Annotated in this window: 103 protein-coding genes, 2 tRNA genes and 1 pseudogene (1 of these 106 running past the window's edge); 42 read left to right on the top strand and 64 right to left on the bottom strand. The window is 68.8% G+C overall.

Annotated elements, in window-relative coordinates; translation table 11 throughout:
- The first annotated feature begins 8 nt into the window (after window positions 1-8).
- Entirely contained in the window at window positions 9-1325 is a 1317-nt protein-coding gene (locus tag B0293_RS06240; RefSeq protein ID WP_170065777.1) for a type VII secretion protein EccE, read from the top strand.
- On the opposite strand, the gene B0293_RS06235 is transcribed toward B0293_RS06240, so the two are convergent.
- On the bottom strand, window positions 1318-1794 hold the full coding sequence (locus B0293_RS06235; RefSeq protein WP_005159672.1) for a TspO/MBR family protein: 477 nt from the start codon (window positions 1792-1794) through the stop codon (window positions 1318-1320). The two genes, B0293_RS06240 and B0293_RS06235, sit on opposite strands and share 8 nt — an antisense overlap.
- A gap of 86 nt (window positions 1795-1880) precedes the next feature.
- Between B0293_RS06235 and B0293_RS06230 the strand changes: the two genes are divergently transcribed.
- The 5 genes from B0293_RS06230 to B0293_RS06215 all read left to right on the top strand — a co-directional run bounded on the left by B0293_RS06230 (window position 1881) and on the right by B0293_RS06215 (window position 4959).
- Complete coding sequence (locus B0293_RS06230) at window positions 1881-2645, top strand: nucleotidyltransferase domain-containing protein (protein ID WP_005159675.1); 765 nt, start codon at window positions 1881-1883, stop codon at window positions 2643-2645.
- Between the two features lie 329 nt (window positions 2646-2974).
- Window positions 2975-3406: a pyridoxamine 5'-phosphate oxidase family protein gene (locus B0293_RS06225; RefSeq protein WP_005159678.1), complete on the top strand. Its 432-nt coding sequence runs from the start codon at window positions 2975-2977 to the stop codon at window positions 3404-3406.
- Window positions 3407-3489: 83 nt separating this feature from the next.
- Complete coding sequence (locus B0293_RS44670; protein WP_005159680.1) at window positions 3490-3615, top strand: hypothetical protein; 126 nt, start codon at window positions 3490-3492, stop codon at window positions 3613-3615.
- 99 nt (window positions 3616-3714) lie between these two features.
- Complete coding sequence (locus B0293_RS06220) at window positions 3715-4092, top strand: VOC family protein (protein ID WP_039918696.1); 378 nt, start codon at window positions 3715-3717, stop codon at window positions 4090-4092.
- An 84-nt stretch (window positions 4093-4176) separates the two neighbouring features.
- Entirely contained in the window at window positions 4177-4959 is a 783-nt protein-coding gene (locus B0293_RS06215; protein ID WP_005159690.1) for a GAF and ANTAR domain-containing protein, read from the top strand.
- Window positions 4960-4966: 7 nt separating this feature from the next.
- Here B0293_RS06215 and katG read toward each other — a convergent pair whose 3' ends face one another.
- Together katG and B0293_RS06205 are read right to left on the bottom strand one after the other, a co-directional pair.
- Window positions 4967-7198 (bottom strand): catalase/peroxidase HPI, encoded by a 2232-nt coding sequence (gene katG / locus B0293_RS06210; protein WP_005159691.1) that lies wholly within the window; start codon window positions 7196-7198, stop codon window positions 4967-4969.
- Window positions 7199-7223: 25 nt separating this feature from the next.
- Window positions 7224-7649 carry a Fur family transcriptional regulator gene (locus tag B0293_RS06205; protein ID WP_085939687.1) on the bottom strand — a complete coding sequence of 142 codons (426 nt, stop codon included), beginning with the start codon at window positions 7647-7649 and terminating at the stop codon, window positions 7224-7226.
- Window positions 7650-8121: 472 nt separating this feature from the next.
- On the opposite strand from B0293_RS06205, the gene B0293_RS06200 reads away from it, so the two are divergent.
- Window positions 8122-9438 (top strand): amidase family protein, encoded by a 1317-nt coding sequence (locus tag B0293_RS06200; RefSeq protein ID WP_005159695.1) that lies wholly within the window; start codon window positions 8122-8124, stop codon window positions 9436-9438.
- On the opposite strand, the gene B0293_RS06195 is transcribed toward B0293_RS06200, so the two are convergent.
- Complete coding sequence (locus B0293_RS06195) at window positions 9414-10283, bottom strand: LysR family transcriptional regulator (protein ID WP_005159696.1); 870 nt, start codon at window positions 10281-10283, stop codon at window positions 9414-9416. The two genes, B0293_RS06200 and B0293_RS06195, sit on opposite strands and share 25 nt — an antisense overlap.
- 94 nt (window positions 10284-10377) lie before the next feature.
- On the opposite strand from B0293_RS06195, the gene B0293_RS06190 reads away from it, so the two are divergent.
- Entirely contained in the window at window positions 10378-10917 is a 540-nt protein-coding gene (locus tag B0293_RS06190) for a cysteine dioxygenase family protein (protein WP_005159700.1), read from the top strand.
- A 74-nt stretch (window positions 10918-10991) separates the two neighbouring features.
- On the opposite strand, the gene B0293_RS06185 is transcribed toward B0293_RS06190, so the two are convergent.
- Window positions 10992-11966, bottom strand: a complete 975-nt coding sequence (locus tag B0293_RS06185) for an AraC family transcriptional regulator (protein WP_005159702.1) — start codon at window positions 11964-11966, stop codon at window positions 10992-10994.
- A gap of 107 nt (window positions 11967-12073) precedes the next feature.
- Here B0293_RS06185 and B0293_RS06180 point away from each other — a divergent pair, with 107 nt between their 5' ends.
- Window positions 12074-13186 (top strand): FAD-dependent monooxygenase, encoded by a 1113-nt coding sequence (locus tag B0293_RS06180; RefSeq protein WP_005159705.1) that lies wholly within the window; start codon window positions 12074-12076, stop codon window positions 13184-13186.
- A gap of 1094 nt (window positions 13187-14280) precedes the next feature.
- Here the strand turns inward: B0293_RS06180 and B0293_RS06175 are convergent.
- Window positions 14281-15174: a hypothetical protein gene (locus B0293_RS06175; RefSeq protein WP_005162148.1), complete on the bottom strand. Its 894-nt coding sequence runs from the start codon at window positions 15172-15174 to the stop codon at window positions 14281-14283.
- On the bottom strand, window positions 15171-15521 hold the full coding sequence (locus B0293_RS06170; RefSeq protein ID WP_005162145.1) for a hypothetical protein: 351 nt from the start codon (window positions 15519-15521) through the stop codon (window positions 15171-15173). The genes B0293_RS06175 and B0293_RS06170 overlap by 4 nt, the downstream gene beginning before the upstream one ends.
- A gap of 46 nt (window positions 15522-15567) precedes the next feature.
- On the opposite strand from B0293_RS06170, the gene B0293_RS06165 reads away from it, so the two are divergent.
- Complete coding sequence (locus B0293_RS06165) at window positions 15568-18810, top strand: CHAT domain-containing protein (RefSeq protein ID WP_005162142.1); 3243 nt, start codon at window positions 15568-15570, stop codon at window positions 18808-18810.
- A 53-nt stretch (window positions 18811-18863) separates the two neighbouring features.
- Here B0293_RS06165 and B0293_RS06160 read toward each other — a convergent pair whose 3' ends face one another.
- Together B0293_RS06160 and B0293_RS06155 are read right to left on the bottom strand one after the other, a co-directional pair.
- Entirely contained in the window at window positions 18864-19646 is a 783-nt protein-coding gene (locus tag B0293_RS06160; RefSeq protein ID WP_005162138.1) for a S1 family peptidase, read from the bottom strand.
- Window positions 19647-19925: 279 nt separating this feature from the next.
- A complete protein-coding gene (locus B0293_RS06155; RefSeq protein WP_005162135.1) occupies window positions 19926-20708 on the bottom strand; it encodes a hypothetical protein in 783 nt (260 codons plus the stop codon).
- Between the two features lie 229 nt (window positions 20709-20937).
- On the opposite strand from B0293_RS06155, the gene B0293_RS06150 reads away from it, so the two are divergent.
- Both B0293_RS06150 and B0293_RS06145 read left to right on the top strand, forming a co-directional pair.
- The gene (locus B0293_RS06150) at window positions 20938-21843 is read left to right on the top strand and encodes a helix-turn-helix domain-containing protein (RefSeq protein ID WP_052014529.1); all 906 of its coding nucleotides are present in this window, start codon (window positions 20938-20940) and stop codon (window positions 21841-21843) included.
- Window positions 21840-22055 (top strand): DUF397 domain-containing protein, encoded by a 216-nt coding sequence (locus tag B0293_RS06145; RefSeq protein WP_039919046.1) that lies wholly within the window; start codon window positions 21840-21842, stop codon window positions 22053-22055. Before B0293_RS06150 ends, B0293_RS06145 begins: the two co-directional genes overlap by 4 nt.
- Before the next feature lie 960 nt (window positions 22056-23015).
- Here B0293_RS06145 and B0293_RS06140 read toward each other — a convergent pair.
- The 4 genes from B0293_RS06140 to B0293_RS06125 all read right to left on the bottom strand — a co-directional run bounded on the left by B0293_RS06140 (window position 23016) and on the right by B0293_RS06125 (window position 26739).
- Entirely contained in the window at window positions 23016-23726 is a 711-nt protein-coding gene (locus B0293_RS06140; protein ID WP_005162127.1) for an SDR family NAD(P)-dependent oxidoreductase, read from the bottom strand.
- Entirely contained in the window at window positions 23723-24841 is a 1119-nt protein-coding gene (locus B0293_RS06135) for an ROK family transcriptional regulator (RefSeq protein WP_063936656.1), read from the bottom strand. The genes B0293_RS06140 and B0293_RS06135 overlap by 4 nt, the downstream gene beginning before the upstream one ends.
- Window positions 24838-26130 carry an MFS transporter gene (locus B0293_RS06130; protein WP_245192013.1) on the bottom strand — a complete coding sequence of 431 codons (1293 nt, stop codon included), beginning with the start codon at window positions 26128-26130 and terminating at the stop codon, window positions 24838-24840. Before B0293_RS06130 ends, B0293_RS06135 begins: the two co-directional genes overlap by 4 nt.
- Window positions 26131-26319: 189 nt before the next feature.
- The gene (locus B0293_RS06125; protein ID WP_005162119.1) at window positions 26320-26739 is read right to left on the bottom strand and encodes a MarR family winged helix-turn-helix transcriptional regulator; all 420 of its coding nucleotides are present in this window, start codon (window positions 26737-26739) and stop codon (window positions 26320-26322) included.
- Window positions 26740-26795: 56 nt separating this feature from the next.
- On the opposite strand from B0293_RS06125, the gene B0293_RS06120 reads away from it, so the two are divergent.
- Together B0293_RS06120 and B0293_RS06115 are read left to right on the top strand one after the other, a co-directional pair.
- Window positions 26796-27320, top strand: a complete 525-nt coding sequence (locus B0293_RS06120) for a DUF6790 family protein (protein WP_005162116.1) — start codon at window positions 26796-26798, stop codon at window positions 27318-27320.
- Between the two features lie 23 nt (window positions 27321-27343).
- Window positions 27344-27967: a TMEM175 family protein gene (locus B0293_RS06115; RefSeq protein WP_005162114.1), complete on the top strand. Its 624-nt coding sequence runs from the start codon at window positions 27344-27346 to the stop codon at window positions 27965-27967.
- 10 nt (window positions 27968-27977) lie between these two features.
- Here B0293_RS06115 and B0293_RS06110 read toward each other — a convergent pair whose 3' ends face one another.
- The 4 genes from B0293_RS06110 to B0293_RS06095 form a co-directional block, all read right to left on the bottom strand.
- Window positions 27978-28601: a DUF3558 family protein gene (locus B0293_RS06110; RefSeq protein ID WP_143254507.1), complete on the bottom strand. Its 624-nt coding sequence runs from the start codon at window positions 28599-28601 to the stop codon at window positions 27978-27980.
- Between the two features lie 325 nt (window positions 28602-28926).
- Entirely contained in the window at window positions 28927-30102 is a 1176-nt protein-coding gene (gene ftsZ, locus B0293_RS06105; protein ID WP_143254511.1) for a cell division protein FtsZ, read from the bottom strand.
- A gap of 185 nt (window positions 30103-30287) precedes the next feature.
- Window positions 30288-30914 carry an RNA polymerase sigma factor gene (locus tag B0293_RS06100; protein ID WP_005162109.1) on the bottom strand — a complete coding sequence of 209 codons (627 nt, stop codon included), beginning with the start codon at window positions 30912-30914 and terminating at the stop codon, window positions 30288-30290.
- Window positions 30911-31156, bottom strand: a complete 246-nt coding sequence (locus tag B0293_RS06095) for a hypothetical protein (protein ID WP_005162107.1) — start codon at window positions 31154-31156, stop codon at window positions 30911-30913. The genes B0293_RS06100 and B0293_RS06095 overlap by 4 nt, the downstream gene beginning before the upstream one ends.
- A gap of 791 nt (window positions 31157-31947) precedes the next feature.
- On the opposite strand from B0293_RS06095, the gene B0293_RS06090 reads away from it, so the two are divergent.
- From B0293_RS06090 to B0293_RS06075, 4 genes are all read left to right on the top strand, one after another.
- Window positions 31948-32742: a hypothetical protein gene (locus tag B0293_RS06090; protein WP_005162105.1), complete on the top strand. Its 795-nt coding sequence runs from the start codon at window positions 31948-31950 to the stop codon at window positions 32740-32742.
- 66 nt (window positions 32743-32808) lie between these two features.
- Window positions 32809-34518, top strand: a complete 1710-nt coding sequence (locus B0293_RS06085; protein ID WP_005162099.1) for a fatty acyl-AMP ligase — start codon at window positions 32809-32811, stop codon at window positions 34516-34518.
- Between the two features lie 36 nt (window positions 34519-34554).
- Entirely contained in the window at window positions 34555-34827 is a 273-nt protein-coding gene (locus B0293_RS06080; RefSeq protein WP_005162096.1) for an acyl carrier protein, read from the top strand.
- Between the two features lie 14 nt (window positions 34828-34841).
- Window positions 34842-35657: a hypothetical protein gene (locus tag B0293_RS06075; protein ID WP_005162092.1), complete on the top strand. Its 816-nt coding sequence runs from the start codon at window positions 34842-34844 to the stop codon at window positions 35655-35657.
- A gap of 316 nt (window positions 35658-35973) precedes the next feature.
- Here B0293_RS06075 and B0293_RS06070 read toward each other — a convergent pair.
- The 3 genes from B0293_RS06070 to B0293_RS06060 form a co-directional block, all read right to left on the bottom strand.
- A tRNA-Glu gene (locus tag B0293_RS06070) sits at window positions 35974-36046 on the bottom strand.
- 132 nt (window positions 36047-36178) lie between these two features.
- A tRNA-Gln gene (locus tag B0293_RS06065) sits at window positions 36179-36250 on the bottom strand.
- A 51-nt stretch (window positions 36251-36301) separates the two neighbouring features.
- A complete protein-coding gene (locus B0293_RS06060) occupies window positions 36302-37036 on the bottom strand; it encodes an HAD family hydrolase (protein WP_005162089.1) in 735 nt (244 codons plus the stop codon).
- Between the two features lie 544 nt (window positions 37037-37580).
- Here B0293_RS06060 and B0293_RS06055 point away from each other — a divergent pair.
- Complete coding sequence (locus B0293_RS06055) at window positions 37581-38819, top strand: FAD-dependent oxidoreductase (protein ID WP_005162085.1); 1239 nt, start codon at window positions 37581-37583, stop codon at window positions 38817-38819.
- A 56-nt stretch (window positions 38820-38875) separates the two neighbouring features.
- Here the strand turns inward: B0293_RS06055 and B0293_RS06050 are convergent, their stop codons facing one another.
- Window positions 38876-39649, bottom strand: coding sequence for a fumarylacetoacetate hydrolase family protein (locus B0293_RS06050; protein WP_005162083.1), 774 nt, complete (start codon window positions 39647-39649; stop codon window positions 38876-38878).
- A gap of 154 nt (window positions 39650-39803) precedes the next feature.
- On the opposite strand from B0293_RS06050, the gene B0293_RS06045 reads away from it, so the two are divergent.
- The gene (locus tag B0293_RS06045) at window positions 39804-41834 is read left to right on the top strand and encodes a tetratricopeptide repeat protein (protein ID WP_005162081.1); all 2031 of its coding nucleotides are present in this window, start codon (window positions 39804-39806) and stop codon (window positions 41832-41834) included.
- 9 nt (window positions 41835-41843) lie between these two features.
- Here the strand turns inward: B0293_RS06045 and B0293_RS06040 are convergent, their stop codons facing one another.
- From B0293_RS06040 to B0293_RS06005, 8 genes are all read right to left on the bottom strand, one after another.
- Window positions 41844-43475 carry a toll/interleukin-1 receptor domain-containing protein gene (locus B0293_RS06040; protein WP_005162079.1) on the bottom strand — a complete coding sequence of 544 codons (1632 nt, stop codon included), beginning with the start codon at window positions 43473-43475 and terminating at the stop codon, window positions 41844-41846.
- Window positions 43476-43744: 269 nt separating this feature from the next.
- Window positions 43745-44611 (bottom strand): helix-turn-helix domain-containing protein, encoded by an 867-nt coding sequence (locus tag B0293_RS06035; RefSeq protein ID WP_077241252.1) that lies wholly within the window; start codon window positions 44609-44611, stop codon window positions 43745-43747.
- A gap of 226 nt (window positions 44612-44837) precedes the next feature.
- The gene (locus tag B0293_RS06030) at window positions 44838-45125 is read right to left on the bottom strand and encodes a DUF397 domain-containing protein (RefSeq protein ID WP_077241251.1); all 288 of its coding nucleotides are present in this window, start codon (window positions 45123-45125) and stop codon (window positions 44838-44840) included.
- Window positions 45126-45211: 86 nt separating this feature from the next.
- Window positions 45212-46840 carry a citramalate synthase gene (cimA, locus tag B0293_RS06025; protein ID WP_005162072.1) on the bottom strand — a complete coding sequence of 543 codons (1629 nt, stop codon included), beginning with the start codon at window positions 46838-46840 and terminating at the stop codon, window positions 45212-45214.
- Between the two features lie 295 nt (window positions 46841-47135).
- The gene (locus B0293_RS06020) at window positions 47136-48179 is read right to left on the bottom strand and encodes a 3-isopropylmalate dehydrogenase (RefSeq protein ID WP_005162069.1); all 1044 of its coding nucleotides are present in this window, start codon (window positions 48177-48179) and stop codon (window positions 47136-47138) included.
- A gap of 235 nt (window positions 48180-48414) precedes the next feature.
- Window positions 48415-51819, bottom strand: a complete 3405-nt coding sequence (locus B0293_RS06015) for a S8 family serine peptidase (protein WP_005162065.1) — start codon at window positions 51817-51819, stop codon at window positions 48415-48417.
- Between the two features lie 294 nt (window positions 51820-52113).
- Window positions 52114-53712: a phosphoglycerate dehydrogenase gene (serA, locus tag B0293_RS06010; protein WP_005162061.1), complete on the bottom strand. Its 1599-nt coding sequence runs from the start codon at window positions 53710-53712 to the stop codon at window positions 52114-52116.
- 101 nt (window positions 53713-53813) lie between these two features.
- A complete protein-coding gene (locus B0293_RS06005; protein WP_005162058.1) occupies window positions 53814-54380 on the bottom strand; it encodes a TetR/AcrR family transcriptional regulator in 567 nt (188 codons plus the stop codon).
- 94 nt (window positions 54381-54474) lie between these two features.
- Here B0293_RS06005 and B0293_RS06000 point away from each other — a divergent pair, with 94 nt between their 5' ends.
- The 4 genes from B0293_RS06000 (at window position 54475) to B0293_RS05985 (ending at window position 58260) form a co-directional block, all read left to right on the top strand.
- Window positions 54475-55383, top strand: a complete 909-nt coding sequence (locus B0293_RS06000) for a TIGR03620 family F420-dependent LLM class oxidoreductase (protein ID WP_005162057.1) — start codon at window positions 54475-54477, stop codon at window positions 55381-55383.
- Entirely contained in the window at window positions 55380-56216 is an 837-nt protein-coding gene (locus B0293_RS05995; protein ID WP_005162056.1) for a TIGR03620 family F420-dependent LLM class oxidoreductase, read from the top strand. The genes B0293_RS06000 and B0293_RS05995 overlap by 4 nt, the downstream gene beginning before the upstream one ends.
- Window positions 56200-57156 carry an ankyrin repeat domain-containing protein gene (locus B0293_RS05990; protein ID WP_005162055.1) on the top strand — a complete coding sequence of 319 codons (957 nt, stop codon included), beginning with the start codon at window positions 56200-56202 and terminating at the stop codon, window positions 57154-57156. Before B0293_RS05995 ends, B0293_RS05990 begins: the two co-directional genes overlap by 17 nt.
- Window positions 57157-57366: 210 nt before the next feature.
- Window positions 57367-58260: a nuclear transport factor 2 family protein gene (locus tag B0293_RS05985; RefSeq protein ID WP_005162054.1), complete on the top strand. Its 894-nt coding sequence runs from the start codon at window positions 57367-57369 to the stop codon at window positions 58258-58260.
- On the opposite strand, the gene B0293_RS05980 is transcribed toward B0293_RS05985, so the two are convergent.
- The 4 genes from B0293_RS05980 to B0293_RS05965 form a co-directional block, all read right to left on the bottom strand.
- Window positions 58257-58520 carry a DUF397 domain-containing protein gene (locus B0293_RS05980; RefSeq protein WP_039919053.1) on the bottom strand — a complete coding sequence of 88 codons (264 nt, stop codon included), beginning with the start codon at window positions 58518-58520 and terminating at the stop codon, window positions 58257-58259. The two genes, B0293_RS05985 and B0293_RS05980, sit on opposite strands and share 4 nt — an antisense overlap.
- Window positions 58521-58608: 88 nt before the next feature.
- A complete protein-coding gene (gene ilvC, locus B0293_RS05975) occupies window positions 58609-59622 on the bottom strand; it encodes a ketol-acid reductoisomerase (RefSeq protein ID WP_005162052.1) in 1014 nt (337 codons plus the stop codon).
- Window positions 59623-59659: 37 nt separating this feature from the next.
- Entirely contained in the window at window positions 59660-60166 is a 507-nt protein-coding gene (gene ilvN, locus B0293_RS05970) for an acetolactate synthase small subunit (protein ID WP_005162051.1), read from the bottom strand.
- On the bottom strand, window positions 60163-62031 hold the full coding sequence (locus tag B0293_RS05965; RefSeq protein WP_039919045.1) for an acetolactate synthase large subunit: 1869 nt from the start codon (window positions 62029-62031) through the stop codon (window positions 60163-60165). The genes ilvN and B0293_RS05965 overlap by 4 nt, the downstream gene beginning before the upstream one ends.
- A gap of 320 nt (window positions 62032-62351) precedes the next feature.
- On the opposite strand from B0293_RS05965, the gene B0293_RS05960 reads away from it, so the two are divergent.
- The gene (locus B0293_RS05960; protein WP_039919052.1) at window positions 62352-62834 is read left to right on the top strand and encodes a PH domain-containing protein; all 483 of its coding nucleotides are present in this window, start codon (window positions 62352-62354) and stop codon (window positions 62832-62834) included.
- 73 nt (window positions 62835-62907) lie between these two features.
- Window positions 62908-64752 (top strand): dihydroxy-acid dehydratase, encoded by a 1845-nt coding sequence (gene ilvD, locus B0293_RS05955; RefSeq protein ID WP_005162048.1) that lies wholly within the window; start codon window positions 62908-62910, stop codon window positions 64750-64752.
- 63 nt (window positions 64753-64815) lie between these two features.
- Here the strand turns inward: ilvD and B0293_RS05950 are convergent, their stop codons facing one another.
- The 3 genes from B0293_RS05950 to B0293_RS05940 form a co-directional block, all read right to left on the bottom strand.
- The gene (locus B0293_RS05950; protein WP_039919044.1) at window positions 64816-65358 is read right to left on the bottom strand and encodes a DoxX family protein; all 543 of its coding nucleotides are present in this window, start codon (window positions 65356-65358) and stop codon (window positions 64816-64818) included.
- 89 nt (window positions 65359-65447) lie between these two features.
- Entirely contained in the window at window positions 65448-66272 is an 825-nt protein-coding gene (locus tag B0293_RS05945) for a DUF72 domain-containing protein (RefSeq protein ID WP_039919051.1), read from the bottom strand.
- A 32-nt stretch (window positions 66273-66304) separates the two neighbouring features.
- Window positions 66305-67210 (bottom strand): 2-hydroxyacid dehydrogenase, encoded by a 906-nt coding sequence (locus B0293_RS05940; protein ID WP_039919050.1) that lies wholly within the window; start codon window positions 67208-67210, stop codon window positions 66305-66307.
- A gap of 63 nt (window positions 67211-67273) precedes the next feature.
- On the opposite strand from B0293_RS05940, the gene B0293_RS05935 reads away from it, so the two are divergent.
- Window positions 67274-68503, top strand: coding sequence for a PQQ-dependent sugar dehydrogenase (locus tag B0293_RS05935; RefSeq protein ID WP_005162042.1), 1230 nt, complete (start codon window positions 67274-67276; stop codon window positions 68501-68503).
- Here the strand turns inward: B0293_RS05935 and B0293_RS05930 are convergent.
- The 9 genes from B0293_RS05930 to gatC form a co-directional block, all read right to left on the bottom strand.
- Complete coding sequence (locus B0293_RS05930; protein WP_039919043.1) at window positions 68500-69222, bottom strand: cupin domain-containing protein; 723 nt, start codon at window positions 69220-69222, stop codon at window positions 68500-68502. The genes B0293_RS05935 and B0293_RS05930 overlap by 4 nt on opposite strands.
- A complete protein-coding gene (locus B0293_RS05925; protein ID WP_005162036.1) occupies window positions 69212-70129 on the bottom strand; it encodes a DUF6807 domain-containing protein in 918 nt (305 codons plus the stop codon). The genes B0293_RS05930 and B0293_RS05925 overlap by 11 nt, the downstream gene beginning before the upstream one ends.
- On the bottom strand, window positions 70126-71187 hold the full coding sequence (locus tag B0293_RS05920; protein WP_005162032.1) for a Gfo/Idh/MocA family protein: 1062 nt from the start codon (window positions 71185-71187) through the stop codon (window positions 70126-70128). Before B0293_RS05920 ends, B0293_RS05925 begins: the two co-directional genes overlap by 4 nt.
- Window positions 71188-71286: 99 nt before the next feature.
- Window positions 71287-71796, bottom strand: a complete 510-nt coding sequence (locus tag B0293_RS05915; RefSeq protein WP_005162031.1) for a hypothetical protein — start codon at window positions 71794-71796, stop codon at window positions 71287-71289.
- On the bottom strand, window positions 71789-73294 hold the full coding sequence (gatB, locus tag B0293_RS05910; RefSeq protein WP_005162023.1) for an Asp-tRNA(Asn)/Glu-tRNA(Gln) amidotransferase subunit GatB: 1506 nt from the start codon (window positions 73292-73294) through the stop codon (window positions 71789-71791). The genes B0293_RS05915 and gatB overlap by 8 nt, the downstream gene beginning before the upstream one ends.
- A 25-nt stretch (window positions 73295-73319) precedes the next feature.
- The gene (locus B0293_RS05905; RefSeq protein ID WP_005162021.1) at window positions 73320-73976 is read right to left on the bottom strand and encodes a DUF4276 family protein; all 657 of its coding nucleotides are present in this window, start codon (window positions 73974-73976) and stop codon (window positions 73320-73322) included.
- Window positions 73976-75301, bottom strand: coding sequence for an AAA family ATPase (locus B0293_RS05900; RefSeq protein WP_005162019.1), 1326 nt, complete (start codon window positions 75299-75301; stop codon window positions 73976-73978). Before B0293_RS05900 ends, B0293_RS05905 begins: the two co-directional genes overlap by 1 nt.
- A 1-nt stretch (window position 75302) precedes the next feature.
- On the bottom strand, window positions 75303-76817 hold the full coding sequence (gene gatA, locus B0293_RS05895) for an Asp-tRNA(Asn)/Glu-tRNA(Gln) amidotransferase subunit GatA (protein WP_005162016.1): 1515 nt from the start codon (window positions 76815-76817) through the stop codon (window positions 75303-75305).
- Window positions 76814-77113, bottom strand: a complete 300-nt coding sequence (gene gatC / locus B0293_RS05890) for an Asp-tRNA(Asn)/Glu-tRNA(Gln) amidotransferase subunit GatC (protein ID WP_005162012.1) — start codon at window positions 77111-77113, stop codon at window positions 76814-76816. The genes gatA and gatC overlap by 4 nt, the downstream gene beginning before the upstream one ends.
- A 234-nt stretch (window positions 77114-77347) precedes the next feature.
- Here gatC and B0293_RS05885 point away from each other — a divergent pair, with 234 nt between their 5' ends.
- The gene (locus tag B0293_RS05885; RefSeq protein WP_005162007.1) at window positions 77348-78001 is read left to right on the top strand and encodes an ACT domain-containing protein; all 654 of its coding nucleotides are present in this window, start codon (window positions 77348-77350) and stop codon (window positions 77999-78001) included.
- A 71-nt stretch (window positions 78002-78072) separates the two neighbouring features.
- On the opposite strand, the gene B0293_RS05880 is transcribed toward B0293_RS05885, so the two are convergent.
- Genes B0293_RS05880 through B0293_RS05865 form a run of 4 tightly spaced genes read right to left on the bottom strand, consistent with a single transcriptional unit; the run spans window position 78073 to window position 82470 of the window.
- Entirely contained in the window at window positions 78073-78570 is a 498-nt protein-coding gene (locus B0293_RS05880; protein WP_005162004.1) for a GNAT family N-acetyltransferase, read from the bottom strand.
- Window positions 78563-80695, bottom strand: a complete 2133-nt coding sequence (ligA, locus tag B0293_RS05875) for an NAD-dependent DNA ligase LigA (protein WP_005162001.1) — start codon at window positions 80693-80695, stop codon at window positions 78563-78565. The genes B0293_RS05880 and ligA overlap by 8 nt, the downstream gene beginning before the upstream one ends.
- Window positions 80696-80705: 10 nt before the next feature.
- Entirely contained in the window at window positions 80706-81410 is a 705-nt protein-coding gene (locus tag B0293_RS05870; protein WP_005161999.1) for a hypothetical protein, read from the bottom strand.
- 22 nt (window positions 81411-81432) lie between these two features.
- Complete coding sequence (locus tag B0293_RS05865; RefSeq protein WP_005161997.1) at window positions 81433-82470, bottom strand: methionine synthase; 1038 nt, start codon at window positions 82468-82470, stop codon at window positions 81433-81435.
- A 120-nt stretch (window positions 82471-82590) separates the two neighbouring features.
- Here B0293_RS05865 and B0293_RS05860 point away from each other — a divergent pair, with 120 nt between their 5' ends.
- The 3 genes from B0293_RS05860 to B0293_RS05850 all read left to right on the top strand — a co-directional run bounded on the left by B0293_RS05860 (window position 82591) and on the right by B0293_RS05850 (window position 85089).
- On the top strand, window positions 82591-83400 hold the full coding sequence (locus tag B0293_RS05860; protein WP_005161995.1) for a phospholipid scramblase-related protein: 810 nt from the start codon (window positions 82591-82593) through the stop codon (window positions 83398-83400).
- Window positions 83401-83611: 211 nt separating this feature from the next.
- Window positions 83612-84646, top strand: a complete 1035-nt coding sequence (locus tag B0293_RS05855; RefSeq protein ID WP_005161993.1) for an MBL fold metallo-hydrolase — start codon at window positions 83612-83614, stop codon at window positions 84644-84646.
- Complete coding sequence (locus B0293_RS05850; RefSeq protein ID WP_005161990.1) at window positions 84643-85089, top strand: GNAT family N-acetyltransferase; 447 nt, start codon at window positions 84643-84645, stop codon at window positions 85087-85089. The genes B0293_RS05855 and B0293_RS05850 overlap by 4 nt, the downstream gene beginning before the upstream one ends.
- Here the strand turns inward: B0293_RS05850 and mnmA are convergent.
- From mnmA to B0293_RS05830, 4 genes and pseudogenes are all read right to left on the bottom strand, one after another.
- Window positions 85086-86177 (bottom strand): tRNA 2-thiouridine(34) synthase MnmA, encoded by a 1092-nt coding sequence (gene mnmA, locus B0293_RS05845; RefSeq protein ID WP_005161987.1) that lies wholly within the window; start codon window positions 86175-86177, stop codon window positions 85086-85088. The two genes, B0293_RS05850 and mnmA, sit on opposite strands and share 4 nt — an antisense overlap.
- Window positions 86178-86182: 5 nt before the next feature.
- Window positions 86183-87379, bottom strand: coding sequence for a cysteine desulfurase family protein (locus B0293_RS05840; protein ID WP_005161984.1), 1197 nt, complete (start codon window positions 87377-87379; stop codon window positions 86183-86185).
- Window positions 87380-87581: 202 nt separating this feature from the next.
- Window positions 87582-88961 (bottom strand): annotated as a pseudogene (locus tag B0293_RS05835) (MFS transporter); the annotation flags it as partial.
- Window positions 88962-88988: 27 nt separating this feature from the next.
- On the bottom strand, window positions 88989-90257 hold the full coding sequence (locus B0293_RS05830; RefSeq protein WP_005161977.1) for a helix-turn-helix transcriptional regulator: 1269 nt from the start codon (window positions 90255-90257) through the stop codon (window positions 88989-88991).
- Window positions 90258-90392: 135 nt separating this feature from the next.
- Between B0293_RS05830 and B0293_RS05825 the strand changes: the two genes are divergently transcribed.
- Entirely contained in the window at window positions 90393-91283 is an 891-nt protein-coding gene (locus B0293_RS05825) for an NADP-dependent oxidoreductase (protein WP_005161975.1), read from the top strand.
- 74 nt (window positions 91284-91357) lie between these two features.
- Here B0293_RS05825 and B0293_RS05820 read toward each other — a convergent pair whose 3' ends face one another.
- The 4 genes from B0293_RS05820 to B0293_RS05805 form a co-directional block, all read right to left on the bottom strand.
- Window positions 91358-92254, bottom strand: a complete 897-nt coding sequence (locus B0293_RS05820; protein WP_005161971.1) for a lysophospholipid acyltransferase family protein — start codon at window positions 92252-92254, stop codon at window positions 91358-91360.
- Window positions 92251-92886, bottom strand: coding sequence for a GNAT family N-acetyltransferase (locus B0293_RS05815; RefSeq protein ID WP_245820055.1), 636 nt, complete (start codon window positions 92884-92886; stop codon window positions 92251-92253). The genes B0293_RS05820 and B0293_RS05815 overlap by 4 nt, the downstream gene beginning before the upstream one ends.
- 321 nt (window positions 92887-93207) lie before the next feature.
- Window positions 93208-94167 (bottom strand): electron transfer flavoprotein subunit alpha/FixB family protein, encoded by a 960-nt coding sequence (locus B0293_RS05810; protein WP_005161966.1) that lies wholly within the window; start codon window positions 94165-94167, stop codon window positions 93208-93210.
- A gap of 26 nt (window positions 94168-94193) precedes the next feature.
- Complete coding sequence (locus B0293_RS05805) at window positions 94194-94979, bottom strand: electron transfer flavoprotein subunit beta/FixA family protein (protein WP_005161964.1); 786 nt, start codon at window positions 94977-94979, stop codon at window positions 94194-94196.
- A gap of 243 nt (window positions 94980-95222) precedes the next feature.
- On the opposite strand from B0293_RS05805, the gene B0293_RS05800 reads away from it, so the two are divergent.
- Complete coding sequence (locus B0293_RS05800) at window positions 95223-96074, top strand: DegV family protein (RefSeq protein WP_005161961.1); 852 nt, start codon at window positions 95223-95225, stop codon at window positions 96072-96074.
- On the opposite strand, the gene B0293_RS05795 is transcribed toward B0293_RS05800, so the two are convergent.
- Entirely contained in the window at window positions 96055-96477 is a 423-nt protein-coding gene (locus B0293_RS05795) for a hypothetical protein (RefSeq protein ID WP_005161958.1), read from the bottom strand. The two genes, B0293_RS05800 and B0293_RS05795, sit on opposite strands and share 20 nt — an antisense overlap.
- A gap of 70 nt (window positions 96478-96547) precedes the next feature.
- Here B0293_RS05795 and B0293_RS05790 point away from each other — a divergent pair, with 70 nt between their 5' ends.
- The 5 genes from B0293_RS05790 (at window position 96548) to B0293_RS05770 (ending at window position 100942) form a co-directional block, all read left to right on the top strand.
- Complete coding sequence (locus B0293_RS05790) at window positions 96548-97321, top strand: class I SAM-dependent methyltransferase (protein ID WP_005161955.1); 774 nt, start codon at window positions 96548-96550, stop codon at window positions 97319-97321.
- Window positions 97318-98829: a 1,4-alpha-glucan branching protein domain-containing protein gene (locus B0293_RS05785; RefSeq protein ID WP_005161952.1), complete on the top strand. Its 1512-nt coding sequence runs from the start codon at window positions 97318-97320 to the stop codon at window positions 98827-98829. The genes B0293_RS05790 and B0293_RS05785 overlap by 4 nt, the downstream gene beginning before the upstream one ends.
- A 13-nt stretch (window positions 98830-98842) precedes the next feature.
- Window positions 98843-99331, top strand: a complete 489-nt coding sequence (locus B0293_RS05780) for a glutathione peroxidase (protein ID WP_005161949.1) — start codon at window positions 98843-98845, stop codon at window positions 99329-99331.
- Between the two features lie 313 nt (window positions 99332-99644).
- Window positions 99645-100709, top strand: a complete 1065-nt coding sequence (locus B0293_RS05775) for a chymotrypsin family serine protease (protein WP_005167928.1) — start codon at window positions 99645-99647, stop codon at window positions 100707-100709.
- The gene (locus B0293_RS05770) at window positions 100709-100942 is read left to right on the top strand and encodes a hypothetical protein (protein WP_005167927.1); all 234 of its coding nucleotides are present in this window, start codon (window positions 100709-100711) and stop codon (window positions 100940-100942) included. Before B0293_RS05775 ends, B0293_RS05770 begins: the two co-directional genes overlap by 1 nt.
- On the opposite strand, the gene B0293_RS05765 is transcribed toward B0293_RS05770, so the two are convergent.
- Window positions 100930-102696, bottom strand: coding sequence for a glycoside hydrolase family 2 protein (locus tag B0293_RS05765; RefSeq protein ID WP_039919946.1), 1767 nt, complete (start codon window positions 102694-102696; stop codon window positions 100930-100932). The genes B0293_RS05770 and B0293_RS05765 overlap by 13 nt on opposite strands.
- Window positions 102697-102804: 108 nt before the next feature.
- Between B0293_RS05765 and B0293_RS05760 the strand changes: the two genes are divergently transcribed.
- Entirely contained in the window at window positions 102805-104058 is a 1254-nt protein-coding gene (locus B0293_RS05760) for a glycosyltransferase family 4 protein (protein WP_005167923.1), read from the top strand.
- Window positions 104059-104737: 679 nt separating this feature from the next.
- Here B0293_RS05760 and B0293_RS44665 read toward each other — a convergent pair.
- From B0293_RS44665 to aceA, 3 genes are all read right to left on the bottom strand, one after another.
- Window positions 104738-104869, bottom strand: coding sequence for a hypothetical protein (locus B0293_RS44665; RefSeq protein ID WP_005167921.1), 132 nt, complete (start codon window positions 104867-104869; stop codon window positions 104738-104740).
- A 369-nt stretch (window positions 104870-105238) separates the two neighbouring features.
- A complete protein-coding gene (gene aceB / locus B0293_RS05755) occupies window positions 105239-106843 on the bottom strand; it encodes a malate synthase A (protein ID WP_005167918.1) in 1605 nt (534 codons plus the stop codon).
- 100 nt (window positions 106844-106943) lie between these two features.
- Complete coding sequence (gene aceA, locus B0293_RS05750) at window positions 106944-108230, bottom strand: isocitrate lyase (RefSeq protein WP_005167915.1); 1287 nt, start codon at window positions 108228-108230, stop codon at window positions 106944-106946.
- Between the two features lie 229 nt (window positions 108231-108459).
- Between aceA and B0293_RS05745 the strand changes: the two genes are divergently transcribed.
- Both B0293_RS05745 and B0293_RS05740 read left to right on the top strand, forming a co-directional pair.
- Window positions 108460-109887: a short-chain fatty acyl-CoA regulator family protein gene (locus B0293_RS05745; RefSeq protein ID WP_005167913.1), complete on the top strand. Its 1428-nt coding sequence runs from the start codon at window positions 108460-108462 to the stop codon at window positions 109885-109887.
- Between the two features lie 75 nt (window positions 109888-109962).
- Window positions 109963-110787 (top strand): NAD(P)H-binding protein, encoded by an 825-nt coding sequence (locus B0293_RS05740; protein WP_005167911.1) that lies wholly within the window; start codon window positions 109963-109965, stop codon window positions 110785-110787.
- A gap of 86 nt (window positions 110788-110873) precedes the next feature.
- Here the strand turns inward: B0293_RS05740 and ilvA are convergent, their stop codons facing one another.
- Window positions 110874-112130, bottom strand: coding sequence for a threonine ammonia-lyase IlvA (ilvA, locus tag B0293_RS05735; protein WP_039919943.1), 1257 nt, complete (start codon window positions 112128-112130; stop codon window positions 110874-110876).
- A gap of 95 nt (window positions 112131-112225) precedes the next feature.
- Here ilvA and B0293_RS05730 point away from each other — a divergent pair, with 95 nt between their 5' ends.
- Window positions 112226-112792, top strand: coding sequence for an NADAR family protein (locus tag B0293_RS05730; protein WP_209437375.1), 567 nt, complete (start codon window positions 112226-112228; stop codon window positions 112790-112792).
- Window positions 112793-112969: 177 nt separating this feature from the next.
- Here the strand turns inward: B0293_RS05730 and B0293_RS05725 are convergent, their stop codons facing one another.
- A protein-coding gene (locus B0293_RS05725; protein WP_005167908.1) for an acyltransferase crosses the window boundary here: on the bottom strand, window positions 112970-113112 show its 3' end. 616 nt of this gene lie beyond the right edge of the window; only the last 143 of its 759 coding nucleotides appear in the window; its start codon lies beyond the right edge, outside the window; its stop codon occupies window positions 112970-112972.

The following is a 113112-nucleotide window of genomic DNA, read 5'->3' as shown; positions in this document are numbered from 1 at the left end:
GCAGGACGATGACCGAATCCGGCGCGGCCAGGACGGGCGGGCGGTACCAGGCGCCGCCCCCGCCGCTTCCCCAGGCGGCACCGGCCGTGGGGCGGCACGAAGCTCTGCCCGACCAGCTCGCCTACGCCGCGCCCGCGGCCCGGGCGGCCGCACGGGAAGCCGCGCTGCACGCGCTCGACGCCGCCCGCCGGACCGGGCAACGGCCGCAGTGGACCGCGCCGGCGCCCGTCCCCGTGCCGCCGCAGGCCTCGCCGCCGCCGACTCCGGCGGTGCCCGTTCCGGCGCGGCGCCCCGGCCGGTTCGGCGGGATCGGGGTGCCGCAGATCATCTGCTGGCAGCTCGTCCTCGTCGCGCTCGTCCTGGTGGCGGGACGGCCTTGGCCGCTGGTGGCGGCGGTGATCACCGTCGCCGTGGTGGTCCTCGCGCTGACCGCCGTGCGGATTCGCGGGCGCTGGCTCTACGAATGGCTCGGTTCGGCGTCGGGATACCTGCTGCGCGACCGCGACCGGGACCTCCGGAACGCGGGTGAAGCGGGCCGGGCGCTGTTGCGCCTGCTGTCGCCGGAAGCGGAAGGGACCACGGGCGAAATCGGCGACGAGACGGTGTATATGGTCAGCCGCGCCGAGGGGATCACCGCTGTGCTGCAACCGAAATCGGCCGGGCACGTGCAGCCGCTGCCGTCGCCGCTGGCGGTGCTTCCGCCGTCACGGGACCAGGATCTGGACGTCGCCGCGCAGGTCATCCACCACGTCGGCGCGGACCGCTCGCGGCCGCCGCGGGGCTGGGTCGCGCTGCAGGCGCTGCGCACGGCCGACGTCCATCGCGACGCCGATGTGCGGCAGGCACTCGGGAACACGGTCCGGCGCGTGCGGCGGCAGCTCCGGCGCGACGGGCTGCCGGTGCGGGCGCTCGCCGAGAACGAGGTCCTCGGCGCGCTCGCCTCGCTGGCGCACGTGACGGCGGGCCGGGCGCGGATCCGGGAGGACTGGCGGTTCTGGCACAGCGGCCCGATCTGCCAGACGACCTTCCGGCTCGACGGCTGGGACGCGCTGTCACCGGTGCTCGCGGCGGATCTGTCGCGCCGTCTGCTCGTCGCCGCTCCTGGGGCCGCGGTGACGCTCGCCGTGACCGCGCGCCGGGGCACCGCCGAGGCCGAACCCCGGGTCAGCGCGGCGATCCGGGTCGCCGCCGCGGGGCGGCACGCGGTGGAACACGCGGTGCGGGACCTGGAACTCGCCGCCCGCCGGGGCGGGCTCACGCTGGAGCGACTGGACGGCAGGCACGCCAAGGGGGTGGCCGCCACCCTGCCGATCGGGGTCAGTTGAGCACGACGATCGCGAGGTTCAGCGCGGTCGCGTACAGCGTCCAGGCGAGGTACGGCAGCAGCAGCGCGGCCGAAACCCGGGAAGAGCGGCGGAAGTACAGCGCGGTGACGACGACGGCGACGTCGAGCAGGACGATGTCGGCCAGGGCGAGACCGTACGCGCCGCCCGCGAAGAACAACGGCGTCCACGCGGCGTTCAGGACCAGTTGCGCCGCGTACCAGGCCAGCCCCCGGCGTTCCCCGCCGGATTTCCAGTACAGCCAGCCGGAGACGGCGATCCCGAGGTACAGCACCGTCCACACCGGACCGAACAGCCAGGCGGGCGGCGCGAACGACGGCAGGTCGAGTCCACTGTAGACAGAGCGGGCGTCGGCCGCGGCGAGTCCGCCGACGACGGCGACCACCGCGACCGCGGCCAGGAACGGGAGGAGCGCGAGCGGGGCGCGGGATCGTCCCGGGATCGTGGTCATCTTCCGAGGGTACGGGCGCGATCAGGGTCCCGCGCGCTCAAAACCCGTCGCGTCCGCCCGGCGACGACCCTAAGATCGTTCGCGCGATGAACGACGACACCTTTCTTGCCCACGTGGCCGACACCCTGGCCGCGCTGCCCGCCGTGCACGCCGTCACCCTCGGTGGCTCACGCGCCCAGGACACCCACGGCCCCGGCAGCGACTGGGATTTCGCCGTCTACTACCGCGGCGGCTTCGATCCCGCGGCTCTGCGCGCCGTCGGCTGGGAAGGCGAGGTCTCCGAGATCGGCGCGTGGGGCGGCGGCGTGTTCAACGGCGGCGCTTGGCTCACGATCGACGGCAGGCAGGTCGACGTCCACTATCGCGACCTCGACGCCGTCGAACACCAGCTCGCCGAAGCACGGCAGGGCCGGTTCCACTGGGAGCCGTTGATGTTCCACCTCGCGGGCGTCCCGAGCTATCTGCCCGTCGCCGAACTCGCCGTCAACCGGGTGCTGCGCGGCGAGCTGCCGCGGCCGGAGTACCCGGAAGCGTTGCGGGAGACGGCTCCGCCGATGTGGCGGGGCCGCGCGGAGCTGACCCTGCGCTACACGCGCGGCGCCTTCGTCCCGCGCGGGCAGGCCACGGAGGTCGCGGGCGCGCTGGCGACCGCCGCCATGGAGACCGCGCACGCGGTACTCGCGGCACGTGGCGAGTGGGTCACCAACGAGAAGCGGCTGCTGGGGCGGGCGGGATTGCGCGAGGTCGACGCGATCGTCGCCGGTCTGCGGGCGGATCCCGGCGTCCTCGCCGAGGCGGTGGACCAGGCGGAAGCGTTGTTCCAGCTGGTCGTGAGTGGCCAGGCCGGTTAGAGCGGACCAGCATTTACCGACCCACCCGGCCCGGCGGCGGGCATGCGGGAGGCCGCGTTGCGAAAGCCACTTTCACAACGTTGAAGGTTGCGAAAGTGGCTTTCGCAACACCACTTGCGAGGCCACGCGCCTGTGCGGAATCGGCTGCCGCACCAGCACAGGCCTGTACCTGCCCGTGAAGGCCCCCTTCCCTACCTTCAGAGTAGGGAAGGAGGCCTTCACGGACACTCGGCCGACAGGACACCCTGCCTTTCGCCACTAAGTAGCCAAAATCGCCCGATGGGATTGTCGGACTTGAGGCCACCGGCCACTCGGGATCTAGTTCCGCCATGTCCACGACCGATGTCTCCGCCCTCGCGCGGAACACGCTGGCCGCCCACCAGTCGCTGTACCTCGCCACCTCCGGCGAGTCCGGCCCTTGGGTGAACGGCGTCTTCTTCGCCGAGTCCGACCTCTTCACCCTCGTTCTCGTGCTGGAGCGACGAGGTCGCACGCTCGCCGCCCTGCGGCACAACCCGGTGGCCTCGGTCATCGTCTCCACCGGCTCACCCGCCGACCCGTTCCTCCAGGCCATGGTCCGCGCGGAGATCCTCGACGGCGAACGGGCCCAGACCGCCCGCGACCTGCTCGTGGCGAAGGTGCCGTACGTGGCGCCGTTCCTGGACACGCCCATCGAGACCGTCCAGCTGTCCGTGGAGTCCTGGCGCGTCACCGACATCCCCAACGGAATGCTGCCCGGCAAGGAGCTGGCGGCCGTCTGACGCTGTGGCGCGGGTCACGGAATGACGGGCGATCTTCAGCGCTACAGAGAGATAAGACCCGTTCCGTACCTCTAGGGAGTGACATGTCCGCTACCGCCACGCCGGAAGAGACCACGCTGGCCGTCCCCGCGCTGGACGACTTCGACTTCCCGCTGACCGACGGTGCGGCGTGCCGCATCGACGACCCGGACTGCGAAGCCTGCCAGTAGGGACCGACGAGGTCCGTGAAGGCCTCCTTGAGGGACCCTGGGTCCCTCAAGGAGGCCTTCACGGACTTGTACGAGCCCGAACCCGGTTACCCTCGCACCATGGCCTGCCGTATCACCGAACTCATCCTCGACTGCGCCGATCCGGTCCGGATGGCCGCGTTCTGGTGCGAAGTGCTCGGATACGTCGAGATCGGCAAAGACGGCGAAGACATCGAGATCGGCCCGCCCGGCGTCGGGTTCGGCGGCCCGCAGCCCACCCTGATCCTGAGCCGCAGCGACGACCCGAAGCCCGGCAAACTCCCGCTGCACCTCGACGTGAACCCCACCGACCGCGATCAGGACGCCGAGCTGGAACGGCTGCTCGCCGCCGGTGCGCGGCCCGCCGACGTCGGCCAGACCGGGGAAGAGTCGTGGCACGTGCTCGCCGACCCCGAGGGGAACGTGTTCTGCCTCCTGCGCAAGCGGGTCGAGCCCTGAGGCCTCGTCCGCGGAGGGCTCGATTGGGGGCGGGCGTCACGGGGTATCCGGTGAAGGACACGGAACCCTACTGAATGGTCACTGATGGCGGACGAACGACTGTGGCAGCGTGACAAGGCCGAATTCGGCGCGGGCGGTGACGCGTCGGCGGGCCCGCTGGCCGAGCAGTTCGTCGAGCTCACCCGCCTGCTGCTGGCCGCCTCGACCCCGGCCCAGGTCCTCGAACAGGTCATCGACGCCGCGTACCGGGTGGTGCCGGGCGCGGATCTGGTGTCGATCACGCTCCGGGCCCCGGACGGGACCTTCCACACCCCGGTGTCGACCGGCGAGATCGCCCTGAAGCTCGACGAGGTGCAGTACCGCGCCGGGACCGGCCCTTGCGTCGATGCGGCGGACAGCGGGAGCCCGGGTTACATCCGCAGCGAGGACCTGGCGACGGAGAAGAGGTGGCCGGACTTCTCCGAGGCCGCCGTACGGCACGGCTACACCGCGATCCTGTCCACCGTCCTGGTGCCGGACGCGACGCCGCCGAGGCTGCCCGGGGCGCTGAACATCTACAGCCATCGCCCCGGCGCTCTCGACTCCCTGGCTCAGGACACCGCGCTGCTGCTGGCCACCCACGGCTCGCTCGCCCTGGCGAGCACCACTGCCGTCGGCCGGGCCGAACTGGAGGCGAGTCACCTCCGGCTGGCCGTCGAATCCCGCGACGTCATCGGGCAGGCGAAAGGGATCCTCATGCAACGACGAGGACTGACCGCCGACGAGGCCTTCGATCTGCTGCGCCGCACCTCCCAGGACCTCAACGTCAAACTCGCCGAACTCGCCCGCACCCTCGCGGCCCGGCACACCGAACTCGACACTCCGTGAACGCGCTTCAGCCGAGGTCGAACCGGTCGAGTTCCATGACCTTCGTCCAGGCCGCGGCGAAGTCGGCGGCGAACCGCTCGCGGGCGCTCCGGCCCGCGTAGACCTCGGCGAGCGCCCTCAACTGGGAGTTGGAGCCGAAGACGAGGTCGACCGCGGTGGCGGTCCACTTCACCTGGTCCGTGGCCGCGTCGCGGATCTCGTACACGTTCTCCTCGGACTCCGACACCTTCCACCGCGTGCCGGGCGAGAGCAGGTTGGTGAAGAAGTCGTTGGTGAGCACGCCGGGCCGGTCGGTGAGGACGCCGTGCCGGGTCTCGCCGTGGTTGATCCCGAGGGAGCGCAGACCGCCGGTGAGGACGGTCATCTCGGGCGCGGTCAGGCCGAGCATGTACGCGCGCTCGACGAGCAGCACCTCCGGCTGCTGTTTCTCGCCGGGACGCAGGTAGTTGCGGAACCCGTCGGCGCGCGGTTCGAGCAGCGCGAACGATTCGACGTCGGTGTCCTCCTGCGCGGCGTCGGTACGGCCCGGGTGGAACGGCACGGTCACCTCGGTGCCCGCGTCGCGCGCCGCCTTCTCGACGGCTGCGGAGCCCGCCAGCACGATCAGGTCGGCCAGCGAGATCTTGGCGCCGCCGGAGCCGGTGAACTCGCTCCGGATGCCTTCCAGCGTCTCCAGGACGCCCGCGAGCCGTTTCGGCTCGTTGACCTCCCAGCCGCGCTGGGGTTCGAGACGGATCCGGGCGCCGTTGGGCCCGCCGCGTTTGTCGGTGGACCGGAAGCTCGCCGCGGCCGCCCACGCGGTGCCGGCCAGCTGGGCGACGGTGAGACCGGATTCGAGCACCTTCGTCTTGAGTGCGGCGATGTCGGCGTCGCCCACGAGGTCGTGGTCGACATCGGGCACCGGGTCCTGCCACAGCTGCGGTTCGGGCACCCACGGGCCCAGGAAGCGGCTGACCGGGCCCATGTCGCGGTGCAGCAGCTTGTACCAGGCCTTGGCGAACGCCAGGGCGAACTCGTCCGGGTGCTCCAGGAAACGGCGCGAGATCTTCTCGTACGCCGGGTCGACGCGCAGCGCCAGATCCGTCGTGAGCATGGTCGGCTTGTGCTTCTTGGCCGGGTCCTGGGCGTCCGGGATGATCGCGTCGGCGTCCTTGGCGACGTACTGCTTGGCGCCACCCGGGCTCGTGGTGAGCTCCCACTCGTAGCCGAAGAGGATCTCGAAGAACCGGTTGCTCCACCGCGTCGGCACGTCGGTCCACGTCACTTCGAGGCCGCTGGTGATCGTGTCGGTGCCCTTGCCGCTCCCGTAGGTGCTCAGCCAGCCGAGACCCTGCGCCTCGATCGGGGCGGCTTCGGGTTCCGGGCCCACGTGCTCGTCGGCGTCGCCCGCGCCGTGCGTCTTGCCGAAGGTGTGGCCACCGGCGATGAGCGCGACGGTCTCTTCGTCGTTCATCGCCATCCGGGCGAAGGTCTCGCGGATGAAATGCGCCGCCGCGGCCGGATCCGCGTTGCCGCGCGGTCCCTCGGGATTGACGTAGATGAGGCCCATCTCCGTCGCGCCGACGTCCGGCACCATCTCGGATTCACCGGCGTAGCGCGCTTCACCCAGCCAGTCGGCTTCCGGGCCCCAGAAGATCTCCTCGGGTTCCCAGGTGTCCACACGGCCGAAGCCGAAGCCGAACGTCTTGAAACCCATCGACTCCAGCGCGACGTTGCCCGCGAGCACCAGCAGGTCGGCCCACGAGACCTGCTGGCCGTACTTTTCCTTGACCGGCCACAGCAGCCGCCGAGCCTTGTCGAGATTCGCGTTGTCCGGCCAGCTGTTGAGCGGGGCGAACCGCTGACCGCCGTCACCGGCCCCGCCGCGGCCGTCGTGGATGCGGTACGTGCCCGCGGCGTGCCAGCTCATCCGGATCATCAGGCCGCCGTAGTGGCCGAAGTCGGCGGGCCACCAGTCCTGCGAGGTGGTGAGCACCTCGACGACGTCCCGTTTGAGGGCTTCGACATCGAGCTTCGCGAACTCGTCGGCGTAGCTGAAATCCGCGCCGAGCGGGTTGGCCTTCGACGAGTGGACGTGCAGCACCGACAGGTCGAGCTGGTTGGGCCACCAGTCCTTGTTGGTGCGCGGGCGAGCGCCCTTCGGTGCGGGCGAATCGATCGCCGGGTTCTCGCTCTCGCTTCCGTGCGCTGTCACGGAGTCTTGGGCCACAGGGCAGCCCTTCTCCGGTGTGTCACTCATTTTCTTCCTTCCGGGCAGGCGAAAATCATCGCTGGACGGGTTCGGCCGCGCAGCCGGGGCAGACACCCCAGTAGACGACCTCCGCCTCGTCGATCACGAAACCGTGGTCGCGTGAGGCACTGAGACAAGGGGCGTGGCCGACGGCGCAGTCGACGTCCGCGATCGCGCCGCACGAACGGCACACGACGTGGTGGTGGTTGTCCCCCACCCGGGTCTCGTAGCGGGCGAGCGCGCCGGCGGGCTGGATGCGCCGGATCAGCCCGGCTTCGGTGAGCGCCCGCAGCACGTCGTAGACCGCCTGGTGCGAGACCGTGGGAAGGTCCGCCCGCACCAGTGCTATCACCGTTTCGGTATCGACGTGCGGATGATCGCGCAGCGCCGCGAGCACGGCCAGCCGAGGCCGCGTCACGCGCAACGAAACCGCCCGCAGCCGTGCCTCGAAGTCGGACATCACCGAAAACGATAGGAGCGTGTCTGGACCCGGTCAAACGACGGCGGCGGAAATCCGCCGGTCCGGGTGGTCGCGAGTGACGATTCGTGTTTCCGGCGGACCCGTATTCGACTGGGCTCACCGGGCAGGTCGGTCTCGCCGGACAGGGTTGCGAAAGCCACTTTCGCAACGTTGAAGGTTGCGAAAGTGGCTTTCGCAACACCAGCTCTCGCCGGAGCGACCAGGCCGCGGGGTGGTCGCGAGTGACGATTCGTGATCAGACGGCGAACTCACGTGATCGGAGGCGGAACTCGCGTGATCGGGCGGCGAACTCGGGTGTGCGGCATCCGATCACCCGAGGCCCGATCGGATCGACGGCCACCGCTAGTCCACAAAGGACCAAAGCGCCGCCGGTGGCGCCACCGGCCGGGGGCTTAAAACAAATGATTGTCCTTATCGGCAAGCAGGGCTCTTTTCACGCTAAGCTGACGCCGTGAGAAGAGCCTGGAGCGTCACGGAAAGCCGTTCGCGGGCGGAAGAAGTCCAGGATCTCCACGCCATCGCCCACCTCACGCCGGAAGACCCCTCGTGGCGGCCGGCGGGTCCGCTGGCGGGCGTCCCGATGGCCGTCAAGGACAACATCCACGTCGCGGGCATGCCGAACACCGCGGGCACCCCGGCGCTGAAGGACCACGTCCCCCGCGAGCACGCGAGCGTGGTCCGGCGGCTGATCGACGCGGGCGCCGTCGTCATCGGCAAGGCGACCATGCACGAACTCGCGTTCGGCATCACCTGCGACACGACACCGGTCGGACCGGTCCGCAACGCCCGCGATCCGTTCCGCTTCGCCGGGGGAAGCAGTGGCGGGACCGCGGTCGCCGTCGCGGCGGGCATCGTCTCGGCAGGCCTGGGCACCGACACCGGGGGCTCGGTGCGCGTCCCCGCCGCGCTCAACGGCGTTCGCGGTTTCCGGCCCACCACGGGCCGCTACCCGTCCGACGGCATGACGCCGTTGAGCAGCACCCGGGACACGGCAGGACCGATCGCCCGCACCGTCACCGATCTCGCGCTCCTGGACTCGATCCTCGCGGCCGAGAAACCGGAACCCCTCGACGGGATCCCGCCGTCCGCGGTCCGGCTGGGTGTGCCGCACGGCTTCCTGACCGGCGATCTGGAGGACGACGTCGAAGAGCTATGGGAGTCCGCGCTGTTCCGCCTGCGCGCGGAAGGCGTCACGCTGGTGCCCGTCGACGACACCGCGCTCGCCGAACTCAGCGCCGACCAGGGCATGCCACTGGTGGTCCACGAAGCGGGCATCGGGCTCCGGGCGTACCTCGGGGAACACGTGCCCGGCGTCTCGTTCGAGAGGCTCGTCCGCGAGGTCGCCGCGGCCGACGTCCGGGAGATCTTCGCCGGCTCGGTCATGCCAGGTGTCGATCCGGCCGTTTACGAAGCGGCCCTCGCCACCCGCTCCGCCTTGCGCGGCACCTACGCGAGGATCTTCCGCGAGACCGGCATCGACGCGCTGGCGTTCCCCACGACACCGGCGACGGCCAAGGAGTTCTCGGCCGTCGAGAGCTTCGTCCTCCGCGGACGGGCGGTCCCGACTTTCCCGACCTTCATCCGCAACTGCCAGCACGGCAGCATCGCGGGTTTCCCCGGTTTGACCGTCCCGATGGGGCGCGACCGGAACGGCCTGCCCGCCGGGCTGGCACTCGACGGCGCGCTCGGCGAAGACCGGAAACTGCTGGCCATCGGCGCTTCCGTCGAGCGGGCCCTGGCGGATCAGCAGGATTCGATACTGGCCTGAAGCGCGTGGATGAGCGCGGCGGCGGCAGGCGGATCCGGCGGATCGCCATACGTGGCGGCGTAGATCTGGCGAGGATCTTCGGCCAGCTCGGTCGCGTGGATCCCCGGCAGCCGGTGCGCGCGCAGCGCCAGCCTGGGCAGCGTCGTGACGCCCATCCTGGCGGCGACCAGCGCCTGCATGACGACCATGTCGTCGCTCACCAAGGAGATCCGCGGCGCGAACCCGGCGCGGCCGCAGAGGGTGACGAGTTCGTCCTGGCATCGGCCGCAGCCGCCGATCCAGGTGGAGTCACGGTGGTCGGCGACGGTCTGCCCTGGTTCGCTGGAGATCAGGTAGATCGGGTCTTCGAGCAGGTGGACCAGCCGTAGCCCCTGTTCCTCGCGCGGCGTGTCCGCGTACCGGAAGATCAAGGCGACGTCGATCCGCCCTTCCCGCAGCATGCGCAGCGCTTCGCCCGGCTGCTCGTCGACCAGCCCCAGCTCGATCCCGGGGTGCGCGCGGGCCAGCGCGGCGGCCGCCCCGGGAACGATGGTGCTCAGGATCGACTGGAACCCGGCCAGCCGGACCCTCCCCGCCCGTAATCCGACCTGCGCGGCCAATTCGGCCTCGGCGCCTTCGACCCGGCCGACGATCTCGGCCGCACGGGCGGCCAGCAGCTTCCCTTCCGGGGTGAGCCGGATACCGCGGCCGATCCGCTGGATCAGTTTCGCGCCGGTGGTGGCTTCCAACCTCGCGAGATGGTGACTCACCGCCGGTTGGGTGTAATGCAGTTCCTTCGCCGCCGCGGTCATCGAACCGTGTCTGGCGACGGCCGCCAGCACCGTGAGCTGGACCAGATTCAGCATACATAAAGAGTACCTATGAAAACGGAACAACGTCGTCATTGGACGTCCACCGGAGCCCGGACCACGATGGGAAGCGACCGGAAGGAGAACACCGATGACCGCCGCTTCCACCAATGTCAGACCCGGCCTCTCCGAGCTGATAAAACGGCTTCGCCTGTGCACCGGAAGAACGCACGAACCCCTTGTCACCGCACAGGCCGTGGCCTCCGTTCTCACCGAACTCCGGCCGACCACGGCCCTGCTCACCGCCGAGGAACGGGAAGGGTCCGCGACGGGATACACCCGCAACACCCTGCACGCGGAAGACGACTTCTCGATCACCGCCCTGGTCTGGCGGCCCGGCCAGCGCACCGAGATCCACGACCATCTGGTGTGGTGCACTTTCCTTGTGCTCCAAGGGACCGAGACGGAGAACATCTTCGACATCAAGGACGACCGGCTGGTCCGGACAGCGCAGCGGCAGCGCCCCACCGGCTCGGTCAGCGGGGTCGCGCCGCCCGACGACATCCACCAGGTGCACAACGCAGGCGGGACCGTCGCCATCACTCTGCACGTCTACGGCGCCGACCTCAGCAAGGGCACCAGCGTGCGCCGCAATTACCGGCTTCGTGGCGCGCCGACCTATAATTCGTGAGCATTACTCCATTCCGACCAACGCGCTCGTCCGGAATTCTTTTCACGCCGTGACAATTTTCACGCTCAATTCCACTACCGCCGGGCGGCGGTGTCCGATGGGAGCTCACCGAACCGGGAACGATAGTCGCCCGCGAATCGGCCGAGGTGGGTCACACCCCAGCGATACGCTATTTCCCCGACCCGGTCGCCGGTCGAGAGCAGTTCGTGCCGGATCCGGTCCAACCGGAGGCCGCGGACATAGCCCATCGGAGTGGTCCCGAGTTCTTCCCGGAACAGCCCGCTGATCGTCCTCGCGCCGCATCCGGCGGCCTCGGCGATCCGGCCGAGGGAGATCGGCTCCGCCAGATTGGCTTCGACGAAGGCGACGGCCGCCCGCAGCGCCCGGGGATGCGGGGTCGCGGGAACGCCGCGCAGCGTGGCGCTGTGGGTGTGCGGCTGGGCCAGCAGCAACGCGGTCGCGATGCAGCGCAATTGGCTTCGTCGTAGTTCTTCCCGCTGGAGCAGCGGATCGCCGGAGCCGAGCTGCTCGATCAAGGACCCGATCAGCAGCTTCACCGTCTTGCCCCGCGCCCCGGAAAGGTCGAGCGGAAGGTCGAAACGCACGGCGGCGCTCACCGGGCGCCCGGTGAGCGCCGCGTACTCCCGGCGGACGAGCCCGGCGCCGATCCGCAGGCCGAGGCATTCCGTGCCCGGCTGCTTCGGGCGCAGTTCCTGGACGTCACCCGGGTTGACCACCCCGGCCAGCGTCCGGCCGAGAACGGCTCGCCCGTCGCCGCTGCTCGCCCAGACCTCACCGGCGAGGCCCAGGTTCACGAAGTACGAATCCCTGCCGGGCACCGCGCCGACCCGGACGGCCAGCGGCGAGGCGAAGTAGCCGACGGTGAAGTCCGGGCCCGCGACACCGCGGACCTCGTGCTCACCGTCGGAGAAGGGACCGATCGGGCTGGTGGTGACCTCACCGCCGAAGAGCCGGGACGCCGCGTGGAGCAGGTTCACCGGATTGCCGGACTTCGTGATGACGAAATCGCGAAGAGGACCCGACGCCATCGCTCACCTCCCGGACGATCATGGCATCGGGCGATCCGTTGCCGGAACCGGACAGCCCTTGCCGGAACCGGAGCACGAACGCGAGGCCGCCTGCCTAACTTGACCGGATGGACATCAAGAACGGCACGCGTTCGGCACTGATCGTCGGCGCCGGGATCGCGGGACTGACCGCGGCGAGTGCGCTCCGCCGCCGCGGATGGCTTGTCGAGATCGTCGAAAAGGACGCCGAGGGCACCTCCGCGGGCTGGGGGCTGAGTTTGACCGGCCCCTCGCTGCGGGCGCTCGACGACCTGGGCCTGACCGATCGGTGCCTCGCCGCCGGATACGGCATGAGCGTCGTCACCAACACCGCCCCGGACGGAGCGGAGAGCACGTTCGAATTCCCGCGCCTGATCGGCCGTGACCGCCCGGCGATGGCGGGGATCGCGCGCCCGGAACTGCACCGGATCCTGCGCGCCGAAGCACTGCGGCTCGGCACCCGGATCCACTTCGGACTCAGCGTTTCCCGCCTGGGCCTCGAAAACGGCCGGGCGCGTGCCGAACTGACCGATGCGACGACGCGGACCGTCGACCTGCTCGTCGGCGCCGACGGGATCCGCTCCGCCGTCCGTGACCTCATCGGCCGCCCCACCCCGATCCGCTATCACGGCCAGCAGGTCTGGCGTGCCCTGATCCCGCGCCCCGGATGGGCCACCGGCATCCACACTTTCGCCGGTACCGGTCATCAGACGGGAGTCGTGCCGATCTCACCCGGCCAGGCGTACGTCTTCCTCACCGAGAACGACGTCCGCCCGGAAGACGAGCCCGCTCCGCGGATGGAAGATCTGATGGCCTCCTTCACCGGCCGTGCCGCCGAACTCCGTTCCCTGGTCGCACGATCCGATTCGGTGATCCGGCGGCCCGTGCGGACCACGCTCACCGCATCGTCGTGGTCCGGCGGCCCCGGCGTCATCATCGGCGACGCCGCGCACGCGCCCTCGCCGCAAACCGCTTCCGGGGCCGCCCTCGCCATCGAAGACGGCGTGATCCTGGCGCGGGAGCTCGATGATCGCCCGGACGTCCCGGAAGCCCTCCGGGCGTTCGCCCTCCGCCGCGGGGAACGGTGCGCGGCCCTGGTCGAGACCTCGGTCGCGGTCGCCGCCTTGGAACGGCAAGGGCGGCACCACGAGTCGTATCCGCTCATCGAAGCCTGCCATCACCGGATGGCACTCCCCGCCTAGCTTGAGTTTATCGAGGGGTAAGGCGAATGTGGCGTGTCCGAGCCCGCTGTCCAGCGGGCCCCTCTCCCGACGGCTTCAAAGTAGAGCCCTGCGGCGCGACCTGACGCCGGTGCCCACCCCCGAGTGCCCACATGGGACACTCAAGGGCGAATGCATGTCCGATTAATGCCTTTAAATGCGTTTTCGAGTGAGGTCGTGAGTGGCAAAGAGGGTTCTATTGAGGGGTAAGGCAAATGTGGCGTGTTCAGTCGCTCGCCCGTACGCCGACTTCGGGTGTTGCGAAAGCCACTTTCGCAACGCTCGGGGACTCCGCCGCCCACGAGGACGGATGACCCGGGGTGAAGGGGACTTTCCGCTCGTGCGGTGAGGGGAAAGCCCCCTTCACCACGCTGGTCGCGACCGAACACCGGTCCGTGAAGGCCTCCTTGAGGGACTCTGGGTCCCTCAAGGAGGCCTTCACGGACTTGGCACCTGACAGGACACCTTTGCCTTTCTGCTCAATAACCCTCTTTGCCACTCACGACCCCGTTGAAAAGTCGCCCAAAGTGCCCAAGTCGGGCACTCTGACTAAAGGTTTTGTCCCTTGTGGACAGTCGAGAGCGCATTCAGCTCCCGGGGTCGGTGTCAGGCCGGGTTCGGGGCGTCAGGTTTCGAAGGTTCCGGTGGAGGGCGCCGCAGGCCGGGGGCCCCTTCTCGTGAGTGATGAGGACGACTTTCCCCTCATCGCACGCGCGGAAAGTCCCCTCCATCCCGGGCCTTGCGATCCTCGTGGACGATGGGGCCGGAAGTGTCCCGAAAGTGGCTTTCGCGACACCCGAGACCGGCGTACGGTCGAGCGAACACGCCACGTTCGCCTAACCCCTCAAGGGAACCCGAGTCGCCACTCGCGACCACCCCGGCCAGTGCCTTCCGGTGTCGCCTGCCTGAATGCGCCGTCCCGAACGTCAGGGCAGTACGTCGCGGGCGCCACGTTCGAGACGGTGAGTGTCCCGGGCGTGGCGCTCGGGACACTCACGCCGACCCGACGTGGGGTGATAACGACACTTACCACTCACGACCCCGTTCCTGGGGCCGGTGTCAGGCCCCGTCCTGGTTCAGCGGCCCTTGCGGAAGATCGCGGACACCCGCGCGCCTTCGTCGACCTCCAATGGCCCGGCCGGTCGCTGGGTCTCGACACCGGCCGCGGTCGCCAGCGCGCAGCCGTACAGGTCCAGCGCGGACTCGGCCAGCGCGGTCAGATCGGTGATCGCGGCCCGGCCGCGGACCCAGCCCGTCGTGCCGATCACCACCGCCACCACGATCGCGGGCCACCAGAACACGCCGAGCAGCAGCGTCGGCCAGGCCCAGCTGGCGACCGTGACCGCCGCCGCGAACGCCCCGTTCGCGGCGGAGATCTCGGCGCGGGCGGTCTCCGGCATGGTGAGCCACAGGCGGGGCCACGCGAACGGGAGATCCAGGCCGTAGCGCCCGGCCGCGATCGCTTCCACGGCGTGGATCCGGTCCCCCATCCAGGTGGGCCTGCCCGGCCGCGCCATCGCGACCGCGTTCATCCGCGCGGAGGCACGATCGATCTCGTGTTGCGCCGAAGCGCTTCGGGCCACCGCGGGTTCCGCGGCCTCCAGCTCCTGCCGGTGCCCCAGACGCCGTTCCCACTTCCGGACGCGCCGGGCCGTCAGGATCCCTCCCGGCCACTGCCCCAGCCACAGTCTTCGGGTGACCCCCGCCATCGCCTGGACCAGCAGGCCGACCCCGGCCGACGCGAGCAGGGCCACGACGAGCACGACCACCTGCACGGTGCCCGCCCGGCCCGCGACGGACGTCGCCGTCGTCGTGAACACCTGCGACGCCATCGACAGGTCCAGCGCGTGCGCGTGCCCCAGCCGGGCACCGAGGAGCGCGCCGACGACGAACAGCGCGCCGGGCACGGCCAGCAGTCCGACCCACCGTTGCGCGAGGGTTTTCGCCAGTTCCTTGAAGAAGTCGCTCATCGAAGGCGCTTCATCGCCGAGCCGGTCAGCAGGCAGCGGGGCACCGGCCCGGCGGGCACCGGCCGTTCCTCGCGCGAGCAATGACCGAGCGGGCACCCGAACAGTTCCTCATGTGCCCGTCCGGCGCCCGCGCCGGGCAATCCGCCGTGCAGCGAACGGTTTCCGGTGGCCGGGTCGATGCCGAAGTACCGGCTGAGCAGACCGGAGATCGGCCGCCCCTCGGCCGCGGCCCGTTCGATCCGGGTCAGCTGCCCGCGTTTCGTCTCGTCGAGCCGCGCGACCTCGGCGCGCAGATCCGGCAGATCGAGGCAGAACCGTGCCACCACTCGCCGTTCGGCGTCATCCATCCGGTTCCTCCCCGCTCGGTGCCTTGATTGGGTACGGTATCGGCTGGTGGCACATCATGAGGCGCTGAATCGGTTGTCCGCACGGTTGGCCGAATTCCAACGGTCACGCAAGCCGGAGTCGTTGTTCACGTCCGACGCCGCGGCCGACGCGACCGAAGTGATTCCGATCGCGTTGTCCGGCAACGATGATCAGTGGGCCGCGGCGTGCCAGGTACTCGGCTGGTGGCGTTTCTTCCGTTGCTCCGTTCTGGGGACGGACGCCAAATACGCGGAGCTGGCCAAGGCGCTCGTCTTTCTCACCCGGCTGGCGGATCAACCCGCCGCGCTGCCCGAACCGGTCCGGACGCTGATCGGCCCGGCGGCCGAGGCGAACGCTCAAGCCGAAGTGGGACGCGATCTGCTGCTGGCAGGCTCGCGCTCCCCCGAACCGGAGTTGCTCGACGCCGGGATCATGTTGCTGTCGGCGGCGACCGACGCCGGCGATCCCCGGGCAGGCAGCCGGGTCGCGCTGCTCATCGTGGGCCTCCAGTGGCGTTATCGGCGCACCCGCCGGATGGACGATCTCGAGCGGACCATCGAAACCGGGGAACGCGCGATCCGAGTCCTCCCCACGGGGCATCCGGAACGTGCGGGGATCCTGTCGAATCTCGGCGTGGCCTATCGCTCCCGCCACGGAAGGACCGACGCGACGACGGACCTGACCCGCTCGATCGAACTGACCACGGCGGCGGTGACCTCGAGTCCCGACGACGCTCCCTTGCGCGCGGCGGGTCTGGCCAATCTCGCCGACACCTATTGCGATCGGTCGATCAGAACCGGCGACATCGGTGACCTGGGCACCGCGATCGACCACGCCGAACAGGCCTTGGCCCTCACCGCCTCCGGGGATCCGGACCACGCGAGCTGCCTGGCCAGGGTCGGTTCGATCCGGTTCCGGCGGTACGAACGCCTGGGCGACGTCGCCGATCTGCGGCAGGCCATCGATTTCGAGGAGCGGGCACTCGCGGCGGAACCGGACCTGTTCAAGCCGTTGACCGACCTCTGCGTGATGTACCGCGAGCGGTACCAACGGCTCGGCGACGTCGGCGATCTGAGCCGGGCCGTGGAATCCGGCGAGCGGGCGTTGGCGTCGCTGCCCGAAGACGACGCGCGCCGGGCCATCCCGGCGTCCATGCTCAACCTGGCCTGTCGCCACCTCTACGAGGCGACGCGGGACCTGGCGCAGCTACGGCGCGCGATCGGCTACGGCAGGCAGGCGGCCGCGGCGAGCCCTGCCGGTTCACCGGACAAGGCGAGCGCGCTGGGCAACCTCAGCCCCGCGCTGCAACGGCTCTACGAGCACACCGGCCTGCTTTCGGATCTCCAGCAGGCCATCGACGTCGACGAGGAAGCGCTCGCGCTGCTGCCCGAAGGTCATCCGACCCGCGTCACGTCACTGTCCAATCTCTGCGTCGCCTACGGGAGCCGGGCCGAGCACACCGAGGCGTCCGCCGACCGCGCGCACGCCATCGAGCTGGGTGAGCGGGCGCTGGCCGCCATCCCGGCCGACGACCCGACCCGGATCGTCACCGTCCGGACGGTGTCCGCCGCCTACCGGGACCAGTTCAAACACCACGGCGACGTCGCGAATCTGGATCGAGCGATCGAACTCGCCCATCTGGCGCTGGACACGCTGCCCGCCGATCACCCCACCCGGTATCGCTGCCTGTCCGATCTCAACACCGTCTACCAGCTCCGGCACCGGCATTCCGCCGACGAGGCGGACATGCGGCGCGGCATCGGGTTCCAGGAGCAGGCGCTGGCGTGCCTGCCCGCCGCGCATCCCGAACTGGCCAGGGTGGCCACGAACCTCGGCCAGGCGCACCACCAGTTCGCCGACACCACGGGCCGTCCCGTGGACAGGGACCGCCTCGGCCCGCTCATCGACGTGATCACCGAATCGGCCGCCACGGCTTCGACGACGCAGCAGGTCCGCTCCTTCCACGTGGCGGGCCGGGTGGCGACGGTGCTCGGTGACCACCGCCGTGCCGCGACGCTGCTGGACTCGGCCACCGCGCTGCTGTCGTCGCTCCCGCCGTCGGGCGCGGACTGGCGCGACCGCGAATACCGGATAGGCCAGTACACCGGGCTGGTACGGGAAAGCATCGCCGCGCACTGCGCCGTCGGCGATCCGGCGGGTGCCGTCGAGACGGCCGAGCGCGGACGCGGCGTCCTGCTCGCCGCCGAACTCGACGTCGACACGGATTCCGTTACGGCGCGGACGTTTTCCGAACTCCGGACGGCGGCGGCCGACGGCGTGGTGGTCCTGGTCAACACGAATCTCCGTCAGGGCGAGGCGATCATCGTCACCGCCACCGGCGACCCGATCCTCGTCCGGCTGCCCGGCCTCGGCGGCGCCGGACTGCACGAGCGGGTCCAGCACCTCATCGACGTCAACCAGCGAAGCGGGTTCGCGGCCGCGCTGCACCGGCGGCGGGTCGTCCCGGACATCACCGGCTGGCTGTGGGACGTCGCCGTCGCCCCGATCCTGGCCGCTCTGCCCACCGCGCGACGGGTCTGGTGGATGCCCACCGATCTGCTCGGCCTGTTCCCGTGGCACGCCGCCGGACGTCCCGGCGAACCGGGCGCTCTCGACGCGGTGGTCTCCTCCTACACCGCGACCCTGCGGACGTTGTCCCACGCCCGATCCCGTCCGCCGTCGGCCGGACGCAGGCAACTGACCGTCGCCGTCCGCGACGCCCCGGGCGCGACTCCGCTACCGGCCACCGCCGGCGAAGCGGAACACCTCCACGGCGCCCATCCGGACCTCCCGCTGCTGGTCGACGAACACGCCACGGCCGACGCCGTGCGCACCGCGCTGCGACAAGCGACGTGGGCCCATTTCGCCTGTCACGCCGACGCCGATCTGCTCGTCCCGTCCCGAAGCGGGCTCCAGCTCCACGACGAAATCCTGACGCTGTCCGAGATCAGCCGTCTGCGGCTGGCCGACGCCGAGCTGGCCTACCTGTCCGCCTGTTCGACCGCGAACCCGGGCATCACCCAGGCCGACGAGTCGCTGCACCTGGCGTCGGCCTTCCAGATGGCGGGCTTCCGGCACGTCATCGCCACGCTGTGGCCGATCGCCGACGACGTCGCGGCCACGGCCGCGCGCGAGATCTACCGGCACCTGGACGGAACCCCTTCCGCCGGCTCCGCCGCCCACGCCGTCCGGCAGGCCACCCTGGATCTGCGCGCCGAACACCCGGATCGCCCGGACCTGTGGGCTTCGCTCATCCACAACGGTCCCTGAGCCCGGAACGTCCATTGTGGACGTTCCGGGCTCAGCCGAGGGAGCCGGACCTGTCAGCGAAGGTCGGCACCACCGCCGGTGGTCTGCGCCACCCAGTCCTTGTAGGCCACCACCGAGGTGTAGATGGACGGTCCGGTCGCGCAGGTGGCGTCACCGTTGCCACTGCGGCTGGTGTCGCCGATGAGCCGCCATTCCTCGCCGCTCTTCACGATCTGCGGTCCGCCGGAGTCGCCGTAGCAGGCACCCGAATTCTGGTTCGGGTTGTCCGTGCACAGCTCGACCTTGCCGTCGATGTCGGTGCACTTGTCGGCTTCGAGCACCTTGGTGTCCAGCTGCTGCAGCTCGTCGGGGACCTCACCGCAACCCCGGGTCGGGCAGGTCTGGCCCCAGCCGATGATCCGCGACTCGGTGCCCGGGTCGGCCTTGTCGGCGAGCTGGATCGGCTTGGAGGTGGCCTTCGCCGCCAGCTTGACCAGTGCGATGTCCGCGCCGGGCTTCTGGCCGTCGTAGTCCGGGTGCACCTTGATCTCCGCGGCCTGGGCCTCCTCCCCGCCCTGGGCCCAGGTCTTGGTGCCGATCCTCATTTTGACCTGCTCCGGCGTGCCGTCCACCACGCAGTGCGCGGCGGTGAGCACCCACTCCTCGCTGATCAGCGATCCGCCGCAGAAGTGGCTGCCGCTGGACTGCAGCGAAACCATGAACGAGTAGACCTGGTCCGCCGGCTGCCCGCCGATGATCTTCGGCGTGATCGGGTCGGCGCTCGCCGGTACGGCGGTGATCACGGCGATTCCGCAAGCCGCGGCCGCCAGTCCGGCGGCCATGAAACGTGCCTTCATAGTGCGTTCCTTCCGGGTCCCCTTTGGACGAGTCCTCACGGAAGGTAGGGATCCCTGGCCGTCGAACGAAACCTACTCACGTAGGTCGCCGGTCGACGCGGTCGCGTCAGGGGCCGCCTCCCTATCCCGTTCGAATGACCGTTTCCACCGAAAAGTCGCTGGTAGTGGCCGTGGCGACGGGACCACTTCTCGATACGCGCTTTTTCCAAACGGTAAATGGTAATTTCCCGTCCACGACGATCGACGAAAGTAGGTGGCCCCGTCCTCCCGGGTCCGCGCCTATCGTCTTGGACCCCGTCGCGTCGGTCGTGTACAAGAGCCTTGACGCGGGATTCGCGAGCCCGCGTTCAAGGGGCGAGACGCGCTGGAGGCACTGACGAGGACCGTCCATCCTCGCGTTTCCGTCTCCTTGTTTTTGACCTCCACGGGGACGTACGACGACGCGTTGCTGGATTCGCTGTGCTGGATCACTTCGTCGAAAAACCACTCGGAGCCGATGATGGCGAGGATCGCCGAACTGCCCGCGAGCGCCACTTTGAGCGATGGCGTGTCGAGGATCCTGAAGGCGTGGATTATCGAGTAGCCGGTGACTCCGTAGTCGTCGTAGGTGATCTCTCCCGCGTGCAAGGCAAGCCGAAGGCGCATCTGCTCTTCCTGCGGATGCGTCGAATTGTGTCTCGTCAGTTCCAGTGCGAGGTGGCCGGGAAGAGAGTCGACGAACAGGGCTTTCGGCGTCTCCGCACGGCAGAGAATCAGGATGCCGTCACCACGGTCTTCGCGATGGCACGACAGCCACGGGATCCCCGCGCCTTCGAACGCCGCCCGCATCGCCTCGTAGAGCCCGCGGCGTATGCGCACTCGGTTCGCGTTACTGCGGTGACGTTGCCCGAAGCCCTCGATGTCGACCGCGACGATCGTGCAGTGGGCCGCGGCCCGGGCGACCGACTCCCGCGCCGCGGAGCGACCGGCGTCGAGACTTAACGTCGACGGCGACAGTGCATGGCCGTCCACTATGGACGGCCCGGGATGGGCTTCGAACTCGTAGTGACCAGGAGTTGACATCTGCTTCCTCCCCGTTGGCGTGCAGCATCGAACTGGCGGCACCGCCAAGAGGCCAGACGTCGGGATCCCTGGCCACGGGAGCGCCGGACTGGGGTTCCGGCGGCCCTCGCGACTCACAGGATGCGGTTTGACTGGCGGTCGGCTTGCCAGGTCACCCAGAACGATAAGTTCTGGTTGTATCCTCCGGCTACGGTGCCCGGAGTTTCGTGTGGTTACCGTAACCATGCACATGAACCAGCTTGTGCATAACCGACGACCCGAAGGGGGAGAAGTGCCACCGCCAGCATCCCCAGTGGTCGCGGCATGGGAGCTCGCTCTCCGGCTCCGCGGGCGCCGCGACCAGTTGAACGTCGACGTCAAGACCATCACAGCCACGCTGGGCTTCTCGCGCAACTACTGGTCCGCCGTCGAAAACGAACGCAAGATCCTGTCCGAGGAGAGCCTGAGCAGACTTCTGACACTCCTCGAATTCGACGACGGCGAGCGACAAGAGCTACTCGATCTGCGGCACCTGGCCAAAGAGCGCGGCTGGTGGACCCAGTATTCCAGCTTCCTCGGCAGCGAGATCCAACGCATGTTCGGCCTCGAGCTGGGCGCCCAGGGCGTCCGCGACTACGAGAGCCTGATCATTCCCGGCCTGCTGCAGACCGAAGATTACGCGAGGGCGATAATGACGCCCGCGGTCGTCGTCCGCAAAGTAGAGGTGGATCAGCGCGTCGCGGTCCGCCGGCACAGACAGGAGCGACTCTCCGGCGAAAACCCACTTCACATCACCGCGATCATCAGCGAAGCCGCGCTCCGGCAGCAGATCGGCGGCCCCGCCATCCTGCGAGCCCAGCTCGACCACCTCGCGGACATGATCGAAGGAAACCCTGAAAGGATCAGGGTTCGCATAATTCCTTTCACCGCGAAATCCTGCGGGCTCTTCGGCGCGTCCACGGTGCACATGATCGATTTCGACAACGCGAGATTGCCAACGGTGGCATGGCAGGAGACGGTCACAACCTGGGACATCATCGATAACCCGCTGCAAATCCGGGACATAACGCTGACCTACAGCGACGCCTTCGGACAGGCCTTGGACGAGCAGCAATCGCTGGAAATGATTCACCGATACGCCAGGGAACTAGATTGAACAACACCGAACTTCCGCCGACGACGAAAAATCCGGGAGGCTGGTTCAAAAGCAGCTACTCAAATGCGGCAGGCAGCTGCGTGGAAGTACGGATCCTGCATGAATCCGTACTGCTGCGCGACAGCAAAGACCGCGCGGAAAACCAGCCGACGTTCGAATTCTCCCCGAAGAGCTGGAACTCCTTTCTGAGCCACCTCGGCGAGACTCCTTAGAAGAACCGGCGCATCCGCGGCCCTTGGCCGCCCTCCCTCCCCCTGACAGCCGGTGACCTGCCTGGCAGCGGGTTCACCGCGACTCCACGACGCCCGAAGCCCGGAGGGTTTCCCCTCCGGGCTCGACTATTTCGGCTGCTTGTCGTCGCCTTCGCGAGCGATCTGCTCACGCACCGGGCCGACGTCCGACTCGAATTCGAATCGCCTGCCCTTGGCTCGGACCGGCCGCTTCGCGACAACGGCCACGACATAGATCAAAAGCAGGGTCCCACAGCCGATTGCGAATATCGCTACAATGGCATTTTCCTTTTCTTATCCGAGGGGCTGAATAACCATCGCGTTCCGCCCTGCCGCGCCAGCGGGGCTACCGAACGCTTCCCTCAGACTAGCCAGAGCGCACCCAGGCAGTCATCACCCAATGGACAGGCTCTGTAACTCACAGAGAGCTTTTTTGATCTTTGTTGCCAACCCCAACGAGTGAACGCTTTCCCCTAAAACGCACGCGCAGCAGTTTTCCGACTACCAACCCCCTGAGGATTGCTCCATTTGGATCAACGCCCCTTCGGTGCCGACACCGATGGACCATCGGCGAGTTAGTCAACAGGAAAGCGGCACTCAAGGAGGAGGTTGTCACGCCACGCGGCTTCGGGCCGAGAAGGCAAGGGGCAAGTCGCGTTTTGACGGACTCGTCTTTGCTTACCCACTGATGCTCCTGGTGGGCTCGGACGTCTGCCACAGGTCAGGCGGAGGTAGGCATAACCGGACAGGCATTGGGCCGGGGTGCCTGACCCCAAGGTGAGCGAAGGCGTGACTCGCGTGATCAGGAACGTGACTCGCGTGATCAGACAGCGAACTCGATGATCGCCGCCCGATCACGCGAGTTACGTCTCTGATCACGCGAGTTGCGTCTCTAAGCACGCGTGATCGCCATCTGATCACGAGTGATCGCCCAGCAAGGGATCACGTCGCCGGCGGCTCGGGCAGTGCGGCGGTCATCGCGCCGTCGACGGTGACAGTCTCACCGGACACGGCCCTGGCCTGAGCGCTGAGCAGGAACGCGACCACGCGCGCGACGTCGTCCGGCTGAGCGAGCTCGCCGAGTGGCTGCAGCCCGGTCAGCGCGTCGCGAGTGTCCGCGTCCTGCCAGCGACGCGCGTTACGCGGCACCATGACGAACCCCGGCCGGACGACGTTGCACCGGAGCCCGCGCGGTCCGAATTCCACCGCGGCCGCGCGGCCGAGTGCCTCCAACGCGGCCTTGGCCATCGCGTACGGCGCCTGCCCGCCCCAGGCCAGGCCCGCGTGGATCGAACTGACCAGCACCGCGGCGCACGGCTTTCCCCCGGCGCGGGCGACCAGTTGCTGCAGCGGCTCCAGCGCGGACACCGCACCGATGTCCAGCACCCTGCGCAGCGCGTCCGCCGTCTGCTCGGCGAGGGGGGCGCGATGCTCGCTAAGCAGGCAATGCACCAGCCCGGTCACGCCGCCGAGCGCGTCGAAAGCGGCGTCGATCGTGGCCGGATCGCTTGCGTCGCCACGGATCCACGGCACATCGGCCTGCTCCGGTGGCGCGACGTCCACCACCGCGACCGGTCGTCCCTCCGCCAGCAGCGCGCGCACCACGGCCGAGCCGATACCGCCCGCGCCGCCGAGCACCACCACGCCGCTCATGACCGCTCCCCGCTGGTGAAGAAGGCACGCACCACGAGTCCTGCCGCAGCGGCGACCAGCGGATCGCCCGGTGCCCGCGGCCGGACCAGCGCCTGCGGCGGTGCCGTCTCGACGCGATCGCGCACTGCTTCGAGCCATCGGTCCGAGGGCGCGCCGCTACCCCCGAGGATGATCATGTCCGGCCGCATCAGGTCGTACACCGTGTCCGCCACCAGAGCCACCTGGGCACTGCGCGCCCCGAGAAGCCCGGACGCGACCGGATCCGTGTCCGCCAGCCGGATCAGGTCCGCCAGGGAGGTCACCGTGAGCCCGGCGTTTCCGGCGGCGGCGAGCAAGGCCACGTCCGTCCCGCACTCGCCGAAGCGCCGGTGACCGCCGCCGGTGGGCCCGGGCACGAGGAGACGGCCGAAGCCGCCCTGGATGATGCCGTTCGAGCTCGTCAGAAACCCTGTCTCCGCGACGTTGCCGATGAACAGGTACGCCACGCTGTGCCGTCCCAGTCCGGCGCCGAAGGTGAGCTCGGCGCCCAGCAGGGCGGACACGTTGCCGTCCACCACGACATCGAGCCCGGTCCGCTCCCGCATCGGGTCGGCGACCCGGACGTCGTCCCACCGCAGCACTTCGTTGCGCACGACCCGGCCTGCCGCCCGGTCCACCTCACCGCCGACCGCCACTCCGACGCCCAGCACCGGACCAGGCGCCGAATCCGCCATCCCGGCCGCGAGTTCCGCGGCTTGCCGAAGCGTGGCGGCGCTGTCCGCCGGATCACGGTGCTCGACGTGCGTCCTGACGCAGTGACCGGCCAGGTCGATCAGCCCGGCCGTGGTCCGTTCGAGGCCGAGGTGCACGCCGACCGCGTACCGGCTGGACGAGTCCAGCTCCACCGGCACCCTGGGCCTGCCGATACCGGTGGACCGCTCGACGAGTTCACGGACGACGCCGACGGACAGCAAAGGCTCGAGGATCCTGCTGACGCTGCCGTGGTTGAGGGACAGTTCCTTCGCGATGTCACTGCGCGCCAGAGGACCGCGCTGGACGAGCAGCTGCAGCACGGCGGCCGTGTTGGCCTGCCTCGCCTGACGCGGCCGGCTTCCGCTGAGACCTGGGTGGTTCATCCTCGTTCCGGCTTTCCGGACTCGACACCGTTGGTTTCCTCGAGTTCGACGCCGGTCGTGGCCAGCCACGGCGACACCACCACGATCAGCGCGCTGACCAGGAACGCGCACGCGTACCACGCGACGACCGCGATGCCGTGTTTCTGCGCCAGCATGGGCGCCAGGAACACGTTGAGCGCGATCGCGAGCCGCGTCACGCACTGCGCGATCCCGGATCCCAGGCCCCGCAACGAAGTGGGGAACGCCTCGGTGCTCCACACCCAGGACAGCACGCCCGGGCCGAACCAGGTCAGCATGGCGTACACGATCCAGAAGGCCACCAGGCCGACGCCTGCCCGCTCGCCGGTGAACGCGATGCCCAGCCCGGCGGCGAACACCCCGAGGCATGTCCACACGCCCAGCCAGCGTCGGTTGATCCGGTCGATGACCGCGGCGCCGGCCACCACGGCGATCAGCCCCACCACGAAGCCCAGCAAGGAGAAGTACAGGGTGTTGGAGACCCCGATGCCGGTACTGCTGATGATCAACGGTCCCGCGACCGTCGCCACCGCGCCGCCGAAGGCCTGGATGGCGAAGAACGCCGTGACCGTCGCCAGCCGCCGCCACGCGCCACCGGCCAGCAGCATCCGGTAGCTCCGCTTCTCGGAGACCTCGCGCTTCGGCGGTTCCAGCCCGAGTGCGTCGTAGATCCGCCGCGCCTCCTCCACACGACCGCGCGCGCTCAGCCACCGGGGCGATTCCGGCAGGAACTGCCGCGCCACCAGCACCGCCGCCGCGGGCAGCGCGGCCAGGCCGAACAGCCACCGCCAGGTCTCGTCGCCGAACAACGGCTGGAGCGCGAGAGCGAGCAGGACCGACGTGATGGCGCCACTCAGCCACATCATGTTGGGCAGGCTGCCCGCGATCCGGCCCCGCCGGGACTTGGGCGCGATCTCGGTGAGGAAGGCGTGCGAGGTCGGGATGTCCATGCCCACCGCGACACCGAGCACGAACCTGGCCGCGACCAGTTGCCACACGTCCTGGACGAACGCGGCGGCGAGGGAGGCCACTACGAAGACCACCAGGTTGATCATGAAGATCACCCGGCGGCCGAACCGGTCGGACAGATCGCCGAAGACCACCAGGCCGAGCGCCGTGCCCACGAACGCCGCCGCGGTCACGAGCCCGACCTGGGACGCGCTGAGGTGGAACGACGGCTTGAGGAACAGGACGGCGGCGCCGATGACGAGCAGGTCGTAGCCGTCGATGAACTCGCCGAACGCGACCAGCCTGCCGGTCCAGTTCCGCACGAACCGTGCCCGCCTCGGTGACATCGAGGGCCGGCTCGCTATCCCTGACACCATCAGGTTTCCTCCCCACCGCGCCTTTTGTGCGACGAACACCAAAGTACGGGCAGGTTCGGTCCCCCGGCGCGGATCCGGCGCCTTCGGAGACGATCGGCCAGCCGGGGCGAACCGATCAGGCAATCGGAGGCGCCCTCAGTCGGGCGTGAGGATTTCGGCCAGCCGAAGGGTGTCTTCGAGGTAGCGCTCGTAAGGGAATCCGGCCGCGACGAGTGCCGTGCGGAACTCGTCGTAGAGCGGCTTCCCGGCCTCATGGAAGGCTTTCCGGCCGGACTCGGTGAGCCGGACCAGCCGTCGCCGCGCGTGTTCGGGGTCGACGACGATCCGCACCAGGCCGTCCGCTTCGAGCGGCCGCAGTGCCCGGCTGATCGCCGGGTCGGACACCGACATCGCCTGCGCGAGCCGATGCTGCGTCGCCGGCTCGATGTCCTCCAAGGTGCCGAGAAGCCGTATCTGACTGTAGGTCAGCCCGTCGAGGTCATCGGTGCGCCGCCGGGTCGCCTCACCCATCAGCATGACCACGCGGTGCAGCAAGTCTGCGAGTCCGTCGTCCACGGCCTTACCGTACCAGAGTGTTGACAAGTTAATATTAACTGGTTAAGACTGAGGGCATGGACAACGTCTCTTACCTCGCCCAATCCGCCTTCCCCCTGGTCTGGGTCGTGGTGCCCGCCATCGGAGCCACCATCCGGGCCCGCCACGCCTCGTCCCCGCGAGAACGACTCGAGATCTGGCAGCGCTGGTGGGCCATCGGCGCCTTCGGCTGCGGCAGCCTCTGGATGACGGTCGCGTTCCTCGCCTTCCCGGACGTCATGGCCACGGCGATCGGCTTCGACCGGACGCCCTTCCTGTTCGAGATCGCCTTCGCCAATCTCGGCATGGCCCTTCTGGGTTTCCGGGCCGCCTCGGCCTCCGCGCGGGAGCGCATCACGATCGGCATCGGCGGCGGGATGTTCCTCTGGGGAGCCGTGATCGGCCACGTCTACCAGTGGTTCGCCAACGGTGACCACGCGCCCGGCAACACCGGCGGGGTCCTCGTCACCGACATCCTGCTCCCGGCGGTCATGATCATCCTGGCCGTGCGGTCCCGGCGCTTCGAGACCACGCCACGACCGGCCGCGGAAATCGCGGTCTGAGACCACGGAAGCCGGCCCTCACCATGACATCCCCAGCGATCGAAAAGGCCGCCGCCGAGCGGCTCACCATCTTCGCCGACGCGGTGATCGCGATCGCACTCACCCTGCTGGCCCTCGATCTCCCGATCCCCCACGGAGACACCACCGACGCCATGCTGAATTCGGTGTCGGACCACGGCAAGGAATACATCGCCTTCGCGCTCAGTTTCGTGGTGATCGCCGCGCACTGGCGCGCCCACCACGAGATCTTCCCCCATGTCCGCTCACTGAACGGCCGGCTGATCAGCCTCAACCTGGTCTGGCTGTTCATGCAGGTCCTGATGCCGTTCGCGACACGGGTGCTCACCGCCGACGGTGCCTTCGCCCCCCGGTTCAGCCTGTACGCGCTCGTACAGGTTCTGGCGTCCGCGTCGTTCGCGCTGATCATCCGGGAGCTCCGGCGCGGACACCTCCAGCGGACCGACGACCCGCCCCGGGTGTTCGCCCAGAGCCTGACGCGCAGCATCTGCCTGGCCGCCGTGTTCGGGGTGTCGATTCCCATCGCGTTCCTGATCAACGGCAGCGGCGCCTACCTGTGCTGGCTCGCGGCACCGATCGCACTCGCCGTCGCCCGCCGGGTTCAGGACCGCAAGCCGTCCGGCGCCTGATCTCGCCGCGCTAACCCGAGATTCTCGACATGGCGGCCTGCGCCACCCGCTTCACGAACGCACAATTCTCGTTCATGTCCGGAATCCCGGACAATGAGCCCGAATCGATTTCCAGGTGGGTCGCCGTACTCACCTCCACCGCGATCAGGCAGTTCATCGGCGCCTTACGATGCACGATCTTTTTGGCTTCACGTCCGTTGATCTGCTCCCGGCTTACTTCGAAATCGTCCGTGAGCGGGGCGACCTTCGCCACACCCGACTCATGGAAGCCGATGCCCACCTCGGTCGCACCGCTCCACCCGCACCCGGAACGACGGGAACCTCCCATCTTGTGCGGCCGATCCCATGGCCGGCTCCGGCCGGCCAAACCCAACGCCTGCCTGTCCGCGTCGGTGAGCAAAGCGCAGAGATCCGCCCCGGTGAGGCTCGCCGACGACGGTGGGATCGACACGCTGACAGACGGAGAAGCAGCACTCGGATCGGCGCCGTTTTCCGCGGAACCACAGGCTCCGAGAGACACCAGAGCGGCCACCGTGAGGAACCGCGACGATCGCTTGCTCATCACTTTCCCGCCTCCGACAAAGACGTACCCGAACAGGAATCCGGATGCCGCGCTCGGCCGCCATTCAATCACGTCGCGAAGACGATCTCCACCGTACTGCCACGCAACACCACTTTGTCATTTCAATGAATGTCATTACCTGCGCATGTTCGACAGCGCGCGAAAGGAACCGACGTCCGCCGGCGAGGTGCCCCAGGCCGATCCGTCCGGGGAATCATCGAACCGCCGTGGTGCTCGGAAACGTTCTCCGAAGTGCTACAAGCCTCAGGGCGGTGGTCCTGCACCGGCCCGGCGGCCCGCTGACCTCCGACGTCATCCGTCAATGCTGCGGTACCGCCTGAACGGACGGGCGATGCCGGACGCCAGAACCATTCGCCGTCGTCCGGCATCCCTGGTTTCACCCCGCCGACAGTCCGCCATGATCCGAACCCGAACCGAGCAGTCCCTCCTCTTCCTCGGGGAACGGTTCCGGCCGGAACCGTTGCCGGTGGTGCATCTCGGCGGGCGGGGGCACGGGTGGCCCACCGCTTTTTTGTTGTCCGGCTTGATGCCGGGTGGCGGCAGGGCGCTCCGCCTGGCTCCTCGGCGCGTCGAATCCGGCGGCGATCACCGTCACGTGGACCTCGTCGCCGAGCGCGTCGTCGATGACGGCGCCGAAGATGAGATGCGCGTCCGGGTGCAGGGTTTCCTGGACCAGCGACGCGGCCTCGTTGACTTCGAACAGGCCGAGGTCGGATCCACCGGCGATGACCAGCAGCGCGCCGCGCGCACCGTCGATCGACGTCTCCAGCAAAGGCGAGGCGATCGCCCGCTGAGTGGCCTCGACCGCGCGGCCTTCTCCCCTCGCGGTGCCCACGCCCATGATCGCCTTTCCCGCGCCGGACAACACACTCCGCACGTCGGCGAAGTCGAGGTTGATGAGACCGGGAGTGGTGATGATCTCGGTGATGCCCTGCACCCCCGACATGAGGACTTCGTCCGCCACCCGGAACGCGTCCAGCACGGACACCGACCGGTCACCGACCTGGAGCAGGCGGTCGTTCGGGATCACGATCAGGGCGTCGCACTCGCTTCCGAGCACCTCGACGCCTTCGGCGGCCTGCTTGATCCGGCGCTTCCCCTCGAAGGAGAACGGGCGGGTGACCACCCCGACGGTCAGGGCTCCGAGCTGGCGAGCGATCCTGGCGACGACCGGAGCGCCGCCGGTCCCCGTCCCACCGCCCTCACCCGCCGTCACGAACACCAGGTGCGCGCCCTTCAGCAGGTGCTCGATCTCCTCTCGGTGGTCGAGCGCGGCTTGGTAACCCACGGCGGGATCGGCGCCCGCGCCGAGACCACGGGTCAGAGCGCGGCCGATGTCGAGTTTGGCGTCGGCGTCGGACATCAGGAGCGCCTGCGCGTCGGTGTTGATCGCGAGGTACTCGACGCCCTTGATCCCGGCCTCGATCATCCGGTCGACCGCGTTCGCGCCACCTCCGCCGATCCCGACCACCTTGATCACCGGGTGATAGTCGGCGCTGGTGAACGGTGCGGCGGCCGCGGTCAGGGTCGTGGGCGGCACGCTCCCCGGCATGATCTCCTCGCGATCCCGCCGAGCCTGGATCGCGTCGGCGGCGATCGCCGCGAGCCGGGCCTTCTCTTCTCCCGGCAGGGCGGCCAGGTCGTCGCGGAGCCGGGACAAGGGAAGGCGCAGTCCAGGCGGCCGGGGTGGAACGGGCTGACGGCCATGGTCGGCCAGCCGGTCGAGGATCTCGTCGTTCATCGTTCTTCCCCCGCCGTTCCGGTCTGCGGCTTCTTCCGTGCGGTCGGACCGTCGCCGTGCCCGTCGAGCAACCCGCCCGTGTGCAGGTTGGTCTTCGCTTTGGCGAGCAGCCTTTTGACGCCGTTGACGGAGATCCCCATGAGGCCGGCGGTCATGTCGTAGGGCAACCGGTCCAGATAGACCAGGACGAGCGCTTCCCGCTGCCGGTCGTGCAGGCAGCCCAGCGCGCGCTCGACGTCGATCTTGCGGTCGATCTGCGCGTAGGGATCGCTCAGCGCGTCGAACAGCAGGGCGAAGTCCGACGGCGGCGCCGGCGTGACCCGGTCGGCCGCCTTCCACCAGTCCGCGATCATGAACCGCGCGATACCGAAGAGCAGTTTCCGTTGCTCACAAGGCGGTATCCGATCGTGGTCGGCACGAGCCACGAGTGCTCGCAAGCAGTCGACGTAGATGTCCTGAGCGGCGTCCGCGTCACGTCCGACCCGCCGGAGGATGCTCGCGTAGAGCCGGTCCAGCAGATCTTCGTCATGCCCGTCGAGGAGGGACGCCAGTGAATCCCGACGCCCCTCCCCGGGTCTGCCGTCACCGTCCCGCGCGGCCGGCTCATCGACCGGTCCGCTCACGACGGCGTGTCCGCCACCGTGATCTTGAGGGACCAGCGGGCACCGTCCGGATCCTCGGCTTCGATTTCCGCGCCGACCCGGGAACCGGCCAAGGTTCTGGCCAGTGCGATCATCGTGTCACCACGGCGGCGGGTCATCGTCGCTGAATCGCAGGCCTTGACCACCGAGTCGGCCAGCCTGACCACACCGGGACGGCGGACCACCACCCAGTCGTCGGACGTGGCGCGCGCTTGCTCGGCCATCGCGTTCTCCTTACCTGTTTCGGCGCTGTCGACCGCTACATCGGTGACACGAGCCGAAATGGGTACCGGACGCCGCGGATTCGTCACTCGCTCGTGACGGACGTCTTCGCACGCCGCTGTACGTTTTTGACGAACCACGGCGTTCCGGGATCGGCGACGCGAACGCAAGTCCACCCCGGCGCCGTCGCCCTCATCCTGTGGACCAACTCCTGTCTCAGCACAGCTCGATGGATGCGCCAGACGGATTACGGCCCAGGCAGGCCACGGCACCCGCCTCCCCCAGACCCCCGAAATCGACGGCAACCGGGGTCTCGATATTCCATGCGCAAACGACAATACCAGCCATTCTTTCCAGATCATTCCGGGCACGATAAATGGTGCACACCTTCAATCTCGATGACAATAAACCGCCGCTCCGATTCACTACCGCCACACGAAACGCTTGGCCTGACACTCTTCAAGTCCGACTTCGGGAACAACCAGCTCAATGCCAGGATATTCGTCCACACGGCCGATTCGCGTGCGACGCAAAGCACACTGTGTCGCCACAAGCAACCGGCGGCGAGCTCGATCTGATGAAAACCGCGCAAGGGCGGGGAACGTGACTGGTGCACGGTTTGGACGTTGGCTAGCCTCGAATCGAGCGGCATTCGCGGCGGCAATCCATCCCGGTATCTCCCGAAAGGGAATCATGTCCAAGCGAGCCGCGCCGATCGACGATGAGAACGCCGGAATCCGCACCTCGTCCCGGATCACTGCGCAGTGCTTCACCCCTCAGACAAGGAGCAGTCATGTCCACGATCAGCCAGTCCCAGTCGCGCCGAGAAGCCGTGGAGGTCGCGCTGTGGGAGATGCCTTCTCCCGAGTCGGACGCCGCCACGTTGGCCTTGATCTCGGACGTCGAAGCCGGGGACAACGACCAGGCGGTGGGAAACAAGGCGGGCGGAGACGGCAGTTCACTACCCGATCTGGGGCCTCTGGCCAAGTTCAACTCGTGGGAGTCCGTCGGCAGCACCATCGTGCACAAGGCCGTGACCCTCAGCAAGTTCAACCCGGGGAGCGCGACCTTCGACCCGGTCGCCTGGAACAACTTCCTCCAGAAGTTCTCCACGATCCCGTTCTTCCTGACCTACACCTTCGACAACCGGTATGCCTCCATCAGCAAGATCTCCCTGGAAAAGGGGGTCAACGCGGTGTCGGACCTGGTCGAGAACATCATGACACCGGAAAACTTCAAAGGCATCGTGACGACCATCAAGAAGATCGCCACGCTGGCGCTCGAGAACGAGGGGCAAAAGCAGAAGAACTCCAACCAGCAGGTCGGAGTCCTGTCGCGCCACAACCGAAGCCTCTACCTGGGGGCCGTCCGGACCGACGTGCAAATGGAGTACAAGTCGGGCAAGGGATACGAGCAGCTGCGCCAGGACATCAACGTCTACCGCGGCTACGGCGTACTCGACTTCGACAAGTGCAAGCGCAACGCCGAGACACTGCTGAAATGGGACGGGCAGGACGTGGACGACTGGGAGAAGGACACGGCCAGCTCCGCGAAACCGCCCAACGAAAGCCCTGCCTGGAACCAGTAAGCCGCCGCGCCGTCCATCCGGCTCCCGGGGCCGCGCCCCCGGGAGCCTTCACCCCAGGCAGGTCCCATGTTCGCCCAAGAAGCGCCGCCTTCCGAAGGAGCGGTCACCTCGACCTTCGCTCAGGTGCTCGTCGAGAATCTCGGCCACTCGGACAGCGGTTACACCTTCATCCGAGAGGACGGGCACGAGCACTTCGTGAGCTGGTCGGCACTGTCACGGGAGGCCCTCCGCCGGGGGCGCCTGCTGCTTCAGAGCGGGCTGCGCAAAGGAGAGCGCATCGCGTTGTTCCTCCCCGAGGAGCGGGAGTTCGTCTTCACGTTCCTGGGCGCGGTTTCGGTGGGCGTCGTCCCTGTTCCCCTGTACCCGCCCATGGGCTTCGGCAAGTTCGAGGCGTACTGCGAGGACGCCGCCCATATCCTCCGCTCGTCGGGAGCCAGCGCGGTCTGGATGCCCCGGAAACTGGCGGATCTGCTGGCTCCGCTCCTTCAGGCTGTCGAGGGCTTGCGGGCCGTCGTCTCGGAGGAGTTCTTCGCCGAGCCTTTGGTGGAGGGCGCGCCCCGGCCCGAGGCGATCGGACCGGAGGACGTGATGTTCTTGCAGTTCACCTCGGGGAGCACGGCGGCTCCCAAGGGAGTGCGGGTCACGCACGCCGGCGTGCTCGCGAACTGCGCGGCCATCACCAGCGCCCTTCGCCTCGAGCGCGGGCGAGACCGGGGCGTGAGCTGGCTGCCCATGTATCACGACATGGGACTGGTCGGTTTCGTGCTGACACCGCTGATCACGCGTTGCCCGGTGAGCTTCCTCCCGGCGTTGCGCTTCGCGTTCTCACCGAGGATCTGGCTGGAAACCGTGAGCCGTCACCGTGCGACAGTGACCTTCGCGCCCAACTTCGGTCTGGCGCTGGCCGTCAAACACACCTCGGCGGAGGATCTCCGACGGCTGGACCTGTCCTGCTTGCGGGTCGTGGGCTGCGGCGCCGAGCCCAACCATCCGGAGACGCTGCGTTCCTTCGCGGCGCACTTCGCGGCGGCGGGACTGCGGCCAGGGGTGGTGGCACCGTGCTACGGCATGGCGGAGGCGACGCTCGCGATCTCGTTGAGCGAGATCGGGGTTCCGTGCGCCCCGGATGTCGTCCGGAGTGAGGAGTACCACGCGAGCGGCCTCGCCCGGCCGGCCTCGAACGCGGAGGCCCCCGGGGCGCGGGTGGCGTTCGTGCCGTGCGGACGCCCCATCGAGGGTCATCGAATCCTCATCGTGGACGACGAGGGGAATCCGCTCCCGGAGCGGCACATCGGTGAAGTGGTCTTCCAGGGGCCGAGTGTGGCCGCGGGCTACCACGGTGACCCGGAGGCGACGCGACAGAACTTCACGGCCCAGGGCCTGCGTACAGGGGATTGCGGCTACCTGGCGGACGGCGTCCTTTACGTGACGAGCCGCAAGAAGGACCTTCTGATCATCAATGGGCGCAATCGCGACCCCCAGACGGTGGAGTGGGCAGCGGCCGAGGTGCCCGGCCTCCGCAAGGGCAACGTCGTGGCCTTCACCCGGCCAGGCCCGGCCACGGAAGAGGTGGTGCTCGTCGCCGAACTCCGCGACGGGGACGCGGCCGCGGTGGCACGACAGGTCCGCGGCCACATCCAGGCGAAGCTGTCGCTGCCCGTGGCGGAGGTCCTGCTGCTGGCGCTGGGCGAGCTGCCCAAGACCTCCAGCGGCAAGGTGCAGCGAAGCAAGACGCGGCAGCAGTATCTCGAAGGAGTTCTCCGTCAAGCGAACTGAACGCCATCATCCACGCACCCCCGACGAGGAGCACCCATGAACACCCAGCTGATGATCCCCCAGGAGCGAGAGCAGCTGCACTCGCTGATCCGTGAGAAGTTGGAGTGTGCCGAGGAGATCGAGGACACCACATTGGTGAGGGAGCTTCCAGGGGTCGACTCCATGAAGCTCCTCCGCCTCTTGGGTGCGGTCGAACTGGGTTTCCAGGTCAACTTGGGTTTCGAGGCCATCCCCCAGGTACAAACGGTGCGGGACATCGAGCACTTGATCTGCGATTCGCGCGAGCGGTACGCCTCGCGCGCGTCCTGAGCACGGAGGGCGACGTGAGGACGCTGAATCAGGAGCAGATGCGCCGGGAGGCGCTGGAGATCGCCATCTGGGCCGAGGGTGAGCGGGTGTTCCCGCAAGACGTGCTGGCGAAGCTCGAACTGCTCGACCCCGACGGCCACGCGCTCGCCGACGGCAACCAGGAGACAGGTGTCGGCAATGCTTATGAAGGAGATGGCAGCAGGCTGCCCGACCTGGGGCCTTTGGCGTCCTTCGGCTCCTGGCAGTCCGTGGCCGCCACCATCCTGCGCAAGACCGACGATTCCGCCGGTTTCGATCAGTCTTCCACGCTGTTCGCCATCATCCGGTGGATCATCTTCGAGCACCAGTTCATGACAATGCCGTTTCTCGCCAACATCATCAGCGACAGCCGCAGCGTGTCGATCTCGTCCCTTTCCCTGTCGCCGGCCATCTCGGCGGTGACCGACCTGATCGGCGGGCTGGTGACGCCGGACGCGCTCACCGGCATCATCAACTCTCTCAAGAAGATCGGCCAGCTGGCGGTCGAGAACAAGGGCCACGAGCAGAAGAACAGCAACGTGCAGCAGGGGGTCCTGACCATCGTGAACGGGGACCTGCGCCTCGGGCTGCTCCGCACCACGGTGCGGATGCAGTACCGGACTGGCAAGGGGTACCAGCAGCTCAATCAGCAGATCACCGTCAGCCGCCTTTTCGGGAGCCTCGACTACGACAAGTGCATCCGTAACGCCGAGACACTGCTGAGGTGGGACGGGCAGGACGTGGACAGCTGGGTGAGGACCGCCTCCAGCTCCCCCTATCCCCCCAACACCAGCCCGGCTTGGAGCGACTGAGTCACCACAGGCGGCTTCATGCGGTTGCGCCGTATGTCCTATATGGACTGTGACTGCGCGGCCGGGGGCATCGTCGGAGGCGATCTCCTGGGCGTACCTGCTTCGCCGCCGCTTCTACGCTGCCCACAATGGACGACAGCGCCACCCAGGAACGTCAAGCCGACCGGAAACGCCTGCAACCACCATCAAACTGCCGGTCGACCAGGTATCGGAAACCGCTGTAGCCGCGGAAAGGATCAGCGACGCCATGTCGACTCCCGAAATAGCGAAAAGCGCCGATCAAAATGATCGACGCTCTTTGCGTGGTAGCTGCTTGTACCCCCGATGGGATTCGAACCCACGCTACCGGCGTGAGAGGCCGGCGTCCTAGGCCGCTAGACGACGGGGGCTAGGATCTTCCTCCTGCGAGAGGAGGTTTTTCAGTTGTTCACCTGCTGTGTTGCTGTGGAGAAACTTACCAGACCGGGTTTCCCGCCTTCGCAGGGGGGTCACTCTGTGTTTCACTCCGGAGAGTTCTCCAGCTGGGGTACCAGGACTCGAACCTAGACTAACTGGACCAGAACCAGTCGTGCTGCCAATTACACCATACCCCAGTGAGGTGCCGTTCCGATCTTGACCGGCTCAGCACCGCACGAGAAGAAATACTAGAGCACGCTGTTCCGCACCGTGAAAGCGGGGGTCTCCGTAGCGCGCTGGGCCGGGACGCCGAGCTTCGCGAACTCGGAAACGAGCAGCTCAGGGAGCTCGTCGAGGCCGGAGATCGTGTGCACGCCCGCCGGGGCACGTTCGGCGATGCCGTCCCGGTCGAGCCAGACGGCACCCAGGCCGGCGTCGCGGGCGCCGATGGCGTCGGTGTCGAGTTTGTCGCCGACGTGGACGGCCTGCGCCGGGTCGCAGCCGAGGCCGAGGCAGACCGAGTGGAACATCGCGGGGTCCGGTTTGGCTACTCCGAGTTCACCGGCGATGGCCACGTGGTCGAAGAAGCGGGCGAGGCCGAGATCGGCGATCTTCTTCCGTTGATGTACGCCCGAGGCGTTCGTGACGGCCGCGACCAGGACGCCGGCGGCCCGCAACCATTCCAGGCACGGGAGGACATCTTCAAACAATTGCCACGAACGAGTGAGGATTTCACGACGGCGTCTTTCGAAGCCGCTGACCTGCTCTTCGTCGGCGAGAATGCCGATTTCGGCGAGGAAGCATTCCGTACGCTTGTGGTGCATGGTCACGTAATCGATTTCACCCGCGACCACCAGCGCGACGTGCTCTTCGGTGATGAGATCCCACAGTGGCCAAAGGTCGTTCTGCCCGGTGAGCGCGCGGAGGCTGAGCCGGATCGCGGCCGTGCAGTCGATCAGCGTGTCATCGATGTCGAGGCACACCAACCGTAACTCCGGGGGCTCCCAAGGGGCTCCGTCGGGAGCGTCCGGCGTGGTTCGTGACGAGGTCCGGGGCACGAGAGCGAAATCCACCAAGTGAGGCTAGGGCACCCAGCGCGATCGCGACTCTGCCGATGAGGTGATTAAGGCTGCTCTGTTCCGGCGCGGGCACTCTACTCCCAGTTGGTGAGATGACGTTTTTTAGTTACCCGACAACAGGTAACGCGGCCAGTCGGGTGAAAACCCCATACCCGCCTTCCAGCTCGATCCAGAGTGCACACACGCAGTGACGACACCGGAAATCCTTGCACGCCTTGAAGTACCGACCGTCCACAAGGGCACCTCCGCGATTTCCGTCCTTCAAGGACCGTCTACGTCCTTTTTGGACGGTCGCTTCGATCACCGGAAAGAGCACGCGAACCGGTGAGGCTCACCCCTTGGCCCGATCGGCGCATCCGCCCGGATGGCGCTTGACGCACCGGTCGGACGGGTGCATGCTGAGCTTATTCAACAGGTGATGAATAAGCGTTTCGAAGGGGTGGGACGGATGAACGAACGCACGAACTGCGTGGTCGTCGGCGGTGGCCCCGCGGGGATGGTCGCCGGGTTGCTGCTGGCCAGGGCCGGCGTCGAGGTCACGGTGCTGGAGAAGCACAAGGACTTCCTGAGGGACTTCCGCGGCGACACCGTGCACCCGTCGACGTTGACGTTGCTCGACGAACTGGGCCTCGGCGAAAAATTCCTCAGCCTGCCGCACAGCGAGATCTCCTACGCCGGTTTCCCCGCCGAGGACGGCACGATGATGCGCCTGGCCGACCTGACCAGGCTGAAGGTGGCGCATCCGTACATCGCGATGGTCCCGCAGTGGGACTTCCTGGACCTGCTCGCCGACGCCGGCGGGAAGGAGCCCACGTTCACGCTGCGGCAGAGCACCGAGATGACCGGGCTGATCCTGGAGCAGGGCCGGGTGACCGGGGTCCGCTACCGCACGGCCGACGGCACCACCGGCGAACTGCGCGCCGACCTGGTGATCGCCGCCGACGGCCGCTGGTCACTGGCGCGGCGCGAGGCGGGGCTGATCCCGAAGGAGTACGACACCCCGTTCGACGCGTGGTGGTTCCGGATCTCGCGAGAGGACGGCGAACTCGAGGGCAGGCTGACCCCGAAGATGCGCAACCGGCGGTTCGCCGTGCCGCTGCCGCGCAAGGGCTACTTCCAGGTCGCCTACCTGGGCCCGAAGGGCGAGGACCTGCGGACCAAGGGCATCGAATGGTTCCGGGAGAACGTCGCCGACGTCTGCCCCGAGTTCGCCGACCGCGTCGACGAGCTGAAGACGACCGACGACATCAAGTTCCTCGACGTCAAGATGAACCTGCTGCGGAAATGGCACCTCGACGGACTGCTGTGCATCGGTGACGCGGCGCACGCGATGTCGCCGGTCGGCGGGGTCGGCATCAACCTCGCGGTGCAGGACGCGGTCGCGGCCGCCACCCTGCTCGCCGAGCCGCTGCGCCGGGGCAGGCCGTCGGTGACGGACCTGGCGAAGGTCCGCAAACGCCGTCTCGCGCCCACGATGCTGGTGCAGGGGCTGCAACGGCTGTTGCACAAGAACGTCATGCGACCGGTGATGGAGGGCAGGCGCAACGGCCCGCCCCCGGTGATGGTGAAGCTGTTCAGCCGCTTCCCCGTGCTGTCCTACGTCCCCGCGCGGCTGCTGGGCCTGGGGCTGCGGCCCGAGCACGCCCCGGCCTTCGCGCGGCGGGCGATGGAACCGGCCGGCGATTAGCTCCTGAACGCCATGAACGGCCCGTTCCCTGCGAGGAACGGGCCGTTCAGAACGCGCTAGACGTCCTGGACCGGGTTGGTCAGGGTGCCGATGCCTTCGATGGTGATCGAGACCGACTGGCCGTCCTCGATCGGGCCGACGCCCTCGGGGGTGCCGGTCAGGATGACGTCGCCGGGCAGCAGGGTCATCACGCCGGACACGAACTCGACCAGCTCGGGGATCTTGTGCACCAGGTCCGACGTCCGGCCGTCCTGCTTGAGCACACCGTCCACCTCGGACTTGAGCGCGAGGTCGGCCGCGTCGAGCGAGGTCTCGATCCACGGACCGAGCGGGCAGAAGGTGTCGAACCCCTTCGCCCGGCCCCACTGGCCGTCGGCCTTCTGCAGGTCACGCGCGCTGACGTCGTTCGCGACGGTGTAGCCGAGGATCGCGCTCGCCGCGCGGGCGGCGGGCACGTTCTTGACCGGCTGGCCGATGACGATCGCCAGCTCACCCTCGAAGTCGACGCGGCCGACGCCGCGCGGACGGCGGATGGGCACGTTCGGGCCGACCACCGTTGTCGACGGCTTGATGAACAGCATCGGGTCCTTCGGGAGCTCGTTGCCGAACTCGGCCGCGTGCTTCGCGTAGTTCCGGCCGACCGCGATCACCTTCGACGGCAGGATCGGCGCGAGCAGCCGGACGTCGGCGAGCGGCCAGCGTTTGCCGGTGAAGTTGGGGTTGTTGCCGAAGGGGTGCTCGGCGATTTCCAGTACCTGGGCGTCGTCGCCGTCCCCTTCGATCGAAGCGAACGCGACACCACCGGGATGAGCAATTCGGGCTAGACGCACGCCGTCCACCCTACGTGTGCCGATCACGGCCACCTCAGCGCGGATACACCGAAAGCCACCGAAGTGCACCCGTCCAGGTGCTGTGCGCCCAACCACGCAAGCGCGACCATCGAAAGTCAGGCCGGTACACGGTGGGCGAGGGGAAGGCCGCGAGATGAATGCCGACGCGTATCCCCCGGATCCGGTGGTCGTCCCGCGCCAGCTGCCTTTCCCGCCGCCCTGGCTGGTCGGCCGCGAGAAAGAAACCGCCGTCCTGACCGACACGCTGAACCTGCGAGCCGACCCGGCGTCCGTGGTGGTCGTCGAGGGTCCTGGTGGTGTGGGGAAGACGACACTCGCGCTGCACTGGGCACACCAGCACCTCGACCGGTTCCCCGACGGTCAGCTCTACACCGATCTGGGCGGCTTCGACCGGCCGTCCGATTCGCCGTCGACGGTGTCGGTGCTGCACTCCTTTCTCGGCGCCTTCGGGGTGGCGCCCGCCGCGCTTCCCTCGGACGAGCGATCGGCCGCGGCGCTCTACCGCAGTGTGCTGGCCGGGAAGCGGGCGCTCATCGTGCTCGACAACGCGGCGGACCTCACCCAGGTGGCACCGCTGCTGCCCGGCAGTCACTCCTGCGCTCTCCTGGTGACCAGCAGGACGAACATGGCCGGTCTCCGGCTTCGCGGCGCGACATCGCTCCGGCTCGACGCGCTGTCGAAGAGGGAGGCTCGCGACCTGCTGGCCCACCAGGTCGGCAAGGGCAGGGTCCTGGACGAACCCGAAGCCGCGGACGTCCTGCTGGCCTACTCGGCGGGTCTGCCGCTGGCGGTCTCGCTGCTCGCCGCGCGCTCGGCGAGCAGGCCCGGTCTGCCGCTGTCCGTGACGGCCGACGAACTGCGAGGCTCCGACGGCCACCTGGACACCTTCGACGCCGGCGACGGCTCGGCCGATCTGCGGACCGTCCTTTCCTGGTCGTACCGCGGCCTGGGAATCGACGAGGCCGGCGGCTTCCGGCTGCTCGGCCTGCTCCCCCTGCCCGAGTTCGACGAGGCGGCCGTGGCGAGCCTGCTCGCACTGGGCGCCTCGCGCACGACCGCTCTCCTGCGCTCCCTGGATCTCAAAAGCCTTCTGCGCCAACATTCACCGAAGCGCTATCGGATGCACGACCTCGTGCATCGCTACGCGGGCGAGCTCGCGGAACGACTCGACCCGACGGCCGAACTCGTCTCGGCCAGGCGGCGCATGGTGGATTTCTACCTCCACACCGCGTTGCACGCCGACCGCTCGCTGTACCCGCACCGCAGCAGACCCGACCCGCCCGTACCCGAAATCGGGGTGAAAGCCCTCGAGTTCGCCGGGGAGACGGCCGCCTTGGGCTGGTTCGCCGCCGAACACCGCACACTGCTCGCCATGCAGCGGCTCGCCGCGGCGGAAGACCTGCCGACGCGCGTGTGGTGGTTCGCCCGCGTCCTCGACACCTACCAGCACCGGCAAGGGCTCATCCACGACAACGTCGAGACCTCACGACTCGGGGTCGACGCCGCGCAGCACCTCGGATCTCCCGTCATGAGCGTTCTCGCGCAGCGGCAACTGGGCCGGGCCTGCACCCGGGCGGGTGAGCTCGACGAGGCACTGAAGTGGCTGACTCGTGCGCTGGCCACGGCATCAGGGGACGAGGAACAGGCACATACCCATCATGACCTCGCCCGGGTCCACGCACGTCGCGCGGATCGCGAGAACAGCCTGCGGCACGCCGAGCAGGCGCTCGAACTGTATCGCCGGGCCGGAAACCAGGTCGGCGAAGCGCACGCGCTGAACGCGGTCGCCCGCCACTACGCGGACCTGGGCGACCACGAACGGGCCCACCGGTACGCGACCATCGCTCTTTCCCTGCACGAAAGACATGACAACGGCAGCGGTATGGCGGTCACCCTCGACAATCTCGGCTCCATCGCCCGCGACGCCGGTCATCCCCAGGAGGCGGAGCGTTCGTATCTCCAGGCGCTGGAGCTGAGTCTGAGGCAGGACAACGTGTTCTTCGCCGCGGAAGTGTCCGAGCACCTCGCGGAAGCGCAGTTCTCCCACGGCCGGCTCGGCGAAGCGGCGCGGTACTTCAAGCGGACCTACGAGCTTTACGTCGCCCAGCACCGCCTCCCCGACGCCGAGCGTATCCGGGGCCGGCTCGCCGGGCTGTCTTTCTAACGGGCCAGATCAGTCTTGGCTGCGCAGTTTGCGGGCGATCTCCTTCCATTCCGCGCGCCGGGTCCACCGGCCTCCGACGTACTCGTTGATCCGGCGGCTCCGCTCCTCCAGGCCGCTCAACCGCATACGCGGATCGGCGAACAGGCGTTCACAGATCCGGATGTCGGCGCGGTCGACCCCGGCCGTCTCCGGTGCCAGTTTGGCCAGCAGCCACCGGCAGGTCGCGGACGCGTAAGGCAGCGAGATGGCGTCGAAGAACCCCAGTGCCAGACTGATGTCCTTCTCCGCGTTGGCGAGAGCGTCGCGGCCGCTTTCCTTCAGCCTGAGCGCGGCCCTGGCCAGGTGCGCGGAGCCGAGAAGTTCGGCGTAGGAGGCACCATCGTTGACGTGCCCGGCCAGTGACATGAGCGCCTTGTCCACCAGTTCCCTGGCCTTGGACAGCTCGCCACGGGCGATGCAGATCCGCACCCGCAGGATCAGCAGTTCGTGATACTCACGCGCCCGGTCCGGGCGCAGGTAGCCGACTGCTTCACCGGCCAGCTTGTTGGCTCGCTTCAGCGCGGAGCGCCGCCGCTCCAGGCGGTACTGGGTGAACCAGATGCCCGCGAGGACGTTGCGGCACGCGCCGTATTCACCTCCTGCGGGGTCGAGCGCGTGGAACATCGCGCTGGCGTCCTCGGCGCATCCGACGGCTTGGACGAAGTGATGTCTGCGCACGTCCGGCCGTGAATCCTCCGCGAGCTCACAGTGCAGGATCGCGAGCAGGCGTTTGCCGAAGGCGACCAGCCAGCCATCGCCACAAGCCTTGGCCAGCCGTAACCCTTCATCCACAGTGGACACGGCGGCGGCCAGCTCGTGCGCCCGGTGCTGATGCCAAGCCTGGCAACGGAGCAGCAGCCACGCTCTGCTCTCGCGGTCTTCGGCCGCCGTCGCCCCGTCCGGCAGAGCACGGAGACAGCACCGGGTCACCTGCCGCATCAGCTCAGCGCTTCCCGAAGCCTTGACGATCCGTTCGACGGCAGGCAACGCCCGAAGGAGTTCGGCGTGGCTCGAGTCGGGCGCGACGCCGAACCATTCGCGCACCAGATCAGGTCCCGCGGCCGCTGACGGAGACGCCGCCTCGAGGGCGTCCACGAGCGCCGCCTTCTCGTCGACCGCGTCCGAGGTGGTCGACGGTCGCTCCGGTGCGGGCATCAGGCCCAGAGCGAGCAGGCGGCGGACGATCTGGTCGAGACCGTCTTCGCTCTCCGCGTCGAACCGCGAGATGACCAGGTTCTTCAGCAAGGTGGGAGCGAGGTCGGCCGAGAAGCCGGGATCGGCGACCGGGATGACGGGACACCCACCGGGGTCGGTGTGATCGTAGATCCGTCTCTGCAGCACCCTGCTTTCGAACAGGACACCCTTGCGAGCGGCCGTGCAGTCGCCGGCACCGAACCGGTGCACGTAGTCGGGGGACAAGACGCAGAGCACCGGATGGCGTGTCACGGAACCGACGATCCATTCCGGGAGGGAAACCGGATTCCCTTCCGGGAGATCCCGGTCCCAGATGACCTCGACTCCACGCCTCGGCAGGGCTTCGGCCAGCGCTTCAGCGACCTTTCTGCCCTCGATGTCGTGGGCATAGCTGATAAAGACCCTCATATGGATCCTCCAGGCAACGAAGCCGCGTCCTGCCGCTTCGTCGGACAAGGCCATTCGCGGCCCTCCGGCGGTGGCCGGTGCCGTTCACCTTCCGCTCGGACAGGTGAACACCGGCGGCCACCGATACGGGGGCAGCCTCTGGAGGCGCTGAGGCCGTATGCTGGCGATCGAGCAGTACGTCCACGCCTCGCGACACGGTGAGTCCTGTGGGTATGCCGCTTGGGCGGCTTCTGTGCCAGCAGAAGCCGCCCAATTCACCTCGGGCTATCTCATTCTTCCTCCAACCCTGCCAGGGCTTTGTCGATCACCCTCGGGGTCTCCTCGGGTGGCAATGCGGCCTCTTCGAGCTGAAAGAAGATCTTGACGAACTCGGCGGCTTTGTCGGCTCCGGCGACGTCGTCGTAATAGACGTCCCCGTCCGGCTGCTCGACGGTCAGGAAAAGGTCGTCCAGCTCGTCGGAAAGCTCCAGCACCTGGAAAGAACTACGCATACCGGGCATGAACCCCGCCTTGAACGGCAGGATCTGAATGGTCGCGTTCACCTGCCCGGAGACAGCCTTCAGATGCAGCAACTGGGCGCGCCAACCGTCGATGTCGGTGATCCGCCGGTACAGAACGGACTCGTCGATGACGAAGAAGTGCTGCAGTTCGGGGTCGTCCAGGCGCCGCTGCCGGGTCGCGCGAGCGGCGAGTCCCCGCTCGACCTGCTCCGCGTCCGTGGTGAACTTCGTCATCACCGAACGACTGTAGGCAGGCACCTGGAGCAGACCGGGCACCAGCAGGAGCTGGAACTGACGGACGAGAACGGCCGACGACTCCAGGCCGAGGAATTTGACGAATTCCGAGCGGAAGTACCGCCGGTACTCGTCCCACCAGGCAGGCTGCTTGCCCGCCTTGGACAACTGCACATAGGACTCGACCCGGTCCCGGTCGGTGATCCCGTACTGGAGCAGCAGCGCCTTCAAGTCGGTGGTCGACAACCCCACCGAGCCGTTTTCGATTCTGATCAACTTGGAAACAGACCAATCGAGCGCCTCGGCGACCTCCTTCTGAGTGAGTTTCAAGGTCTCGCGGGCCTCCCGCACAGCCGCCAGTAGGCGCCGCTGACTGCTCGCCGGAGATTGAGCCCTTGTCATGATCCGATTTCCTCCCCTGTCAGATGTCGGTCTGCCATGTGGCAGAACGATAGCATCCATTGTGACATACGTCATATGACCTGGTGCATTAAGGTGCCTTGCATTCGGGCATGTCGCACTAAGCCTGGTCGCATACCGCTGTCCGAATAGATGAATGCGATTCGGACGCGCGAAAAGATCAAGCTCTGCCGCGAGGTGGCAGAGCTTGATCTTCGACAAGAGAAAGTCAGTCGCCGAGGGGCCTTTCGACGAAGGCGGCCCAAGCCACGGCTGAAAACGTGAGCACGGAAGCAGGATCCTTCGAATCACGGACGAAAACCGCGGCGGGCAGATAGGAGACCTCGACGCACTGAGCGCCCCCTCCTTCGCTATGGGAACTCTTGTTCCACCTCAGCCGCGTGAAATCGGTTTCCTGCCGCAGCCGGTCTTCTCGCCACGCCACATGTGCCCCCGATCCTCGGCAGGCACCCTCGACCGATCGCAGGCGAGACGGCGCCTGTCCCCTGCAGGCCATCGTTCAGGCTAGCGGCGGAGCGAGATCGCCAAACACCGCCGACAGGCGGATTTTCACCTACCGTCGCCGTTCGATGACATGCCGCGTCAGGGTTTCCCGATCTCGGAAAGGGACTTGTGCACGAGCGCGTCGCACAGCGCGAGCCAGCTCGCTTCGACGATGTTGCCGTGCACGCCGACCGTGGTCCATTCCCGCTCGCCGTCGCTGGTCTCGACGAGCACCCGCGTGACGGCGTCGGTGCCCGGATGGCCGGGCAGGATCCGCACCTTGTAGTCGGCCAGCTCGACACTGTCCAACCAGGACAGATGCGGGCTGAGCGCCTCGCGCAGCGCCGCGTCGAGGGCGTGCACCGGGCCGTTGCCCTCGGCGGTCGCGATCACGCGCTGCCCGCCGACGTGCACCTTCACCGTCGCTTCCGAGACGACCTCGCCGTCGGAGCGGTGGTCCAGGACGACCCGGTACGACTCGAGTTCGAACGGCGGTTCGTCGAGGACGTCGCTCTGCGGGCCGTCGACCTCCCGCCGCAGCAACAATTCCAGTGAAGCGTCCGCGGCTTCGAAGGACCAGCCCTCGGATTCGAGTTGTTTCACCTTGCGGACGGCGCTCGTCAGCGCCTCGGGCTGGCCGGCAAGGTCGACCCCGAGCTCACGTCCCTTGAGCTCCAGGCTGGCCCTGCCGGCCATCTCGGTGACCAGTACCCGCATGTCATTGCCGACAGAAGCTGGATCGATGTGGTTGTACAGCAACGGATCCACCTTGATCGCGCTCGCGTGCAGTCCCGCCTTGTGGGCGAAGGCCGACGCCCCTACGTAAGCCTGGTGGGTGTAGGGGGCGAGGTTGGCGATTTCGGCAAGAGCATGGGAGACCCGGGTGAGCTCGGCGGCGCCTCCGGTCGGGAGGACCTCCATTCCGAGCTTGGTCACGAGATTCCCTGTCACGGCGAACAGATCGGCGTTACCCGCCCGTTCGCCGTAACCATTGGCGGTGCACTGGACGTGCGTCACGCCGGCCTGCGCGGCGGCGACGGAGTTCGCCACCGCGCAGGAAGTGTCGTCCTGACAATGGATTCCGAGCCGGAATCCGGTCCTTTCCTTGACCTCGCGGACGGTTTCCGCGAGACCGAGCGGCAGCTGGCCGCCGTTGGTGTCGCACAGCACGGCGACGTCGGCGCCGGCGTTCACTCCCGCGTCGAGCACCTTCAGCGCGGTGTCCGGGGAGAACGCGTAACCGTCGAAAAAGTGTTCCGCGTCAAGGAAGACACGGCGTCCCTCGCCGACGAGGAACGCGACGGTGTCCCGCACCATCTCGCACGCCTCGTCGACGTCGACCCGCAGCGCGCGCTCGATGTGACGAAGGTCCGATTTGGCCACCAGCGTGATCACCGGGGCCTGGGAATCGAGCAGGGCCCGCACCTGCGTGTCCTGCTCGGCTTTTGTTCCGGCCTTCCTCGTCGCGCCGAAGGCGACGAGGGCGGCATGATTCAGTTTCAATTCACCCGAAGCGGCGCGGGCGAAGAATTCCGTGTCCTTGGGCAGCGCGCCCGGCCATCCGCCTTCGATGAACCCGACCCCGAGATCGTCGAGCAGCCTCGCCACCGCCAGTTTGTCCGCGACGGAGTAGGAGATCCCCTCGCGCTGCGCGCCGTCGCGCAACGTCGTGTCGTACAGGTGGAAAGCGTCGCCGAGCGGTGTATCGGCGGGCTCCTTGCGGCTCACGAGGACTCCTCATGGTGGTGGCAAAACGTGTTCAGGCAACAAAAAAACCTCCCGCATGGGTGCGAGAGGTTGCGCGCCGGGGGCTCTTGTGGAGCTGTTATCCGGCGCGCTCGGCGATAATGATGGTGCAGGAGGTCACGAACGCATCATGGCACACGCTCCGGCGGGCGTCCACAGGCCGGGCGATACTTCCCACCTTCTGAGAGTGGCTGAAGGGGACTTTCCCCGCGTCTGACGCAGCAAAGGGGCCCTTCACCGCGTGAGATGCGGTGAAGGGCCCCTTCAGCCCAAGTTACTACTGAGTGACCGGGCGCACGTTCGACGACACGAGTGCCGCCAGCCGGTCGCCGATCGCGTGCGTCGCACCGGGCGACGCCTGGTCGCGGGTCGCGAGGTCGAAGGCCACCGAGGCCTCGATCCGCCGCGCCGCTTCCTTCTGTCCCAAGTGGTCCAGCAGCAGCGAGACCGAAAGCACCGCGGCGGTCGGGTCGGCGAGACCCTGGCCCGCGATGTCCGGCGCGCTGCCGTGCACCGGCTCGAACATGCTCGGGTTCCGCCGCGTGATGTCGAGGTTCCCGCTCGCCGCCAGCCCGATGCCGCCGGTCACCGCCGCCGCGAGGTCGGTGATGATGTCGCCGAACAGGTTGTCCGTCACCACGACGTCGAACCGGGACGGGTCGGTCACCAGGTGGATCGTCGCCGCGTCCACATGGGAATAGGCGACCGTCACCTCCGGGTGTTCCAGCGAGACCTCTTCGACGATCCGCGACCACAGCGAGCCCGCGTACTCCAGCACGTTCGTCTTGTGCAGGAGCGTCAGGTGCTTGCGCGGCCGCGCCTCGGCACGGTTGAACGCGTCGGTCACCACGCGCCGGACGCCGAACGCCGTGTTGACGCTGACCTCCGTCGCGATCTCGTGGTCGGTGTCCTTGCGCAGCAGGCCACCGTTGCCCGCGTACGGGCCTTCGGTGCCCTCACGCACGACGACCATGTCGATCTCGCCCGAGTCGGCGAGGGGTCCGCGCACACCCGGGTACAACCGGGCGGGGCGCAGGTTCACGTGGTGGTCGAGCTCGAACCGGAGGCGCAGCAGCAGGCCACGCTCCAGAATGCCGCTCGGCACCGTCGGGTCGCCCACCGCGCCCAGCAGGATCGCGTCGTGCTGACGGAGTTCACCGAGTACCGACTCCGGGAGCAGCTCACCGGTGGAGTGCCACCGGGCGGCGCCGAGGTCGTAGTTCGTGATCTCCGCAGTCGGTACGACCTCACCGAGCACTTTGAGCGCCTCGGAGACCACTTCGGGCCCGATCCCGTCTCCTGGGATCACCGCGAGCCGCATCCACACACCTCCGTAGACCAGGCCACCGGCAGTCCGGATGGCCCATCCGCAAGAAAACGCCAGCAGCGGAAGGTTACCGGCTGTAGCCCGGTAGCCGTAGCCGCACCACCCTTATGCCGGAGCCTCCCACAGAGCGAGACAGCCGAAAGAGTGAATACAAGAAGGGACGCCCTGGCGAAAACCTGCCGCCAGGGCGTCCCTCACCTCATCGAACGCGGGTTACCGCACTACCGCGTCAGCCCACACCGATCGGCTGACGTCCGGTGTGCCGGCCGCCGTTACCCGGCCGGTCGACGCCGGCGTTGCCGCCGCCGCTGTTCGTCTGGATCTTCACCACGTTCGCCCGGTTGCCCGAGGCGTTGTGGTGATCGATCGCCAGCAGGCCGAGGACGGTGTCCTGCGCCGCCGCGTTGCGGTTGACCACCAGCGCCGTGCCCGGCTTCGCGACGTAGCCCAGCGCGGCGTCGCCGCCACCCTGGACCGTGTACGCGGGAGCCAAGGCGTCGAACGCGAGCGGCGTGCCGACGTAGTCGATCGTCGACGAGCCCGCACCCGGCGCCGCGTAGAACCCGGAGGTCCCGACCGTGTAGCTGATCTTGTGCGACGCGGCGTTCGGGTCGATGCCCAGCGCGGCGATGCTCACCGGCAGCACGACGACGTTGGTGTCGAACACGTTCGTGTCGACGTCGCCGAGCTGGCCGTTGACCGGCTGGATGTCCACCTGCGGGAAGCCCGGCTTGAGCGCCACCGTGACGGCCACCAGGACGTCGGTCGCGGTCACCTTCGTGACATAGGTCTCGAAGTCCGGGTTCCCGTCGCCCGTGGTGTCGATGTCCACGAACGGCGAGGTGTTGCTGCCCAGGTTGGCCAGGTCGCTCCAGGTGGTGAGACCGAAGGCCAGCAGCGCGTTCTCCGGCTCACCCTGCGCCTTGGCCAGCGGAGCGGTCGACGCCGCGCCGATGTAGCGCAGGTCGGCGCCCTTGGCGGTCTGGTTCAGCGTGCAGTCGGTGGTGACGCTGCCGTCGCACTCGGGCAGCTGCGGGGATTCCGCCTGCAGCTCGAGCACGCTGATCAGCGAGCGGTACCGCTGCGAACCGGTGCCCTGGTCCACGCCCTTGCCGGTCAGGTTCAGCACGGCCTGGTCCTGGCCGGCACCGAAGTTGACGTTGCCCGGGGTGTTGATGGACGAGACGGGCTTCGGCGCGGAGTACACCGAGAGCCGCAGCGGGACGGTCGTGCCGCTCTTAGGGGTGAACGCGATCCGGCCGGAGGCGTCTGCCACGAACTGCCGGGCGAGGCCGACCTGCGTGGTCGCCATGGTCGGGTCGATGACCTTGCGGAGCGCCTTGGGGTCGGCGATCTTCAGGGTCACCTTCACCGTCGCGATACCGCGCGGGCTCAGCTTGACGGTCGGCTTGTCCACTGTGTACTCGACACCGGGGAGCGCGTTCACGGCTTCGTAGCCCACCGAGTACTCGACCGGCTTGATGCCCTTGTTGACCACCTTGACCGTCTTGGTCAGGGTGAGCGGGCCGCCCGCTTCGACGACGCCGAAGTTGACCGTGACGGCGCCGGGGTTGTCGACGACGTAGGCCAGGACCTGGTTGTCCAGCGCGGCCTTCGCGTCGATCCGGCCGCTGCCGACGCGCTGCGGCGCGTAGGTGCGTCCCGACGCGTCGTGGATGTCGTGGCCTGCGGTGTTGATGACCGAGGCCTTGACCTCCTCGACCGACCAGTCCGGGTGCGCCTGACGGATCAGGGCGGTGATACCCGAGGTGTGCGGAGCCGCCATCGACGTACCGGAGATGACCAGACGGCCCGCTCCGCTGCCGGCCAGCGCCGACGAGATCGAGTCACCGGGCGCCGAGACGTCCGGCTTGACGGCCGGTCCGCGCCCGCCACGCGAGGTGAACGAGCTCGGGGTGTCCACAATGGACTGGTCGAAGGTCGGCACGGACACGCGGCCCTTGCCGGTCATGCGGACCTGGAGCGTGCCGGCGGCCAGCGCCGGGCGCAGCGAAGCGGTCGCGCCGCCGGTCAGCTGGAACGTCGGCGTGGCCGCGTTGCCCGCGATACCGGCCGAGAAGTGCTCCAGCGTGGACGAGAACAGCGCGCCCTTGGCACCGGCGGCCTGCGCGTTGTTCGAGCGGACGCCAGAGCCGCAGGCGCGGGTCGCGTCGTTGTCGTCCCATTCGAGCCAGACGATCTTGCCCGCGACCTTGGCCTTGTCGGCGTCGGAGTACGGGTTGCAGCCCGCCGCGTTGGCCGCGGACAGGGCGACCACCGGCGCGGTGACGTCGAGCGTGTCGTAGGCCGCGTAGTTCTGGCTGAACTGGCCGGTCTTCGGGCCCTTGACACCGTCGGGGGCCACGGCCTCGACGGCGTCGCGCAGGACGGAAGCGTCACGGCTGCTGGCGACGGTCAGCGCCTCGGGCGTGTTGCCCGGCGCGCCGCCGACGTCGTTGAGGTCACCGCCGTTGCCCGCGGAGAACACCGGGACGACGTTGTTCGCGGCGATCTTGCGGACGAACAGCGAGTCCGGGTCGTCCGGGGTGGCGAAGTCGCCGCCCAGCGACAGGTTGACCACGTCGAGGTGGTCGGTGAAGTCACCGTCGCCGTCCGGGTCGAGCGACCAGTCGAGCGCCTGCGAGGTGACGTTGGTCGAGCCGGCGCAGCCGAAGACCTTGATCGCGTACAGCAGGGCCTTGGGCGCGGTGCCCGGGCCGATCTGCATCGCTTCGAGCTTCTTCTTGTTGAGCTTCTTGTAGTCGCCCGTGAACGTCTTGCCCGCTTCGTCCACGCCGAAACCGGCGACCGTGCCCGCGACGTGCGTGCCGTGGTGGCCGCAGGCGAGCGGGTTGGGGTCCGGCTTCGGGGTCTTGAGGGCCGGGTCGCTGCTGCCCGAGTCGTAGGCGTCGCCGACCAGGTCGACACCGCCGACGACCTTGTCGGTCGGGAAGGCGGGGGTGGCCTGGTCGCGGTTGATCGCCTTGTACGCCTCGACCGTGCCCGGGCCGCCGAAGTCGGCGTGGGTGTAGTCGATGCCGTCGTCGATCACGCCGACGCGGATGCCGTCGCCGTAGCGGCCGGTCTGCTGCCACGACGCGAGCGTGTTGGTCAGCTGGACCGCGCTGGAGTTCGTGCGGGTCTTCGGCACGACCTTCTTGACCGAGACGACGTCCGGCCGCTTCGCCAGCTCACGGATCTTCGCGGCGTCGGCCGTGACGACCGCGCCGGCGACCGCGTTGGAGGTCTGCGTGACCAGCTGGGTGCCGGCGTCGGCGGCCTTGAGCTGGCCGACGACGGAGTTCACCGTCGCGGCGGCGTCGGCCTTGGCGTTCTTCGCGGCCTTCTTCGCCTGCTCCTTGCCCGCGCCCTTGTTCTGCTCGGCGTTGAAGGCGTCGACGGCGGGCTGCTTGGCCAGCTCGACGAAGGCGGTGATCTGGCCCTGGGCGGCCTTGAGCTTCGGTTCGACCTTGCCCTGGAACGCGTTACGGTCGATCTTCGCCGGCGTGATGCCGTCCGCGAGGGGGACGTCCTGCGCGGCCGCGGTCGCCCCGGTCACGGACGTCGCGAGCAACGCGGCGAAGACCGCGGCCGACGAGCGGATGGCCCATCGGGGTACGCGGGATCTGTTCATGAGTTAGTGCCCTCACTCGAGGCCTCGACTCGGAACCTGCCTGCCGCTCGAACACACCCCCGACGGTGAGCCCCGGCGCCGCGCCGTGCCCTTGACGGCGCGATGGTTCGGCCTCGCCGGAAGAACCTATCCGGGGACCAGCCCGACTTCAGTAGGCATTTTTCACCGTTATTGAATCTTGCTCTTCGCAACCCTGTGACTACCGGGGAAAAGTATGCCTGTAACGCCGGTAACGTGTTGCCATATAACGAAAGCCGCGTCCGTGGACGCGGCTTTCGTTACAGGCTTTTCAGGTCAGCCGAAGTTGACGGCCCGGATCGTGTGCGCCCCGACGGTCGCGCCGATCGGCTCCAGCAGGTGCGAGTCCACCGAACGGTCCACACGCAACAGCATGACCGCGTCCGCGCCGTCGGTGGTCTGGCTGATCTGCGCGGCCTCGATGTTGATGCCCGCCTCGCCGAGCAGCGTGCCGACGCGGCCCATGATGCCGGGACGGTCCGGGTACTCCAGCAGCAGCACGTTGCCCTCGGCGCGCAGGTCGAAGTGGCGGCCGTTGACCTCGACCAGCTTCTCGACCTCGTCCTTGCCGGTGACCGAGCCGGACACCGAAAGCGTGGTGCCGTCGGCGTGGACCGCGCGGACGGTGACCAGGCTGCGGAATTTGGGGCTTTCGGTCTCGGTGACCAGATCGACCTGGACCCCCAGCTCCTCCGCCACGCGCGGCGCGTTCACGAAGGTGACCTGGTCCTCGACGACGCCGGAGAACACGCCGCGCTCGGCCGCGAGCGGCAGCACGCTGACGTCCTCGGTGGACAGCTCGCCCTTGACCACGACGGTGACCGAGGCGGGCGCCTTCGGGTTGAGCGCGGTCAGCACGGTGCCGAGCTTCTGGGTGAGCGAGAGGTACGGCCGGACGTGCTCGCCGACCGTGCCGCCACCGGCCACGTTCACCGCGTCCGGCACGAAGTCGCCGCGCAGCGCGAGCAGCACGGACTTCGCGACGTCGGTGCCCGCGCGGTCCTGCGCCTCGGCGGTCGACGCGCCCAGGTGCGGGGTGACGACGACGTTCGGCAGGCCGAACAGCGGGCTCTCGGTGGTGGGCTCGGTGACGAAGACGTCGATGCCGGCGCCGCCGACGTGGCCGGAGCTCACCGCGTCCGCCAGCGCCTGCTCGTCGATCAGGCCACCGCGGGCGGCGTTGACGATGATGACGCCCTGCTTGGTCTTCTTGAGCGCCTCGGCGCCGATCAGGCCCTTGGTCTCCGGGGTCTTCGGCAGGTGGATGGAGATCGCGTCGGCGCGCTCCAGCAGCTCGTCCAGCGTGACCAGCTCGATGCCGAGCTGCGCGGCGCGGGCGGCCGAGACGTAGGGGTCGTACGCGATGATCTTGGTGTCGAACGCGGCGAGCCGCTGCGCGAACAGCTGGCCGATCTTGCCGAGGCCGACCACGCCGACGGTCTTGCCCTGGATCTCGACGCCGGAGTAGGCGCTGCGCTTCCACGCGCCGCCCTGGAGGCTCTGGTCCGCGGCCGGGACCCGGCGGGCGACCGCGAGCAGCAGCGCGACGGCGTGCTCGGCGGCGGAGACGATGTTCGACGTCGGCGCGTTGACCACGAGGACACCGCGGTCGGTGGCGGCGGGGACCTCGACGTTGTCCAGCCCGACGCCGGCGCGGGCGACCACCTTGAGCGTGGTGGTGGCGGCGAGCACTTCGGCGTCGACCTTCGTCGCGGACCGCACGAGCAGCGCGTCCGCCGTCTTCACGGCTTCGAGCAGCGCGGGGCGGTCCGTGCCGTCCACATGCTGGACCTCGACCTCGTCGGAGAAGACACTCAGCACGGAAGGCGCGAGCTTCTCGGCGATGAGGACGACGGGCTTGTTCGGCTTGGTCACGATACGGCTCCCACTATCTGGTCTGTGCCTGCGACTCACTGTTGACGGTCACGCCGTTGTGCCCGGTTGCGCCGCAGTTTAGACCTGGTGACAGGGGATTGTTAACTCGCCCGTAATCCGGCGAAAACGAGATCGACGAGCCGTTCGAGCGCGTTGTCACCCGAAAGGTGTTCACTGGCCCAGGAAAGCGCGTGCAGCAGCACCAGCAGTTCGTCCACTGTGACGTTCGCCCGGAGCGCGCCCGCGACCTTCGCCCGTTCCACCAGATGGGATACGCCGTCCCGCATGGCGTGACACGACGCGTACAGCGGCGAGGTCTCGTCGTCGAGGACGTCGACCATCAGTTCGGGCAGACCGCGGTAGCGCGCCGACTCCGCCCCCATCCCGGCGAGCCAGGTCCTCAACGCGTCCAGCGGCTCCGGCGAGTCCAGGAGTTCGCGAGCCTTCGCGGCCTGGCCGTCGAACCTGTCGCGGAGCACCGTCTCGACCAAGGCCTCCCGCGTCGGGAAGTGCCGGTAGAGCGTCCCGATGCCGACACCGGCCCGGCGGGCGATCTCTTCCAGCGAGGCGTCGACCCCATGCGCGGCGAAAGCGCGCCTCGCCTCTTCGAGGAGGCGCTCGTAGTTGCGCCGGGCGTCCGCCCGCAGCGGCTTCTTGTCGATGTCCATCGCGTTCCAGAGCCTAGTCTCGACAAATCGGAGGCAGCCTCCGTATAGTCGCCGAGGTAACCGGAGGCTGCCTCATGTTAGCTGGAGAGAACTGATGAACCTGATCGAAGAGACCCGCGACCGGCTGGGACCGGTGGGTGTCTGGCTGCCGCTCGGCATGGCCCATCCGACGCCAGACGAGGAGCTGGCGGCGATCCGGCAACTGGAAGAGCTGGGATATCGCACCGTTTGGGCCGGTGAAGGTCCCGGGAGCCGGGAGCTGTTCGCGCACGGCGGCATCACGCTCGCGTCCACCGGACGGGTGGTGATCGGCACCGGGATCGCCAACATCTGGTCGCGTCCCGGGCGCACCGCCCACAGCGGCGCGCGGACGCTCGCGCACGCCTTCCCCGGCAGGTTCGTGCTGGGGATCGGGATCGGGCACGCCTTCCAGGCCGCGAAGTCCGGTGTGGACTACCGGCCGCTCGAACAGACCCGCGCGTACCTCACGGAGATGGACGAGGCGGCGGCCGAATTCCCGGCGCCCGTGCCGTTTCCGCGGATCCTCGCCGCCGTCGGGCCGAAGATGCTCGAACTCGCGCGAGACCGGACGGACGGCGCGCACCCGTTCGCCCAGCCCTTCGAGCACACGCCGTACTCCCGCGAGATCCTCGGCCCGGACAAGCTGCTCATTCCCACCCATTCGGTCCTGCTCGGCGACCGCGAGCAGGCGCGGGCGAACGTGGCGAAGAACATCGAGGTGATGAAGCGGTACGACGTCCCGCACTACTTCAACGGCTGGAAACGGCTGGGCTACACGGACGAGGACATCGACGGGGTCAGCGACCGGCTCGTGGACGGGCTGACCGCCTGGGGTGACGAGGAGAGGATCGCGGGGCGGGTCAAGGAACTCGTCGACGCCGGCGCGGACACCGTGCTCGTCACTCCCGACGGGGACGATCTGGCGACCATCCTGGACCAGCTGAAGCGGCTGGCCCCGGCGCTGGCGGAGGTGACGAGGTGAGTGTCGGGATCTGGACGTTCTCCTTCGACGGCAAGGAAATCGGCGAAGTCCGCGACGCGGCCGCGGAAGTCGAAGAGCTGGGGTTCGACACGCTGTGGTTCGGGGAGTACCTGGGGCGCGAGGCCTTCACGCAGGCGGGACTGCTACTGGCGGCGACCTCCCGGCTGACGATCGCCACCGGGATCGCGCGGTTCGACCAGCGGGAACCGGCCACCGCCGCGGCCGCGGGCCGGACCCTCGCGGAGGCCTATCCCGGCCGGTTCGTCCTCGGCCTGGGCGGGCACAGGCCGGGGACGAAACCGCTGGACGCGATGCGCGGGTACCTCGACGCCATGGACGCGGCCGAACTGTCCACACCGGACTCCCCGCATCGGCGATTGCTGGCCGCGCTGGGACCGAAGATGCTCTCTTTGGCGGCGGAACGCGCCGATGGGGCGCATCCGTACTTCGTCCCCGTCGAGCACACCGCGCAGGCACGGGAAGCCATGGGACCCGGGGCTTTCCTCGCCGTCGAGCAGGCCGTCGTGCTGGGTTCGGATCGGGAGATCGCGCGGCAGCACGTGTCGGCGTACCTGGAACTGGCGGCCCACCACCGGGCGAATCTGCGGCGATTCGGGTTCACCGAAGAGGATTACGGCTCCGACCGGATCGTGGACGCGCTGGTCGCCGTCGGGGAGGACGCGATCTCGGCGCGGGTGCGGGAGCATCTGGACGCCGGCGCGGACCACGTCTGCTTGCAGGTACTCACCGGGGACGAGCGGATCCCGCTGGCGGAATGGCGGCTTTTGTCGGGGGTGGGCGGTAGCGTGCGGAAGCATGACGTCACCGGCTGAACTCGCTTTCGAGCAGGCACGGAAACTGATCGACGCGCGGGACCTAGCCGGTCTCGCGCGGCTGATCGGCGATCTGCCCACGCTCGTCCACGCGCACGGGAAGAACGGGAACGATCTGCTCGGCATGGCCACCGCCACCCGCGACGAGCGGCTGTGCCGGATCCTGCTCGACCACGGGGCCGATCCGGCGTCGGCCAACGTGCACGGCTGGACCGCGTTGCACCAGGCCGGGTACGTCGGGCTGACGCTGCTGGTCACGATGCTGCTTGACGCGGGCGCCCCGGTCGACGTGCCCGCGCGCGGCGACGGCGGGACACCGCTGGTGGTCGCGTTGTTCTGGGGTCATCGCGAGGCCGCCGAAGTACTGGCCGCGCGTGACCTCTCCCCCGGCAACCTGCGGGTGGCGGCCGGACTCGGCCGGACGGAACTCCTGGACGAGTTGCTCGCGCCGGACGGCACGCTCTCCCCCGCGGCGGGCGCGCATCGCGAGTTCCACCGGCCGCACAGCGGTTTCCCGGAATGGCGGCCGAGCGACGATCCGGCCGAGATCGTCGACGAAGCGCTGTCGTGGGCCGCGCGGAACGACCGGTCCGAGGCGGTTCGGACGCTGGTGGCTCGCGGCGCGAATGTGGACGCGGACGTCTACCGGGGCACCGCGCTGACATGGGCCGCCGCCCAGGGGAAGGCATCGGTGATCACGACTTTGGTGGAGCTGGGCGCTTCGGTCGACCGCCAGGGGACGTTCGGCGCGCTTTCGCATGGGAAGGGCGTCACGGCGCTGCATCTGGCCGTGCAGGGCGGACACGTCGACGCGGTGCGCGCGTTGCTGGCGGCCGGGGCGGATCCTTCGCTGGAGGACTCCCTGTACTCGTCGTCGGCCGTGGGATGGGCCGAGCATTTCGAGCAGGCGGAGATCCTGGCGGTGCTGCGGAGCGCCTGAGCGGGACAGACTCACGGTTCCCGCGTCGCGAAAGCCACTTTCGCAACCTTAAACGTTGCGAAAGTGGCTTTCACAACGCTTACGGCCAGCGAATCGGCCACGGGGTGCACCTGAACCCGGCCCGCCGGCAGATGGACAAGCGGAGTCTGCAGTCCGTATCGTCGAAGGCGGACTACAGACTCCGCTTCTTGTCCGACTGGGAGACCCTTCATGACCACACCCCGCGACGTCTTCGCCAGGCTTTCCGAAGACATCACTGCCCGAAACTGGGAGACGCTCTTCGACCTCTACGCGGAAGACGCCGTCGTCGAGAATCCGCAGCGCCCGCCCGTGCCGACCCGCTTCGAGGGCCGCGAGACGCTCCGCCGGAACTTCGGCGGAGGCTTCAACGTGCGCATGAGCAGGGCGGACGTCCTGATTCACGGGACAACCGACCCGGAGGTGATCATCGCCGAGTACCGCAACGTCGGCGAGGCGCTGGACACCGGGAAGTCCTTCGACATCGCCAACATCCAGCTCCTCCGGGTGCGCGACGGGCTCATCGCCCATTCGCGCGATTACCACGACTACCTGCGACTCACCGCGGCGCGCGACGGCCTGGAAGCCCTGAAGAAGAGTTACGAGACCGCGGAACGCGAGCTCACGCCGGTTCCGCCGCGCCCCGCGTCGACGGCGGATCCGAAGAGCCCGCGCGGCGTTTTCGAGCGACTCGTCTACGGCGTCGCGGACGGCGATTGGGCCGGGCTGCCGGAGCTCTACGCCGAGGAAACCCATGTCACGCACCCGTTCCTGCCCGGGGCGGAGACGCTGAAGAGCCGGGAAGACCTGCGTGAGCACTTCAAGTTCGGCGAACAGGGCAAAGTCCGGTTCCAGGTCCGGGACCTGGTGATCCACGAGACCCTCGACCCCGAAGTCGTGATCGGCGAGTTCGACTACCAGGGCACGGCCGGGGACAGCGCGGAATTCCGCCTGTCCAACATCTTCGTGCTGCGCGTACGCGACGGGCTGATCGTCGAATCCCGCGACTACGCCGACCATCTCGCGATCGCGGCCGCCACGGGACGACTCGAGGAACTGGTCGCCCGGGTCCAGGACGACGGCTAACCGGGAAGGTTGAATTCGCCGTCCTGGACGCCTTTCACGAACGCGTCCCATTCCGCCGGGGTGAACACGAGGACGTCGCCCTCCGGGAGCGACGCCTGGCGCATCGCGGTGTAGGTGACGCCGTCGGTGTGCGGCACCATCGCGTACTCGACGCAGTCTTCGAGGTTCGCGCCGTCCGGTTCCGCCCGGATCCACTTCGCGTCGCTCAGGTCCAGTTCGTGCCGGATGTGGGCCTTGTCGTCCACCGGCTGCTCACTCATGGTGCCCACGTTATCGCTTTCCGGCAGGCAAAACGAAGGGGCCCTTCACCGCATCGGATGCGGTGAAGGGCCCCTTCGGCCCAAGTGACTAGGCGGTCTCGGTGATCGGCCGGTCCACCCACGACATCAGGTCGCGCAGCTTCTTGCCGGTCGCCTCGATCGGGTGCTCGTCACCCTTCTTCTCCAGCTCGTTGAACTTCGGCCGTCCGGCCTCGTCCTCGGCGACCCATTCGCGAGCGAAGGTGCCGTCCTGGATCTCGCCCAGGATCTTCTTCATCTCTTCCTTGACCGCCGGCGAGATGACGCGCGGGCCGCGGGTCAGGTCGCCGTACTCGGCGGTGTCGGAGATCGAGTAGCGCTGACGCGCGATGCCGCCCTCGTACATGAGGTCGACGATCAGCTTCAGCTCGTGCAGCACCTCGAAGTAGGCGATCTCCGGGGCGTAACCGGCCTCGGTGAGCACCTCGAAACCGGTCTGCACCAGCGCGGAGGCGCCACCGCAGAGAACGGCCTGCTCACCGAAGAGGTCGGTCTCGGTCTCCTCGGTGAAGGTCGTCTTGATGACACCGGCGCGGGCGCCACCGATGGCGGCCGCGTAGGAGAGCGCGAGCGCCTGCGCGTTGCCGGAGGCGTCCTGTTCGACCGCGATGAGCGCCGGGACGCCCTTGCCGTCGACGAACTGGCGGCGGACCAGGTGGCCCGGGCCCTTCGGGGCGACCATGGCGACGTCCACGTTGGACGGCGGCTTGATCAGGTCGTAGCGGATGTTGAAGCCGTGCCCGAAGAACAGCGCGTCGCCGTCCTTGAGGTTCGGCGCGATGTCCTGCTCGTAGATGAAGCGCTGCTTGGTGTCCGGCGCGAGGATCATGATCAGGTCGGCTTCGGCGCTGGCCTCGGCCGGCGTGAGCACGCGGAGGCCCTGCTCCTCGGCCTTGGCCCGCGACTTCGAGCCCTCGGGCAGGCCGATGCGGACGTCGACGCCGGAGTCGCGCAGGCTCAGCGAGTGCGCGTGACCCTGGCTGCCGTAGCCGATCACGGCGACCTTGCGACCCTGGATGATCGAAAGGTCCGCGTCGTCGTCGTAAAAGATTTCCACTGCCATGAGGGGTACTACTTCCTTTCCTGACTTACAAACAAAGTTATCGAGCGGAGGTGGCGGTGATCGAGCGAGAGCCCCGGCCGACCGCGACCATTCCGGACTGGACCAGTTCACGGATGCCATAGGGCTCCAGCATCCGGAGCAGGGCACCGATCTTGTCCGAGGTCCCGGTGGCTTCGACGGTGAGCGCCTCGGGAGACACGTCCACCACCTTCGCGCGGAACAACTGCACTGTTTCGAGGACCTGGCTGCGCACGGTGTTGTCGGCCCGGACCTTCACGAGCAGCAGTTCACGCTGCACGGCTGTGGATTTTTCCAATTCCACGATCTTGATGACGTTGACCAGCTTGTTGAGCTGTTTGGTCACCTGTTCGAGCGGTAGCTCTTCGACGGCGACCACGATCGTCATCCGGGACACCTCGGGATTCTCCGTGGGCCCGACGGCGAGGGATTCGATGTTGAAACCACGCCGGGAGAACAGTCCGGAAACCCGCGCGAGGACACCGGGCTTGTTCTCGACCAGAACGCTCAGGGTGTGCACGCTCATCGGGCGTCTCCTTCTGCGGCCGCGTTGATCTCCGCCTCGGCGGCGACCTCGTCGTCGTCGAAGAGCGGGCGGATCCCGCGCACGGCCATGATTTCGTCGTTACCGGTGCCCGCGGCCACCATGGGCCACACCTGGGCATCCTTCCCCACCACGAAATCGATCACGACGGGGCGGTCGTTGATCTCCATGGCACGCCGGATGGTGGCGTCGACGTCCTCCTTCGTCTCACAGCGCAGCCCGGCGCAGCCGAGCGCCTCCGCGAGGAGGGTGAAGTCGGGGATGCGGTGCTTGTGGGTACCGAGATCGGTGTTGGAGTACCGCTCCGAGTAGAAGAGGTTCTGCCACTGGCGCACCATGCCCAGGTTGCCGTTGTTGATGACGGCGACCTTGATCGGCGCGCCTTCGATGGCGCAGGTGGCCAGTTCCTGGTTGGTCATCTGGAAACAGCCGTCGCCGTCGATGGCCCAGACCTGCTTGTCCGGCACGCCGAACTTGGCGCCCATCGCGGCGGGGACGGCGAAGCCCATCGTGCCGAGGCCGCCGGAGTTGATCCAGGTGCGCGGGTTCTCGTACTTCACGAACTGCGCGGCCCACATCTGGTGCTGGCCGACGCCCGCGGTGTAGACCGCGTCCGGGCCGACGAGCGAACCGATGCGCTCGATGACGTACTGCGGGGAAAGCGTCCCGTCCTCCGGCCATTCGTACCCGGCCGGGTAGTCGTCGCGCCAGGCGCTCGCCTGCGTCCACCAGTCCTTCAGATCCGGCTTCGCGGACTTGTCGGTCTCGGCGCGGACGGCCTCGATCAGTTCGGTGATGATCTCCGCGCAGTCGCCGACGATCGGCACGTCCGCCTTGCGGTTCTTGGAGATCTCGGCCGGGTCGATGTCGGCGTGGACGATGGCCGCGTCCGGCGCGAACGAGGACAGCTGGCCGGTGACGCGGTCGTCGAAGCGGGCGCCGAGGGCGATCAGCAGATCCGACCGCTGCATCGCGGCGACCGCGGCGACCGAACCGTGCATCCCCGGCATGCCGAGGTGCTGCGGGTGCGAGTCGGGGAAAGCGCCGCGGGCCATCAGCGTGGTGACGACCGGGATCCCGGTCAGCTCGGCCAGTTCCATCAGCTGGCGCGAAGCGTCGGCCTTGACCACGCCACCGCCGACGTAGAGGACCGGGCGCCGCGACTTGCTGATCAGCCGCGCGGCTTCACGGACCTGCTTGCCGTGCGGGCGCAGCGTGGGCCGGTACCCCGGCAGCCGCAGCTCCGTCGGCCAGGAGAAGGAGGTCATCTCCTGGAGGACGTCCTTGGGGATGTCCACCAGGACCGGGCCGGGACGGCCGGTCGAGGCGAGGTGGAAGGCCTCGGCGATGGTGCGCGGGATGTCCGCCGGGTCGGTGACCAGGAAGTTGTGCTTGGTGATCGGCATCGTGATGCCGCAGATGTCGGCTTCCTGGAAGGCGTCCGTGCCGATCAGCGCGCGGGACTGCTGACCGGTGATGGCGACCACCGGGACCGAGTCCATGTTCGCGTCGGCCAGCGGGGTGACCAGGTTGGTCGCGCCGGGTCCCGACGTGGCCATGCACACACCGACCTTGCCGGTCGCCTGCGCGTACCCGGTGGCGGCGTGGCCGGCGCCCTGTTCGTGACGGACCAGGACGTGGCGGACCTTCGTCGAGTCGAGCAACGGGTCGTACGCCGGGAGAATGGTGCCGCCGGGAATACCGAACACGACCTCCGCGCCCACCGCCTCGAGCGAGCGGACGAGCGACTGCGCGCCCGTGACCCGCACCGGGGTCCCGGCCGGCGGCGCCGGCTTGGGACGAGCTCCAGGGGTGTTCGCTTCTGCTCGCGAGGTGGCACTAGTCATCGCTGTTTGCCTCGTCTTGTCTAGTCACTCGTTCGGGTATTCATTGCTGGTTCGGCGGTTGAAATTGTTCCAGGCAACAAAAAACCCCCGCCGACCGGAGTGGTCGCACGAGGGTCGCGCGTCGACGCAGCGGAGACTTCCCTAAGCGTCGACGCGCTTGGGAAGTACGAGGCCGGTCTGCGTTGTCACGAGAGTGAAGCTAGTCGGTCGCCGTCAAGAGTGTCAACTCTGCGGGACGGCGATTCCGCATGCTGGACACCTTCGGCGCGTGGCGCGACCCGCGTTCGAGGCTCCGAAGGCGGCGGTGCACCATCTTTGACGTGGCAGAAGAAAAGCAGCAGGAACAGGCGAACGAGGACCGCAAGGCCGTCTTCAAGATCCCGAACACGGCGTTGCTGGCGATCGCTTTCCTCGTCGTTTGTGTGACGCCTGTCGCGTTCGGCGACGTGCCGTATCTCCAGTGGCTCTATCTCTTCCCGATCGCGCTGGCGGTGTTCGTCATCCGGACCCGCACGACGGCGACGGCCAAGGGGCTGGAAGTCCGCACGATGTTAGGGCGGCGGGACCTGCCATGGGCCTCTCTCAAGGGCCTCGCCATCACCGACAAGGCGAAGGTGCAGGCGGTGCTGAAGGACGAGTCCAAGATCGCCCTCCCCGCCGTGCGCACCCGTCACCTGCCGGTGATCTCGCTGGTCAGCGCGGGTCATATGGCCGACCCCTCCGGGCTGACGGACGACATCGACAAGCCCGCGGAGAAGGCTCCGGAGAAGACCGAGGAATCCGGGCCGACCTCCGGGGAGTAGGATTGGTAGGACCAGTTTGGCGCCGGATCGCCCGGCAAGGCCCTGGTCCCCATCCCGAACCTTGGAGTAAGCCGTGCCTCAACTCCGTTCCCGGACCACCACCCACGGCCGCAACGCGGCGGGCGCCCGCTCGCTCTGGCGCGCCACGGGAATGACCGACAGCGACTTCGGCAAGCCGATCGTCGCCATCGCGAACTCCTACACCCAGTTCGTGCCGGGGCACGTGCACCTCAAGGACCTCGGCGAGATCGTCGCGGGCGCGGTGAAGGAGGCGGGCGGTGTCGCCCGCGAGTTCCACACGATCGCCGTCGACGACGGGATCGCCATGGGGCACAGCGGAATGCTCTACTCGCTGCCCTCGCGCGAGATCATCGCCGACTCCGTCGAATACATGGTGAACGCGCACCAGGCCGACGCGCTGGTCTGCATCTCCAACTGCGACAAGATCACCCCGGGCATGCTGAACGCCGCCATGCGGCTGAACATCCCGGTGGTGTTCGTCTCCGGCGGGCCGATGGAGGCCGGGAAGGCCGTGGTCGTCGGCGGGGTCGCGCAGGCGCCGACCGACCTGATCACCGCGATCGCCGCGTCGGCCAGCCCCGACGTCGACGAGGACGGGCTGTCCATTGTGGAGCGCTCGGCCTGCCCGACCTGCGGTTCGTGCTCGGGCATGTTCACCGCGAACTCGATGAACTGTCTCACCGAGGCGCTCGGGCTCTCGCTGCCGGGCAACGGTTCCACCCTCGCCACGCACGCCGCCCGCAAGGCGCTGTTCGAGGACGCCGGGCGCACGGTCGTCGAACTGTGCAAGCGCTGGTACGAGAACGACGACGAGTCCGCGCTCCCGCGCTCGATCGCGTCGAAGAAGGCTTTCGAGAACGCGATGGCCCTCGACATGGCGATGGGCGGTTCGACCAACACGGTGCTGCACATCCTCGCCGCCGCGCAGGAGGGCGAGGTCGACTTCACCATCGACGACATCGACGCCATCGGCCGCCGCGTGCCGTGCCTGTCGAAGGTCGCGCCGAACTCGGACTACCACATGGAAGACGTCCACCGGGCAGGCGGAATCCCGGCCATCCTCGGCGAGCTGTACCGCGGCGGGCTGCTGAACACCGACGTCCACTCCGTGCACTCGCCGGATCTGGAATCGTGGCTGTCCACTTGGGACATCCGCGCGAAGGAGCCGTCGGAGCGGGCGGTCGAGCTGTTCCACGCCGCGCCGGGCGGGGTGCGGACCACGGAGGCGTTCTCCACCGAGAACCGCTGGTCCTCTTTGGACACCGATGCCGCCGGCGGCTGCATCCACGACGTCGAGCACGCCTACACCAAGGACGGCGGGCTCGCGATCCTGCGCGGCAACCTCGCCGAGAACGGCGCGGTCATCAAGTCCGCGGGCATCGACGAGGAACTCTGGCACTTCGAGGGCCCGGCCCGCGTGCTGGAAAGCCAGGAGGAGGCGGTTTCGGCCATCCTCAAGAAGGAGATCCAGCCCGGCGAGGTGCTGGTGATCCGCTACGAAGGCCCGGCGGGCGGCCCGGGGATGCAGGAGATGCTGCACCCGACGGCGTTCCTCAAGGGCTCGGGACTCGGCAAGAAGTGCGCCCTGATCACCGACGGCCGGTTCTCCGGCGGCTCGTCGGGCATCTCGGTCGGGCACATCTCGCCCGAGGCCGCCGCGGGCGGGGCGATCGGCCTGGTGCAGAACGGCGACCGGATCCTGCTCGACGTCCACGAGCGCCGCCTCGAACTGCTCGTCGACGCGGACGTGCTGGCCGAGCGCCGCGCGAAGATGGAGGCGAGCGAGCGGCCCTGGCAGCCGGTCTCGCGGGACCGGAAGATCACCGCGGCGCTGCGGGCTTACGCGCGGATGGCGACTTCGGCCGACACCGGCGCCGTGCGGGACCCGAACAAGTAGGTCACAAGCACGCATTTAGAGGACTAAATGCGCCCAGTGCGCATTTAGTCCTCTAAATGCGGGTCAGCGGCAGAGGACGATCACGACGACCGAAGCCGCCGCGGCCAGTAACAGTCCGATGAGACCGAACGGAAGCGGCCGCTTCCGCCACGGGGTGTTGACGTCCAGCGCGAGCCGCCCGGAGCCCGCGAGCAGCACGGTGAGCGAGGCGGCGCCCAGCAGGAGCTCGAACTCGAAGCCCTGTCCGTCCTTCTGGAAGAACCCGCCGCCGAACTTCACGTACACGATGTTCGCGCAGACGCCGACCAGCGCGGCGGCGCCGACCGGGGTGAACAGGCCGACCAGGACGAGCGCGCCGCCGAGCACCTCGCTGATCCCGGTGATCCACGAAAGCAACGTCGTCTGACTGGTGTAGCCGAGGCTGCCGAGCACCTTGGCGAAGCCGCCGACCCCGGGGCCGCCGAAGGCGCCGAAGAGGTGCTGGAGCCCGTGCGCGCCCATGGTCACGCCGAGCACCACTCGCAGGACGAGCAGACCGAGATCGATCCCGCCCCTGGTCTCCGCCGGGCCGGGGCCGCTGTCGGCGTCGGCCACGTCCGAGATCATGCTGGTCTGATAGTCATCGCTCACGCGCGAAGGGTAAGTCGAAACCGGCCCGTCAGGCGACCGAACCGCCGGGCCGGCGACGAAGCGGCTCAGAACAGGGTCGCGGGTTCGACCGGTTCGGGCTCCGGCAGCGGATCGAGGCCGGGCACCATGGCCCGCACGTCGTCGTGGAACCGGCGGGCGAGCTCCGGCGCGTCGTCGTTGTCGGGCGTGTGCAGGAACATCGTCGGCGACCGGCCCTCGCGCAGCCAGCCGGCGACCACCTCGGTCCACGGCCGCCAGCCTTCGACGGTCTCCTCGACCGAGTCCCGGCCGAGGTAGCGGACGACCGGCCGGTCGGTGAGCGCCCGCGTCCGCCGCGGCAGCCGGGGTTTCTTGGCCCAGGCGTCCTGCTCGGCCTCGCTGACCGGCGGGCTCGCGAAGAAGACCGTGGTGTCGAACGGTACCCACTCGGCGTCCACGTCGGCGAGGGCGTTCTCCAGCAGTGACGTCGAGCGGGTGCCGGTGTAGAACTCGGGGTGGCGCACCTCGACGGCGCGCCTGAGGCCGGCCGGGAGCCGCCGCAGGAAGCGGCCGAGGACGTCGACGTCCGACGGGCCGAACGAACCGGGCAGCTGGGTCCACAGGACCGCCCGGTCGCCGAGGGGTTCGATCGCGTCCAGGAACGCCCGCATCTCGGTCTCGACACCGGCGAGCCGTCGCTCGTGCGTGACGACCTTGGGTATTTTGACCACGAACCGGAAGCCGGGACCGGTCTGCCCGGCCCACGTCGCGACAGTGTCCCGGGCGGGTGTCGCGTAGAAGGTCGTGTTGCCCTCGACCGCGTTGCACCACCCGGCGTAGGCCTTCAGCCGCTCTCCGGCGGGCAGCGACTTCGGCAGGAACCGCCCGGCCCACGCCTTGTGCGTCCACATCGCGCAGCCGACGTGAAGAGTCGCCATGCCGCTCAGTACTCGCCGTGGACGAGGTTCTTCGGCAGCTCCCCGCTCATGTAGTGGCTCAGCTCCCGGACAGCCACCGCGTAGGCGCGCTGCCGCCGCCCGCTCACCGCGCCCGCGACGTGCGGCGTCAGCAGCAGCCCCGGCACGTCCCACAGCGGATGCCCGCCGGGCAGCGGCTCGGGATCGGTGACGTCGAGGGCGGCGCGCAACCGGCCCGACGCGAGTTCCGCGACGAGCGCGTCGGTGACCACGACCGGTCCGCGGGAGACGTTGACCAGAATCGCGTCGTCCGGCATCGCGGCCAGGAACTCCGCGTCGACCAGACCCCTGGTGTGCGGGGTGAGCGGCACCATCAGCACCGTGATGTCGTGTTCGGGCAGCAGTTCGGGCAGCTCATCGACGCCGTGCACGTTTTCGCGGGCTGTCGTGCCGACCATCGTGCAGCGGACGTCGAAGGTCTCCAACCGGCGGCGCAGATGCCTGCCGAGGTCGCCCGCGCCGATGACGAGGGCCCGTTTGCCCTGGAGGGTGTCGGTGATCCGGCGTTCCCAGTGCTTCCGCCGGTGGTGGTCGGCGAAACCGCCGAGACCGCGGTAGATCGTCAGCAGGACCGCGACCACCCATTCGGCCGAGCTCCCGCCGTGCGCGCCGCGGCAGGTCGAGAGCAGGACACCGTCGGGCACCTTGCCGACCCAGTCCTCGGCCCCGGCCACCAGCAGCTGCACGAGTTTGACGTTCGGCAGTTCGCGCCAGAGTTCCTCGCTGGGCTGGTCACCGGTCACGAGGACCTCGGCCTCGGCGGCCTCGGCGGGCACTGGCTCCCCTCGGCGGTACACCACCGGACGCACGCCTTCGATCTCCGAAAGCGCCGCCACTCCCTCTTCGTCGGGTACGAGCACGGTCACCGTCATGATCGCCACGGTATCGATAGCCGCTTACCCGTGGCTCACGTATGCCCACCTAGGCTTGATCCCGTGCGTACCCGGTACCGGCGGAAATGGACCGCGCCGCTGGCCATGCTGGCCTGCGGTGCGCTGATGCTCTCCGGCTGCGCCGACTTCGACAACACGGCCGCCGGACAGAAGTTCACCCCGGTCAATCCGCCGTCCCCCGAGGTCCCGCCGCAGGTCGGGCCCGGCGGCGACGCGGGTGACTCCGGTCCCGGTCAGGGCCGCGGGAACGGGCCGAACCAGTCGCCGACGCCGGTCCCGCCGCCGCAGGGGTGCAAGGACTTCGACAAGGCCGTCATCGCGACCTGCCTGGACACCGTCGCCGCCGTGGCCGCCATCCCCGGTGACGGCTCTTCGCCCAGCGCGCTCGCGGGCGAACGCAAGAGCGGCCGGATCATGCTCGCCGCCGCGGGGAAGGACCCGGCCGACTGGGCCACCATCCCGGTGGACGGCTCCCGGGACGGCGGCCTCACCTCGCTCGCCCTCTCCCCGGGCTTCGCCGAAGACCAGCTCGTCTTCGCCTACGTCACCACCCCGACCGACAACCGGGTCGTCCGGCTGGCGAAGGGGCAGGCGCCGAAACCGGTGCTGACCGGCATCCCCAAGGGCGCCACCGGCAACCGCGGCGCGCTCGGCACCGACGCGAAGGGCGCGCTCCTGGTCGCCACCGGCGACGCGGGCAATCCCGGGCTCGCGGCCGATCCCGCGTCGCTCGCCGGGAAGGTGCTGCGCATCGACACCTCCGGCAAACCGGCGCCGGGCAACCCCACGGCGGGCTCGGCGGTCTTCTCGACCGGCGTGCACTCCCCCGGCGGGATGTGCCGCGACCAGTCCGGTTCACGCCTCTGGCTGACGGACCGGATGGGCGACAAAGACGTCCTGTACCGGCTTCGCGCGGGCCAGCCGCTGAGCACCCCGGCGTGGAGCTGGACCGACAAACCCGGGGTGGCGGGCTGCGCGGACTTCGTCGACGCCACCGGCTACCTCTCCCTGACGACGTCGACCGCGGGCAACCTGCAGAACCTGCCGGTCACCCCGGACGGCGCGGTGACCGGCAAGCCCAACGTCGTCATGGACGGCAAGGTCGGCAAGCCACCGAAGACCTTCGGGCGCCTCTCCGCGATGAGCATGATCAACCCGCAGATGGCGGTGACCGGGACGCTCAACAAGGACGGCGGGTCTCCGGTGTCGAGTGACGACCGCGTGGTCATCATCACGCCGTCGGCAGGCGGCGGCGTGGGCGGCAAGGACTAGCGGCCGATTTCGAGGTCGTACTCCGTCCGCCGTCCGCACATCCCGTAGCCGTCCTCTTTGGACGGCCGGACGACCCGGACGCCGGACTGTTCGAGATGGCTCGCGTCGCCGTTCGCCAGTGCCTTCAGGTGTTCTCCGGTCAGCTCGGCGGCGGCCAGCGCACCGGATCGCCAGCGCGGGAACCAGGCGTCGATCTTCGGCGCGACCAGTGCGGCGGCGGCGCGGTGGAAATCCCGCAGCGGGCCGGGGTCCCCGGCGGCGAGCGCGTCCCGGATCGGCAGATAGCCCTCGATCGCGAGATCACGGCGGCGCCGGGCCGCGTCGTCGTCGGCGGGCATCGCGGCGGCCTCGGCGTACGCGTCCGGGTCGGCGAGGATCGGCGGCGGGAAGGTGAAGACCGCGTCACCGGCTTCGGGCAGGCCGCTGTTCTGCATGAGGACGGTGATCCGCAGGTCTTCGCGCTGCACCATCCGGTGGACCGTGCCGGGCGCGAACCACGCGACGACCCCGGCTTCGAGGCCGGTCTCCCGGTAGCCGCCGACGTCGAGCGTCTGCACCGCGCCGCGGCCGCCGGTGACGACGTAGGCCTCGGTGCAGGCGAGGTGCAGATGCGGGCTGCCGCCGCACACCCCGTCCGCGGCCTCCCATTCGTAGGCGCACAGATGGGAAAGGCCGATGCCGCCGGGGAGCGGGAACACGGTGACCTCCTCAGAATCCATGGGTCTTCAGGTAGTGCTCGACCCGGTCGCGGTCCCAGGCGCCGTCCGCCACCACCACGCGGTAGCGGTAGTGGAAGCTCTCGCCGGGCGCCACGGTGAACTCGTCGAAGAACGCCCAGGAGAACGCCACCGTCGGGATGTCGTGCGACCGGACGAACCAGTGCGACTCGTGGATCGCGTACTCGTTCTCCGGCGCGTGCGCGAAGACCAGCGTCGACTTCGCGTCGACCTCGTCGTGTTCGCCGACGAACGCCAGCCAGGGTGCCTGGCGTCCCATCATCTCCTCGCCGCCGAGGGCGCCGGGGCCGAGGATCTCGCCGCCGGCGAACTCGCGGGGCCCGCGCCAGTGCAGCCCGGTGTAGCCCGCCATCTCGCGTCCGGCCGTCGTCGGACTGCCGAAGTCCAGTGGCTCGTCGCGGATGTTGGTCAGGGTGATCGCCCAGTCGAGGGCCCAGCAGCCCTCGTCCGGTGCCACGGAATGGACGACGAGGTCACGTCGTTCGCGCGCCCATTCCCCGCCGCCGTTCTCGACCCAGGTCAGGTTCTCGCCCAGTGTCAGGCTTTCGTCCTCGACGGCGAACTCCGCGAAGCCGTCGTGCCGCATCGAACCGACGAGATCGGGCAGATCCTGGTACCAGTCGCCGGGCACGTAGGTCCAGCCGCCCCAGAAGTTCTGGCCGGACAGATGACTCGACGTCATCTGGAGTCCCTTGTGCCAGCGGTGATCCGACGGCCGGTAGGCGCTGACCTGACGTCCGGACAGCGTCCGCAGTGGATGGGTGTACGGCTTGCGCGACTCGTAGGCGGCAGGGTCGGGTTTGTACACATAGGACAGGAGTTCGACGCCCGCGGCCTCGACGGTGACGCACTCGCCGTGCCGGTGGGTGACGGTGATGGATGCGCTCACGATTCCCCGTTCATGGCTGTGTAGAAGGGATCCTCGGAGGTGATCTCACCCGCGTGGACGGGGCGCCCGGTGAACGCGGATTTGTACAGCGCGGCGATGAATTCGAGCGCCCGCCGCCCTTCGGCGCCGCTGCACGGCGGACGTTCCCCCGCCCTGATCGCGGCCAGCACGTGGGTCAGCTGAGCGGTGTGCGAACTGGCGAGATTCGTCGCCGGTGCGGGCCATTCCCCGGTCACGTGCGGTGCGGGCGTGTAGGTCCAGTCGTCGTTTTCGTAGCCGTAGAGATGGGTCAGTTCGACGGTCGCGTCCGAACAGTCGATGCGGATGCGACTGACCTCGCCGGGCGAGAGCACGCTGTTGACCACCGTGGCCAGCGCGCCGGATTCGAAGCGCGCCAACGCCGTCGAGACGTCGTCGGTGCGGACGTCGTGCACGAGCGTGGCGGTCATCGCGCGGATCTCGGCCCAGTCGCCGAGCAGGTGCAGGAGGAGGTCGATCTGGTGGATTCCGTGGCCCATCGCGGGCCCGCCGCCCTCGTTCGCCCAATCGCCGCGCCACGGGACGGCGTAGTACTCCGCGTCGCGGAACCACGTCGTCTGACAGTGCGCGACCAGCGGCCGCCCGAGTTCGCCCGCGGCCAGCAGCTCGCGGAAATGCCCGGCGGCGGAGCCGAACCGGTGCTGGAAAACGAAAGCCGCGTACGGCCCGCCCTCGGACTCGGCCGCGGTGATCTCGTCGTACTCGGACAAGGATCGGCAAGGCGGCTTCTCGCACCACACCCACGCCCCGGCGGCCAACGCGGGCAAGGTCTGCTCGACGTGCAGCGCGGGCGGGGTGCAGAGCGAGACGATGTCCGGCTTCTCCTCGTCGAGAAGCCGCTGGATGTCGGTGTACGGCTTGATGTCGCCGGTACTGAATCCGGCGACCCTGGTTTCGTCGACGTCGGCCGCGGCGACCACGGTCACTTCCGACGGATGGGCTTCGTAGGCGGCTAGATGGCTTTTGGCGATTCCTCCGGTGCCGATGATGGCCGCCCGGAGGGGGTTCCCGGTCGTCACCCGTGACCTCCACCGTCCGTATGAGGCACTCATACGGTAGGCAGAAAGCGCTTTCTTACGCAACCCTCGTGCATCCAGAGGACTAAACGCGTGGAGGGATCAGGGACGGCGCGGGCGGGTTTCCGCGCGCAGGAGCCGGACGTCGAAGAACGCGACGACGACGGAAACGACAGCGGCGGCCAGGCCGAGGTAGCGGCCGGCACCGACGCCGATCTCGACCCCGGCGGCGGAGAAGATCCCGCGCTGGTCGGCGTCGAACTGCCAGTCGAGAGTGGTCCAGCCGAGCACCATCAGCAGCAGCGCGCCGACGACCGCCATCAGCCACAGATGCGGCAGGCCCGCGCGGCGGACGGCGTCGACGCGGCCGAACAGCACGACGGCGAGGCCGGGCAGGAACACCAGGAAGAGCGGCGCCCAGGCGAGGAAGCCCGCGTGCCACGCGTCGCGGGTGACGTCATTCGCGGGCAACGACGTCAGCACGTCCTCGATCTCCGGGCGCGAGGCGGTCAGGGTCGTCCACGGGAGGAACAAGGCCACCAGCGCGAGCAGCCCGGCCGCGAGGCCGAGCCACTCACGCCAGGTGACCTTCTTCAAAGCGAGGTCAGGCACCGACTCGCTCGATGATCAGTTCGCGCACCCGCTTGGCGTCGGCCTGACCCTTGGTGGCCTTCATGACCGCGCCGACGATCGCCCCGGCCGCGGCCACCTTGCCGCCGCGGATCTTCTCGGCGACGTCCGGCTGCGCGGCCAGCGCCTCGTCGACCGCCGCGATGAGCGCGGAGTCGTCGGAGACGACCTTCAGGCCGCGCTTCTCGACGACCTCGGCGGGCGAACCCTCGCCGGCGAGGACGCCCTGCACGACCTCCTTGGCCAGCTTGTTGGTCAGCTCACCGGCGTTGACGAGCGCGATGACCTCGGCCAGCTGCGCCGGGGTGATCGCCAGCTCCGCCAGCTCGATCTCGCGGGAGTTGGCCTCCTGCGCCAGCGTGTTGACCCACCAGCTGCGGGCCTCGTCCGGCGTCGCGCCCGCCTCGACGGTCGCGGCGACCAGGTCGACCGCGCCGACGTTGAGCAGGTCGCGCAGCGCCTCGTCGGTCAGGTTCCACTCGCGCTGGATGCGCTTGCGGCGCTCCGACGGCATCTCCGGCAGCGTCTTGCGCAGCTCCTCGACCCACTCGCGCGACGGCGCGATCGGGACCAGGTCGGGCTCCGGGAAGTACCGGTAGTCCTCGGCGGTCTCCTTGGTGCGGCCGGACGCCGTGGTGCCGTCGGCCTCCTGGAAGTGCCGCGTCTCCTGCTTGATCGAGCCGCCCTCGGCGAGGATCGCCGCCTGGCGGGTCATCTCGTAGCGCACGGCGCGCTCGACGCTGCGCAGCGAGTTGACGTTCTTGGTCTCGGTGCGCGTGCCGAACTCGGTCGCGTCCTTGGCCATCAGCGAGACGTTCGCGTCACAGCGCAGGGAACCCTGGTCCATGCGGACGTCGGAGACGTCGAGCGCGCTGAGCAGGTCCCGCAGGGCGCTCACGTACGCGCGGGCGACCTCGGGGGCACGCTCGCCGGTGTGCTCGATCGTCTTGGTGACGATCTCGATCAGCGGCACGCCCGCGCGGTTGTAGTCGAGCAGCGAGTGCTCGGCGCCGTGGATCCGGCCGGTGGCGCCGCCGACGTGCAGCGACTTGCCGGTGTCCTCCTCCATGTGCGCGCGCTCGATCTCCACGCGCACGACCTCGCCGTCGTCCAGCGTCACGTCGAGGTAGCCGTTGAAGGCGATCGGCTCGTCGTACTGCGAGGTCTGGAAGTTCTTCGGCATGTCCGGGTAGAAGTAGTTCTTCCGGGCGAACCGGCACCACTCGGCGATCTCGCAGTTGAGCGCCAGGCCGATGCGGATCGCGCCCTCGATCGCCTTGGCGTTCACGACCGGAAGCGCACCGGGCAGGCCGAGACAGGTCGGGCACACCTTGGTGTTCGGCTCGCCGCCGAACTCGTTGGCGCAGCCGCAGAACATCTTGGTGTTCGTGTTCAGCTCGACGTGCACCTCGAGGCCCAGCACCGGGTCGAACCGCTCGATGACGTCGGCGTAGTCCATCAACTCAACCACGGCGGTCACTTCTTTCCTCCTACTGTCCTGGAAGTCATTCTATGAATCCGATCCGCCGTAGCGCCGTCTCGGTGTCGGTTTGCCAAGCCTGGAAAGACGGCACCGCTCGCAGCCTGTCGAGCTCGATCCGCCTGGCGATGGTGTCGAGGTAGTCGTGCACGGACCTGCTCCGGCGCTTTCGCCTCGTGCCGGATCGCAAGGCCTCGGCCAGCGTGCGCTTGGGATCCGTGAGTTTCTCCACTTTGGAGAGCAAGTCCACTTCAAAGACTCCGGTCGTCGTGACATCGACACCGGCGAGCTCATTGACGAGGGTTATGTCCGCGAGGGCCCAGCTCTCCATCTCCCGGACCGGTACCAGCGGCACGAAGCAGGGATCGGCACCCGTACCGCTCGCCACCTTGTCCCATTCACCCATCATCGGAACCCAGCTTTTGGCAGCTTCCCGATCAGGATTGGCGGACCCGTCGTAGTGGAAGAAGACCAGATTCAACCGCGGCTTCTGATCCAGTACCTGCTGGGCGAACGTCCGCCAGGTGTCGGCCTGGCGCTCGAAGACGAGCGGCCGGTCGACGTCGAATCCCTTGCCCGGTCGCTCCCTGCCGATCTCCTCGAGCGCGCGGGCGAGCAACTGGCTGAAGAACGTGTCGTCGGTCGCCCCTTCAACGGCGACAACAGTGCGCAGCTGCCGCATCAGCCCTCCAGTAGCCGACGGGCTTCGTCTTTGGTGATCGCCAGCAGCTCCCGCTGCTCGAACCGGGACACGGGCTCCAGCTCTGATGCTTCCTGTTCCGCGAGCACCCGAACCCGGGAAACACGGCTGGAGGGCTCACCGGGCGAGACACGCGAAACCCAATCCATGACCACGATGTCCCTCGGCTCGAGGACAGCCAGCATCAGGGGCGAATGACTGGTCAAGATCACCTGGGTCAGCGGCTCACCCGGCTCGGGTTCGGCGGTCAGCTCCTTGAGCACATGCATGAGCTTCCGCAGGCGCTGGGGAAAGATGCCGTTCTCCGGCTCCTCGAAGCACAGCAACCCGCGATGCCCGGGGTCGTACAGCGCGGCAAGCAGAGCCAGCACCCGGAGCGTCCCGTCCGAGGCGACCCGTGCACCGACCTTGCCTTCGTCGCCAGTGGTCAGCTCGACCTCCCACTGACCCGCCGCCTTGTTCTCCTTGACCTCGACCCCGCTGAACCCTTGGATCACCTGAACCAGATCGACCGCGATCTCGTCGAGCCCGCTGCCGTATTCGTCACGGGTGGTCCGCTGGATCCGGTGCAGCACGGCGGCGAGGTTGGCCCCGCTCGGTTCCAGCTGTTCGTCGGACTGGCCGATCCTGCTCGGCATCCGCAGGGCGGCGGGATCGAGCTGAAGAAAGCGCCAGGACTCGAGCTCCCTGCGGACAGCGAACAAGTAAGGAAAGTCCAGCGCCGAAGTGATACTGGACAAGACGGTGGACAACGCCAGGTCAGCACGAAGGAACCTGGCTTTTTCCCCTTCTCGATGCAGGACGAAGGTGCGCTCCGCGTCATCGATGACTGTCTCCAGCAACGGTGAGGCCAACCCGTCATAGCGCGCACCCGCGGAACCGTGCGCCCTGTCCCGATCAGATGCGATCGGGTACACCGCCTCGTGAACCACCACCGGGGAAACGTATTCGTCATCCTGCATCAGCAAGACGTGCAGTTCGTATCGGACTCGGGTGTGCCGGATCTCGGCGTGTTCGCCGAAGGAATCCGTGACCGACGGTTCCAGGGTCAGCTCGACCGCGAAGGTCATGGCGCCGAGGTAAGTGCCGTCTCCGCGTCGGCGGAACTGCTCCAGCAGATCACCACGTTGGTCATTGAATGCCTCTTTCAACCTCGACGCGGTCGCGAGGCGGCTCAGGAGCTGGATCGCATCGAACAGGTTGGACTTGCCGCTGGCGTTCTGGCCGAGGACGACCAGGAACGGCGGCAGGTCCAACCCGAAGTGATCGAACGACTTGAAGCCGTCGATCTCGATGCGTGTCAGCAAGTCACGCCTTTCCCAGCTCCGGGACCTCGTGCACCAGCGAGCCACCGTTGGCGGCGTCGCGCGCGACCTCGTAGGCGGCGCCGACGCGGTACAGCCGGTCGTCGGCCATCGCGGGGGCCATGATCTGGAGGCCGACCGGCAGGCCGTCCTCGTGCGACAGTCCACTCGGGACGCTCATCGCGGCGTTGCCGGCGAGGTTCGACGGAATGGTGCAGAGGTCCGCCAGGTACATCGCCATCGGGTCGTCGACGCGCTCGCCGATCTTGAACGCCGTCGTCGGCGTGGTCGGCGAGACCAGCACGTCCACCTTTTCGTACGCGGCCTCGAAGTCCCGCGTGATGAGCGTGCGGACCTTCTGCGCCGAGCCGTAGTACGCGTCGTAGTAGCCCGAGGACAGCGCGTACGTGCCGAGCATGATGCGGCGCTTGACCTCGGCGCCGAAGCCCTTCTCACGGGTCAGCGACATGACCTCTTCGGCGCTGTGCGCGCCGTCGTCGGACACGCGCAGGCCGTAGCGCATGGCGTCGAACCGGGCGAGGTTCGACGAGCACTCGCTCGGCGCGATCAGGTAGTACGCGGGCAGCGCGTAGGTGAAGTTCGGGCACGAGACCTCGACGACCTCGGCGCCGAGCGCGCGCAGCTGCTCGACGGCGGCTTCGAACGACCGCAACACGCCCGGCTGGTAGCCGTCGCCGGCGAATTCCTTCACCACGCCGACGCGGACGCCCTTGAGGTCACCGGTCAGGCCCTGGCGGGCCGCGGCGACCACCGGCGGGACCGGCGCGTCGATCGAGGTCGAGTCCATCGGGTCGTACCCGGCGATGACCTCGTGCAGCAGGGCGGCGTCGAGCACCGTCCGCGCGCAGGGACCGGCCTGGTCGAGCGAGGACGAGAAGGCGACGAGACCGTAGCGGGAGACACCGCCGTAGGTCGGCTTCACGCCAACGGTGCCGGTGACCGCGCCGGGCTGGCGGATCGAGCCGCCGGTGTCGGTGCCGATCGCGATCGCGGCCTCGAACGCCGCGATGGACGCCGAGGAGCCACCGCCGGAACCGCCCGGGATGCGGGCGTGGTCCCACGGGTTGTGCGTCGGGCCGAACGCGGAGTTCTCCGTGGAGGAGCCCATCGCGAACTCGTCCATGTTGGTCTTGCCGAGCACCACGACACCGGCCTCGCGCAGCTTGCGCGTCACGGTGGCGTCGTACGGCGGGATCCAGTTCTCCAGGGTCTTCGAACCGACGGTGGTCGGGATGCCCTTGGTGGTCAGCACGTCCTTGAGCGCCAGCGGCACCCCGGCGAGCGCCGACTTCGGCGCCTTGCCCTCGGCGACGTCGGCGTCCACCGCGCGGGCGGCGTCGAGCGCGCCCTCGGTGTCGACGTGCAGGAACGCGTGGATGTGCTCGTCGACCTCGGCGATCCGGTCCAGGTGGGCCTGGGTGACCTCGACGGCCGAGACCTCACGGGACTGGATCTTCTCCGCCAGTTCGGCGGCGGTCAGCTTGACGATCTCGGTCACTGTTCTTCTCCCAGAATCCGCGGCACCCGGAAACGACCCTCTTCGCTGGCCGGGGCACCGGCCAGCGCCTGCTGCTGGGTCAGCCCCGGTCGGACCGTGTCCTCGCGGAACACGTTGGTCAGCGGCACGGCGTGCGAAGTGGGCGGGACGTCCTCGCCTGCGACCTCGCTCACCTTGGCCACCGAGTCCAGGATCTGGTCGAGCTGGCCTGCGAAGACGTCCAGCTCCTCTTCGGTGACGGCAAGCCTGGCGAGCTTGGCGAGGTGCGCGACCTCGTCGCGGGAAATGTTGGGCACGCGGGTGACTCCCGGGGTGTGCTGTGCGGGTTCTGTCGGAAGCTGCAAGTCTATGGTGGCGGTGTCGGCGGACTCGACTGGGTTACGCCAGGGCGCTCCGGCCGCGGAGTGCCTGGTTCGTTATCCCGAAGGCCGGATGGCGGGCCCCATTACACCGTCCGGTCTGTCACAATCGGCGCCCGGCGTAGCGCGTTCCACGGCGAGGCTGGAACGCCTGAGGCGAGAGGGGCGCGTGTGTCGTTCCTGATCCGGGTCCAATTACCGGACACTCCGGGGACCCTCGGCGCGGTCGCCACCGCGCTCGGCACCGTCGGCGCCGACATCCTGAGCGTGGACGTGGTCGAACGAAGCGGCGGTCTCGCCATCGACGACCTCGTCGTGGAGATCCCGTCCGGCAGGCTGCCGGACGCGCTGATCACCGCGGCCGAAAGCGTCGACGGTGTCGAGGTCGACGCCGTCCGCCCGTACGCCGGGGTGCTGGACACCCATCGCGAGCTCGAACTGGTCGAGGAGATCGCCGCGAAGCCCGCTTCGGGGCTGGAGATCCTCGCCGAAGGGGTGCCGCGGATCATCCGGGCGGGCTGGGCCGTCGTCGTCGAGTACGCGGAGGCCGGCGCGTTGCGGCTGGCGTCGTCGAGCGCCGCGCCCGAGACGCCGATCACCGACCTGCCGTGGCTGCCGCTGGAACGCGCCACCATCCTGGACGCCGAAGAGGCCTGGGTCCCGGAGACGTGGAAGGAACTGGGGACCGAACTCGCGGCCACGCCGCTGGGGAAGCCGGGGAAGGCGCTGCTGGTCGCCCGGCCGGGCGGGCCGAACTTCCGGGCCGCCGAGGTCGCGCGCCTGGCGCACTTCGCCGGGATCGTCGCCGTCGTGCTGGACAGCTGACCTTCGCGTTTCGTCCTCTGAATGCGGTAGTTGCACGCGCAAGTACCGCGTTCAGAGGACGAAACGCTGTGCTAAGCGAGCTCCAGGCGATACGCGATCAGCGTCACACCGGGGTGCGGCTCCCAGTCCCGTTCGGGCAGCCGCACGAAGCCGATCCGCTCGTACAGCCGATGCGCCCGCGTCATGGTGACCAGGCTGCACAGCACGACCCGGTCCGCACCGAGTTCCCGCGCCCGCGCGATGACCGCCCTGGTCAGCGCCTCGCCGATGCCACGCCCGGTCGCCGAAGGCGCCACGCCGAGCATCCGGAACTCCAGTTCGCCCTCGCGCGACAGCTCGGCGAACGGCGTCCCCGGCCGCGCGATGGTGACCGTACCGGCCAGGGCGCCGTCGCCGTCCACCGCGACCAGGAGCTCGGCCTGCTCCGCCCGCTTTGCGGCGTCGAGGAGTTCCGTGGCGTAGCCCACGCCGTCGACGAGGTTCCGCTCCGCGGAGTACGCGGCCAAGGTCAGCTCTCCGACCGCCTCCAGCTCCTCGGCCCGGGCGGGCCGGATCTCCAGGTCACTCATCAGGCTCCTCTTCGGTCGGCAGCGCCAGCGCGGCGGCGGCCTCGGGACCGCTTTCCAGCAGCACCCGGAAGCCGTTCTCGTCGAGCACCGGCACCTTCAGCTGGACGGCCTTGTCGTACTTGGTCCCCGGCGCGTCGCCGACGACGACGAACGCCGTCTTCTTCGACACCGAACCGGCCGCCTTCCCGCCGCGGGCCATGATGAATTCCTTGGCCTCGTCACGGGAGTAGTCGTTCAGCGAGCCGGTGACGACGATCGACAGTCCTTCGAGGTTGCGCGGGACGGACTCGTCGCGCTCCTCCTCCATCCGCACCCCGGCCGCGCGCCACTTCTCGACGATCTCGCGGTGCCAGTCGACCTCGAACCATTCCTTCGCGGCCCGCACGATGGTCGGGCCGACCCCGTCGACGGCGGCGAGCTCCTCTTCGGAGGCGTTCTCGATCCGTTCCAGTGAACCGAATTCCCGAGCGAGCGCCTGCGCCGCAGTCGGTCCGACGTGCCGGATCGACAGGCCGACGATGACCCTCCACAGTGGACGATCCTTGACGGTTTCGAGGTTCTCCAGCAGCTTGCGCCCGTTGGCCGACAGCTCCCCCGCCTTGGTGCGGAACAACTCGACTTCGAGCAGCTTCTCCTCGTCCAGGTCGAAGATGTCGCCCTCGTCGTGCACGACACCGGCGTCCAGCAGCGCCACCGCGGCCTCGTACCCGACGACCTCGATGTCGAACACGTTCCGGCTCGCCAGGTGGAACAGCCGTTCCCGCCGCTGCGCCGGGCAGAACTGTGAATTCGGGCAACGGATGTCGATGTCGCCCTCCTTCTGGTACGCCAGTTCGGTGTCGCAGTTGGGGCAGCGCAGCGGCATGACGAACTCGCGCTCGTCACCGGTGCGCGCGTCGGCGACCGGGCCGAGCACCTCGGGGATGACGTCGCCCGCCTTGCGGATGACGACCTTGTCCCCGATCAGCACGCCCTTGCGTTTGACCTCTTCCTGGTTGTGCAGGGTCGCCATCGCGACCGTGGACCCGGCCACCTTCACCGGCTCCATCACCGCGAACGGGGTGACCCGCCCGGTGCGGCCGACGTTGACCTGGATGTCCAGCAGGGTGGTGATCGCCTCTTCCGGCGGGTACTTGTAGGCGATCGCCCAGCGCGGCGCGCGCGAAGTCGTGCCGAGACGGCGTTGCAGCCCGACCTCGTCGACCTTGATGACGACGCCGTCGATCTCGTGCTCGGCGTCGTGGCGGTGCTCGCCCCAGTACCGGATGTGCTCCAGCAGTTCCCCGCCCGAACCCAGCACCTTGCTGTGCGGCGAGACCGGCAGGCCCCACGCGGCGAGCGCGTCGTACGCCTCGGACTGGCGCTTCGGCTCGAAACCCTCGCGTTTCCCGATGCCGTGGCAGATGAGCCGCAGATTGCGGGACTTCGTGATCTTGGGGTCCTTCTGCCGCAACGATCCGGCGGCGGTGTTGCGCGGGTTCGCGTACGGATCCTTGCCCGCCTCGACCATCTTCGCGTTGAGCGCCAGGAAGTCCTCGACGCGGAAGAAAACCTCGCCGCGGACCTCGACCAGCGCGGGCACCGGGAACTCGTCCGTCCCGGTCAGCCTGTCCGGTACCTGCTCCAGCGTGCGGACGTTGAGCGTGACGTCCTCGCCGGTGCGGCCGTCGCCCCTGGTCAGCGCGCGGGTCAGGCGGCCGTTCTCGTACAGCAGGTTGATCGCGAGCCCGTCGATCTTCAGCTCGGCGAGGTACTTCGTCGCGCCGATCTCCTTCTGAACCCGCTCGACCCAGGTCTCGAACTCCTCGGCGTCGAAGACGTTGTCCAGGCTGAGCATGCGCTCCAGGTGGTCGTGCGCGACGAACTCGGTCGAAAACGTGCCGCCGACGTTCTGCGTCGGCGACTCCGGCGTCACCAGCCCGGGATGCTCGTCCTCGATCGCCTGGAGTTCGTTGAGCAGCTCGTCGAACTGGCCGTCGGACACGATGGGTGAATCCAGCACGTAGTACCGGAACTGGTGCCCGCGGATCTCCTCCGCCAGTTCGGCGTGCCGGTCGCGGACGTCGGCGGGCACGTCGGTGACGTCCTGCGCGGACACGAGGTTTTCGGGAAGTTCGCTGCTCACGGGGGTAACCCTAGCCGGGGGTACCGACATTTCCGGGCGTCGGCGAGCCGAGTCGGCCGACCACTTCGCGCAGTTCCAGAAGGGTCAATCGCCCGTCCTGCGCCTCGGTCACCAGCTCGACCTTGCCCAGCCTTTCCGCCGCGACGCGCTCACCCAGCGTGGCGTCCAGCGGCAGGAAGGTCATGGTCGTCCTGGTCTCCGGGCGGAGTTCCCCGATCAGCGGATGGAACACGGTGACGTCCACCCGTCCGGCTGATTCGTCCACCTTCGCGGTCACCCTGACGTCGGCGAGCGCGATGCGGGTCTCGCCGAGGTTGACGGTGACCTCACTCGGATCGGGGACCGGCGGCACGGAGTCGTGGTACTCCCAGATGGCGTCCTCCTCGGGCGCCGCGGCCTTCCACGCGTCGGTGTACGGGCGCAGTTCCGGATCCTCCTGGCCGGTGAGCACCAGCGAGTAGATCGCCCGGTGGCCACGATCGAGGGAAAAGTGCAGCCTCGGGTGCAGCGCCTCGACGATCGTGCAGAGGTCGTGTTCCACGCGGTGCGGTTCGCGGTCGCCGAGTGCGGCGCTGACCTCCGGCAGGAGGGCGAACCACGCCTCCCAGAACGTCACCGCCGCGGCGGCCGCGTCCTCGGGGACGGGCTGCTCCGGCCAGGCGGTACGGGGGTCGGGAACGTCCTCGGACTTGCGGGAACGGCGGAACAGACGCATGAGGGGCACGCTACCGCGCCGTTCACCACCCTTCAGGCGGTTCGGTGAAAGCCTTGCCCGCCTCCCGGCTGAGCGTCAGCGCGCGGCGCATCCACTCGGGGGTGGCGCCCGCGAGGCCGCACGCCGGCGTCGGCACGACGCGTTCGGCGAGGATCTCGCGGCGGAAGCCGAGCCGGTCGACGAGCTTGAACACGGGCGCGACCACGTCGCGCAGCTCCACCGGCACGCCGGGATCGGTCGTGGGAACGAGGCCGAGCATCAGGGTCGTGCCGGAGTCCAGCGTCTCGCCGATCTCGTCGAGCAGCGCGGGCGAAGCGCCCTTCAACAGGGCGAAGTCGAAGGCGATCGCCTTCGCCCCGGCCGCGCGCAGCAAGGAGATCGGCGGCTTCGGAGCGCAGCAGTGCACCGCGACCGGCTGTCCGGTGATGCGCTCCGCCCCGTCGATCACCCGCGACAGCAGTTCGCGGGCCTCGGGCGCGGGCACCGCGGGAACCGTGCCGTATCCGGACGCCGTCGGGAGATCGCCGTCGAGGACCGCGGGCAGCGACGGTTCGTCGAACTGGAGCACCACGGGCGCGCCGAGGCGCGACTTCAGCTCCGCGACGTGCGCGGCCAGGCCGTCCAGCAGTGACTCGGAGAAGTCGCGCAAAGCGCCCCGATCGGTGAGGATCCGGTGCCCGCGCGGGAGTTCGACGTTCGCGGCGAGCGTCCACGGACCCGCGACCTGGGCCTTGAACACCGGCGGCGGGGCACCGGCCTTCTCACGCGCCTCCTGGACGGCGTCGAGGTCCCAGCTCATCAGGTCGAGGGCGCGGCGATGGTCGTGCCCCGGCCGGGTGGTGACCCGGTAGCCGCTCGGCACCACCTCGACGGCGAGGTCGACCAGCAGCGCCGCCGTCCGCCCGATCATGTCGGCGCCGACTCCGCGCGCCGGCAGTTCGGGCAGACAGGGGAATTCGGGCAATTCGCCGAACACGATCGAAGCGGCCTCGACCGGATCGGTGCCCGGCAGGGAACCGATCGCGGTCGCCGCGCCTAGAGGCCAAGGTCGTTCGTTCACATCCGGATTCTCCCCTTGGTCCGAGTGCGCGGGGCGGCGGGGCAGGGGAGGACACGGACATTCGCCGCAATTGCCGTCGACGAGCCCGTGACGGCACCGAGAGCATTACGCTGACCTGCCATGACGAGCTCTCCACAGCCCGCCGGCTGGTATCCCGACCAGCAGAACTCCCGGATGTACCGGTGGTGGGACGGGCAGGCCTGGACCGCGAACACGCGGCCTTCGCACGACGCCGAGATGATCGAGCTGGACATCGAAGGCGCCGACGACCCGAACAAGATCCGGGCGCAGGCGGCGAGGGGGACCCAAGGCCGGGGCAGCGGGGTCGTCGGCGGCGGAACCTTGTTCTCCGAACCGGTGCTGGTGGTCAACCAGCGCGCGAAACTCATCGAGATGTCGAACGAGTTCGGGGTGTTCGACCAGAACGGCAACCGCCTCGGCGGCGTCGTCCAGGTCGGGCAGAGCACGTTGAAGAAGGCCATCCGGCTGCTCACGAACTACGACCAGTTCCTGACCCACCGCTTCGAAATCCGCGACGCGAACCACAGCACGGTGCTGAAGGTGACGCGGCCGGCGAAGGTGTTCAAATCCCGCTTCCTGGTGACGAAGGCCGACGACTCCCCGATCGGGGAGATCGTGCAGGAGAACGTCTTCGGCAAGATCCGGCTGGGTTTCGTGGTCAACGGGCAGAAGGTCGGCGGGATCTTCGCGGAGAACTGGCGGGCGTGGAACTTCGTGATCAAGGACCACGCCGACGTCGAGATCGCGCGGATCACCAAGACGTGGGGCGGTTTCGTGAAGGCCGCGTTCACCACCGCGGACAACTACGTCGTCGAGATCCACCGGCCGCTGCGGGACCCGCTGGCGTCGATGGTGGTCGCCTCCGCGCTGACCATCGACACCGCGCTGAAGCAGGACGACAAGGGCTGAGCGCTCGCGTTTCGTCCTCTGGACGCGGGCGCTGATGTCCCCAATGTGGCATTGGGGACACTGAACGTCCCCAATGCCACATTGGGGACATCGTGACCCGCGTACGAGTGACCGGGGTCTCACCCCGCTCAAGTGGACACTCGGCTTCCGGCGGCACAAAGTGGAAGACCTTGGGGCGGCACAGCGGAGTGCGTCCGGGACGGAGGTCACCATGGAGCCGTTGCCCGAAGACGGCGAACGGGACTGGGCCGAGCCAGGCGTCTACACGGTTTCGCCGGGGGTCCACCGGATCCCGCTTCCCCTGCCACAGGACGCGTTGCGCGCGGTCAACGTCTACGTCGTCACCGATGGCACCCGCCTGGTCCTCGTCGACTCGGGCTGGGCGCTGGAAGCGGCGCGCGAAAGGCTTTCGCGCGGGCTGAAGGCGTTGGGCGCCGACCTCGGCGACATCGCCGAATTCCTGATCACCCACGTGCATCGCGATCACTACACGATGGCCGTGGAGCTGCGCCGCGAGTTCGGCGGCAAGGTCGGGCTCGGGAAGCGGGAAGAGCCGTCGCTGACGCGCTCCGGCGATCCGGATCGGTTCCCGATGGAGGCGCAGGTCGGCCTGCTGAAGCGCTGCGGCGCGGAGCCCGTCGTCGAGGTGCTCGCCAAGGCGTTCGGCGGTCTCCGGCACACGGAGGCGCATCTGTGGGAGCAGCCCGACGAGTGGCTCGCACCCGGCAGGCGCGCGATCGTGCCCGGCCGCGAGTTCGACGTCGTGCACACGCCGGGCCACACGTCCGGGCACGTCGTCTTCGTCGACGACGAGGCGGGCCTGGTGTTCTCCGGCGACCACGTGCTGCCGCACATCACACCGTCCATCGGGTTCCAGCCGGTGCCTGCCGAACTGCCGCTGAGCGACTATCTCGACTCACTGCGCCTGGTGCGCGAGATGCCGGACCGGCGCATGCTGCCCGCGCACGGCCCCGTCACCGGCAGCGTCCACGCCCGTGTGGACGAACTGCTGGAGCACCACCGTGACCGCCTGGAGGTCATGGGCGCCGAAATCACCCCGGACGTCACGACGGCGTACGAAGTCGCGCTGCGGCTGGGCTGGACGCGCCGGAAGCGCAAGCTCGACGAGATGGACCCGTTCAACCAGATGCTCGCCGTGCTCGAGACCGGCTCGCATCTGGATCTGCTGGTGGCCCAAGGGAAACTCACCGCGACCGAGACCGATGGAGTGCGGCACTACCGATGATCACCATCCGCCGCGCCCGGCGCGAAGACGTCGCGGCGATCGTCGGGATGCTCGCCGACGACCAGATCGGCAGCACCCGTGATTCGGCCGACGACCTCACGCCGTATCTGAAGGCCTTCGAGCAGATCGACGCCGATCCGGCGCAACTGCTGATCGTCGCCGACGACGGCGGGGAGGCCGTCGGCACGCTCCAGCTGTCGATCATTCCCGGCCTGGCCAGGAAAGGCGCGCTGCGCGGGCAGATCGAGGCCGTCCGGGTGCGGGCGAGCCACCGTGGTTCCGGTCTCGGTGGCGAGTTGATGGCGTGGGCCATCGACGAATCCCGGCGGCGGGGCTGCGCGCTGGTGCAGCTGACGTCGGACGTGAAACGCGAGGACGCGCACCGGTTCTACGAACGCCTCGGTTTCGAGGCCAGTCACACCGGCTTCAAGCTGAAGTTCTAGCGGGTTCCCGAGATCTTCGCGCTTCCCAGGACGAGATCGCCTTCGGTGGCGTCGGTGCGGTACAGCACGACGACCTGCCCCGGGGCGACCCCGCGCAACGGCTCCCGCAGCTGAACAGTCACCGAGTCACCCGAAACCTCCGCGACGGCCTCGACGATCCCGCCGTGCGCGCGCACCTGGACGACGCATTCGGTCGGACCGTCCAGCGGCCGTTCGCTCGGCCAGATCGGGCGGTTCGCCTCGATCACGTTCACGCCGAGGTCCCGCGCGGAACCGACCTTCACGGTGCCCGAAACCGGCTCCAGCGAAAGCACGTAGCGCGGCCGCCCGTCCGGCGCCGGCGCCTCGATGCCGAGTCCCTTGCGCTGCCCGACGGTGAAGCCGTGCACGCCGGTGTGCTCACCGAGCACGGCGCCGGTCTCGGCGTCGACGAGCTGCCCGGGACGCTGACCGAGCCGCTTCTCCAGGAAGCTCTTCGTGTCGCCGTCCGGGATGAAGCAGATGTCGTGGCTGTCCGGCTTCTTCGCCACCGACAGGCCACGGCTCGCCGCCTCGGCGCGCACGTCTGTCTTCCACGAATCACCCAGCGGGAACAGCGAATGCCGCAGCTGTTCCGGGGTCAGCGAAGCCAGGACGTAGGACTGGTCCTTGCCCGAGTCGACGCTGCGCCGCAGCTCCGGCACACCGTCCACAACGGACAGACGGGCGTAGTGCCCGGTGGCGACGGCGTCGAAGCCGAGCGCCATCGCCTTGTCCAGCAACGCTTCGAACTTGATCTTCTCGTTGCAGGTGACGCACGGGTTCGGCGTCCGGCCGGCGGCGTACTCGCCGACGAACGTGTCGATGACCTCTTCGGTGAAGCGCTCGGCGAAGTCCCAGATGTAGAAGGGGATGCCGAGGATGTCGGCGGCGCGGCGCGCGTCGCCCGAATCCTCGATCGTGCAGCAGCCGCGGGATCCGGTGCGCAGCGTGCCGGGCTTCGCCGACAGCGCCAGGTGCACGCCGACGACCTCGTGCCCGGCGTCCACGGCGCGGGCGGCGGCCACCGCCGAGTCCACTCCCCCGCTCATCGCGGCCAGTACGCGCATCTTCCTCACACCTCTTGCTTCTGCGTCTGCTTGCGCATTCCGGCGAGTCCCGCCTGCCTCGCCCTGTCGACGACGCCCGCGATCTCCCTCGAAACCGCTTCAACGTCTTCCGGCGCCGAGGTATGCCCGAACGAGAACCGCAGCGACCCGCGTGCGGCCGCCGGGGCGGCCCCCATGGCCAGCAGCACGTGGCTCGGCTGCGCGACACCCGCCGTGCACGCCGATCCAGTGGAACATTCGATGCCCTTGGCGTCCAACAGCATGAGCAGGCTGTCACCCGCGCAACCGGGGAAAGTGAAGTGGGCGTGCGTCGGCAGGCGCTCGCCCTCGCCGCCGTTGAGCACCACGTCCGGCACCTGGCGCCGGACCGCTTCGATCAGGTCGTCCCGCAGCTCGGCGACGCGTTTGGCGTACTCCTCGCGGCCTTCGACCGTGGCCTTCACCGCCGTCGCGAACGCGATCACGGCGGGCACGTCGAGCGTGCCCGAACGCACGCTGCGCTCCTGGCCGCCGCCGTGCAGCACCGGCACGCACGCGGTGTCGCGCCCGAGCAGCAGCGCGCCGACGCCGTACGGGCCGCCCAGTTTGTGCGCGGTCAGGGTCAGCGCGGCGGCGCCGCTCTCGGCGAAGTCGACCGGAACCGCGCCGACGGCCTGGACGGCGTCGGTGTGCAGCGGGATCTCGTGCTCGGCGCAGACGGCGGCGAGCCCGGCGATCGGGTTGACCGTGCCGACCTCGTTGTTCGCCCACATCACGGTGGCCAGCGCGACCGTCTCGGGGTCCTCGCCGATGGCTTCGCGCAGCGACTCCGGGGACACCCGGCCCGCCTGGTCGACCTCGACCCAGACGATCTCGGCGCCCGCGTGCTGCTCCAGCCACTCGACGGACTCGAGGACGGCGTGGTGCTCGACGGTGCTGCACAGCACCCGGCGGCGCCGCGGATCCTCGCCGTGGCGGGCCCAGAAGATGCCCTTGACCGCGAGGTTGTCGCTCTCCGTGCCCCCGGCGGTGAAGATCACCTCGGACGGCCGGGCGCCCAGCGCCTCGGCGATCACCTCACGGGCCTCTTCGACCCTGCGGCGGGCCCGGCGGCCCGAGGAATGCAGCGCGGAGGCGTTGCCCACAGTGGACAGCGCCTCGGACATCGCCGCTACGGCTTCGGGCAACATCGGGGTGGTCGCCGCGTGGTCGAGATAGGTCATGGCCTTACCAGGGTAGACCGCTCCGGGGCGTGACCAAGCCCACCCTGGTCAGCGGGTGGCGGTGCTCATAGGAACCCGCGTCCGTGATCGCGTCGACAGGGCGCTCGTCAGCGATTTCACCGACCTGAACGCGGACCGGGCGCCCTGCCCCCGCGATCACGGGGCCTGCGGCCGGAGCGGGTTCGGAAGATCAGCTCCGCAATCAAGCGACGCTCATAGCCGAAGGCCATCGGCCGGTCAGCCGCACCCCGAGCAGCGCGATGCCGGTCAGCAGCACCGAAAGCACCAAGATCGCCACCGTCGGCTCCTTCGCCGACGCCAGCGAAGCGAGCAGAACCCCGCCCAAACCGATGGTCAGGGCCGATCCGACCCAGTCGCCGAGCTGGAGCGCCGAGGTGTTGAACCCGCGTTCGGCCTCCGGCGAGTAGCGGAGCAGCAACACCGAGATCGCGGGCATCGCGATGCCCATCCCGGAGCCGCCGACCGCCGACGCGACGAACGCCATCCAGGCGGGGAACGAGGGCAGCGGGACGAAGACGAAGATCGCCAGACCGGCCGCGACCAGCGCGAACCCGGTCCGCAAGGACGCTTCGCGCGACCAGTCGAGCATGCGGCCTTGCAGCATCGACCCCGCCGACCAGCCCAGCGCGGTCACCGTCAGCGGCAATCCGGCCAGCGCGGGGCTGTAACCGTGCACTTCGGTCATCGTCAGTGGCAGATACGCCTCCATTCCGGCGTACGCGCCCGCGATCAGCCCGCGCGAGGCGATCACTGTCGGCAACCCCGGCCGCGACGTCAGCGTCCCGGCGGGCAGGAGTTTGCGGAGCGCGTACGCCAGGGCGACCAGTCCGGCGCCGCCGTAGGCCAGCGCCGCGAGGGACGGGTGCTGCGCCGCCCAGGTGAGCGCGGCGACGCCGAGTGCGGCGACCACCGCGGGCACGACCCCGGCGCGGCGCGCGGACTCGCCGGGCACGTGCCGCGGCAGTTTGCGCGTGACGACGACCAGCAGCCCCACGCCGACGGCGGTCAGCGGGATCAGCCCGAGGAACACCCAGCGCCAGCCGACGCTCACGGTCACCACACCCGCGATCGACGGCCCGATCACCGCGGGCAGCACCCAGGCGGCGGCGTTCGCGGCGTAGATCACCGGACGTTCGCGGTCGCTGAAGGTGAGCGCGATCAGTAGCGACACCGAGACCAGCAGGAGCCCGGACCCGAACCCCTGCAAGGCCCTGCCCAGCAGGAGCAGCGGCATGTCGTGCGCGAGCCCCGCCACCAGCAGCCCGACGGCGAACAACGCGGTCCCGGCGAGCAGCGCGGGCGCCGGGCCCTTGCGGTCACCGAGCCGCCCGGAAAGGACGGTCGCGACGACGCTCGCGACCAGGAAGGTGGTGAAGGGCCAGGCGTACAGGGCGAGACCGTCGAGATCGGCCACCATCGTCGGCATCGCGGTCGCGACACCCATGCTCTCGAACGCGATGAGCGTGACCATGAGCAGCAGCCCGATCGTGGTCACCCGATGCTCCGGCGTCCACAGGACACCCTTCGGCTCCGCCTTGTCCCCAGTGATCGTCATACGACGAGCGTGCCACCTCCAGTTCGGTGGAGGTCAAGCGCTGACGGGCGCCAGCCGCAGCTCCCGCGCCAGCACGGCGGCCTCGCCGCGCGACGTGACTTCCAGCTTTCCCAGGATCTTCCGCACGTGGAACTTCACCGTGTGCTCGGTCAGCCGGAGTTCCTCGGCGATCTGCCGGTTCCGCTTGCCGCGGGCGATCCCGGCGAGGACTTCGAGTTCGCGCGAGTTCAGCCTGTCCAGCGGGCGCAGCTCCGGGGTCTCCGGGACACCGAGCGGCAGGATCGCGGTGATCGTGGCGCCCCAGCCGGGGACGGCGTCGACCTCCCAGCGGCCGTCGAGCGGGGTGATCCGCTCGGTGAGACCGGTGCCGGGCACGGCGCGGGCGACGTCCGGGCCGTCGTCGCGCACGGTGATCCGCAGCGCCCCGCCGTCGATCGCCCAGGAGGCCCGGACCCGGGAGCTGCCGCGTTCCAGCGCGGCGAGCACGAGCCCCCGGGTGACCGTGCGCGCGGTGTGCGCGATGTCCTGCGGGAGCGGCCGGTCGTCACCGGGCCCGGCGAGGTCGACGGTCATGTCGTTGTGGCGCACCAAGGGATCCAGCTGCGCGGCGAGGGTGTCGAACGCAGCCGACGCCGGTTCCGCCGACAGCTCCTGATCACGGTCGGCGACCGAGCGCAGTTCGACGAGCGCGGCCGCGGCGAGGTCGGTGGCCGTCTGGCGGGCGGCGGCGTCGCCGAGCCGGCGGGAGCGCAACACGGCGAGCAACGACGCCAGCGTGGTCGCGTGGGTCTGCCCCAGATCGGTGATGGTCTGCGCCCGCGCCGTCGCGGCCGCCAGGTTGCTCGCGATGATCTCGGGCTCGGGATCCGTGGCGCGCTGGGCGGCGCTGACGCTGACGACGCCCCACAGCTTGGCGACGATCTCGAGCGCGCGGTCCGCGAGCGCGTCCTCGGTGGGGACGAGCGCGATCATCGCGCCCTTGCCGATCACCGGCGCCGAGGTCAGGACGACGAGTTTCCGGCGCTGCCCGCCGAGCGTCTCTTCGGCCACCACCGCCTGCCCCGGCACGCCGAGCGCGGCGAGCCGCTGGAGTTCCGCGCTCGTGACCGCGCCGGTGATCACCGGATCGCCGTGCACCTTGATCGGGATACGGGAGCAGTCACCGGTCTCCATGGCGGCGGCCCGGTGCGGCAGGACGGCCGCGGCCGCCGCGGAGAACCGCGGCAGGAGTTCGGCGCGCGTGGCGGCGAGCATGCGCTCGACCTGGCTCAGCACGTACAGCGGATCCGACCACTCGTCCATGACTCCACAGTAGGCGCGTCCATCGTGGGCGACGCTGCTCGCCCGGCTAGTGAACACTGCTCGTCCGAGTGGTTCGGGCGAGGTCCGGGCGCCGGTTGACTGATCGCAGCGAAGGCAACCGAAACAGGAGTGGACATGCGAGCGATCACCATCACCCAGTACGGCGACACCGACGTCCTACGGTCCGCCGAGGTCCCGGCGCCGGAACCCGGCCCGGGTCAGGTGCGGGTCGCGGTCAAGGCCGCCGGCGTCAACCCGATCGACTGGAAGATCCGGTCCGGTGCCATGGAGGAGGTCTACCCGGTCGAATTCCCGCACGTCCTCGGCCACGAATTCGCGGGCGTGGTGGACGCCGTGGGCGAAGGCGCCGTATTCGCCGTCGGGGACGAAGTCTTCGGCTGGGCCGACACCGGGGCTTACGCGGAGTACGCGCTGGCGACGACGATCGCCCGGAAGCCCGCCGGGCTTTCGTGGGCCGAAGCCGCCTCGCTGCCCGTCGCCGGTGAGACGGCGTTGCGGGTGCTGGGCGAACTGGAGGTCAAGCCGGGCGAAACGCTCGTGATCCACGGGGCGAGCGGCCAGGTCGGCCGGATCGCGACGCAGGCCGCGGTCGAGCTGGGCGCCACGGTCGTCGGGCTGGCGGGTGCTTCCTCGCTGGACGAGGTGAAGGAACTCGGCGGGGTGCCGGTGCAGTACGGCGACGGCTGGGTTTCGCGAGTCCGCGCGGCCGCGCCGGACGGCGTCGACGCGGTGTTCGACGCGGCGGGCTTCGGCGTCCTGGGTGACTCCGTCGCCCTGCTCGGGTCACCCGACCGGCTGATCACGATCGCCGACCCCGCCGCTTACGCGCAGGGGCTGAAGTTCTCGGCGGGCGGGGAGCAGACCCCCGCGGTGCTGGAGGGTCTCGTCTCGCGTGAGCTGAAGCTCAAGCTGGGGACCGCTTACGCGCCCGACGATGTCGCGGAGGCGCACCGGGAGAGCGCGACGGGGCACGCGGGCGGGAAGATCACGCTGACCTTCGAGTGAGCTGAAGGGAACCATGCCCGCATGGGACGCGGTGAAGGGCGCTTTCACCACGTCCCATGCGGGGAAAGTCCCCTTCAGCCCGCCGGAGTCCGGGCGGGGGCGGGAGGAGCGATCGGAGCGGAGATCGGACGGCGACGCCGCCGCTGCGCCGGGATCTGCACCCGTCCCAGTGCCGCCTGCACCGCGGATTCCGCCAGCGCGGCCAGTTCCCGCCGGTCCGAAGCGCGGCCAGGCGCGATCTCCGGGCACACGTGCACCTCCAGCACGAGACCGCGCAGGGCGGCGACCCGCCGCAGCGAGGCGATGAGCGACTCCGGCCCGATGAACGCGGGCTGGGTCGTCTCCCGGCCGTCGGCGAGCCGGAAACGCAGTGCGAGCGGCCGCACCGGGACACCGCCGTCGATCGCGGCCTGGAAGGTCGCCGGGCGGAACCGGCCCGACCCCAGACCGCACCAGGTGGTGCCCTCCGGGGTCACGCTGACGAGTGAGCCGCCGCGCATCGCGGCGGCGAGTTCGTCCATCGTCGCGGGCAGGCTCCGCAGGTTCTCCCGGTCGAGGAAGATGCTGCCGCCGCGGCGGACCAGCAGGCCGAGCACCGGCCAGGTGCCGACCTCCTTCTTGGCGAGCGCCCGCATCGGCTGGACCGCGTTGACCGCGATGATGTCCAGCCACGAGATGTGGTTGTTCACCACGAGCGCGCCGCGGCCGGGCACGGCACGGAACCGCTCGTCACCGAGTACGCGCAGCCGTACCCCGAACGAGCGAAGGATCCCCACGAAAAGCAGGCGCACCAAGCGTTCCCGGGGCATGCCGCGCAGCACGAGCACCAGCGGCGCGGCCAGGAAGGCGCCGAAGATGACGCCGATCGCCGCGGTGAACCGCAGGACGCGCCGCGGGAACGCCACCGTCGGCGCCCCTTCGGTCAGGCAGCCGTCGCCACACGGCGACTTCGGCATCCAGGCGTGGCTCATCCCTGCTCTCCCAGGAAGAACTTGAGATACCGCTCGTCGACGTTGTGCAGATCCAGCAGGACGAAGAAGTCCGCGACGCCGAAATCCTCGTCCAGCGCGGGCGGACCGTAGGTTTTCGCGCCCAGGCGCGTGTACCCCTTGATGAGCGGCGGGAGGATCGCGCGGGCGGGCCGCTCGACGCCTTCGGTCCGCCACGGGTTCAGCGGCGTCACCCGAAGGGATTCGTCCGCGTAATGCTTGGCGCGCAGGACATCCCAGACGCCGGCGGCGTAGACCCCGCCGTCGGTCAGCGGCACGGACGCGCAACCCGCGAGGTACCGGTGCCCGGCCAGCAGCATGTAGCGCCCGATCCCCGCCCAGACGAGGCTCACCACGGCGCCGCTGCGGTGGTCGGGATGCACGCACGAACGGCCCGTCTCGACCAGCGAAGGACGCAGGGAATCGAGCGCCGTGAGGTCGAATTCGCTGTCGGAGTAGAGCTTTCCCGCTCGCGCGGCCCGATCGGGCGGCAGCATCCGGTATGTGCCCACGATCTCGCCGGTGTTGTCGTCGCGCACCACGAGGTGATCGCAGAACTCGTCGAAGTAGTCGACGTCGAGACCGGGTTCGAGCGAATTGAGCGTCGCTCCCATTTCCTCGGCGAAAACCTGATGGCGAAGACGCTGCGCGGCAACGACTTCTTCGTTCCCGTTGGCCACGAGGAGGGAGTAACGCGGCGCGTCGGCCGGGAGTTCGACACCTGCCTGGTCAGTGCTGACGAGGAGCTGTGACGTCGTCATAATCAAGGTCTACCCCCGGAGGGGTACCAACGACAATGCGCCCGATGGCCGATTAGTGCACGTTCAGTTAATTGCGGGTTCTCAGACTTCTCTCAGGGTGAGAGGTCACTTCCCGGTCACGAAAAAGGGGCCGCCCGGGAAATAATCCCGGACGGCCCCGTCACGACAAAGGGCTCAGCCCTTGCGCTTCTGGACCTCTTCGGTCAGCTGCGGCGCGACGTTGAACAGGTCGCCCACCACACCGAAGTCGGCGATCTCGAAGATCGGCGCCTCGGCGTCCTTGTTGACCGCGATGATGGTCTTCGAGGTCTGCATGCCCGCCCGGTGCTGGATCGCGCCGGAGATGCCCAGCGCGATGTACAGCTGCGGCGAGACCGTCTTACCGGTCTGGCCGACCTGGAACTGCGCCGGGTAGTAGCCCGAGTCGACGGCGGCGCGGGAAGCACCGACGGCCGCGCCGAGCGAGTCGGCCAGCGTCTCGACGACGTCGAACTTGTCGGCCGAGCCGACACCGCGGCCACCGGAGACGACGACCGAGGCCTCGGTCAGCTCCGGACGGTCGCCGCCGACGATCGGCTCGACACCGGTGACCTTGGCGGACTTCGCCGGGTCGCCGGCGGGGACCTCGACGGTCTCCTCGGCGGCGGCACCGTCGGCCTGGGTCGCCTCGACCGCGCCCGGGCGGACCGAGATGACCGGGACACCCTTGGTGGACTTGGACTTCACGGAGAACGCGCCACCGAAGATGGACTGGTCGACGCTGCCGTCGCTGTTCACACCGACGGCGTCGTACAGCAGACCGGAGCCGAGGCGGACCGCGACCCGGGCGGACACCTCCTTGCCCTCGGCGCTGGCCGCGACGAGCACGGCGGCCGGGGAGGTCCGCTCCGCGAGCGCGGCGAGGACGTCCACCTTCGGGGTGACCAGGAAGCCGGTGGCGTTGTCACCCTCGGCGACGTACACCTTGGCGGCGCCGTGCGCGGCGAGGGCTTCCTTCGCCTTGGCGGCGGTGCCGGTCGGGCCGACGACGACCGCGGACGGCTCACCCAGTTCCCGAGCGGCGGTCAGCAGCTCGAGCGTGACCTTCTTGACTTCACCGTCGACGTGGTCGACGAGGACGAGTACTTCAGCCATTTCCCTATTCCTCCTCGAAACCTGTCTCAGATGAGCTTCTGGGCGACCAGGTAGGCGGCCACCTTGCTGCCGCCGTCGCCCTCGTCCTCGACGCGCTCACCGGCGGTGCGCGGCGGCTTCGGGGAGGCTTCGAGCACGGACGACCAGGCGTTGCCGAGGCCGACCTCGCCGGCGTCGAGGCCGAGGTCCGCGACGGTCAGCGTCTCGACCGGCTTCTTCTTGGCGGCCATGATCCCCTTGAAGGAGGGGTAGCGCGGCTCGTTGATCTTCTCGCCGACGCTCACCACCGCGGGGAGGTTCGCCTCGAGGTGCGTGACGCCGTCCTCGGTGTAGCGGTCGGCCTTGATCGAGGTGCCCTCGACGGTCAGCTCGTTCACGTGGGTCAGCTGCGGCAGGCCGAGCAGCTCGGCGATGATCGCCGGCACGGCGCCACCGCGGCCGTCGGAGGCCTCGTTGCCGGTGATGACCAGGTCGAAGCCTTCGACCTTCGAGATCGCAGCGGCCAGCACCTTGGCGGTGGCGATGGCGTCGGAGCCGTGAAGGGCCTCGTCGGAGACGTGGATGGCCTTGTCGGCGCCCATGGACAGCGCCTTGCGGATCGCGTCGGTCGCGCGGTCGGGACCCACCGAGACGACGGTGACCTCACCCTCGCCGGCTTCCTTGATCTTCAGGGCTTCTTCGACGGCCTTCTCGTTGATCTCGTCGAGCACGGCGTCGGCGGATTCGCGGTCAAGAGTGTTGTCGGCACCGGAGAGCTTCCGCTCCGAGTAGGTGTCCGGTACCTGCTTGACCAGGACAACGATGTTCGTCATGGGTCTACTTCGACCTCCCGTTAGTGGCCGGCGTCGGCCACGGGGCAACAGCTCTACTGGCCGGTAGATTAGGGCCATTTCGGCGCCGCGGCCCGCCGAGGTGACCTCATTCACCTGGATGCACGTTTTAGTGGGACCATCGTCCAGCTATTTCACCCGGAAGTGAGTGTAACCGGGCGACTAACCCGAACGGCCGTACTCGGGGGTACTCCCGGTAGAGGTGAAGGGTTAACCTGCCGCACCATGCGTTCCATGCCCGGCCCTGTCGCCGTGATCACGGACTCCACCGCCTGTCTTCCCGCCCCGGTCGCCGAACGCTGGGGAATCGGCGTCGTGCAGGTCCAATTGCAGGTCGGAGAGCAGTTCGACGAGGAGAACCGCTACGACCGCGAAGAGATCATCGACCATCTGCGTGCCGGGACACCGGTGAAGACGGCGCCGCCCGAGGTCGCCGCGTTCTTCTGGGCGTTCCAGGACGCCGCGAGCCGGGGCGCCTCCGCGGTCGTCAGCGTCCACATCTCGGGACGCATGTCGGAGACGGTGAACGCCGCCCGCGAAGCCGCCCAGCAGGTGAACATCCCCGTCCACGTGCTCGACAGCGGGACCACCGGGATGAGCCTCGGTTTCGCGGCGACGTCGGCGGCCAAGGTCGCCGCCGCCGGCGGGCAGGCCACGCGCGTCATCGACGCCGCCGAACGCCGGTTCCGCGGCAGCCGCGAGATCCTCTACGTCGACACGCTGGAGTTCCTGCGCCGCGGCGGCCGGATCGGCGCAGCGCAGGCCTTCCTTGGTTCCGCGTTCTCGATCAAACCCCTGCTGACGCTGAAGAACGGCGAGGTCGCGCCGCTGACCCGGGTGCCGGGCCAGCGCCGGGCGCTCAACAAACTCGTCGACCTCGCGGTGGACTGCGCGGGCGACCAGGACGTCGAGATCGCGATCACCCGGTTCGGGCCGGACGAGCGCGATCTCGAAATCGGCGGGCGGCTGCGGGCGCGGCTGCCCAAAATGGTCGACAGCACCCTGGTCGACGCCAGCATGATCCTCGGCGCCCACCTCGGACCGGGCGCCATCGGCATCACGGTGTCGCCGGTGTAGGGCGCTTGCCCGGGATCAGCGCCAGTACCAGCGGAAGCACCGCGCCCAGCGCTGTCATCCCGACGATCAGCACCTGGTCCACCGGCTCGAAATGCGAGACGTGGCCGAGGTGGTAGAGGAAGTGCGGCAGCCCGAAGAGGAAGGTCGCGAGCGCCGCTAGCCTGGCCACGGCCGTCGTCCCGATCACGGCGGCGCCGATCAGGATCGCGGCGAGCGCCAGGTTGAGGCCGCCGAAGTCGGCGATCAGGTGTTCGTTGAAGGGGCCGTCCATCGCGACCCAACCGGTACGGAACCCGGGGAAGTCCCGGTAGAAGCCGTCCGGGCTGAGCAGCGGCCACAGGCCGACCGGCAGTTCGACGAGACCGAAGACGACGAGCAGTACGCGGGTGATTGTCCGTTGCATGTCTTCTGGACCGGACAGCGCCGCGAAACGTGACACGCGGGCCCAAGTGACCGGCCGGTAGGGTCGCGGCGTGACCACCCCAGCCACCAGGGCCGAAGCGCTGCACCTCACCGGTGAACGCACCGTGCCGGGCATCGCCGAGGAGAACTATTGGTTCCGCCGCCATGAAGCGGCGTATCAACAGCTCCTGCCGCTGTGCGAGGGCAAGACCGTCCTGGAGGCGGGCTGCGGTGAGGGCTACGGCGCCGGGCTCATCGCCACCGTCGCCGAGCGGGTGCTCGCGCTCGACTACGACGTCCCCACCACCGAGCACGTCGCCCGCCGCTACGCGAGCGTCGGCGTGGCCAGGGCGAACCTGGTGTTCCTGCCGCTGCGCGACGCCTCGGTCGACGTCGTCGCCAACTTCCAGGTGATCGAACACCTCTGGGACCAGGGCGCCTTCCTCGCCGAATGCCGGCGCGTGCTCACCCCCGGCGGACGGCTGATCGTCACCACGCCCAACCGGCTGACCTTCACCCCGGACAGTGACACCCCGCTCAACCCGTTCCACACCAGGGAACTCGCACCGTCCGAATTGGACGAGTTGTTGTGCGCGGCCGGCTTCGTGGTGGAGACCCTGCACGGCCTCCACCACGGCGAGGGCGTCGCGAAGCTCGACGCCAAGTACGGCGGCTCGATCATCGACGCCCAGCTCGACGTCGTCATGGGGCAACTGCCCGGCCAGGCGACCTGGCCCGCGAAGCTGCTCGCCGACGTCGAAGGCATCCAGGCCGCGGATTTCACCGTCCACGGTGAAGACCTCGACGCCAGCCTCGACCTGGTCGCCGTGGCGGTGCGCCCATGAGCGAGCACGAGGGCACGTTCTGCCTCGTCGTGCACAGCCACCTGCCGTGGCTGCCGCACCACGGATCCTGGCCGGTCGGCGAGGAATGGCTCTACCAGGCTTGGGCGCATTCCTACCTGCCGATGGTCGACCTCCTCCGCCGCTTCGCCGACGAGGGCCGCGAAGACGTCCTCACCCTCGGCATGACGCCGATCCTCGCCGCCCAGCTCGACGACCCGTACTGCATCGACGCCTTTCACGACTGGCTCGGCCACTGGCAGCTGCGCGCCTGGCACGCGTCCACCCTCTGGCAGGGCGACCCGCTGCTGCGCGACCTCGCCGCGAGCGAGTACCGGACGGCGATCAAAGCGTCGGAGGAGCTCGAAAACCGCTGGCGACACGGTTTCTCACCGATTCTCCGGTCCTTTGTGGACAACGGGACGATCGAACTGCTCGGCGGCCCGCTGGCGCATCCGTTCCAGCCGCTGCTCGACCCGGCGGTCCGCGACTTCATGCTGCGCGGCGGCCTCGCCGACACCGCGTTGCGGATCGGGCGGCGCCCCGAAGGCATTTGGGCACCTGAATGCGGTTACGCGCCCGGTATGGAAGCCGGGTACGCGGCCGCGGGCGTCCAGCGGTTCATGGTCGACGGGCCGTCGCTGCACGGCGACACGTCGGCGGCGCGGACGGTCGGCGATTCCGACGTCGTCTGCTTCGGCCGGGACCTCGAAGTCACGTACCGCGTCTGGTCGCCGAAGGCCGGATACCCCGGCCACGCCGCCTATCGCGACTTCCACACCTGGGCGCACGAGGTCGGCCTCAAGCCGTCGCGGGTGACCGGCAAGACCATCGAGCCGCCGGACAAGGCGCCGTACGACCCGGCGATGGCGGCGGCCACGCTCGGCGGCCATGTCCAGGACTTCGTCGACACCGTCGTCTCCCGCCTCCGCTCGCTCAAGGCCGAGCACGGCCGCGAATCGCTCGTCGTCGCCGCGTACGACACGGAACTGTTCGGGCACTGGTGGCACGAGGGACCCGCCTGGCTCGAAGGCGTCCTGCGCGCGCTGCCCGAGGCGGGCGTCCGCGTCACCACGCTCAAGGGCGCGCTCGAAGCCGGGCACCTCGGCGGGCGGGTCGACCTCCCGGCGTCGTCGTGGGGTTCGGGCAAGGACTGGCGGGTCTGGGACGGCGAGCAGGTCGCCGACATGGTGCGGGACAACACCGCGTTGCAGCACCGGATGCTCGACCTCGTCACCGGAATGGACACCACGACCCGTGACGCCGTCCGCGATCAGGCCGTCGCCGAGGCGATGCTGGCGCTTTCGAGCGACTGGGCGTTCATGGTCACCAAGGATTCCGCCGCCGACTACGCGCGGCGGCGGGCGAAGGCGCACACCGACCGGTTCGACACGCTCGCCGGGCTGCTCCGCGACGGCGCGCACGAGCGGGCCCGGGAGACGGCGGCCGCGTTCCGGCGCGACGACGGGCCGTTCGGGCACGTCGACGCGCGTGACCTCCTGAGGAAATGACGAAAGGGGAACCATGGGGATCCACGACATCCCGCTGAAGACGCTGTCGGGCGAGGACACCACGCTCGGCGCGCTCGAAGGCAAGGCGCTGCTGGTGGTGAACGTGGCGTCGAAGTGCGGACTGACGCCGCAGTACACCGGACTGGAGAAGTTGCAGGAACGCTACGCGGACAAGGGTTTCTCCGTCGTCGGGTTCCCGTGCAACCAGTTCGCGGGTCAGGAACCGGGCACCGCCGAGGAGATCCAGACCTTCTGCTCGACGACGTACGGGGTTTCGTTCCCGCTCTTCGAAAAGCTGGACGTCAACGGGGAAACGCGGCACCCGCTCTACGCCGAGCTCACCAAGGCGGCCGACGCGGAAGGCGCCGCGGGCGACGTGCAGTGGAACTTCGAGAAGTTCCTCGTCGCCCCGTCCGGTGAAGTGGTGGGCCGATTCCGCCCGCGCACCGAACCCGAGGACGAGACGATCACCAAGGCCATCGACGCCACGATCGGCGGCTGACACACGATTCCGCGCAGGACGGGCGGGTTTCCGGAGTTATCTCCGGAAACCCGCCCGTTTCCTTTTCCGGTGAACCGGTGACCAAAGTCCCTTAATTCCGGTAACGCTCGCGCGATGGCCGGTTTGTCGTTCACAAAACGTTGCCACACAAGGGAATCCCTGCCATCGTCGGGTGAATCGGTGTACCCGATTGCACTATGGCGCGACCCCGCGCCCGGGGGAAGACTTTCGTCGGGGCTCTCCACAAACCACTGGGAAAAGATCGTCCGAGCCCGCACTTCGTCAACGCCGACAACAAGAAAAGTGTGGCGATATGATCGAAAAGAACATGCTACCCAAGGAATTCCTCTCACTCGCGACCGTACAGGCGTCCGAAGAGAACGCTCTCCTCGACAAACAGAACGTCGTGGGGGTCGCGCTCGGCACGAAGTGGTCGGGAGGAACGGACACCGGGGAAAAGGCGATCACGGTCCTGGTCGACACGAAACTGCCGAGCGAACTGCTCCGCGACGACGACCTGATCCCCTCGGAACTGTCCGGTGTGCCCACCGATGTCCAAGAGGTCGGCGTGCTGCAAGCGGGCCGGACCCTTTCGGCACCGAAGACCAACGGCTCCTCCCCGTCGCTCGACGAGGCACCCGCGTCGGCACCGGCGGGCCGGGCCGAAGCACCCCGTGAAGCCGTCGATCCGTTGGCGCTGGCCAGGCGTTTCCGCCCGGCGTTCGGCGGGCTGAGTGTCGGCCACTTCCAGATCACCGCCGGCACGTACGGCACCGCCGTCTACGACGCCGCTTCCCTGCCCGGCATACCGCCGAGGTTCTACATCCTGAGCAACAACCACGTGCTGGCCAACACCAACGCCGCGGCCATCGGCGACCCGATCCTGCAGCCGGGCCCGTTCGACGGCGGAGTCGTCCCCAGCGACGTCATCGCCAGGCTCAGCCGGTACGTGCCGATCAAGTTCATCACCCCCGGACAGCCGGCCCCGCTGAACTTCGTCGACGCGGCCGTCGCCGAAGGCCAGTTCCACGACCTCGACCGGCGGATCTTCTGGGTCGGCAATCTCCGGGGCGTCAATCCGGCGCCGACCGTCGGCCTGGCGGTGCAGAAGACCGGCCGGACGACCAGCTGGACGACCGGGCGGATCACGAACATCAACGCCACCGTCGACGTCAACTACGGCGGCGGCCGGGTGGCCCGGTTCGCGAACCAGCTGCTCACCACCAACATGTCGGCCGGTGGCGACTCGGGCAGCATCGTGGCGGAGCTGGACAACGACTTCGCCGTCGGCCTGCTGTTCGCCGGTTCGCCCGCGGTCACCGTGGTCAACCGGATCACGCTGGTCGAGGCCGCGCTCGGGATCAGGGTGTACCCGTAGTGTCCGATTCCGACGCCGCAGGCACTGTCGACGCCGCGCTCGTGACCGCGTCGCGGTGGCTCGACGACGTCCCCGGAGTGGTCGGGGTCGGACAGGGCGAGGCCGAGGGAGCACCCACCATCGACGTATGGATGGTCCCCGGTCACGACCCCGGGCAGCTGCCTTCTCAGCTGCTCGGGGTACCCGTCAGGGTCCGTGACTCCGGCGGTCCGATCGAGCCTCAGCCGGGCTGACCCGCCTCGATGACCGAGCGGTTGCGAACGGCGACGGCGGAAAGATCCACCTTGACCACCCTCCGGTCGTAGGTGAGCAGGCCGTTGACCTCGTTCTCGACGTCGGTGGTCTGGGTGTAGATCGCGCCGGAAAGGCCGGTTCCGGCGACGATCCGTTCGAGGTGTTCGCCGACCTCCGCATAGCGCTTGGTCAGCTGTGCCGAGGTCGGCGTCATCTCGTAGGCCTGCGGTTTCCCCGGCCAGCGGTGCTCGTCGAGGACCAGGCCGAGGCCGCCGTACTCGCCGTCGACGATCACCCGATGGCCGGTCACCGCGGGTTTCCCCGGCCCGACGTAGGTGTGGTCGTCGTAGACGTCGCCCGCGCCGGCGTCCGGCCGGGAAAAGCAGCAGTTCACCCCGCTGTTCGCGACGACGAGCCTGGTCGGGTCGAGGTCCTTCACCAGCTTCGCGATCCGCGCGGTGTCGAATTCGCCCCAGCCCTCGTTGAACGGCACCCAGCCGACGATCGAGGTCACCCCGCGCAGCTGCTCGACCATCTCGATCAGTTCGGCTTCGAACCGCGCCTTCGCCTCGGGCACCGGGTCGGGCGCGGGCCCGGGCGGGCCGTCGAAGGAGACGGTGAGCGACGGCATGTCCTGCCAGACGAGCAGGCCCAGCTTGTCCGCCCAGTGGTACCAGCGCTCCGGCTCGACCTTGACGTGTTTGCGGACGAAGTTGAAGCCGAGTTCCTTCGTCTTCTCCAGATCGAACCGCAGCGCCTCGTCGGTGGGGGCGGTGTGGATCCCGTCCGGCCAGTAGCCCTGGTCGAGCGGGCCGTGGAGGAAGGTGATGCGGCCGTTGAGCGCGATCCTCGGCCTGCCCTCGGCGTCCGCGACCGTCCCGATCGTGCGGAGCCCGGTGTAGGACTCGACGACATCGAGCACGGTGCCGCTCTCGTCGAGCAAACGGACTTCGAGGTCGTAGAGATACGGGTCGTCCGGCGTCCACAGACGCGGCGAAGGCACCTCCGCGCGCAACGGCCGCCCCGCGTCCCCAGCGACACGTGCCACTTCCCCGCCGCCGGGCTCGCTGACGATCGCTTCCACCCGGGCACCGCCTGTGACCTTCGGCACAACCGTCACCCCGGTGAGGTCCGGCGTCAGCCCGAGATCCGTGACGTGCGCGGGCGGCACCGGCTCCAGCCAGACGGTCTGCCAGATGCCCGACGCGGCGGTGTAGAAGATCCCTTCCGGGGCGTTCCGCTGCTTGCCGACGGGGTGCGTCGAGGCGTCGGTCCGGTCGATCGCGCGGACGGTCAGTTCCTGCGATCCCGACGGCCGCAGCACATCGGTGATGTCCGCGCTGAAGGCCGTGTACCCGCCTTCGTGGACGGCGACCTCCTGGTTGTTGACCCAGACCGTCGCGGACTGGTCGACGGCGCCGAACCGGAGCATCACCCGCTGTCCGTCCCAGTCGGACGGGACCTGGAAAACCTTGCGGTACCAGAGGGTTTCGTCGTGCCGTCCGATCCCGGAAAGCGCCGACTCCGGCGGGAACGGCACCAGGATCCGCTCGCCGTACCCGTTCCGGCCGGGCGATCCGTCGCCCGCGTACTCCCAGACGCCGTTGAGGTTCAGCCAGCGTTCGCGGACCAGCCGCGGGCGCGGGTACTCCGGTAGCGCGTCGCCGGGTCCGACCTGCGCGGACCACGGGGTCGACAGGATCGGTTCGACGGGCTTGAAGGCCGGTTCGGCCGCGTTCACCGAGGACGTCATCGACCCGATGGTGGCAAAGATCGCCGCCTCTGTCGCGCTCGCCCGGATGCGTCGCCCCGGGTGATCGCCCGGTCCCGGTGACGACCGACTCACGAGTAACCTCCACCCATGCGCGTGCTGATGTTGTCGTGGGAGTACCCACCCGTGGTCGTCGGCGGACTGGCACGGCACGTCCACGCCCTGGCCCGGCACCTCGCCCGGCAGGGGCACGACGTGGTCGTCCTGTGCCGTCACACGGCCGGCACCGACGCCGAGACCCATCCGAGGACCGATCGCGTGGTCGAGGGCGTGCGGATCATCCGGGTCGCCGAGGATCCGCTGCACGTCACCTTCGAACGGGACCTCGTCGCGTGGACGCTGGCCATGGGGCACGCGATGATCCGCGCCGCGACCGACCTGCTGCGCGGCTGGCAGCCGGACGTCGTGCACGCGCACGACTGGCTGGTCACCCATCCCGCGATCGCGATCGCGGAGGCCGCGCGGGTACCGCTGGTCGGCACGATCCACGCCACCGAGGCCGGACGGCACTCCGGCTGGCTCTCGCATCCGCTGAACCAGCAGGTCCACTCGGTGGAATGGTGGCTCGCGAACCGCTCGGACGCGCTGATCACCTGTTCGCAGGCCATGCGCCGCGAGGTGGCGCACCTGTTCGAGGTCGACGGCGACGCGGTCACCGTGATCCACAACGGTATCGAGGAGCGCACCTGGCAGGTGCCCGCGGAAGAGGTCGCGCACGCGCGCGAGGTCTACAGCCCGTCGGGTGCGCCGCTGCTGCTCTACTTCGGACGGCTGGAATGGGAGAAGGGCGTCCAGGACCTGCTCGCCGCGCTCCCCCGGATCCGCCGCGCCAAACCCGGGACCCGGCTGGTCGTCGCCGGCAAGGGCAGGCATCTGGAGGAACTGGTCGACCAGGCGCGCAAGCTGCGTGTCCGCCGCGCCGTGGACTTCGTCGGGCACCTGTCCGACCGGGAACTGCGCGCCATCCTGGCCGCCGCCGACGCCGTCGTGCTGCCCAGCCGCTACGAGCCGTTCGGGATCGTCGCGCTGGAGGCGGCCGCCGCGAAGGCGCCCCTCGTGGCGTCCACCGCGGGCGGGCTCGGCGAGGTCGTCGTCGACGGCGAGACCGGCCTGGCGTTCAGCCCCGGCGACGTCGACGCGCTCGGGGACGCCGTCGAGGCGGTGCTGGACGACGAGGTCGCCGCCGCGCGGCGGGCACTGACCGCGCAGTCGCGCCTGGCCGCGGACTTCGACTGGGGCCGGATCGCGGAGGCGACCGTCGCGGTCTACCGGCGGGCCCGGATCGGGGAACCGGTGGAACTGGGGCGCCCGAAGATCGCCACGGGCAACGCGTTCGAGCCGTAAACCGCGTTCAGAGGACTAAACGCGCTGGGCGCTCGCCCGCCTGCTGTACATGAAGGCCCCCTTGCTTGCGGCTAGCGCAAGGAAGGGGGCCTTCATGTACTTGGACAGGGTGCGAAGGTCGAGTTTCCTCGGCTGAGCCGAGGGAAGGGGGCCTTCACGCGCCACCGCTGTGACTGCTGGTGCACCTGGAGCGTGCGGGGCGATCACCGCAGTCCGTTAAGGCCTCCTTGAGGGACCAGTATTTGCTTACCCACTGGTGTGGCTGGCGGTCGAGTGTGGAGCTCGTGCTGGATGGCGGTGTGGTCGACGGGGGAAGATTCCGGCCGTCCAACGTCCGGAATCTTCCCCCGTCAGGTTGTCTGCCACAGGGCACGACAGGCACAACCTTGATCAACGGAGGATTGGGGACGGTGAGTGTCCCGGATCTTCCGTTGATCAAGACCTGCGACCGGATGTACCCGCGCAACCACCACCCTCGCGCAGGTCAGGCATCGGTAAGCAAATACCGGTCCTCCTTTACTACCTTCAGGGTAGGAAAGGGGCCCTTCACGGACTTGGGCAAGCTGAACGCGCTGGGGCGGAGGGGGAACCCGGTACGTCGGGGGAACCGGATCCCCCCTCCACGAATGTCGCGGGTCGCGAGGGGCGCGACCCCCGGGACTTCTCTAGGTGACGAAGATCAGAAATGGCAGGGGCGGACGCAGTCCGGCTGGGCCGCGACGGTCGCCGATGCGGACACGGCCGGTGCGGCGAGGACGACGGCGAGGATTGCGAAGGCTGCGGCCAAGACGCTTCTCAACTGCTTCTTCATGACGGCTCCTCGGGGAAACAGGCGGAATTCCCACCCGGCGCCGAGCATCCGCGCGCCCCGCCGTCGAAACAACGGGGGTTTCACTAGGTACCGCTACCTATTCGCGATCCGTGATCGGTTCGTCCCTTTCCGCTGGTCCGCGGCGGCTCGCACCAAGTCCGTGAAGGCCTCCTTGAGGGACCCAGGGTCCCTCAAGGAGGCCTTCACGGACCACAGGACGCACGCCCGACAGCGCTACCGGAAGAGCGCGCGCGTGAAGCGGGTCCGGCGGCGGGGAGCCTCCGCCGCCGGACCCGTTGGGCCACACCGTCCCAAACCGGTGTGGAACCCGGCCGCCCCGCGTCAGGTAGGGGCGGCCGGAGCCTCGAGTCAGTGCGTGGTCAGGTACCGCGCGTACGCGCCGGTGGTGAGGAAGCTCGGCAGCTTCTCGCCCAGCGCGGTCTCGGTGAAGATCTCGTAGGCGTCGCCGAGACGGTTGCCCTCGCCCAGTTCGGAGCGCACCGACGCCAGCTCTTCGTCCAAATAGGACACGGTGAGTTCGCGGGTGAGCGCGGTGCCGTCTTCGAGCTTCGTGCCGTTGCGGATCCACTGCCAGATCTGGCAGCGGGCGATCTCGGCGGTGGCGGCGTCCTCCATCAGGTTGTGGATGGCCGCCGCGCCGGTGCCGCGCAGCCAGGCGTCGATGTAGCGCAGCGCGACGTTGATGTTGGCGCGGACACCGGCTTCGGTGACCTCGCCACCGGCGCTGGCGACGTCGAGCAGGTCCTCGGCGGTGACGACGACGTCCTCCCGGAGCTTGCCGAGCTGGTTCGGCCAGCCGCCGAGCGCCTCGTCGAACACCTCGCGGCAGACCGGGACGAGGCCGGGGTGCGCGACCCACGAGCCGTCGAAACCGTCGTTCGCCTCGCGTTCCTTGTCCTGACGCACCTTCTGCAGCGCGGTCGCGTTGATCTCCGGGTCCTTGCTCGGGATGAACGCGGCCATGCCGCCGATGGCGTGCGCCCCGCGCTTGTGGCAGGTGCGCACCAGCAGTTCGGTGTAGGCCCGCATGAACGGGACGGTCATCGTCACCTGCGCGCGGTCCGGGAGCACGAAGTCGGCGCCGTGCGAGGAGAAGTTCTTGATGACGCTGAAGATGTAGTCCCAGCGGCCGGCGTTCAGCCCGGCGATGTGCTCGCGCAGTTCGTAGAGGATCTCCTCCATCTCGAACGCGGCGGTGATCGTCTCGATCAGCACGGTCGCCCGGACGGTGCCGCGCGGGATGCCGAGTTCCCGTTGCGCCAGCAGGAAGACGTCGTTCCACAGCCGCGCTTCGAGGTGGTTCTCGAGCTTCGGCAGGTAGAAGTACGGGCCGCTGCCGCGGGCCAGCAGCTGGCGCGCGTTGTGGAAGAAGTAGAGGCCGAAGTCGACCAGGCTCGCCGAAACCGGGCGGCCGTCGATGCGGATGTGCTTCTCCACCAGGTGCCAGCCGCGGGGGCGGGCGACGATCGTCGCGGGCTCGTCGCCGATCGTGTAGCGCTTGCCCGCCTCGGTGGTGAAGTCGATGTTGCGGCGGATCGCGTCGAACAGGTTGAGCTGGCCGTCGATGACGTTGTGCCAGGTCGGCGAGGTCGCGTCCTCGAAGTCGGCGAGCCAGACCTTCGCGCCGGAGTTGAGCGCGTTGACCGTCATCTTGCGGTCGGTCGGGCCGGTGATCTCGACGCGGCGGTCTTCGAGACCGGGCGCGGCCGGGGCGACCGACCAGCTGCTGTCGTCGCGGACGGCGCGCGTCTCGGGCAGGAAGCCCAGCGGCTTCTCACCGGACTGCAGCTCTTCGCGGCGCACGCGGCGGGCGTCGAGCAGCTCGCGGCGGCGGCCGGCGAACGCGTTGTCGAGCTTGGCCACGAAGTCCAGTGCGGCCGGGGTGAGGATCTCGTCGAACCGGTCACCGGCAGGTCCGCAGACGTCGATCCGGTAGTTCAGCTTCTCAACCATGGTGTGCCTCCGCTGGGCTTCGCGAAAGAGATAGAAGGAAAAGGGAGGCGGCGGTCTTCCGGGGTCGAAAGACCGCCACCTGTCACCTACTTGCGGTGGATCAGAACTGCTCGGCCTCGGTGGAACCCTTGAGCGCGGTGGTCGAGCTCTCCGGGTTCAGCGCGGTCGCGACGTTGTCGAACCAGCCGGTGCCGACCTCGCGCTGGTGCTTCGTGGCGGTGTAACCGCGGTCCTCCGAAGCGAACTCGCGCTCCTGCAGGTCGACGTAAGCGGTCATGCCTTCGCGGGCGTAACCGTGCGCCAGGTCGAACATCGAGTAGTTCAGGGCGTGGAAGCCGGCCAGGGTGATGAACTGGAACTTGTAGCCCATGTGGCCGAGTTCGCGCTGGAACTTCGCGATCGTCGCGTCGTCCAGGTGCTTCTTCCAGTTGAACGACGGCGAGCAGTTGTAGGCCAGCATCTGGTCCGGGTACTTCGCCTTGATCGCCTCGGCGAACTGGCGGGCGACCTCGAGGTCCGGCTTGGAGGTCTCCATCCACAGCAGGTCGGCGTACTCGGCGTAGGCCAGACCGCGGTCGATGCAGGGGTCGATGCCGTTGGTGACGTTGTAGAAGCCCTCGGCGGTGCGCTCGCCGGTGACGTACTTGCGGTCACGCTCGTCGACGTCGCTGGTGATCAGCGTGGCGGCCTGCGCGTCGGTGCGGGCGACGATCAGCGACGGCACGTTGAGCACGTCCGCGGCGAGGCGGGCGGCGTTCAGCGTGCGCTCGTGCTGCTTGGTCGGGATCAGCACCTTTCCGCCGAGGTGACCACACTTCTTCTCGGAAGCGAGCTGGTCCTCCCAGTGCACACCCGCGGCGCCGGCGGCGATCATGCCCTTCATCAGCTCGAAGGCGTTGAGGGGGCCACCGAAACCGGCCTCGGCGTCGGCGACGATCGGGGCGTACCAGTCGATGTCGGTGTTGCCCTCGGCCCAGTTGATCTGGTCGGCGCGGCCCAGCGCGTTGTTGATGCGGCGGACGACGGCGGGCACCGAGTTGGCCGGGTAGAGGCTCTGGTCCGGGTAGGTCTGGCCGGAGAGGTTCGCGTCGGCGGCGACCTGCCAGCCGGACAGGTAGATGGCCTTGAGGCCGGCGCGGACCTGCTGCACGGCCTGGTTACCGGTCAGGGCGCCCAGCGAGTGGACGTAGTCCTCGTTGTGCAGGAGGTCCCACAGCTTCTCCGCACCGCGGCGGGCGAGCGTGTGCTCTTCGACCACACTGCCGCGCAGCTTGACCACGTCAGCCGCGGAGTACGAACGCTTCACGCCCGCCCAGCGGGGGTCGGTCTCCCACTGCTTGGCCAGTTCGGCGGCCGCCTGCTCCAGCTGCTGCGCGTGCTGAGTCATCGGATTCTCCCGGGTGTTGCGAAGTTTGCGAGTGATCGCCTTTCCTGATCCGACCCTGACATGACAGGGGAAATCCGATCCAGGGCTCCAATTTGCCAATTTCTGCGAAGCTTCCGTAGCATCCTGCAAAGGTTGCGAATCTCGCGTTCGCAAGCCGAGCGAAAATCCACGTGCTTGACCGTTCACTGAATCGTTCAGGCCCGGAAACCTTGCGGACAGAGAGGCCTCAGTGGACAAAACCTTCGCCGGAGCGAAGCTGCGGCATCTGCGCGAAAGCCGGTCGATGAGCCAGGCGGATCTCGCCCGTGTGCTGGAGATCTCACCCAGTTACCTCAATCAGATCGAGCACAACTCGCGTCCGCTGACCGTCCCGGTGCTCCTTCGCATCACGCAGGCGTTCGGAGTGGACACCGAGTTCTTCGCGAACAACGACACCGCCCGGCTCGTCGCGGACGTGAAGGAGGCGCTGCTCGACGAGGTACTCGGCGTCGACGTCACCAACAGCGAGCTCAACGACCTCGCCACGAACCTCCCGACGATCGCCCAGGCCCTGGTCAAACTGCATCGCAGCTACCGCAACGCCGTCGAGAACACGGCCGCGCTGACCATGGAGAACGGCCTCGGCCTGCACGGCAGCGCCGCCACCGCGCTGCCGCACGAAGAGGTCCGCGACTTCTTCTACGAGCGGGAGAACTACGTCGCCGAGCTGGACGAACGCGCCGAACGGATGGCGCACGACATCCCGCTGCACCGCGGCCAGGTGCTCGCGTCGCTGAAAGAGACGCTCATCCAGCGCTACGGCGTCGACGTCACGAACGAGGGCATCGACGAGGCCAACGGCCAGCAGCACCGGTACGAACCGGGACCACGCGTGCTGCGGCTGGCGCCGAGCCTGCGGGTCGGGCAGCAGGCGTTCCGGATGGCCTCGCAGATCGCCCTGCTCGAATACGACGACCTGATCACCGAACTCGCCGACTCCTGGGCGTTCTCCGGGCCCGCCGCGCGATCACTGGCCCGCGTCGGGCTCGCGAACTACTTCGCCGGCGCGCTGATCCTCCCCTACGGACCGTTCCTGGCGAGCGCGGAACGCTTCCGCTACGACATCGAGCGGCTGTGCGACCACTTCGGCGTCGGCTTCGAGACGGTCTGCCACCGGCTCTCGACGTTGCAGCGGCCGAAGAACCGCGGGGTGCCGTTCTCGTTCGTGCGCGTCGACCGCGCCGGGAACATGTCGAAACGCCAGTCCGCGGCCGGTTTCCACTTCTCCCGCGTCGGCGGCGCGTGTCCACTGTGGAACATCTACGAGGCGTTCACCCAGCCGGGCAAGATCCTCACCCAGATCGCGACCCTCCCCGACGGCAAGAGCTACTTCTGGATCGCGCGGACGGTGTCGCGCAACATCGGCGGCTACGGCAGCCCCGGCAAGACCTTCACCGTCGGCCTCGGCTGCGAACTGCGGCACGCGAAACGGCTGATCTATTCGACCGGGCTCGACCTCGACGACCGCGCCGCGGCCACCCCGATCGGCATGGGCTGCAAAGTCTGCGAACGGCCCGCCTGTTCGCAGCGCGCGTTCCCCACGATCGGCAAGCAGCTGACCGTGGACGAGAACACGAGCACCTTCGTCCCGTACCCGGCGGTGCCGAAGGCGCCTTGAGCCGTCTTGATCTCCCTGGCAGGGTTGCCGACGACGGTCGTCTGTGACGGCGACCACCGCACTGGGGAGAACTTCATGATCTTGGTGACCGGGGCAGGCGGGAACGTCGGCTCGGAACTGACCGGCATCCTGACCCGCGACGGACATTCCGTCAGAGCGCTGGTCCGCACACCGCGGCCGCTGCCCGACGGCGTCGAAGGGGTGATGGGCGATCTCAACGAACCGACGAGCCTGAAGACCGCGTTGGAGGGCGTCCGGGCGGTCTTCCTGCTCGGCGGCTACGCCGACATGCCCGGCGCGCTCGAAGTGATGCGTGGCGCGGGCGTCGAGCAGGTGACGCTGCTGTCGTCGCGTTCGGTCGTGGGCGGGCGGCCCGACAACGCCGTCGCGGGGATGCACATGGCGGCAGAGGCGGCGGTGCGCGCGTCGGACCTGGCTTGGACCTTCCTGCGGCCGAGCGGGTTCATGTCCAACACGCTGCAATGGGTGCCGCAGCTTCAGGCGGGGGACGTCGTCCGCGAGCCGTTCGCGAACGTGCCGGTGGCGACGATCGATCCGTACGACATCGCCGCCGTCGCCGCGGAGTCCTTGACCACGCCGGGGCACGAGGGCCGGGCGTACGCCATCACCGGTCCGGGTTCGCTCCGGCCAGCCGACCGTCTCCGCGTGCTGAGCGAACTGCTGGGCCGGGAACTGCGGCTGGAGCCGCTGCCGGACGCCGAAGCCCGGGTGACGATGAGCGCGGAGATGCCGGAGAAGTACGTCGACGCGTTCTTCCGCTTCTTCGCCGAGGGCGAGTTCGACGACTCCGTGGTCACGGGTGCCGTCCAGGACCTCACCGGACGGGAACCACGCCCGTTCGCGACCTGGGCCCGGACCCACCTCGCCGCTTTCCGCTAGCCCGCGTTCCGTCCTCTGGATGCGGTCGTTGCACGCGCAAGTACCGCATCCAGAGGACTAAATGCGGGGCGTTAGACCAGGCAGCGTCACACGAGGAAGTGGAAGAGCGGGCTGCCCGGTTCCACCCGCTCCACCTGCAACGGGCTCACCTCCAGCCGGTGCAGCAGTCCTTCGAGGTCACCGGGCCGCGCGAGTTCGACGCCGATCAGCGCCGGACCGGTCTCGCGGCTGTTGCGCTTCACGTACTCGAACCGCGTGATGTCGTCGTCCGGCCCGAGGACCTCGTCGAGGAACCGCCGCAACGCGCCGGGTTCCTGCGGGAACCCCACCAGGAAGTAGTGCTTCAGTCCTTCGTGGATCAGCGACCGTTCGAGCACTTCGCCGTAGCGGCTGACGTCGTTGTTGCCGCCGGAGACGACGCACACCACGATCTGCCCGGGGTCGATCTTCACCGTCGCGCCCAGCGCGGCGGTCGCGAGCGCGCCGGCGGGTTCGGCGATCACGCCGTCGGACTGGTACATCGCGAGCATCTCCGTGCAGATCGCGCCCTCGGCGACGTCGGTGAGCTCGACGCCGCCGTCACGGACCAGCGGATACGTCACCGATCCGGCCAGCGCGACCGCCGCGCCGTCCACGAACGTGTCTACGGCTTCGAGCCGCACCGGCTCGCCCGCCGCCAGCGCGGCCGCCATGCAGGTCGCGCCCGCCGGTTCGACGCCGACGATCCGCATCTCCGGCGCGCGTTCCGCGGCCCACGCGGCGATCCCCGCGAGCAGGCCGCCACCACCGACCGGCACCACCATGACGTCCGGGACGAACCCGAGCTGCGCGACGACCTCCATCGCGACCGTGCCCTGACCGGCGACCGTCTCCGGCGCGTCGAACGCGGGGACCAGCGTCGCGCCGGTGCGCTCCGCGTCCTGCTTCGCGGCGGTGAAGGCGTCTTCGTAGGTCTCGCCGACGACGATGACCTCGATGTGCGAGCCGCCCAGTGTCGCGATCCGCTCGCGCTTCTGCCGGGGAGTCGTGCCGGGAACGTAGACGCGGCCGTCCGCGCCGAGACGGCGGCACGCGTACGCGACGCCCTGCGCGTGGTTGCCCGCGCTCGCGCAGACGACGCCGCGCTCCCGGTGCTCCGCGTCGAGCTGGACGATGAAGTTGTAGGCGCCGCGGATCTTGTACGAGCGCACGGTCTGGAGGTCTTCGCGTTTGAGCCAGACCCGGGCGTCGACCCGCGCCGAGAGCCGCTCGTTCGGTTCGAGCGGCGTGCGGGTCACCACCCCGGCCAATCGCTTGGCGGCCTCTTCGACCGTTCGGGCGCTCACCGTTTCGATCCCTTGCACGAATGCTGAATGTACTGACCGCCTCGGACCACGGCGGAGAGTGGTCCAGTGGGTGGTTCACCGGGTTGTCGGTGGTCTGTGGTCCACTGGTCGCCATGGTGAGCAAGGTCGACGGAGTCCGGAGTCTCGATGCGTTGCGCGAGCTGGTCCACAGCGGCGCGGAGCCCGAGTACCAGCTCTTCTACGGCCACACCCCGCTCAAGAGCGGCCGGGTCAACGCGGCCTGCCTGAGCCAGTGGTGGCTCGCGCCGTTCGTCGCGGGCGGCGAGCGGTACCCGACGGCCGAGCACTACATGATGGCGGGCAAGGCCGAACTGTTCGGTGATCACGAGGCCGCGGCGGCCATCCGTCAGGCGGCGGACCCCAAGACCGCCAAGATCCTCGGCCGCGAGGTCACCGGTTTCGACGCCGAGGTGTGGGAGCGGCACCGTTTCGACGTCGTCGTCGATGGCAACCTGGAGAAGTTCCGCCAGCACGCCGAGGAGCGGGAGTTCCTGCTGAGCACGGGCGACAAGGTGATCGTCGAGGCGTCGAAGATGGACCTGGTCTGGGGCAGCGGCGTCGCCCGCGAGGACAAGAACGCCACGCGCCCCGACTACTGGCGCGGGCAGAACCTCCTGGGCTTCGCGCTCATGGAGGTCCGCGAGCAGCTGCGCGGCTAGCCTGCCGGTCAATCACGCGTGTCGTCCATCCAAGCACGCGTGTCGTCCGTCTGATCACGAATGCTGTCCGCCTGATCACGGCCGCCGGTGGTACGAAAACGGACGACGTATGTGCTCAGACGGACGGCTCCTGTGCTTGGACGGACGACACGCGTGATCAGACGGACGACACGCACTTCAGGAATCGACGCCCAGGGTCTTCTGGAGCGCCTTGTTCGCCTTGCGCGCCATGTCCGCGACGGCCTCGCGGCGGGCGGCGTCGGCGGCGTAGTCGTCCTGCCGGTTCCGGACGACGCGGGCGGGCGAACCGACGGCGATCG

Origin of the sequence: Amycolatopsis azurea DSM 43854 (assembly GCF_001995215.1) — a bacterium.
Classification (GTDB): Bacteria; Actinomycetota; Actinomycetes; order Mycobacteriales; family Pseudonocardiaceae; genus Amycolatopsis; species Amycolatopsis azurea.
This window is presented reverse-complemented; position numbering and strand designations above follow the sequence as displayed.

What these genes read in the sequence shown, in the direction of transcription:
- B0293_RS05825 (WP_005161975.1), top strand. Translation starts at nt 90,393, where the DNA reads ATGCGAGCGATCACCATCACCCAGTACGGCGACACCGACGTCCTACGG.
- B0293_RS06180 (WP_005159705.1), top strand. Translation starts at nt 12,074, where the DNA reads ATGGACATCAAGAACGGCACGCGTTCGGCACTGATCGTCGGCGCCGGG.
- ilvN (WP_005162051.1), bottom strand. Translation starts at nt 60,166, where the DNA reads ATGAGCGTGCACACCCTGAGCGTTCTGGTCGAGAACAAGCCCGGTGTC.
- B0293_RS05820 (WP_005161971.1), bottom strand. Translation starts at nt 92,254, where the DNA reads ATGAGCCACGCCTGGATGCCGAAGTCGCCGTGTGGCGACGGCTGCCTG.
- B0293_RS06140 (WP_005162127.1), bottom strand. Translation starts at nt 23,726, where the DNA reads ATGAGCGGCGTGGTGGTGCTCGGCGGCGCGGGCGGTATCGGCTCGGCC.
- B0293_RS44665 (WP_005167921.1), bottom strand. Translation starts at nt 104,869, where the DNA reads ATGAAGAAGCAGTTGAGAAGCGTCTTGGCCGCAGCCTTCGCAATCCTC.
- B0293_RS06235 (WP_005159672.1), bottom strand. Translation starts at nt 1,794, where the DNA reads ATGACCACGATCCCGGGACGATCCCGCGCCCCGCTCGCGCTCCTCCCG.
- B0293_RS05930 (WP_039919043.1), bottom strand. Translation starts at nt 69,222, where the DNA reads ATGGATTCTGAGGAGGTCACCGTGTTCCCGCTCCCCGGCGGCATCGGC.
- katG (WP_005159691.1), bottom strand. Translation starts at nt 7,198, where the DNA reads ATGAGTGACACACCGGAGAAGGGCTGCCCTGTGGCCCAAGACTCCGTG.
- B0293_RS05945 (WP_039919051.1), bottom strand. Translation starts at nt 66,272, where the DNA reads ATGTGGACGCACAAGGCGTGGGCCGGGCGGTTCCTGCCGAAGTCGCTG.
- B0293_RS05795 (WP_005161958.1), bottom strand. Translation starts at nt 96,477, where the DNA reads ATGCAACGGACAATCACCCGCGTACTGCTCGTCGTCTTCGGTCTCGTC.
- B0293_RS06205 (WP_085939687.1), bottom strand. Translation starts at nt 7,649, where the DNA reads ATGTCCGACTTCGAGGCACGGCTGCGGGCGGTTTCGTTGCGCGTGACG.
- B0293_RS05830 (WP_005161977.1), bottom strand. Translation starts at nt 90,257, where the DNA reads ATGGACGAGTGGTCGGATCCGCTGTACGTGCTGAGCCAGGTCGAGCGC.
- B0293_RS06220 (WP_039918696.1), top strand. Translation starts at nt 3,715, where the DNA reads ATGGCCTGCCGTATCACCGAACTCATCCTCGACTGCGCCGATCCGGTC.
- B0293_RS06240 (WP_170065777.1), top strand. Translation starts at nt 9, where the DNA reads ATGACCGAATCCGGCGCGGCCAGGACGGGCGGGCGGTACCAGGCGCCG.
- B0293_RS06045 (WP_005162081.1), top strand. Translation starts at nt 39,804, where the DNA reads ATGAATGCCGACGCGTATCCCCCGGATCCGGTGGTCGTCCCGCGCCAG.
- B0293_RS06215 (WP_005159690.1), top strand. Translation starts at nt 4,177, where the DNA reads ATGGCGGACGAACGACTGTGGCAGCGTGACAAGGCCGAATTCGGCGCG.
- B0293_RS06015 (WP_005162065.1), bottom strand. Translation starts at nt 51,819, where the DNA reads ATGAACAGATCCCGCGTACCCCGATGGGCCATCCGCTCGTCGGCCGCG.
- B0293_RS06085 (WP_005162099.1), top strand. Translation starts at nt 32,809, where the DNA reads ATGTTCGCCCAAGAAGCGCCGCCTTCCGAAGGAGCGGTCACCTCGACC.
- B0293_RS06120 (WP_005162116.1), top strand. Translation starts at nt 26,796, where the DNA reads ATGGACAACGTCTCTTACCTCGCCCAATCCGCCTTCCCCCTGGTCTGG.
- B0293_RS05760 (WP_005167923.1), top strand. Translation starts at nt 102,805, where the DNA reads ATGCGCGTGCTGATGTTGTCGTGGGAGTACCCACCCGTGGTCGTCGGC.
- B0293_RS05980 (WP_039919053.1), bottom strand. Translation starts at nt 58,520, where the DNA reads ATGAGTGAGCAGCCGGTGGACGACAAGGCCCACATCCGGCACGAACTG.
- B0293_RS06030 (WP_077241251.1), bottom strand. Translation starts at nt 45,125, where the DNA reads ATGGCCTGCAGGGGACAGGCGCCGTCTCGCCTGCGATCGGTCGAGGGT.
- aceB (WP_005167918.1), bottom strand. Translation starts at nt 106,843, where the DNA reads ATGGTTGAGAAGCTGAACTACCGGATCGACGTCTGCGGACCTGCCGGT.
- B0293_RS05965 (WP_039919045.1), bottom strand. Translation starts at nt 62,031, where the DNA reads ATGACTAGTGCCACCTCGCGAGCAGAAGCGAACACCCCTGGAGCTCGT.
- B0293_RS05800 (WP_005161961.1), top strand. Translation starts at nt 95,223, where the DNA reads ATGCGTTCCATGCCCGGCCCTGTCGCCGTGATCACGGACTCCACCGCC.
- B0293_RS06000 (WP_005162057.1), top strand. Translation starts at nt 54,475, where the DNA reads ATGAACCTGATCGAAGAGACCCGCGACCGGCTGGGACCGGTGGGTGTC.
- B0293_RS06035 (WP_077241252.1), bottom strand. Translation starts at nt 44,611, where the DNA reads ATGACAAGGGCTCAATCTCCGGCGAGCAGTCAGCGGCGCCTACTGGCG.
- B0293_RS05815 (WP_245820055.1), bottom strand. Translation starts at nt 92,886, where the DNA reads ATGGGAGCGACGCTCAATTCGCTCGAACCCGGTCTCGACGTCGACTAC.
- B0293_RS06005 (WP_005162058.1), bottom strand. Translation starts at nt 54,380, where the DNA reads ATGGACATCGACAAGAAGCCGCTGCGGGCGGACGCCCGGCGCAACTAC.
- B0293_RS05765 (WP_039919946.1), bottom strand. Translation starts at nt 102,696, where the DNA reads ATGACGTCCTCGGTGAACGCGGCCGAACCGGCCTTCAAGCCCGTCGAA.
- B0293_RS06170 (WP_005162145.1), bottom strand. Translation starts at nt 15,521, where the DNA reads ATGGATGACGCCGAACGGCGAGTGGTGGCACGGTTCTGCCTCGATCTG.
- B0293_RS05950 (WP_039919044.1), bottom strand. Translation starts at nt 65,358, where the DNA reads ATGATCTCGGACGTGGCCGACGCCGACAGCGGCCCCGGCCCGGCGGAG.
- B0293_RS06155 (WP_005162135.1), bottom strand. Translation starts at nt 20,708, where the DNA reads ATGTCAACTCCTGGTCACTACGAGTTCGAAGCCCATCCCGGGCCGTCC.
- aceA (WP_005167915.1), bottom strand. Translation starts at nt 108,230, where the DNA reads ATGACTCAGCACGCGCAGCAGCTGGAGCAGGCGGCCGCCGAACTGGCC.
- B0293_RS06175 (WP_005162148.1), bottom strand. Translation starts at nt 15,174, where the DNA reads ATGAGCGACTTCTTCAAGGAACTGGCGAAAACCCTCGCGCAACGGTGG.
- B0293_RS06160 (WP_005162138.1), bottom strand. Translation starts at nt 19,646, where the DNA reads ATGAAGGCACGTTTCATGGCCGCCGGACTGGCGGCCGCGGCTTGCGGA.
- ilvC (WP_005162052.1), bottom strand. Translation starts at nt 59,622, where the DNA reads ATGGCAGTGGAAATCTTTTACGACGACGACGCGGACCTTTCGATCATC.
- B0293_RS06095 (WP_005162107.1), bottom strand. Translation starts at nt 31,156, where the DNA reads ATGGCCGAGCAAGCGCGCGCCACGTCCGACGACTGGGTGGTGGTCCGC.
- mnmA (WP_005161987.1), bottom strand. Translation starts at nt 86,177, where the DNA reads ATGCGCGTACTGGCCGCGATGAGCGGGGGAGTGGACTCGGCGGTGGCC.
- B0293_RS05880 (WP_005162004.1), bottom strand. Translation starts at nt 78,570, where the DNA reads ATGAGTGACCTGGAGATCCGGCCCGCCCGGGCCGAGGAGCTGGAGGCG.
- B0293_RS06080 (WP_005162096.1), top strand. Translation starts at nt 34,555, where the DNA reads ATGAACACCCAGCTGATGATCCCCCAGGAGCGAGAGCAGCTGCACTCG.
- B0293_RS05850 (WP_005161990.1), top strand. Translation starts at nt 84,643, where the DNA reads ATGATCACCATCCGCCGCGCCCGGCGCGAAGACGTCGCGGCGATCGTC.
- ftsZ (WP_143254511.1), bottom strand. Translation starts at nt 30,102, where the DNA reads ATGCCGGGGAGCGTGCCGCCCACGACCCTGACCGCGGCCGCCGCACCG.
- B0293_RS06230 (WP_005159675.1), top strand. Translation starts at nt 1,881, where the DNA reads ATGAACGACGACACCTTTCTTGCCCACGTGGCCGACACCCTGGCCGCG.
- B0293_RS05780 (WP_005161949.1), top strand. Translation starts at nt 98,843, where the DNA reads ATGGGGATCCACGACATCCCGCTGAAGACGCTGTCGGGCGAGGACACC.
- B0293_RS05775 (WP_005167928.1), top strand. Translation starts at nt 99,645, where the DNA reads ATGATCGAAAAGAACATGCTACCCAAGGAATTCCTCTCACTCGCGACC.
- B0293_RS05740 (WP_005167911.1), top strand. Translation starts at nt 109,963, where the DNA reads ATGATCTTGGTGACCGGGGCAGGCGGGAACGTCGGCTCGGAACTGACC.
- B0293_RS05905 (WP_005162021.1), bottom strand. Translation starts at nt 73,976, where the DNA reads ATGCGGCAGCTGCGCACTGTTGTCGCCGTTGAAGGGGCGACCGACGAC.
- B0293_RS05985 (WP_005162054.1), top strand. Translation starts at nt 57,367, where the DNA reads ATGACCACACCCCGCGACGTCTTCGCCAGGCTTTCCGAAGACATCACT.
- B0293_RS06090 (WP_005162105.1), top strand. Translation starts at nt 31,948, where the DNA reads ATGTCCACGATCAGCCAGTCCCAGTCGCGCCGAGAAGCCGTGGAGGTC.
- B0293_RS05805 (WP_005161964.1), bottom strand. Translation starts at nt 94,979, where the DNA reads ATGACGAACATCGTTGTCCTGGTCAAGCAGGTACCGGACACCTACTCG.
- B0293_RS06020 (WP_005162069.1), bottom strand. Translation starts at nt 48,179, where the DNA reads ATGCGGCTCGCGGTGATCCCAGGAGACGGGATCGGGCCCGAAGTGGTC.
- B0293_RS05860 (WP_005161995.1), top strand. Translation starts at nt 82,591, where the DNA reads ATGACGAGCTCTCCACAGCCCGCCGGCTGGTATCCCGACCAGCAGAAC.
- B0293_RS06135 (WP_063936656.1), bottom strand. Translation starts at nt 24,841, where the DNA reads ATGAACCACCCAGGTCTCAGCGGAAGCCGGCCGCGTCAGGCGAGGCAG.
- B0293_RS05840 (WP_005161984.1), bottom strand. Translation starts at nt 87,379, where the DNA reads ATGACCTATCTCGACCACGCGGCGACCACCCCGATGTTGCCCGAAGCC.
- B0293_RS05785 (WP_005161952.1), top strand. Translation starts at nt 97,318, where the DNA reads ATGAGCGAGCACGAGGGCACGTTCTGCCTCGTCGTGCACAGCCACCTG.
- B0293_RS06040 (WP_005162079.1), bottom strand. Translation starts at nt 43,475, where the DNA reads ATGAGGGTCTTTATCAGCTATGCCCACGACATCGAGGGCAGAAAGGTC.
- B0293_RS05855 (WP_005161993.1), top strand. Translation starts at nt 83,612, where the DNA reads ATGGAGCCGTTGCCCGAAGACGGCGAACGGGACTGGGCCGAGCCAGGC.
- B0293_RS06190 (WP_005159700.1), top strand. Translation starts at nt 10,378, where the DNA reads ATGACCGCCGCTTCCACCAATGTCAGACCCGGCCTCTCCGAGCTGATA.
- B0293_RS06150 (WP_052014529.1), top strand. Translation starts at nt 20,938, where the DNA reads ATGAACCAGCTTGTGCATAACCGACGACCCGAAGGGGGAGAAGTGCCA.
- B0293_RS06185 (WP_005159702.1), bottom strand. Translation starts at nt 11,966, where the DNA reads ATGGCGTCGGGTCCTCTTCGCGATTTCGTCATCACGAAGTCCGGCAAT.
- B0293_RS05870 (WP_005161999.1), bottom strand. Translation starts at nt 81,410, where the DNA reads ATGCGTCTGTTCCGCCGTTCCCGCAAGTCCGAGGACGTTCCCGACCCC.
- B0293_RS06055 (WP_005162085.1), top strand. Translation starts at nt 37,581, where the DNA reads ATGAACGAACGCACGAACTGCGTGGTCGTCGGCGGTGGCCCCGCGGGG.
- B0293_RS06195 (WP_005159696.1), bottom strand. Translation starts at nt 10,283, where the DNA reads ATGCTGAATCTGGTCCAGCTCACGGTGCTGGCGGCCGTCGCCAGACAC.
- B0293_RS05810 (WP_005161966.1), bottom strand. Translation starts at nt 94,167, where the DNA reads ATGGCTGAAGTACTCGTCCTCGTCGACCACGTCGACGGTGAAGTCAAG.
- B0293_RS44670 (WP_005159680.1), top strand. Translation starts at nt 3,490, where the DNA reads ATGTCCGCTACCGCCACGCCGGAAGAGACCACGCTGGCCGTCCCCGCG.
- B0293_RS06115 (WP_005162114.1), top strand. Translation starts at nt 27,344, where the DNA reads ATGACATCCCCAGCGATCGAAAAGGCCGCCGCCGAGCGGCTCACCATC.
- B0293_RS05730 (WP_209437375.1), top strand. Translation starts at nt 112,226, where the DNA reads ATGGTGAGCAAGGTCGACGGAGTCCGGAGTCTCGATGCGTTGCGCGAG.
- B0293_RS06225 (WP_005159678.1), top strand. Translation starts at nt 2,975, where the DNA reads ATGTCCACGACCGATGTCTCCGCCCTCGCGCGGAACACGCTGGCCGCC.
- B0293_RS05990 (WP_005162055.1), top strand. Translation starts at nt 56,200, where the DNA reads ATGACGTCACCGGCTGAACTCGCTTTCGAGCAGGCACGGAAACTGATC.
- B0293_RS05940 (WP_039919050.1), bottom strand. Translation starts at nt 67,210, where the DNA reads ATGACGGTGACCGTGCTCGTACCCGACGAAGAGGGAGTGGCGGCGCTT.